Origin of the sequence: Streptomyces sp. HUAS 31, assembly GCF_028198125.1 — a bacterium.
GTDB lineage: Bacteria > Actinomycetota > Actinomycetes > Streptomycetales > Streptomycetaceae > Streptomyces > Streptomyces chartreusis.
Map to the genome: position 1 here is coordinate 2505028 of NZ_CP116353.1, position 114903 is coordinate 2619930.

A 114903-nucleotide genomic window follows, 5' to 3' on the forward strand; every position below is an offset into this window, starting at 1 on the left:
GGAGAAGCCGAGGTACCAGTCCGGCTGGGCGCCGGTGGTCACCAGGTCGGGCCGGTAGGGCCCGAACGCCCACACGGGGTTGATGCTGGCGACGCCGCCCATGAGCGCCAGCACGCCGAAGACCAGGAAGAAGAAGCCGCCCGCCTTGGCCATGTACACCGGCAGGAACGGCATGCCGACGACCGACTTCTGGTCGCGGCCGGGACCCGGGTACTGCGTGTGCTTGTGGTAGAAGACCAGGATCAGATGGGCGACGACCAGGCCCAGCATGATCCCGGGCAGCAGCAGGATGTGGACCGGGTACAGCCGCGCGATGAAGTCCTCGCCGGGGAACTCCCCGCCGAAGAGGAAGAACGCCAGATACGTCCCGACGATCGGCACCGACAGGATCGCGCCGTACGCGAACCGCAGGCCGGTGCCGGACAGCAGGTCGTCGGGGAGGGAGTAGCCGGTCAGGCCGGTGATGATGCCGAGCATCAGCAGGGTCCAGCCGAACACCCAGTTCAGCTCGCGCGGCTTGCGGAAGGCGCCGGTGAAGAACACCCGCATCATGTGCACGAGCATGCCGGTGACGAAGACCAGCGCCGCCCAGTGGTGGATCTGCCGGATCAGCAGCCCGCCGCGCACGTCGAAGCTGATGTCGAGCGTGGACTCGTAGGCCCTCGTCATCAGGACGCCGTTGAGCGGCTCGTAGGTGCCGTTGTAGACGACCTCGGCTGTGCTCGGCTCGAAGAACAGGGTGAGGTAGACGCCGGTGAGGATCAGTACGAGGAAGCTGTAGAGGCAGACCTCGCCCAGCATGAACGACCAGTGGTCCGGAAAGACCTTGCGCATGTTGGCCTTGGCCAGCGCGTAGATCCCGAGCCGCCCGTCCGCCCAGTCGGCGACCCGCTCGCCCTTCCCCGGCGGTGCGGACCGTCGCCCCGCAGCCGCCCCGTTGCCCGATCCCGCGCCGTCCATAGACCGTCGCCCTCCCGTCGGATCGCCTCAGGGTGTCACGGGGGTGGGGGCCCGGCCAACGGTGCGGACAAGCCGGAAACCCGGGCCGTCACGGCCGTACGATCCCCTGGGCCCGCGCGGCGACCAGCCACTTCGGGAACTCCCCGACCAGGCGGTCGTACAGCTCGGCCTCGGAGACCCTGCCCGGGTCCGCGCCGGCGTGGAAGAACCCGGCGTTGTCGACCACCCGCTTCTGCGGCACGGCGAGGTCGTCGAGCTTGCGCAGGAAGTCGAACTGCTTGCTCGTCGGGTCCCCGAACCCGACGAACTGCCAGAACAGCGGAAGCCTGGCCGCCTTGCACAGATAGCGTTCCGCGGCGAGCTTGTTGATGGGGCCGCCGTCGGTCTGGAACACGACCAGGGCGGGGTCCGTGGAGCCGCTGTCCAGGTAGTGGTCGATGACGGCGTCCATGGCCAGGTGGTAGCTGGTCTTGCCCATGTGCCCGAGTCCGGCCACGATCCGCTCGATCCGGCCCCGGTGGTCGGCGAGCGCGATGTCCGTGACGGCGTCGACGTCGGTGGAGAAGAAGACCACCGGAACCGTGCCGTCGTCGTCGAAGTGCGCCGACATCCCGAGCACCCGGTCGGCGAGCGCCTGCACGCTGCCGTCCTTGTAGTACGGCTTCATCGAACCCGAGTAGTCGACCACGAGATAGACCGCGGCCCGCACCCCGTCGAGCCCGTGCTTGCGGAGCGACACCCCGGCGCTCTTGTACAGGCTGACCAGCGCGGGCGCGGTCTCCTCCACCTTGCTCAGACTGATCGCCGCCATATGCTTTCCCCCTCGCGCGTCACACTGGCTGCCGAGATTACGACACCATGGGCCCCGCCCCTCCCTCGGCCCACAGGTGTTCGATATTTTGTTCGCCGCCGTCCCCACCGGCTCACCGTTCGTCCAGTTCTCCGAGGAGCCGGCTGTGGAGCCCGAGTCCACCCAGTCCGAGTCGCCCCAGCCCACCGTCACGACCTGCTATCGCCATCCCAGGGTCGAGTCCCACGTCCGCTGCACCCGCTGCGACCGGTACATCTGCCCGGACTGCATGCGCGAGGCGGCGGTCGGCCACCAGTGCGTGGAGTGTGTGAAGGACGGCGCGCGGTCGGTGCGGCAGGCCCGGACGGTCGTCGGCGGCCGGATCGCCGCGACCCCGCTGGTGACGTCGGTGCTCATCGGGCTGAACGTCCTCGCCTATCTGGCCGAGGTGGTGCGCCCGGAGATCCTTGACCGGTTCTCGATGCTCAGCGCCCGGCTGGTCGGGCCGGACGGCGGCTTCTACCTCTACCAGTCGGGGTACCCGTCGGACTTCCACGCCGAGGGCGTGGTCGCCGGGCAGTGGGAGCGGTTGCTCACCGGCGGTTTCCTGCATCTGCCGCCGACGGAGGGCACCTTCGGGCTGCTGCACATCGTGATGAACATGCTCTCGCTGTGGCAGCTGGGCCGGGTCGTGGAGCCCATGCTGGGCCGGATCCGCTATGTCGCCCTCTATCTGCTGGCGACCCTCGGCGGCTCGGTCTTCGAGCTGCTGCTCACCGAGGTGAACGTGGAGTCGGTCGGCGCGTCGGGCGCGATCTTCGGGCTCGGCGCCGCTTACTACGTCCTCGCCCGCCGGGTCGGCGCGGACATGCGGTCCGTCAACCGGTTCATGGTCTTCCTGCTGCTGTGGCTGCTGCTGTCCGCCGGCCTCACCTCCTGGCAGGGCCACCTCGGCGGACTGCTGACCGGCGCGGCGGTGACGTTCGCCTACGCGTACGCCCCGCGCGGGCCGCGGCAGGCCCTGATCCAGGCGGTCGCGTGTGCGGGCGTGCTGGTCCTGCTGGCGGCGGTCGCGTTCGCCAAGGTGTCCGAGCTGACCGGTGGAGGCGTGGCCCAGTGAGACGTACCGGCATCCTGCTGTTCGCGGCCGTCCCCGTGGCCATCACCGCGGCCGCCTACTTCCTCGTCCCGACCGACTCCGCCGACAGCCCGGCCGAGCCGCCCGTCGTCACCACGCAGCAGACCTCCCGCCAGGACGCCAAGAGCCGCGCCGAGCAGGAGCGGGCGGCCGACGACAAGCTGATCGCGGGCCTGCCGCTGGGCCTCGCCGCCCCGGCGAAGAAAGCACTGGCCCAGCAACTGGTGTCCAGCGCCGAGAACTCGACCCTGAACTGGCGCACCACCTTCGGCTACATCGAGGACATCGGCGACGGCCAGGGCTACACGGCCGGCATCATCGGCTTCTGCACCGGCACCAACGACCTGCGCACCCTGGTCGAGCGCTACACCGACGAGCATCCGGACAACGGGCTCGCCAAGTACCTGCCCGCCCTGCGCGCGGTCGACGGCACCGACTCGCACGAGGGTCTCGACCCCGGCTTCACGGCCGCCTGGAAGGCGGAGGCCCGGCAGCCGGCGTTCCAGGAGGCGCAGCTCGCCGAGCGCGACCGCGCCTACTTCGAACCTGCGGTCCGTCTCGCCAAGCTCGACGGCCTCGGAACGCTGGGCCAGTTCATCTACTACGACGCGATGGTCTTCCACGGCCCCGGCATCGACGACGACGGCTTCTACGTCCTGCGCGAGCGTGCCCTGCGCGAGGCGGACTCCCCGTCCCAGGGCGGCTCCGAGAAGGCGTATCTGGACATCTTCCTGGACATCCGCCGCGAGGCCATGAAGGAGAAACGTCCCGGCACCGACACCAGCCGCATCGACACGGCCCAGCGGCAGTTCCTGTACGACGGGAACCTCAAGCTCACGACACCGCTGCGGTGGCAGGTGTACGGGGAGACGTACAGGGTGCCCTGAAATCGCGACGGTTCGACAGCGCGCCCCTGAAGGGGCGCGGGGAACCGCGCGGCCGGCCAGGACGGCGCCGCAGCCGGCCGACTCCCAGAAAGGGCGACGGCGCCCGCCCATTCGTCCGGTCGGGGACAAGGGGCAGGCGCCGTCAGTGTTCCGTACGCCGTTGTACGGGACGTTCTCGGTGATCCTCCGGATCAGACCATCAGCGAGCGGTCCGTCGGCTTGATCGGGGCCGGCAGGTCGCTGGCGCCGGTCAGGAAGCGGTCGCAGCCGCGGGCGGCCGAGCGGCCCTCCGCGATGGCCCACACGATCAGCGACTGACCGCGGCCCGCGTCACCGGCGACGAACACGCCCGGGACGTTGGTCTGGAAGTCGGCGTCGCGGGCGATGTTACCGCGCTCGTCCAGGTCCAGGCCGAACTGCTCGACCACGCCGTTCTCCCGGTCGGTGCCGGTGAAGCCCATGGCGAGGGTGACCAGCTGGGCCGGGATCTTGCGCTCGGTGCCCGGCTTCGGGGTCAGCTTGCCGTCGATGAACTCCACCTCGGTGAGGTGCAGCCACTGGACGTTGCCGTCCTCGTCGCCCTCGAAGTGGGTGGTGGAGACGGAGTAGACCCGCTCGCCGCCCTCCTCGTGCGCCGAGGTGACCTTGTAGAGCATCGGGAAGGTCGGCCACGGCTGGTGCGGGGCACGGTCCTCGCCCGGCCGGGGCATGATCTCCAGCTGCGTGACGGACGCCGCGCCCTGGCGGTGGGCGGTGCCCACGCAGTCGGCGCCGGTGTCGCCGCCGCCGATGACGACGACGTGCTTGCCCTCGGCCGAGATCGGGGAGGTGACGTAGTCGCCCTCCTGGACCTTGTTGGCCAGCGGCAGGTACTCCATCGCCTGGTAGACGCCCTTGAGCTCCCGCCCGGGGACGGGGAGGTCACGGGCGGTGGTGGCGCCGGCGGCGATCACGACGGCGTCGTACCGCTTCTTGAGGTCGGTCGCCTTGAGGTCGCGGCCGATCTCGATGCCGGTACGGAAGCGGGTGCCCTCCGCGCGCATCTGCTCGATACGGCGGTTGATGTGCCGCTTCTCCATCTTGAACTCGGGGATGCCGTAGCGGAGCAGGCCGCCGATGCGGTCGGCGCGCTCGTAGACGGCGACGGTGTGGCCGGCCCGGGTCAGCTGCTGGGCGGCGGCCAGGCCCGCCGGGCCCGAGCCGATGACGGCGACGGTCTTGCCGGACAGGCGCTCGGGGACCTGCGGTTCGACGTCACCGCTGTCCCACGCCTTGTCGATGATGGAGACCTCGACGTTCTTGATGGTGACGGCCGGCTGGTTGATGCCGAGCACGCACGCCGACTCGCAGGGAGCGGGGCAGAGGCGACCGGTGAACTCCGGGAAGTTGTTGGTCGCGTGCAGCCGCTCGCTGGCGGCGGCCCAGTCCTCGCGGTAGGCGTAGTCGTTCCACTCGGGGATGAGGTTCCCGAGCGGACAGCCGTTGTGGCAGAACGGGATGCCGCAGTCCATGCAGCGGCTGGCCTGCTTGCTGATGATCGGCAGCAGGGAGCCGGGGACGTAGACCTCGTTCCAGTCCTTCAGACGCACGTCAACCGGGCGGGACTTGGCGACCTCGCGGCCGTGGTTCAGGAAGCCCTTCGGGTCAGCCATTGATCGCCGCCTCCATCATCTTCTCGGTGATCTCGGACTCGGAGAGTCCCGCCTGCTCGGCGGCGTCCTTGGCGGCGAGCACTGCCTTGTACGTGCTGGGGATGATCTTGCTGAAGCGCTCGACGGCGGTGTCCCACTCGGCCAGGAGCTTCTCGGCGACCGTGGAGCCGGTCTCCTCCTGGTGGCGGCGCACGACGTCGTGCAGCCACTGCTTGTCGGTGTCGTCGAGGGTCTCGACGGCGCTCACATTGCCGACGTTGACGTTGTCGCGGTCGAGGTCGATGACGTAGGCGATGCCGCCGGACATGCCGGCCGCGAAGTTACGGCCCGTCTCGCCCAGGACCACCGCGTGGCCACCGGTCATGTACTCGCAGCCGTGGTCGCCCACGCCCTCGGAGACGACCGTCGCGCCGGAGTTGCGGACGCAGAACCGCTCACCGGTACGGCCGCGCAGGAACAGCTCGCCGCCGGTCGCGCCGTAGGCGATGGTGTTGCCCGCGATCGTCGAGTACTCGGCGAGGTGGTCGGCGGCCCGGTCCGGGCGGACGATCACACGGCCGCCGGAGAGGCCCTTGCCGACGTAGTCGTTGGCGTCGCCCTCCAGGCGCAGCGTGACACCGCGCGGGAGGAAGGCACCGAAGGACTGGCCCGCGCTGCCGGTGAAGGTGATGTCGATGGTGTCGTCGGGCAGACCGGCACCGCCGAACTTCTTCGTCACCTCGTGGCCGAGCATGGTGCCGACCGTGCGGTTGATGTTGCGGACCTTGATCTGCGCGCGCACCGGCTGGGCGTCGGTCGCGGAGTCCGCGGCCAGCGCGTCGGCGGCGAGCTTGATGAGCTCGTTGTCGAGCGCCTTCGCCAGGCCGTGGTCCTGCTCGATCAGCTGGTGGCGCACCGCGCCCTCGGGCAGCTCGGGCACGTGGAACAGCGGCTCCAGGTCCAGGCCCTGCGCCTTCCAGTGGTCGACGGCACGCGTGACGTCCAGCGTCTCGGCGTGGCCGACGGCCTCCTCGATGGTGCGGAAGCCCAGCTCGGCGAGGATCTCGCGGACCTCCTCGGCGATGAACTGGAAGAAGTTCACGACGTACTCGGCCTTGCCGGAGAACCGGTCGCGCAGCGTCGGGTTCTGGGTGGCGATGCCGACCGGGCAGGTGTCCAGGTGGCAGACGCGCATCATGATGCAGCCGGAGACGACGAGCGGCGCGGTCGCGAAACCGAACTCCTCGGCGCCGAGCAGCGCGGCGATGACGACGTCGCGGCCGGTCTTCAGCTGACCGTCGGTCTGCACGACGATGCGGTCGCGCAGGCCGTTGAGCAGCAGGGTCTGCTGGGTCTCGGCGAGGCCGAGCTCCCAGGGGCCGCCCGCGTGCTTGAGCGAGGTGAGCGGGGAGGCACCCGTACCGCCGTCGTGGCCGGAGATGAGCACCACGTCCGCGTGTGCCTTGGAGACACCCGCGGCGACGGTGCCGACGCCGACCTCGGAGACCAGCTTGACGTGAATCCGCGCCTGCGGGTTCGCGTTCTTCAGGTCGTGGATCAGCTGGGCCAGGTCCTCGATGGAGTAGATGTCGTGGTGCGGCGGCGGGGAGATCAGGCCCACGCCCGGCGTCGAGTGACGCGTCTTGGCGACCCACGGGTAGACCTTGTGGCCGGGCAGCTGGCCGCCCTCGCCGGGCTTGGCGCCCTGGGCCATCTTGATCTGGATGTCGTCGGCGTTGACCAGGTACTCGGACGTGACACCGAAGCGGCCGGAGGCGACCTGCTTGATGCTGGACCGGCGCGCCGGGTCGTACAGACGGTCCGGGTCCTCGCCGCCCTCACCGGTGTTGGACTTGCCGCCAAGCTGGTTCATGGCGATGGCGAGGGTCTCGTGCGCCTCCTTGGAGATGGAGCCGTACGACATGGCGCCGGTGGAGAAGCGCTTGACGATCTCGGAAGCGGGCTCGACCTCGTCGATGGAGATCGGCTGCCGGTCGGACTTGAAGCCGAACATGCCGCGCAGCGTCATCAGACGCTCGGACTGCTCGTTCACCCGGTCCGTGTACTTCTTGAAGATGTCGTAGCGGTTGGATCGCGTCGAGTGCTGGAGGCGGAAGACCGTCTCCGGGTCGAACAGGTGCGGCTCGCCCTCGCGGCGCCACTGGTACTCGCCGCCGATCTCGAGGGCGCGGTGGGCCGGGGCGATGCCGCTGGCCGGGTACGCCTTCGCGTGGCGGGCGGCGACCTCCTTGGCGATGACGTCGATACCGACGCCGCCGATCTTGGTGGCCGTGCCGTTGAAGTACTTCTCCACGAAGGCGTCGTCGAGACCGACGGCCTCGAAGACCTGGGCGCCTCGGTAGGAGGCGACGGTGGAGATGCCCATCTTGGACATGACCTTCAGGACGCCCTTGCCGAGGGCGTAGATCAGGTTGCGGATCGCCGTCTCGGCCTCGATGCCGGGCAGGAAGGTGCCGGCGCGGACCAGGTCCTCGACGGACTCCATCGCCAGGTACGGGTTGACCGCGGCGGCGCCGAAGCCGATGAGCAGCGCGACGTGGTGGACCTCGCGGACGTCGCCGGCCTCGACCAGCAGGCCCACGTGGGTGCGCTGCTTGGTGCGGATGAGGTGGTGGTGGACGGCCGCGGTGAGCAGCAGCGACGGGATCGGCGCGTGCTCGGCGTCGGAGTGGCGGTCCGACAGCACGATCAGCCGGGCGCCGTTCTCGATGGCGGCGTCGGCCTCGGCGCAGATCTCCTCTATGCGCGCGGCCAGCGTGTCGCCGCCGCCGTGCACCCGGTACAGGCCGGACAGGGTCGCGGCCTTGAAGCCGGGCATGTCGCCGTCGGCGTTGATGTGGATGAGCTTGGCCAGCTCGTCGTTGTCGATCACCGGGAACGGCAGGGTGACGCTGCGACAGGAGGCGGCCGTCGGGTCGAGCAGGTTGCCCTGCGGGCCCAGCGAGGAGTTCAGCGAGGTGACGAGCTCCTCGCGGATGGCGTCCAGCGGCGGGTTGGTGACCTGCGCGAACAGCTGGGTGAAGTAGTCGAAGAGCAGACGCGGGCGCTCGCTGAGCGCGGCGATCGGCGAGTCGGTACCCATCGAACCGATCGGCTCGGCACCGGCCTTGGCCATCGGGGCGACGATGACGCGCAGCTCCTCCTCGGTGTAACCGAAGGTCTGCTGGCGGCGGGTGACCGAGGCGTGGGTGTGCACGATGTGCTCACGCTCGGGCAGGTCGGAGAGCTCGATCTCGCCGGCCTCCAGCCACTCCGCGTAGGGCTGCTCGGCGGCGAGCTGGGCCTTGATCTCGTCGTCCTCGATGATGCGGTGCTCGGCGGTGTCCACGAGGAACATGCGGCCGGGCTGGAGGCGGCCCTTGCGGACGACCTTCGCGGGGTCGATGTCGAGGACGCCGACCTCGGAGCCGAGGACGACGAGGCCGTCGTCGGTGACCCAGTAGCGGCCGGGGCGCAGGCCGTTGCGGTCGAGGACGGCGCCGACCTGGGTGCCGTCGGTGAAGGTGACACAGGCCGGGCCGTCCCAGGGCTCCATCATCGTGGAGTGGAACTGGTAGAAGGCGCGCCGGGCCGGGTCCATGGAGTCGTGGTTCTCCCACGCCTCGGGGATCATCATCAGCACGGAGTGCGGCAGCGAACGGCCGCCCAGGTGCAGGAGTTCGAGCACCTCGTCGAAGGACGCGGAGTCGGAGGCGTCCGGGGTGCACACCGGGAAGATGCGGTCGAGCGCCTTGTCGTCGGACCCGAACAGGTCGGAGACGAGCTGCGACTCGCGGGCCACCATCCAGTTGCGGTTGCCCTTGACGGTGTTGATCTCACCGTTGTGCGCGACGAAGCGGTACGGGTGCGCCAGCGGCCACGACGGGAAGGTGTTCGTCGAGAAGCGCGAGTGGACGAGGGCGACGGCCGAGGCGAAGCGGCGGTCGGACAGGTCCGGGAAGAAGGGCTCCAGCTGGCCGGTGGTCAGCATGCCCTTGTAAACAATCGTGCGAGCCGACAGCGACGGGAAGTAGACACCGACCTCGCGCTCGGCGCGCTTGCGCAGTACGAAGGCCTTGCGGTCGAGCGCGATGTCCTTCGAGGAACCGTCAGCCACGAAGACCTGGCGGAAGGCGGGCATCGTCGAGCGGGCCGTGGCACCGAGCAGCTCGGGGGCGACGGGAACCTCGCGCCAGCCGAGGACGGTCAGACCCTCCTCGGACGCGATCGTCTCGATCTGCGAGACGGCGTCCTGGGTCCCCTCCTCCGGCAGGAAGGCGATACCGACGGCGTACGCACCGGCCTCGGGAAGCTCGAATCCGGTCACCTCACGCAGGAAGGCGTCCGGCACCTGGGAAAGGATGCCCGCGCCGTCGCCCGAGTCGGGCTCGGAACCCGTGGCGCCGCGGTGTTCGAGATTGCGCAGAACGGTGAGCGCCTGCTCGACCAGCGTGTGGCTCGCCTCACCGGTGAGGGTGGCCACGAAGCCGACGCCACAGGCGTCGTGCTCGTTGCGGGGGTCGTACATACCCTGCGCAGCAGGGCGAGCATCCATGAACGACCAGTTCTGGCCATTCGTGGAGTGCTGGGACGGCTGGCGCGGCGTACGCATCGGCTCTCCCGTCGTCGTCATCTGGCATATGCAAATTGCCGAGGGACGACGTTGGCCCTCTGCGTGAGTGCAAAATTTCGTGCAGGTTACATGATGGGGCGGTTCTCGGGAAGCGGGATAATCCGTTCCACCATGCGGACACCACGGGCTACGGCAAGGGTTCCGCGCACATGGCTCGAAGTATGTGGGGACCGAGCGGGACAGGTCTGTGTCCGACGGTCCAGGGGGCGGAGGAGGCGTCGTCGCCGACCCCGCGAGTGCGCCCCAGGCGTCATTGCCCACAGCGCTTACGGCTCATGCCCCGTGGTCACGCATCCGAAACCAGCGAGTAACGGCTACTTATGCGGCCCAACGCATAAGTTCCAGCCGAGCTATCCTACGGCCGTTCCGAACAAACTGCCCAGGGCGTACGTCACACCGGCCGCGGCACCACCCAGGGCGAGCTGCCGCAGACCGCTGTACCACCAGCTGCGCGCAGTCACCTTGGCCACGACCGCACCGCACAGGAAGAGGCCGAGAAGCGCCAGCAGCAGGGCCGGCCACAGGGTGGTGGCACCGAGCAGATACGGCAGTACGGGCAGCAGGGCACCCAGCGCGAACGAGCCGAACGACGAGACGGCCGCGACCAGCGGCGACGGCAGATCGCCGGGGTCGATGCCGAGCTCCTCGCGGGCATGTATCTCAAGGGCCAGCTCGGGATCGCGCGAGAGCTGCTCGGCGACGGCCTTCGCGAGCTCGGGTTCGACGCCTCGGGCCTGATACAGCGCGGCGAGCTCGGCCTCCTCGTCCTTGGGGTGCTTGCGCAGCTCCCGGCGCTCGACGTCCAGCTCGGCCTCGACGAGCTCGCGCTGCGAGGCGACGGAGGTGTACTCACCGGCGGCCATGGAGAAGGCACCGGCCGCGAGACCGGCGAGACCGCTCAGCACGATGGTCTGATGACTGACCGCACCACCCGCGACACCGGTCATCAGAGCGAGGTTGGAGACCAGGCCGTCCATCGCACCGAAGACGGCGGGGCGCAGCCAGCCACCGTTCACATCGCGGTGCGTGTGGTTGTCACGGTGCGCCTCGTGCAGCGCGGCCTCGGTTTCGATGATGGCCATGAAGGTGTCCCCCAGGTACTCAGGTAAGGCTGTCTTTAGACGAGTTCTACTCTTCGACAACGCCAAATCTACGCCGGGAAATTCCACCTCGCCAGCAAGGAAAGGCTCGTCTAACCTGCGGTTTTGCCTAGAACGCTCATTCGTGGAGGGGTGTGCACAAATGTCGACCGGGTGTCTCTGAGGCTTCCGAGGCTCAGGTCAACCGCCGACGGTGGGACACATCCGCAAAGGGCTCCGCGCCCTGGGTGGAGCCCCCGGAGGAGAGGCCGCGTATGGCATCGATCGCCTGCACCCCCTCGGTTCCGGCGCCCGGGGACGCCGCCGAACTGCGCCGACGGGCGCGCGGCGCGCTGCTGGGCCTGGCGGTCGGCGACGCGCTCGGCGCTCCCGCCGAGAACATGAAGCCCTCGGAGATCCGTGCCCGCTGGGGCCGGGTGACGGGATTCGTCACCGACAACCCCTCGGGCACGGACGACACCGAGTACGCGATCTTCTCGGGCCTCCTCCTCGCCCGGCACGGCTCGGCCCTCACCCCGGCCCATGTGGAGGCTGCCTGGCACGAGTGGATCGCGGACCGGGCCGAGGGCCCCTTCCGGGGCGCGGGCTTCAGCGAGCGCGGCACGCTGGAGAACCTGCGCCGGGGCCTGGCCGCGCCCATCTCCGCCCAGCACCGGCACGCCTGGAGCGACGGTCTCGCGATGCGGGCGGCCCCTTTCGGTGTCTTCGCCGCCGGCCGGCCCTCCGAGGCGGCTCGCCTGGTCGCGATCGACGGCTCGGTCAGCCACGACGGCGAGGGCATCTACGGCGGCCAGGCGGTGGCGGCGGGGGTCGCCGCGGCGATGGCGGGGGCACCGACGATCGCCGTGGTCGCCTCGGCCCTCGCCGTGGTCCCGGACGACTCCTGGACGGCCCGCTCCCTGCGCCGGGCGGCCGCGGTGGCCCACCGCGGCGAACGCGCGGTCCGCTCCGCCGTCGTGATCGGCGGCTACCCGTGGACCGACCTGGCCCCCGAGGCGGTCGCGCTCGCCTTCGGGGCGTACGCGGCGGCGGACGGCGACTTCGTCCAGGCGGTGCTGACGGCGGTGAACATGGGCCGCGACGCCGATACGACGGCGGCGGTGGCCGGGGCACTGGCGGGCGCGACCCAGGGCGAGTCGGCGATCCCCGCGGACTGGGCGGCGGCGATCGGCCCGGCCCGCGGCAGCTGCCTGCCGTCGATGGCCGGACACCACGTACTGGACGTGGCGGAACTCCTGGTCCCGGGCGAGGACAGAAAGTGGGCGACCGGCGGTCTCACACCGACCGAGGCGCCCTCCGCACGCGAAGGGGCCGCCCGATGACACCACCGACCCCATGGGACGAGGCCACCTCGACAACACCCCCACCGGAAGCCGACCCGAGCCTCCTGGCCCACTCCCCGACCCCCACGGACACAGAGCCCGCACCACTGACGACCCCGACCGACTCCCCTGACACCGGCCCCACCCCACTCACGCCCCCGACCGCCCCAGCCGACACCGGCCCCACCCCGCTCACGCCCCCGACCGCCCCAGCCGACACCGACCCCACACCGCTCACGCCCCCGACCGCCCCAGCCGACACCGGCCCCACACCGCTCACGCAATCGCCTGACCCTGCCGACGTCGAAACCGCGCTGCTCGCACAGCCGCCCCACCCCACCGACGCCGGACCCACGCCGCTCACCGCCACGACCGCCCCTGCCGACACCGACCCCACACCACTCACGGCGCCGGCCGACCTGCGAACGCCCCCGCCCCACTCACCCGCAGTCGCCGACGGCGTGCAGCCCCCACCAGGGCCACCCGCACCCGACGACGAAACTCGCACGGGTGGTGCGGGTGGGAAACAGCAGGCCGAAGGCGGAGCCGAGGCCGGTCAGCGCGTCCTCGGCCTGCTCCTCGGCCTCGCCGCAGGCGACGCCGCCGGCTGGCCCGCCGCCCGCCACCGTGCCGCCCGCATGCCGGAATGGACCCGCCGCCTCACCCGGGAACTCGACACCTTCGCCGAGCACAACGCGACCACCACCCTCCCCGTCCCGATCGCCCTCAACCAACCCCCCGAACCCCTCCGCCTGGGCCCCTCCGACGACGCGGAATGGGCGACCTTCGCCGCCGAAGCCGTACTGAGAGCCGGCGACGACACGGCCCTCGGCGACCTCAGCCGGGAACGCCGCACCCGAGCCGCCATCGACCTCACCTGGAACGCCGTCGCCAGCGAGGTGGCCGCCGCGGCCGACCGCGCCCCGGAGATCGAGTCGGCCATCCTCCCCCTGCGCGCCCGCATCTCCGTCCGCGCCGGCCTCGGCAACCTCGCCACCGGCCTGCGGCCACCCGCCACCGGCCACGACAACCCGCACTACTTCGACGACGCCGCCTGCATCCGCGCCTGTGTCCTCGCCGTGGCACACCCCGGCGACCCCCACCGCGCCGCCGACCTCGCCGAGTTCGACGCCCGCTACACCCAGGACGGCGACGGAGTGCACGGTGCGAGGGCGATGGCGGCGGCCGTGTCCCTGGCCCTGACCGGCGCGAACACCACGGCCTGCGTGACAGCCGCCCTCGCCGAACTCCCCGAGGAGACGGAGATCGGCCGGAACGCCCGCCACGCCCTGCACCTCGCCCGGACCGCCGACAGCGCCTTCGCCCTGATCCCCCTCCTGGAACACCAGATCGTCGACCACGTCTACAGCTACGGCATCGCCGCCGCCGAGACGGTCCCGGTCGCCCTCGCCCTCACGGTCGCCTCCGACGGCCGTATCGCCGAGGCGGTCCCCGCCGCCGCGTGCCTCTCCCGCGTCGCCGACTCCGCACCGGCCCTGGCCGGCGCGCTGACCGGCGCCCTGGGCGGCGGCGCGTCGATCCCCGCGTCCTGGCGCGACACCTGCCGCACCCTCTCCGGCTGCGTGCTCCCCCGCCTCACCGGCACCGACCTGGTGGAACTCGCCGAACTCCTGGAAGCCACACAACCGGCCCGACCAGGAGGATGATTCGGGGCATGACGCCCAAAGCAGATGAAAGCAGTGGTCCGCGTCTCGACGAGCGGATCACCGGCGCCCTGGTCGGCGCGGCGGTCGGCGACGCCCTCGGCGGCCCGGTGGAGGGCTACTCCCCCGACCAGATCCTTGAGCGCCACGGCGGCCGGGTGCACGGCATCGTCGGCCCCTGGAACGGCGACGCCTGGCGTACGGCCCGCCCCATCGCGCCGTACCACAAGGGCGACGGGCACGTCACCGACGACACGTTGCTGACGCACGCGCTGGTCCGCGTCTACGGCTCCGTCCGCGACCACCTCGACGCGTACGCGGTCGCCGACCACCTGGTCCCGGACCTGATGACGAACCCGCGCTGGATCCCGGAACTGGAGGCGGAGGCGCTCCCCCTGCACCGCGTCTTCCTGGCCGAGAAGTGGCTCGTGGCCCGCATTCACTACGGCCATGTGGACCCGCGGGAGGCCGGCGCCGGCAACATCGTCAACTGCGGTGCGGCGATGTACATGGCCCCGGTCGGCCTGGTCAACGCGGCCGACCCGAGGGCGGCGTACACGGAGGCCCTGGACATCGCGGGCGCCCACCAGTCGTCGTACGGCCGTGAGGCGGCGGGCGTCTTCGCGGCGGCGGTGGCGGCGGCCTGCGCACCTGGGGCGACACCGGACTCGGTGATCGCGGCCTGCCTGTCGCTGGCGAAGGACGGCACGCGGACGGCGATCGAGAAGGTCTGCGAAGTGGCGGGCGCCCACCAGGACTTCGAGTCGGCGCTGATCCCGCTCCGGGAGGCGGTCGCCCCGTACGACACGGTCGGCCCTGACTACCGGCGGCCCTCCCTCGGCGCGCGGCGCCCCTCCCGTCTGCACGCCATCGAGGAACTCCCCGTCGCCCTGGCCATGCTGCTGATCGCGGGCGGCGACCACCGCCGCTCGGTTCTGGGCGCCGTCAACTACGGCCGCGACTGCGACTCCATCGCCACCATGGCCGGCGCCCTCTCCGGCGCCCTCGGCTCACCGGTCCCCGAGGACTGGTCGAAGGCGGTCGCGGAGGCCAGCCGACTGGACCTGTGGGAACCGCCCCGCACCCTGGCCGAGGTCACGAGGGAGATCCACGCCCGGGACGTACGCCGGCGCCGCGCCCACGAGGCGGCGTTCGCGGCGCTGGAGGGCCGGCCGTGCTCCGACTGACCTGGGTCCAGCCGGAGGACCTGATCGGCCACGAGCTGCGCCAGGCCGCACTGGACGGCCGGGAGCCGTCGAGGATCGCGGCGAGGTGGCGGGCGGCCGGCGGCCGGGAGGCGCCGTTGCGCGCGGGGGCGTCACCGGAGCCCACGTCGAGATATCTGCGCACCCTGGCCGAGGATCTGCTGGACGAACTGGCGGACCTGCCGAGCAGGTTGGCGGACCGGGAGCCCACCGACCTCGCGAGGATCAGGGCGAGCTGCCCGTCCTGGCCCGCACCGCCCCCGTCCGCGGCCGAACCGACCGCATCCCGACCGGCCCCGCCCCCGGCCGCGCCGCCCGTGTCCCGCTACGAGGCCGCCTGGCTCGGCCGGGCCGTCGGCTGTCTGCTCGGCAAGCCCGTCGAGAAGCTCCCCCTGGAAGGGATCCGCCGGCTTGCCGCGGCCACCGGCAACCAGCCCCTGAACTCGTACTTCACGGCGAAGGGCGTCCCCCCGGAACTGCTCGCGGCCCACCCCTGGAACCGCCGTTCCGCCCCCACCTCCCTCGCCGAGAACATCGACGGGATGCCCGAGGACGACGACCTCAACTACCCCCTGCTCGACCTGCTCCTGCTCCAGCGCCACGGCCGGGACTTCACCACCACCGACGTGGCCCGTCTCTGGCTGGACGAGCTCCCGGCCGGCCGCACCTTCACCGCCGAGCGCGTCGCGTACCGCAACCTCCTCCTCGGCATCGAGCCCCCGTACACGGCCCGCCACCGCAACCCCTTCCGCGAGTGGATCGGCGCCCTCATCCGCGCGGACGTCCACGGCTGGACCAACCCCGGTGACCCCGGTGCCGCCGCCGAACAGGCCCACCGCGACGCCACCCTCACGCACACCGCCAACGGCGTCTACGCGGCCATGTTCACCGCCGCGGTCGTCGCACAGGCGGCGGTGGCGACCGCTCCGGACGACATCCACACCTGTCTGCGCACCGGCCTCACGGTGATCCCCCCGAGGTCCCGACTGGCGGATGCCGTGCGGCACGCCGTCCAACTGGCCCGTGTCCACGAGGACTTCGACAGGGTCGTCGACGAACTGCACGCCACCCACGCGGACACCCACCACTGGGTCCACGCCGTCCCCAACACCGCCCTGATCGCCGCCGCCCTCACCCACGCCGACGGCGACTTCACCGGCTCCATCTGCCGAGCCGTGTCGGGAGGCTGGGACACCGACTCCAACGGTGCGACGGCGGGCAGCGTCGCCGCCCTCCTCGCCGGCACCCCCGCCGCTCTTCCCGACCGCTGGACGACCCCTCTCAAGAACCGCCTCGCCACCTCCGTCGCCGACTTCAACGGCACCGGCTTCGACGCACTGGCCCGGCTCACCCACGACCTCACCCACCAGCACACCCCCCGGGAGGCACCTCGCCCATGACCGACATCGTCGTGCTCGGCAGCACGAACATGGACCTCGTCACCTACGTCGAGAAGGCCCCGCAGCGCGGTGAGACCGTGACGGGCCGGGACTTCCGCACGATCCCCGGCGGCAAGGGCGCCAACCAGGCCATCGCGGCGGCCCGCGCGGGCGGCCTGGTCTCGATGATCGGCGCGGTCGGCAACGACGCCTTCGGCACCCGGCTGCGCGCCAACCTCGAACACTCCGGCGTGGACACCGACGACCTCCGCACGGCCGAGGGCGCCTCCGGCACCGCGCACATCGTCGTGGACGACGAGGGCGGCAACGCGATCGTCGTGATCCCCGGCGCGAACGGCACGCTCGACCACCTCAGCCCCGGCGACGAGGGCGTCATCGCCGCCGCCGGCACCCTGCTGCTCCAGCTGGAGATCCCGCTCCCCGCCGTCCTCGCCGGCGCCCAGGCGGCCCGCCGCCACGACGTCCGTACGATCCTCACCCCCTCCCCCGCCCGGTCCCTCCCGCACGAACTCCTCGCCTCGGTCGACCTGTTGGTCCCCAACGAGCACGAGGCCACCGCCCTCACCGGCCGCACCGACCCCCGCGAGGCAGCCACCTCGCTGCTGGACCAGGTCCCCGAGGTGGTCGTCACCCTGGGCGCCGCCGGCAGCCTGTACGTCACCCGCGGCGCCGAACCCCTGACGGTGCCCGCCCCGAAGGTCACCGCCGTCGACTCCACCGGCGCGGGCGACACCTTCGTCGGCGCGCTCGCGGTGGCGCTGGGCGAAGGGCGCCCCATGCCGGACGCCCTGAAGTGGGCGGCCGCGGCGGCCGCGCTGTCGGTCCAGCGGGAGGGCGCCTCCGTCGCGATGCCGTACCGCCCCGAGATCGAGGAGGCGTACGCGTCATGAGCGCCCCCGGCACCGAGACCCGTCCCCTTCCCCCCGCTCCCCTCACCGGCCTGCGCGTCCTCGACCTGGCCACCCTCTTCGCGGGCCCCCTCGCCGCCACGATGCTCGGCGACTACGGCGCGGAGGTCGTCAAGGTCGAGCACCCCGACCGGCCCGACCCCTCCCGCGGACACGGCCCGTCGAAGGACGGCGTGGGCCTGTGGTGGAAGGTCCTCGGCCGCAACAAGCGCACGATCACCCTCAACCTGTCCAAGCCCGGCGGCCGGGCCACCCTGCTGCGCCTCGCCGCGACCGCGGACGTCGTCATCGAGAACTTCCGCCCCGGCACCCTGGAGAAGTGGGACCTCGGCTGGCCCGAGCTCTCCGCCGCCAACCCCCGCCTGATCCTCACCCGCGTCACCGGCTTCGGTCAGTTCGGGCCCTACGCCCACCGCCCCGGCTTCGGCACCCTCGCCGAGGCCATGAGCGGCTTCGCGGCCCTCACCGGCGAACCGGACGCGCCCCCGACGCTGCCGCCGTTCGGCCTGGCCGACTCGATCGCGGGCCTGGCGACGGCGTACGCGGTGATGACGGCACTGGCCGCCCGCGAACGCACCGGCGAGGGCCAGGTCGTCGACATGGCGCTGATCGAGCCGATGCTGCTGGCCCTCGGCCCCCAGGCGACCTGGTACGACCAGCTCGGCTACGTCCAGGAACGCACCGGCAACCGCTCCGCCAACAACGCCCCGCGCAACACCTACCGCACGGCGGACGGCAGCTGGGTCGCGGTCTCCACCTCGGCCCAGTCGATCGCCGAGCGTGTGATGCACCTGGTGGGACGGCCGGACCTGATCGACGAACCGTGGTTCGCGACCGGCGCCGACCGGGCCCGGCACGCCGACGTCCTCGACCGGGCCGTCGGCGGCTGGATCGCCCGCCACACCCGCGCCGACGTCCTCGCCGCCTTCGAGAAGGCGGAGGCGGCGGTGGCCCCGATCCAGGACGTACGGGATGTGATGACGGATCCGCAGTACGCGGCCCTGGACACCATCACCACCGTCGAGGACCCCGAACTCGGCCCGCTCCGCATGCAGAACGTCCTCTTCCGGCTCTCCGCGACGCCCGGCACGATCCGCTGGACCGGCCGCCCGCACGGCGCGGACACCGAGGAGATCCTCACCGGCCTGGGCCTGACCCCCGCCGACCTGGCGGCCCTGCGCGAGGAAGGCGCCCTGTGACCGTCCGGGCCAACACCGCCGCCTACCCCCTGACCTGGCTGTACGCCCCCGGCGACCGCCCGCGTGTGGTGGCCAAGGCTCTTCTGTCCGGTGCCGACGTCGTCATCGTCGACCTGGAGGACGCCGTGGCCCCGGACCGCAAGGACTACGCCCGGGCGGCCACGGCCGACCTGCTCGCGGACCCGGAGCACCCCGTCCCCGTCCATGTACGGGTCAACGCCCTGGACACCCCGCCCGGTGCGAAGGACATCGCGATCCTGGCCGCCCTGCCCGGCCTGGCCGCGCTGCGCCTGCCGAAGGTGACCTCCGCCGAGCAGATCATCCACCTCGCCCAGACCACCCCGCCCACCGCTCCGGGCACGACCCCGCTGCACGCCCTCCTGGAATCGGCCCTGGGGATCGAACGCGCCCACGCGATCGCCGCCGCCCACCCCACCCTGCGCGGCATCTCGCTGGGCGAGGCGGATCTACGGGCCGACCTGGGCGTACGCGGCGACGCGGGCCTCGACTGGTGCCGCTCGCGCGTCGTCGTGGCCGCCCGCGCGGCGGCCCTGCCCCCGCCCTCTCAGTCGATCCACCCCGACATCCGCGACCTGGAGGGCCTGGCGGCCTCCTGCGCCCACGGCCGCACCCTCGGCTTCCTGGGCCGGGCCGCGATCCACCCGCGCCAGCTCCCGGTGATCGAGCGGGCCTACCTCCCCACTGAGAAGGAGCTGGAGCAGGCGGAGACGATCATCAAGGCGGCCACGACGGAACAGGGCGCGCAGGCCCTCCAAGACGGCACGTTCATCGACGCGGCGGTGGTGACGGCGGCGCAGCGGACCTTGTCCCTGGCCCGCCGCACCTGATCGCACCCTTTCGTGTTCCGCCGCGGCGGCGAACGACGCACAACAGAGGGCGCCCGGACATCCGGACGCCCTCATCGTCGTAGAGCCGAACCTCAGGTCTTCTTCGTCCCCGACCCGGCTTCGTCCTTGACGTCTTCCTTCACGCCTTCGTCGACGTCTTCCTCGGCCTCGCCCTTGGCGTCCTCGTCCTTCGCCTCGGCGGCGGAGTCGGCGTCGGCGTCCGTGTCGCCCTCGGTCTCACCGCCGGAGGCATCCGCGCCCGGCTCGACCACGGCCTCGCGGCCCGGCCGCTTCTTCGCCGAGATCACGATGTAGGCCACCGCGAGCAGGAACACGATCAGCGCGGTCCAGTTGTTCAGCCGCAGCCCGAGGATGTGGTGGGCGTCGTCGACCCGCATGTACTCGACCCAGAACCGGCCCACGCAGTACGAGGCGACGTACAGCGCGAACGCCCGCCCGTGTCCCAGCTTGAAGCGGCGGTCGGCCCAGATCACAAGCACCGCGACGCCGATGCACCACAGCGACTCGTACAGGAACGTCGGGTGGTAGGTGCCCGGCACCCGGCCGTCCGTCGAGGAGGTGATCTTCAGCGCCCAGGGGACGTCGGTCTCGCGTCCGTAGAGCTCCTGGTTGAACCAGTTGCCCCAGCGTCCGATCGCCTGGGCGAGGGCGATGCCGGGCGCCACGGCGTCGGCGTAGGCGGGCATCGGGATGCCGCGGCGGCGGCAGCCGATCCACGCGCCGAGCCCGCCGAGCGCGATGGCGCCCCAGATACCGAGGCCGCCTTCCCAGATCTTGAAGGCGTCCACCCAGTCACGGCCCTCGCTGAAGTACAGCTCGTAGTCCGTGATCACGTGATAGAGGCGCCCGCCGACCAGTCCGAACGGGACGGCCCAGACCGCGATGTCGGCGACGGTGCCGGACCGCCCGCCCCGGGCGATCCAGCGTTTGTTGCCGAGCCAGACGGCTACGAAGACACCGATGATGATGCAGAAGGCGTAGCCGCGCAGCGGAATGGGGCCGAGGTGGATCACCCCGCGCGACGGGCTGGGAATGTAGGCAAGTTCCATGGCAAGGTCGACGCTACCCTGCCGGGCGGCACCGATGTCAGGCAGCCCGGCTACGGGTCCATAACAGGCGCCGGGGCTCAGCCCTTGGCGGCTTCCTCCACCATCTGCTTCAGCTTGGCCGGAGTCATCGTCTGGTCCTGGTAGATGTTCTTGCCGTTGAGCAGGACCGTCGGCGTACCGCTGAAGCCGCCGCTCTTGAAGGCGTCGTTGGACTTCTCCACCCAGCTGTTGTGGGTGCCGTCCTCGACGCACTTGCGGAAGGCGGGCGTGTCCAGGCCCTTGACCTTGCCCGCGAGCTCGAAGAGCTTGCTGTTCTTGGCGAAGGCGTCGTCGACCTCCGGCGGCTGGTTCTCGTAGAGCACGTCGTGGTACTGCGTGAACTTCCCGGCGTCCTGGGCGCAGGCCGCCGCGTTGGCGGCGTTGCGCGAGCCGGTGCCGCCCATGTTGCCGTCGATGATCGTCGCCAGGTGGTACTCGACCCGGAGTTGACCGGCGTCCGTCAGCTCGTGGATCGTCGACCGGTAGGCGTCCTCGAAGGACTTGCAGGCCGGGCAGCGGAAGTCCTCCCAGACCGTGAGCGTCGACTTGGCGCTCTCCTGGCCGACGGGGATCGCGAGACCGTCCTTGCCCTGTGCCCCGGAGGGCCCGACGACGGGTCCCGCCTCGCTGCCGCTGTCCTTGCCGGCGTTGGCCGCGACGACGCCGATGACCGCCGCGAGTCCGAGGACGCAGACGACGCCGGCGCCCACGATCAGCGCACGACGGCGCTTGTCGGAGGCCTTCTGCTTCTCACGCTCGACCGCCAGCCGCTCACGGGCGGTCCGCTTTCCGTCACGATTCTTTTCGCTCACACCCGCAGAACGAACCGGGGAGGCGCAGCGCGCCTCCCCGGCCTCAGGTCCACCCGTTCGAGCGACTCGTACGGAAGACCCTTCTTCTGAAGATGTCCCCTGCGGAGGGAGTCCGCCGCAGGTCAGGGCTACGCCTGCCGACGCACGCCCTTCGCCAGATCGCCGGCGAGCTCGCGCACGGCCTCGACTCCGGCCGCGTCGTCCGGCGCGTCCAGCATCCGCTTGACGAAGGCCGAGCCGACGATCACGCCGTCGGCGAAGCCTGCCACCTCGGCCGCCTGGTCGGCGTTGGAGACACCGAGCCCGACGCAGACGGGCAGGTCGGTGCCGGTGGCCCGGGTGCGCTCGACCAGGTCCTGCGCCTGTGCGCCCACGGACTCGCGGGTGCCGGTGACGCCCATCAGCGAGGCGGCGTAGACGAAGCCGCTGCCGGCCGCGGTGATCTGGCCGAGCCGCTCGTCCTTGCTGCTCGGCGCCACGACGAAGACCGTCGCGAGGCCGTGCTTCTCGGCGTGCTCCCTCCACAGCGCCGACTCCTGGACGGGCAGGTCGGGCAGGATGCAGCCCGCGCCGCCCGCCTCGGCCAGCTCCGCGGTGAAGCGCTCGACGCCGTAGCGGTCGATGGGGTTCCAGTACGTCATCACGAGGATCGGCTTGCCGGTGGCCTCGTGCGCCTCGCGGACCGTGCGCATGACGTCCGCGATCCTGACCCCGCCGCGCAGGGCGATGTCGTCGGCGGTCTGGATGACCGGGCCGTCGAGGACGGGGTCGCTGTGCGGCAGCCCCACCTCCACGACGTCGGCGCCGCCGTCCAGCGCGGCCTTGATCGCCTCGATGCCGCCGTCCACGGTCGGGAACCCGGCCGGGAGGTAGGCGATGAGGGCGGAGCGGCCCTCGGCCCTGGCGGCCTTGAGGGTGTCCGTCAACAGCTGGATGTTGCCGCTCACTTGGCGTCCCCCTGGATCTCGGCCACGCCACCGTTGGCATCGGCGGCGACCTCGGCGTCGGTGTCGTACAGGCCGAAGTAGCGGGCGGCCGTGTCCATGTCCTTGTCACCGCGGCCGGACAGGTTGACGACGATCAGGCCGTCCTTGCCCAGCTCCTTGCCGACCTCCAGGGCTCCGGCGAGCGCGTGGGCGCTCTCGATCGCCGGGATGATGCCCTCGGTGCGCGACAGCAGGCGCAGGGCCTGCATCGCCGCGTCGTCGGTGACCGCGCGGTACTCGCCGCGGCCGCTGTCCTTGAGGTAGGAGTGCTCGGGCCCGATGCCGGGGTAGTCCAGACCCGCCGAGATCGAGTACGGCTCGGTGATCTGGCCCTCCTCGTCCTGGAGGACGTAGGAGCGGGAGCCGTGCAGGATGCCGGGCTCACCGGCGGTCAGCGTCGCCGCGTGCTCACCGGTCTCGACGCCGTGCCCGGCGGGCTCGCAGCCGATGAGGCGTACGTCCGTGTCGGGGATGAAGGCGTGGAAGAGGCCGATGGCGTTGGAGCCGCCACCGACGCAGGCGATCGCGGCGTCGGGGAGGCGCCCGGCGCGCTCCAGGAGCTGGCGGCGGGCCTCGACGCCGATCACGCGGTGGAAGTCGCGGACCATGGCGGGGAAGGGGTGCGGTCCGGCGACCGTGCCGAAGAGGTAGTGGGTGCGGTCGACGTTGGCGACCCAGTCGCGGAACGCCTCGTTGATGGCGTCCTTCAGGGTGCGGCTGCCCGACTTCACGGCGATGACCTCGGCCCCGAGCATGCGCATCCGGGCCACGTTGAGGGCCTGGCGCTGGGTGTCGATCTCGCCCATGTAGATGGTGCATTCGAGGCCGAACAGGGCGCAGGCGGTGGCCGTTGCCACGCCGTGCTGGCCGGCGCCGGTCTCGGCGATCACCCGGGTCTTGCCCATGCGCTTGGTGAGCAGGGCCTGGCCGAGCACGTTGTTAATCTTGTGGGAGCCGGTGTGGTTGAGGTCTTCCCGCTTCAGGAAGATCCGGGCGCCGCCGGCGTGTTCGGCGAACCTCGGCACCTCGGTGAGGGAGCTGGGGCGGCCGGTGTAGTTGACGAGCAGGTCGTCGAGCTCGCGGGCGAACTCGGGGTCGTGCTTGGCCTTGTCGTACTCGACGGCCACCTCGTCCACGGCGGCGACGAGGGCCTCCGGGATGAACTTGCCGCCGAACGCGCCGAAGTAGCCCTCGGCGCTGGGGACTTGACCCTCCGGGTCTGGGATGAAGAACTCGCTGGGCATGCGGATACCTCACGGTGAGTGGCGTGTACAAGCACTAATCGCCGTGGGGGCGGGGATGGTCAGGCGGCCGCGGACCGTGTGTGGCCGGTCACGCAGTTCCCCGCGCCCCTGAAGGGGCGCTGCCATCGACGGCCGTTCACCTGCCCGGGTTCGTCACCGATGACGTACCGCACCCGTCGGCCGTGGACACGCCTCGCCGGGGCTCGGCAGCCCCTCGGGCGGCAGCCGCGCGCGAGGCGGGCGTACCTGTCCGTGGTCGTCACAGTGCGGTTCATCGCTGTTAAGCCTAGCGGGTGATCAGCCGCGGCCGTGCCGCAGTGCGGGGTGCTCGCCGGCCGCGACCAGGTCGGAGACCGCGGACTTCGGGTCCTTCCCCGTCACCAGGGACTCGCCGACCAGGACCGCGTCGGCGCCGGCGTTGGCGTAGGCGATGAGGTCGTGCGGGCCGCGGACGCCGGACTCGGCGATCTTGACGATGTGGTCGGGGATCTCCGGGGCAACCCGCTCGAAGGTGCCGCGGTCGACCTCCAGGGTCTTCAGGTTGCGCGCGTTGACACCGATGATCTTCGCGCCCGCGTCCACGGCACGCTCGACCTCGTCCTCGTCGTGCACCTCGACCAGCGGGGTCAGACCGATGGACACCGCGCGCTCGATGAGGGACTCCAGGGCGGGCTGCTCCAGGGCCGCCACGATCAGCAGCGCGAGGTCGGCGCCGTACGCGCGGGCCTCCCACAGCTGGTACGACGTGACGATGAAGTCCTTGCGCAGGACCGGGATGTCCACGCGGGCGCGGACGGCCTCCAGGTCGGCCAGCGAGCCGCCGAAGCGGCGCTGCTCGGTGAGGACGGAGATGACGGCGGCGCCGCCCGCCTCGTAGTCCGCGGCCAGCCCGGCCGGGTCGGCGATCGCGGCCAGCGCGCCCTTGGAGGGGCTGGAGCGCTTGACCTCACAGATGACCTTGACGCCGTCGCCCTTGAGCGCGGCCACTCCGTCCTTGGCCGCGGGAGCCTTCGCCGCGCGCTCCTTGAGCTCGTCGAGGCTGACGCGCGCCTGCCGCTCCGCGAGGTCGGCACGGACTCCGTCGATGATCTCGTCGAGCACACTCACGCGAGCGGCCCCCTTTCAGACGGTGGGCTGTGAAAGCGGTACGAAACCGCCGGTCACTGCGATGGTATCCGGAGCAGGGCGTAGGCCTCACATCCGGTTGACGCCGGTCCCAGTACCTGGACGTTCCGAGTTGATCAAGGGTGCAGCCAGCCACCGAAGGGCAGGTTCCGGACAACGGTGAAGACCAGCAGCAACGCGCCCGCGGTCCAGAGCTGCACCGGCCCGAGATCGATCCGCAGCGGCCGGCCGCGCACGGTGCGGACCACCCAGACGGTCCACATCACGGCGAAGAGCGCGTAGCCGGCGACGGCGAGGGCGTTGTCCTGGAGTGCCGCGGCGAAGTCACCGTGCACGACGGCGTGGGCGCTGCGCAGTCCGCCGCAGCCGGGGCAGTAGATGCCGGTGTACTGGAGCAGCGGGCAGGCGGGGTAGTGGCCGGGTTCGTTCGGGTCCACGGCGCCTACGTAGGCGAAGGCGCCGACGACGGCCGCGAGCACTCCCGCCGGGACGGCCAGGCGTCCCCACAGGGCGCCGGTACGCGGCTGTGTCACCCTCTGGCTGTCGGCGTTCACGTCATGCATTGTGCCCCGCACACGCGTGAGGGGCGCCCCCTGGCACCCATCGGTGCCGGGTCGCCCCTCGACGAAGACCTGCGGCTGTCAGCCCTTGGCGCTCGCCGCCTCGCTCTGCTGCGTGGTGAGCAGCGTCTTGTGCGCGTCCTTGGGCTGGCCCATGCCCATGGCGCTCATGATCCAGGCGATGATGCCGCCGAGGACCACGACGCCCATGCCGGCCCAGAAGCCCGCGGGCTGGTCCATCACCATGAAGGCGCCCGCCACGCAGAAACCGATGAAGGCGATCGTGACACCGGTCCAGGCGGCCGGGGTGTGACCGTGGCTGCTGCCCGCCATTGCTTGCTCCTCGTTGCTGAAGTACGTGTCGAGCCGGACGCTCGCAGTCATTGTCCCGCACGCGCGCGGCTGCGGTGATCGGGGGTAGCCCGAGCGATAAGACGGCGAGCAATTCAACGCCGGCTGGGCAACGCCTCAAGGGGCGCGGGGCTGTATCGATATGTGGCTCCGCCGCGTGGGCGCGACCAGCCCCACCGACCCGCAGGCAAGTCACCGGCCTCCCCGCGCAGCGCTACGCCCCCGTTGGATCCTCGCCCCGGTCGAGGGCCTTCCAGAGTTCCTCGGGCCGGTCGGGGTCGCCTGCGGCCTCGGGCTTGCGGCGCGGCCTGGGCGTGCCGTTGCGCTCGTAGCGGCCGGACATGCCGGGCCACAGCCGGCCGTAGCGCAGGGCAAGCAGTCCCGCGAGCAGGAGCAGGGCCCCGCCCACGGCGGCGACGTACGGCCAGGCGGTGTGGGTGAGGGCCTGGACGGTGGCCGAGGTGTCGCCGGACGCCCGGGCGGCCTGTTCGTCCAGCGCGGTGCTGTCGGAGGCGCCGAGCAGGGCGGCGGCGACGGTGCCGGCGCCGGAGAGCGCGAGCAGACCGGCGACCATGAAGCGGCCGGCCCGGCGGACGGCGAAGACGGCGACGAGCGCGGCGAGCCCCACTATGGCCAGGGAGGCGGGGACGCCGGTGACGTCACTGCCCTTGGCGGTCAGGGGGAAGGGGCCGCCCGCCACCGTGGCGGTGCCCTCCGACCAGCGCTGCCGGGTGGCGAGCAGCGCGACGGCCGCGCCGACCGCCCCGCACAGCAGGGCTACGGCGAGGCTCATACGGCCGGCCCGGGCGGAGCCGGGGGCTTCGGAACGGGGGTGCGGTACAGCAGTCACGTACTCCACTATCACCCGAACCCCGGGCGATCAGTCACCCGGGGTTCATGTGAGAACGCCTACTCGGCCTCGCGCGGGGTCGGTTCAGCCGAGGCGGTTCGCCGTGTGCACCGCGCGCAGGACCGCCGCCGCCTTGTTGCGGCACTCGGTGTCCTCGGCGACCGGGTCCGAGTCGGCGACGATGCCGGCGCCCGCCTGGACGTAGGCGGTGCCGTCGCGCAGGAGGGCTGTACGGATGGCGATGGCGGTGTCGGAGTCGCCCGCGAAGTCGAGGTAGCCGACGCAGCCGCCGTACAGCCCGCGCCGGGACGGTTCGAGCTCGTCGATGATCTGCATCGCGCGGGGCTTGGGGGCGCCGGAGAGGGTGCCCGCCGGGAAACAGGCCGTCAGGACGTCGAAGGCCGTGCGGCCCGGGGCGACGCGGCCGGTGACCGTGGAGACGATGTGCATCACGTGGGAGTACCGCTCGATGGACATGAAGTCGACGACCTCGACGGAGCCCGGTTCGCAGACCCGTCCCAGGTCGTTGCGGCCCAGGTCGACGAGCATCAGGTGCTCGGCGCGCTCCTTGGGGTCGGCGAGCAGTTCGTCGGCGAGGGTCTGGTCCTCCTGCGGGGTCGCCCCGCGCCACCGGGTGCCGGCGATGGGGTGGACCATGGCGCGGCCGTCCTCGACCTTCACCAGGGCTTCCGGGGAGGAACCGACGACGTCGAAGCCGTCGAACCGGAACAGGTACATGTATGGGGAGGGGTTGGTCGCCCGCAGCACCCGGTAGACGTCGAGCGCGCTCGCCGTGCACGGCGTCTCGAAGCGCTGGGAGGGGACCACCTGGAACGCCTCGCCGGCCCGGATGCGCTCCTTGATGTCCTCGACGGCCTCCTGGAAGTCCTCGCCGCCCCACAGCGCGGAGTACTCGGGCAGCTCCGAGGGCGGGAGGACCGCCGGGGGCTGGGCGACCGGGCGGGTCAGGTCGGCCTGCATGGCGTCGAGGCGGGCTACCGCGTCGGCGTATGCCTCGTCGACGCCGGTGTCGAGGTCGTTGTGGTTGATCGCGTTGGCGATCAGCAGGACGGAGCCCTCCCAGTGGTCCATGACGGCGAGGTCGCTGGTGAGCAGCATGGTCAGCTCGGGCAGCTTCAGGTCGTCCCGCTCGCCGGGGCCGATCTTCTCCAGGCGGCGCACGATGTCGTAGCCGAGGTAGCCGACCATGCCGCCGGTGAAGGGCGGCAGGCCCAGGTCGTGGGCGAGGTCGCGCGGGGTGTGCAGGGCCTCGATGGTGGCGCGCAGGGCGGCCAGCGGGTCGCCCTCGACGGGGACGCCGACGGGCGGGGTGCCGAGCCAGTGCGCCTGGCCGTCGCGCGCCGTGAGGGTCGCGGCCGAGCGGACGCCCACGAAGGAGTAGCGGGACCAGGAGCGGCCGTTCTCCGCGGACTCCAGCAGGAAGGTGCCGGAGCGCTCGGCGGCGAGCTTGCGGTAGAGGGCGACCGGGGTGTCGCCGTCGGCGAGGAGCTTGCGGGTGACAGGGATGACCCGGCGGTCGGTGGCGAGCTTGCGGAACGTCTCGAGGTCCATGGCGGCTGACCCTACTGATCCGAGGCCGGTGCGCCGGAATCGGCGCCGTCCTTGAGCAGCACGTCCTCGTCGAAGCAGGTCCGCGCGCCGGTGTGGCAGGCGGCGCCGACCTGGTCGACCTTGACGAGGAGGGTGTCCGCGTCGCAGTCCAGGGCGACCGACTTCACCCACTGGAAGTGGCCGGAGGTGTCGCCCTTGACCCAGTACTCCTGGCGGCTGCGGGACCAGTAGGTGCAGCGGCCGGTGGTGAGGGTGCGATGCAGCGCCTCGTCGTCCATCCAGCCGAGCATCAGCACCTCTTGGGTGTCGTACTGCTGGGCGATGGCGGGCAGGAGGCTGTCTTCGCTGCGCTTGAGGCGCGCGGCGATCTCGGGGTCCAGCCGGCTGGGCTGACGGGGCGTGCTGGTGGTCATGCCTGCCATTGTGCCGCGCGCGACTGACAGTGACGGTTCCACGTCCACTGGGCGGACTCGGGGGGTGGTCGTAGGCTGACTGTATGTCGACCTTCGCCCAGCGTGAACGACTTCTGCTCGCCGACCTCTTGGAGGCCGAGGGCCCCGAGGCCCCCACCCTCTGCGAGGGCTGGCAGACCCGTGAGCTGGCCGCGCACGTGGTAGTGCGCGAGCGCCGCCCCGACGCCGCCGCCGGTCTGCTGATCAAGCCGCTCGCCCCGCGCCTGGACAAGGCGATGGAGGAGTTCGCCGCCAAGCCGTACGAGGAGCTGATCCAGCTCATCCGCACCGGTCCGCCGCGCTTCTCGCCCTTCCAGCTCAAGCAGATCGACGAGGCGTCGAACACGATCGAGTTCTACGTCCACACCGAGGACGTCCGCAGGGCCCAGCCCGACTGGACGCCGCGCGAGCTCGACCCGGTCTTCCAGGACGCCCTGTGGTCCCGTCTGGAGCGCTCCGCGCGCCTGGTGGGCCGTTCCGCGCCCACGGGTCTGGTGCTGCGCCGCCCGGACGGCCAGACGGCGGTGGCCCACAAGGGCACGCCGGTCGTCACGGTGACCGGCGAGCCGTCGGAGCTGCTGATGTTCGCCTACGGCCGGCAGAGCGCCGCCAAGGTCGAGCTGGACGGCGACGAGAACGCCATCGCCAAGCTGCACGAGGGCAAGCAGCTGGGGATCTGAGGGTCACTTCGGCAGTTCGGCGCGGCGCAGGCCGGGCACGCTCAGGGCGATCACTCCGCCCAGCCCGCACACCGCCGCGCTGGCCACGAAGACCGGGCCGGTGCCCCACAGGCCGATGGCGGCGGCGGACAGCGGCATGCTCAGGGGCGCGAACCCGAGGCTGACGAGCCCGGAGACGGCGGTGACGCGTCCCAGGTAGGCGGCGTCGGCCTGGGTCTGCAGCAGGGCGCCGCACATGGCGCCGCTGAGCCCGGCGAGCAGTCCGATGAGCAGGGCGACCCCGACGGCCGCGGCCACGCCGGGCACGAAGGCCAGGGCGCCGATCGCGCACGACCCGGCGAGGATCGCCCACCCGGCGACCTGCCCGGCGCGCGGCAGGCGTCCGCGCACGGTCAGCAGCAGGGACACGGCGCCCGCGCCGACGCCGAAACCGGCGAGCACCCAGCCCATTCCGGGGGCGCCCCAGCCCCGCTCGTCGGCGAGCAGGGTCAGGCCGACGTTGAGGGGGCCGACGAAGCCGAGGTCTCCGAGGGCGATGGCAAGGATGAGCGGCGCGAGCACCGGGTGGCGGCGGATGTAGCCGAGGCCGGCCGTCAGATCGCGCCAGGCGGTGCCGCGCCGAGCGGCAGGCGTGTCGTCCGCGGGCAGTTCCCGCACCCGTACGGAGATCAGCAGCGGCAGCGACGCGGCGATCAGCAGGCCGGCGAGGCCGAACGCGGCCGCCGCGCCGCCGGCCGCGACCGCGAGTCCGCCGAGCGGAGCGCCGACGACGCTCGCGAAGCGGATGCCCAGCCCCCGCATGCCCTGCACGCGCGCGAGCTGGCCGCGGGTCGTCACGCGCGCGGGGAGCGCGCCCACGGCAGGCATGAAAACCGCGTCGACGGTGCCGAAGACCAGGGCGAGCGCGGCCAGTGGCCACAGGCCCGGGGTGGTGAGCAACAGCAGCGCCGCCACCGCGAGGACGGCCGCGCACCGCACCGCGTCACTGCCGATGACGACCCTGCGCGGCCCGAGCCGGTCGGCGATCACTCCCCCGCCCAGCATCAGCAGGGCCCGGGGCAGGGCGCTGACCGCCATGACCACTCCGGCCTGCGACGGCGAACCCGTCTGCACGGCCGCCCAGGACAGGGCGATGTAGTAGACGCTGTCGCCGATCATCGAGGAGGTGTAGGCGGCGAGCCAGCGCAGCACGTTGGGGTCGCGGTGGGCGGGCCGCTCGGCGACCGGTGCGGTCCCGGGTGCGGTGAGCGTCGAAGGCACGTCGGTCCTCTCAGGGCCGGAACGGGAAGGTGTACGTGTGCACCGCGACGTTCGCGCGGCCCTCGCTGTCGCCGGCGGCCTCGGCGGCCCGTCCCTGCTCGTCGTAGCGGCGCAGCAGGGCCAGCAACTCCTTGTTCAGCTCGGTCAGTTCGTCGGCCGTGAGGCGGAGACTGGACTCGGAGGACTCGGCGGCCCGGTTCCACTCGGGGCCCCAGTGGGCGCGCTCGTCGAGCCAGCGGCGGTACATCCCGGTGCGCTGCTCTGCGAAGAGCCGGCTCGCCGCGGTGTGCGCGGCCGCCTTCTCCGGGGCGTCCCGGAAGTCCTCGTCGCGGATACGCACACCGTCCGAGGCGGGCTGCCACCAGCGCTCGCGGCCGTCGCCGCTCTGTGGCTCCGCCTCCTCGATGAGTCCGTGCTCGGCGAGCTTGCGCAGGTGGTAGCTGACCAGTGAGACGGCCTCGTCGACCTGCTCCGCGAGTTGTGAGGCGGTGGCGACGCGCCTGATCGTCAGGGCCCGGATCAGGTTCATCCGCAGCGGATGGGCCAGCGCCTTCAGCGTGCCCAGGTCCGTGATCCGGCGGTCTCTCTCCTTGCCTGTCATGCCCTCACCGTAGATACAAAAGAAAAATTGCACAACATATTTTGCGCAACTTTCCTTTCACATCTCTCCATGCGAAAGCCCCGGCCACTCGGTGACCGGGGCTCAGGACTCGGACCGGCGTCACCTGACGGGGTGACCGGCCGTCCGCAGCGCGTCCTTCACCTCGCCTATCCGCAGATCGCCGAAGTGGAAGACCGAGGCGGCCAGCACCGCGTCCGCGCCTGCCTCGATGGCCGGCGAGAAGTCGGCGAGCTTGCCGGCGCCGCCGGACGCGATCACCGGAACCGTCACGTGCCCCCGCACGGCCTGGATCATCTCCAGGTCGTAGCCGTCCTTGGTGCCGTCGGCGTCCATCGAGTTGAGCAGGATCTCACCCGCGCCCAGCTCGGCGGCCCGGTGCGCCCACTCGACGGCGTCGATGCCGGTGCCCTTGCGGCCGCCGTGGGTGGTCACCTCGAAGGTGCCCTCGGGCGTACGGCGGGCGTCGACCGACAGCACCAGCACCTGCCGTCCGAAGCGCTCCGCGATCTCACGGATCAGGTCGGGGCGGGCGATGGCGGCGGTGTTGACTCCCACCTTGTCCGCGCCCGCGCGCAGCAGCTTGTCGACGTCCTCGGCCGTACGGACGCCGCCGCCGACCGTCAGCGGGATGAACACCTGCTCGGCGGTGCGGCGCACCACGTCGTACGTCGTCTCGCGGTTGCCCGACGAGGCGGTGATGTCCAGGAACGTCAGCTCGTCGGCGCCCTCGGCGTCGTACACCTTGGCCATCTCGACGGGGTCGCCCGCGTCGCGCAGGTTCTGGAAGTTGACGCCCTTGACGACCCGGCCGTTGTCCACGTCCAGGCAGGGGATGACTCGGACCGCCAGGGTCATGAAACCGGCTCCTCCAACGTCCTTCTGAATGCTTCTATTTCCACTTCGACCAGGATGCGCGAGTCCACGAAACCCTCGACGACCAGCAGCGTCGAGACCGGGCGCACCTCGTCGAAGAGCTCCTTGTGGGCCCGGCCCACGGCGTCCACGTCCCGCGCGTGGGTCAGGTACATCCGCGTACGGATCACCGAGTCGACCCCGAGCCCGAACTCCGTGATCGCCTCGAGCGCGTTGGCGAAGGCGGCCTTGGCCTGCTCGTAGGGGTCGCCCTCGCCGTACAGCACGTCGCCCTTGAAGGACGTCGTACCCGCCACCAGCACGCGGTCGCCCGCCGCGACGGCGCGTGCGAAGCCGAAGGACTCTTCCCAGGGACTCCCGCTCTGCACCCGCCGCACGGCATCGGACGTCATGACACTGCATCCATTTTCACGACGTAGCCTCCAGGGCCTCTTCCAGGGTGAACGCCTTCGCGTACAGGGCCTTCCCGACGATGGAGCCCTCGACACCGAGCGGCACCAGCTCGGCGATGGCCCGCAGGTCGTCCAGCGAGGACACGCCGCCGGAGGCCACGACCGGGCGGTCCGTCGCCGCGCACACGTTCTTCAGCAGCTCCAGGTTGGGGCCCTGGAGGGTGCCGTCCTTGGCGATGTCCGTGACGACGTAACGCGCACAGCCCTCGTTGTTGAGGCGCTCCAGCGTCTCGTAGAGGTCGCCGCCGTCGCGGGTCCAGCCGCGGCCGCGCAGGGTCGTGCCGCGTACGTCGAGACCGACGGCGATCTTGTCGCCGTGCTCGGCGATGACCTTGGCGACCCACTCCGGGGTCTCCAGGGCGGCCGTGCCGAGGTTCACACGCGTGCAGCCGGTGGCGAGCGCGGCGGCCAGCGAGGCGTCGTCGCGGATGCCGCCGGACAGCTCGACCTTGATGTCCATCGCCCCGGCGACCTCGGCGATCAGGTCGCGGTTGTCGCCGGTGCCGAACGCGGCGTCCAGGTCGACCAGGTGCAGCCACTCGGCGCCGGACCGCTGCCAGGCGAGGGCGGCCTCCAGCGGGGAGCCGTAGGACGTCTCGGTACCGGACTCGCCGTGCACGAGGCGGACGGCCTGACCGTCACGGACGTCGACGGCGGGGAGGAGTTCGAGCTTGGCCATGTCTCTACAGGGTTCCGATCCAGTTGGTGAGCAGCTGCGCTCCGGCGTCGCCGGACTTCTCGGGGTGGAACTGCGTGGCCCACAGGGCGCCGTTCTCCACGGCGGCCACGAAGGGCTTGCCGTGCGTCGACCAGGTGACCAGCGGGGCGGTCATCAGCGGGTTGGCGGTCTCCAGCGTCCAGTCCTGGACGGCGTAGGAGTGCACGAAGTAGAAGCGCGCGTCCGCGTCCAGGCCGGCGAACAGCTCGCTGCCGGGCGGCACGTCCACGGTGTTCCAGCCCATGTGGGGCACGACGTCGGCCCGCACCGGCTCCACCGAGCCGGGCCACTCGCCGAGGCCCTCGGTCTCGACGCCGTGCTCGATGCCGCGCGCGAACAGGATCTGCATGCCGACGCAGATGCCCATCACGGGGCGCCCGCCGGACAGCCGGCGGTCGATGATCCAGTCGCCGCGGGCGTCGGTGAGCCCCTTCATGCAAGCCGCGAAGGCGCCGACGCCCGGCACCAGCAGCCCGTCGGCGTTCATGGCCCGGTCGAAGTCACGGGTGATCTCGACGTCGGCCCCCGCGCGCGCGAGTGCGCGTTCGGCCGACCTCACGTTGCCGAAGCCGTAGTCGAAGACCACGACCTTCTTGGTGCTCAATTCCACACCTCCAGCCTCAGGACGCCCGCGAGGAGACACATCGCGGCGCCTATCGAGAGCAGTGTGATGAGGCTCTTCGGCATCCCCTGCTTGGCGAAGGAGATGATGCCGCCGACGAGGAAGAGGCCGACGACGATCAGGACGGTGGACAGCCCGTTCATGGGTTACAGCGCACCCTTCGTCGAGGGAAGGATGCCGGCCGCGCGCGGGTCGCGCTCACTGGCGTACCGCAGCGCCCGCGCCAGCGCCTTGAACTGGCACTCCACGATGTGGTGGGCGTTGCGCCCGTACGGCACGTGCACGTGCAGCGCGATCTGAGCCTGGGCGACGAAGGACTCCAGGATGTGCCGGGTCATCGTGGTGTCGTACTCGCCGATCATCGGCGCCATCTTCTCGGGCTCGGTGTGCACGAGGTAGGGGCGGCCGGAGAGGTCGACGGTGACCTGGGCGAGGGACTCGTCCAGCGGGACCGTGCAGTTGCCGAAGCGGTAGATCCCCACCTTGTCGCCGAGGGCCTGCTTGAAGGCGGCGCCCAGCGCGAGGGCGGTGTCCTCGATGGTGTGGTGGGAGTCGATGTGCAGATCGCCCTCGGTCTTCACGGTCAGGTCGAACAGACCGTGCCGGCCGAGCTGGTCGAGCATGTGGTCGTAGAAGCCGACGCCTGTCGACACATCGACCTTCCCGGACCCGTCGAGATCGATCTCGACGAGGACCGAGGTCTCCTTCGTCACCCGCTCTATGCGGCCTACGCGGCTCATGCGCTCTGCTCCTTCTTCAGTTCACGTACCGCGTCGAGGAACGCGTCGTTCTCGTCGGGAGTTCCGGCGGACACCCGCAGCCATCCCGGGATGCCGTTGTCCCGGACCAGGACACCCCGGTCGAGGATCTTCTGCCAGGCGGCGTGCGAGCCGCCCGCGCCGTCGAACCGCCCGAACTGCACGAAGTTCGCGTCGGACTCCACGACCTCGTATCCGGTGGCCCGCAGTTCGGCGACCAGCCGGTCCCGCTCGGACTTCAGCTGCTCGACGTACTTCAGCAGCGTGTCGGTGTGCTCCAGCGCGGCCAGCGCGGTCGCCTGGGTGACGGCAGACAGGTGGTACGGCAGCCGTACGAGCTGGACGGCGTCCACCACCGCCGGGTGCGCGGCGAGATAGCCGAGGCGCAGACCGGCGGCGCCGAAGGCCTTCGACATCGTCCGGGAGACGACGAGATTCGGCCGACCTTCGAGCAACGGCAGCAGCGAGTCGCCGTGGCTGAACTCGATGTACGCCTCGTCGACCACGACCATCGACGGCTTGGCGGCCTGCGCGGCCTCGTACAGCGCGAGGACGGTCTCGCGCGGGACCGCGTTGCCGGTGGGGTTGTTCGGCGTCGTGATGAACACGACGTCGGGGCGGTGCTCGGCGATGGCCTGCCCGGCGGCCTCGACGTCGATCGTGAAGTCGTCGTTGCGCGGGCCGGAGATCCAGCCCGTGCCGGTGCCGCGGGAGATGAGCGCGTGCATCGAGTACGACGGCTCGAAGCCGATCGCCGTGCGCCCGGGTCCGCCGAACGTCTGCAGGAGCTGCTGGATGACCTCGTTGGAGCCGTTGGCCGCCCAGACGTTGGCGAGGCCCACCGCGTGGCCGGAGGTGTCGGTGAGGTACTCGGCGAGCCGCGTGCGCAGCTCCACGGCGTCCCGGTCCGGGTAGCGGTTGAGGTCGCGGGCCGCAGCACGGACCCGCTCGGCAATCCGCTCGACCAGCGGCTCGGGCAGCGAGTAGGGGTTCTCGTTGGTATTCAGCCGTACGGGGACGTCCAACTGGGGCGCGCCGTAGGGGGACTTGCCGCGCAGCTCGTCCCGTACGGGGAGATCGTCGATGCCTGTCACTTGCTCTCGGGTACCTTCCAGCCGAACCTCGCCTTGACCGCCGCGCCGTGCGCCGGCAGGTCCTCCGCCTCCGCCAGCGTCACCACGTGATGCGCGACCTCGGCCAGCGCGTCCTTCGTGTAGTCGACGATGTGGATGCCGCGCAGGAAGGACTGGACGGACAGGCCCGAGGAGTGGCAGGCGCAGCCGCCGGTGGGCAGGACGTGGTTGGAGCCGGCGGCGTAGTCGCCGAGCGAGACCGGCGCCCAGGGCCCGATGAAGATCGCGCCGGCGTTGCGCACGCGGTCCGCCACGGCGGCGGCGTCGGCGGTCTGGATCTCCAGGTGCTCGGCGCCGTACGCGTCCACGACCTTCAGGCCCTCGTCGACGCCGTCGACCAGGACGATCGCCGACTGCCTGCCCTTGAGGGCGGGCACGATCCGGTCGTCGATGTGCCTGGTGGCCGCGACCTGCGGCTCCAGCTCCTTGTCCACCGCGTCCGCGAGCTCCGGGGAGTCGGTGACGAGGACGGCGGCGGCCAGCGGGTCGTGCTCGGCCTGGCTGATCAGGTCGGCGGCGACGTGCACCGGGTCGGCGGTGGCGTCGGCCAGGATCGCGATCTCGGTCGGGCCCGCCTCGGCGTCGATGCCGATCTTGCCGGTGAAGTAGCGCTTGGCAGCGGCGACCCAGATGTTGCCGGGGCCGGTGACCATGTTGGCGGGCGGGCAGGACTCGGTGCCGTACGCGAACATCGCGACGGCCGTGGCACCGCCGGCGGCGTACACCTCGTCGACGCCGAGCAGCGCGCACGCGGCGAGGATCGTCGGGTGCGGCAGGCCCCCGAACTCGGCCTGGGCGGGCGAGGCGAGCGCGACGGACTCCACGCCGGCCTCCTGCGCCGGGACCACGTTCATGATCACGGACGACGGGTAGACGGAGCGGCCACCGGGCGCGTACAGCCCGACGCGGTCGACCGGCACCCACTTCTCGGTCACCGAGCCGCCCGGCACGACCTGGGTCGTGTGGGTCTCACGGCGCTGTGCGCGGTGCACGAGACGGGCGCGGCGGATGGACTCCTCCAGAGCCGCGCGCACGGCCGGGTCGAGCTCCGCGAGGGCCTTGTCGAGGGCCTCGGCGGGCACCCGCACCTGGTCGAGCCTGACCCCGTCGAACTTCTCCGCGAAGTCGATCAGCGCCGCGTCACCCCGATGATGCACGGCCTCGCAGATCGGACGCACCTTCTCCAGGGCGGCCGAGACGTCGAAGTCGGCTCGGGGCAGCAGGTCGCGCAGGGCCGGCCCCTCGGGGAGGGCGTCGCCGCGCAGATCGATTCGGGAGATCACGGGTGCAATTCTCTCAGACCCGGGTCCGGCGTCGTTCGCGCGTATCAATGGCTGATACAGACCGTCGGCGGAACCCGGAAGATCCTCTTCACGTCTAGCGTTCGGGGCGTCACCCAGCGGGCATGAACGGTTGTATAAACCCACGAGTAGCCGAGGGGGATGGGCGAAACGTGACCGAACGGGGCGGTCTCCGCGACGGGGACCTGCCGGACGATCTGCCGAACGACCTGACCGCCGCCGAGCTCGGCATGTGGCAGGCCTTCCGCAACGGCAGCGTGTACGACCTGAGCAGCGGCGACACACTCGTCGACGACCCGCACGGCGGGCACCCCTGGGGCCCGGAGCGGACCGTGCGCGCGCGGATCATCTGCTGGCTGCTGCTGGACGGGCCGCCCGCCCTCGCGGGCCGGGTGTCCTCGCTGAAGCTGGTCGGCGTGCGGATCAGCGACCCGATGGACCTCGCGGGCGGCACGGTGGTGCCGTACGTCGAGCTGCGCGGCTGCCGCTTCGACCGGGAGATCCTGCTGCCGGAGGCCCGCTTCACGACCGTACGGCTCGTGGACTGCGCGGTGCCGCGGCTGGAGGCGGCACGGGTGCACACCGAGGGCGATCTGCATCTGCCGCGCTGCCGGTTCCACAACGGCGTACGGCTGACCGACGCCCACATCGGCACGGATCTGCTGCTGAACCAGGCGATCGTCTACCGGGACCGCAGCGGGCGCTCGATCGCCGCGGACGGCATCAGCGTCGGCCAGGACCTCCAGGCCGAGATGCTGGAGTCGCACGGCGAGCTGAGCCTGCGCGGCGCGAGCATCGGCGTGTCGCTGAGCCTGCGCGGCGCCCGGCTGGTCAACCCGTACACCCGGCTCGCGCTGAACGCGCCCCAGCTGACCGTCGGGCGCACGCTGTACATGACGCCGGCGGGCGTCGGCAGTCCCCTGCTGAGCGGCCGCACCCCCGCGCGCGGGACGCGCATCCAGCGGTTCGAGTGCCAGGGCGGCGTGCGGCTCGACGACGGTCGGTTCGGGGACGCGGTCGACCTGGAGCGGGCGCGGTTCACCTTCACCGACGAGCAGGAGTTGTCGCTGCGCCGCATCCAGACGCCCGAGCTGCGCTTCCTCGGGGAGCGGCCGGAGCGCGGCGGGGTGGTGCTGTCGGGGGCGCGGACCGTCAACCTGATGGACCGCGCGGACGCCTGGCCGGACCCCGGGCTGCTGCACATGAGCGGCTTCACCTACGAGAACCTCGTGCCGCGCGGCCCGTTCCCGCTGGAGCGGCGGCTGGCGTGGGTGGCCGCGGCGACCGCCGAGTACAACCCGGAGCCGTACGAGCTCCTGGCCTCCGTACTGCGGGCCGGCGGTGAGGACGAGGACGCGCGCGAGGTGCTGCTCGCCAAGCAGCGCAGGCGCCGCGAGACGCTGCCGCCGGCGGCCAAGCTGTGGGGCTACGCACAGGACTGGATGGTCGCCTACGGATATCGGCCCGGGCGGGCCGCCGTGTGGATGGCGGTGCTGTGGGCGGCGAGCTCGCTGGCGTTCGCGCACGCCGACCATCCGCCGATCAAAGGCGGCGAGCATCCGACCTGGAACCCACCGCTGTTCGCCCTCGATCTGCTGCTGCCGGTGATCGACCTGGGCCAGGTCGGGTTCTGGCAGCTGAGCGGCGCCTGGCAGTGGCTGGCGGCGGCGATGATCCTGCTCGGCTGGATTCTGGCGACGACCGTGGCGACGGGAGCCACGCGCATGCTGCGGCGGAACTGATCCGCACGAACCGATGAGACCAGTGGGACGTGTGGGACCACTGAGGTGAAGACTCAGATGTCCGACAGTTGTTGAACAGTTGACCTTTACCCGTTCTTGACTCACGGGCGTACAACTTTCGACATCTTGGCTTTTCCCTCTGGCGCGGCGTGACCAGCGGTCTTTCAATGGTCGACACCATGGCTCTGATGCTTCCGTTCGGCCGTGCGTCCCGGACGACAAGGACCGCGGAGCACCCCGCCGTCGCACTCCCCGGCGACGACGAGGTGCTTCTCGACGCGCCCGACGACCGTCTCGGTCCCGCCCTGGTCGCGGCCGGGCGCGGCGAGTACGAACCCGCCGCGGCTCTGCTCGCCCACACCCGCCGGCACGCCGAGTGGGAGCACCGCGACCGCTACGCGCTGCGCCTGGCGGCCTTCGCGCGCTCCCGGACGGAGTGGCTGGAGACCTGGTACGCGGCCGACCCGAAGGACCCGGACGCGCTGCTGATCAGGGCCCAGCTCGCGGTGGACCACGCCTGGGGCTCACCGGCCCGGGCCGAGGTGCTGCGCGGGGTCAGCCCGCTGATCACCGCCGCCGCGCGCACCGACGACCGCGACCCGGTGCCGTGGCGGATCGCCCTGGACCACGCGCGCGGCTCACGCGCCGGCCACACCTACTTCGGGGAGCTCTGGGAGGCGGCGCTGCGCCGCGCCCCGCGCCACTACGGCTGCCATGTGGCGGCCCTGCGGTACCTGGCCTCCTCCTGGCACGGCTCCCACCGCGAGTGCCTGGACTTCGCCGACCGGGCCGCGCAGGACGCCCCCGCCCACTCCCTCGTACAGGCGCTGCCGACCCGGGCCGTCCTCGCCTACCTGGACGACGACTGCGGTCCGGGTGTGCCGCGCGAGCGGCTGGACGAGGCGGTCGACCGGGCCGTCGCACTGTCCGCCCGGTTCCCGGCGGCCGACCTGTGGCCGGCCGCGATCCGCAACAAGCTGACGTACGTGCTGGTACGGCTGGGCCGCTGGGAGGACGCCCTGGAGCAGCTCACGCTGATCGGGCCGCACGCCACCTCCTTCCCGTGGAGCAGGCTCTCGGAGGATCCGCTGGGCCGGTTCCTGGAGACACGTGACGAGGTACGGCGCCGGGCGACCGGCTCCGCCGCGCGGGGTGCCACCGGCGGACATCCACGGAGTGGGCGCGACGGACGCGTTCACTCCGGCGACCACTAGGCTTTGGCGCCGTGACCGTCCGCCTTCCGCTGTTTCCCCTGAACTCGGTGCTGTTCCCGGGACTCGTGCTGCCGCTCAACGTCTTCGAGGAGCGGTACCGCGCCATGATGCGCGATCTGCTGAAGACCCCCGAGGAGGAGCCGCGCCGTTTCGCCGTCGTGGCCATCCGCGACGGCCACGAGGTGGCCCAGAGCGCTCCCGGCATGCCCGACCCCACCGCCCTGCCCGAGCGCGGGCCCGCCGCGGGCTTCGGCCCGGACCCGGTGAAGGCCTTCCACGGGGTGGGCTGTGTGGCGGACGCGGCGACGATCCGGGAGCGGGCCGACGGCACCTTCGAGGTGCTGGCGACGGGCACGACCCGGGTGCGGCTGGTCTCGGTGGACGCCTCGGGCCCGTTCCTGACGGCGGAGCTCGAGGAGCTCCCGGAGGAGCCGGGCGATGAGGCGGGGGCGCTGGCCGAGGGCGTGCTACGCGCGTTCCGGCAGTACCAGAAACGTCTGGCGGGCGCCCGTGAACGTTCCCTTTCCACGGGGGCGGAGCTGCCCGACCAGCCCGCGGTGGTCTCCTACCTGGTGGCGGCCGCGATGATGCTGGACATCCCGACGAAGCAGCGCCTGCTCCAGGCCCCGGACACCGCGTCCCGGCTGCGCGACGAGCTGAAACTCCTTCGCACCGAAACCTCGATCATCCGTAGCCTGCCGTCGCTGCCGTCGTCGGACCTGACGCGCGGCCCGACGAGTCTCAACTGACGCACGACCACTGGGGAACCGGCCACCATGGCGAAGAAGTCGAAGAAGAACGCACAGCAGGCGGGCGGCACTCCCGCGACCGTGGCTCTCGCGGCCGCGGGTGTCGCCTACACCGTCCACTCCTACGACCACGACCCCGCCCACCCCTCGTACGGCGAGGAGGCCGCGGAGGCGATGGGCGTGTCCCCGGACCGGGTCTTCAAGACGCTGGTGGCGGACGTGGACGGCAGCCTGACCGTGGCGGTGGTCCCGGTGGCCGGGCAACTGGACCTCAAGTCCCTGGCGTCGGCGGTCGGCGGCAAGCGCGCGGCGATGGCCGACCCGGCCCTGGCGGAGCGCACCACGGGCTATGTGCGCGGCGGCATCTCCCCGCTGGGGCAGCGCAAGAAGCTCCGCACGGTCCTGGACGCCTCGGCCTCGGCCCACGCCACGATCTGCGTCTCCGCGGGCCGTCGCGGCCTGGAGGTCGAGCTCTCCCCCGAGGACCTGGCGAAGCTCACGGAAGCGGCCCTGGCGCCCATCGGGCGTGCGTGACCTCTCGACGGCGCGGGTGTCCTCGGTTAAGTACGAGGGACATGTCGAAGAAAACGCGGAAACGAAAGTGGCGCATCAAGAAGGGCCGCTCGAACCACGGACGCCGCCCGGCATGACGAACCACCGGCCCGGGGGGCCACGGCCCCCTGGGCATCCCGGTCCCGATGCCTGATCCGCCGGACAGGCGCTAGGCCGACGGTGCTCCGTACGGGTCCTTCGGCTGCCCCTCCGGCGGGTGCTGGTGGTACGGGTCCGCGTCCCGGGGGCCGAACAGCGCGGTCAGCCCGAGATGGACGATCAGCGCGGCCAGCGGCCAGGCCAGTAGCGCGCCCTTGGCCCCCAGCTTCAGCGGCGCGGAGAACGCGACGCCCTTGCCCACTTCCTTGGCGTGGGCGATGACGTCCCCGGTGGGCCCGAGCCGCACTCCGAGCCACCAGGCGAGCAGCGCCCCGAGGAACCCCCCGACGGCCAGCCCGATCACCAGCGGCACACCCCCACGCCGCCGCCACAGGAACACGGCGACCGCGCTGACCAGGCCGAACGCCAGCGCGAGCAGAGTGAACGTTCCGTCCACCCCGATGGCCTGCTCCCCCTCGGAATCCTTGAAGTAGACGACCCAGCTGTCGTCGACGACGTCCCCGACCAGCGGCACGCTCGGCGCCAGCCGCCACCACAGCACCCCGAGCAGCGCGCCGAGGAGCGCCACCACCACCGTGACTATCGCTGCCTCTCGCAGTTCGGTCTTCATGCCGGGACCGTCCTGTTCGTACGAGCCATACATGCCGTACGGGCCGGGAGCACCGGGGTGGCCCGGTATTCCGCCCGGGGCACCGGATATGGCGTCGTGCGGCGGTACGGCGGCCGCGTGCCCGGCAGCGGGCTGCTGCCATCCCCCGTTCGGGGACGGTTCACGCGGCGGCGGTGGAGGAGTCAGCGGAGCGGTCACCCTGCCATCGTGCCAGGCCGTCCTGTGCGGCGCGTCACCGGACGGCCGCCCGACGGTACGCCCAGGTGGCCACGGCCAGCGAGACTACGCCGACGACCCCGCACACGGCCAGGTCACCGAGTACGAAGGCCCAGTCCGGCCGCTCCGCGAAGGTCCGCGCGAAAGCCTCCACGCCGTACGTCGAGGGCAGCAGGTCCCGTGCGAGGCGGACCGCGTCCGGCATCCGGTCGGCGGGCAGCACGCCCAGCAGCAGCGCCGCGGACATGCCCAGCTGCCCGAGCAGCGTGGCCAGTTCGGGGCGTGGGGCGAGCAGCCCGAGCGCCGCCCCGAGCCCGGCGAGCGCGGCCCCGGCCAGCGGGATCACCGCGACGAGCACCCAGAGGTTCGCCATCGGCAGCCCGAACAGCACGCATCCGAAGACGGCGGTCACCACTGTCCCCGGCACGGTGAAGGACGCGTACGCCCCGGCCGCGCCCAGCACCACCGCGGCCGGCGGCACCGGCAGCGTGGCGTAGTGGTCGAGCCCGCCGCTGGCCCGCAGCTGCCCGAAGTACTGGGCGAGCAGGTTCAGGGCGACGAAGGCCACGACCAGTACCGCCGAACCGGCGACCACGGCCTGCGCCTCGGCGCCGCCGTCGACGACCCCGCGCATCAGGATCATGATCCCGATCGACTGGAAGGTCGCCACGAACAGCAGCGGGATGCGCGCGACCCGGGCCCGGGACAGCTGAGCCCGGTACACGGCGCACAGCGACGGCCACAGCCGCGCGCGCGGCCCGAGCTCGGCCGCGGCCCGGCCGGCCGTCTCGTCCACGGCCAGGGCGCTGCCCGGCAGAACCTCGGCGGGTACGACACTCACGTGGCGCTGCTCCCTTTCACACGGGGGATCACCGGGGAGGTGGCCCTGTTCCGTACGGGGTTCTGTACGGATGCGGCGGTCTGCGTGCTCACGCCTTCACCAGCCCCTGCTGTGCGGCCCCGCCCAGCGACAGATAGACGTCCTCCAGGCTCGGCGTGGCGAGCGTGAAGTCGTCGAGCGCGGCGAAGGCGGCGCCGCCGGTGACGGTGGCGACGACCGCGCGGGCCTCCTCGGGGGCGAGCCGCAGCGTCCAGCGGCGGCCGGACTCCACGACGCGGTCCTGGAGGGCTGCGACCTCGGGCACGTCCAGCGGCGCCCGGTCCCGCCACAGCAGCTCGACCCGGACCTCGCCGGCGACGCGCTCCTTGAGCCCGGACGGCGTGTCACAGGCGATCACACGGCCCCGGTCGAGCACGGCGACCCGGTCGAGCACGGTCTCGGCCTCGATGACGTTGTGGGTGACGAGGACGACGGTCGTGCCGTGCTCGGCCCGCCGGCGGTCCACGGCCGACCACACGGCCCGCCGTGCCACCGGGTCCATCGCGGTGGTCGGCTCGTCGAGCACGAGCAGCGGCCGCTCCCCCACCAGGGCGGCGGCGAAGCAGGCGAGCCGGCGCTGGCCGCCGGACAGCTTCTTGATCGGCCGCCCGGCGAGCGGCCCGAGGCCCAGCTCGTCGAGCACGGCGTCCCGTTCGTCGCGCGCCTGCCGTAGGTCCAGGCCGCGCAGCCGTCCGGTCGTCTCGGCGGCGAGCGACACGGTCAGGTCGTCGAGGGCGGTCGACTCCTGCCCGAGGTAGGCGAGGATGCGCGCGGCCCGCTCGGGGTGGCGCACGATGTCGTGCCCGAGGATCTCGACGCTGCCGGCGTCGGGCCGCATCAGCCCGGTCAGCTGCCGTACGAGGGTGGTTTTGCCGGCGCCGTTGGGGCCGAGCAGCCCGAAGATCTCGCCGCGCCGGATGTCCAGCCGTACGTCGTCGGTGGCGCGCACCTCGGGAGTGCCGGGCGCCCCGCGCCGTGCACGCACCGCCGGGTAGGTCTTGGTCAGCCCGCGCACGGCACACACGACGTCACCACCGTGCCGAAATGCCTGTGCCGCGCGCGTACTCACAAGGGACGAGACTACGGGGTCCACGAGCCCGATCCGCCCTCGGGTCGGCGACTCGGCACAAATCGGCCGCTCACCGCCACAAAGCCGCTCGCCGCGGCGCGGCCCGGCGGCGCCGGGCTCGTCCGCCACCCGTCCGGCTCACTCACCGGCGGGCGCGTGCTCCGCGGCCGTGCGGACGTCGATCTCGCGCCAGAACCCGGCCCGGATCGCGTACCGGTCGTGCTCGTCGATCTGGTCGTCCTTGTGCGCGAGGAGTCCGAACCGGGCCGCGTAGCGCAGCAGCTCGCCGTCGATCCGGTGCGGGATCCGCGGATACATCCCGGACAGCCGCTGGAAGTGGCTCTGGTCCCCGAGCCGCGCCATCCACCGCCGCGCGAAGACCTGCCCCACCTCGTAGGGGTCGCCGCCGACCGTGGTGATGTCCTCCTCGCGGTCGGCCCAGCGCTGCTCGGCGGTGGTCAGCTGTGCCAGCGTCGGCATGGACGCGGCCTCGGCCGACTCGGCCGCGACACCGGGCCGGTCGACCCACCCTTTGTCGGAGGACCAGCGCAGCGTCGCGTTCGACGGGTGCTGGGCCGGCTGGACGCCGGGGGCGCGCAGGGCGGCGAGGTCCTTCGGCGTGGGCACGCCCTTGGGCGCCGGAACGCGCTCCTGCGTGCCGTTCTCCGAGACAGTGGGCCCGGCGTGCTCGACCTCCGCGGGGGGCCGCTCGGCCGCCGCGCCGAGCGCGCCTTCGGGCAGCGGCGCGGACAGGATCGCGGCGATCTCCGGCCGGGGCGCGGGCGGCGGCGCGCACACCCCGGTGAGTTCCTTGGCGCGCACGGCCTTGGTGATCCACGTACGGTCCAGGACGCGTCGTTCGTCGGCCTCCGCGACCAGGTCCTCGGACTGGTTGTAGTCACCGTCGGCGGCCTGCACGGCCCACAGATGTACGGCGACGCCGTGCTCCTTGGCGGCCATCATGCCCGGCAGGAGATCGCCGTCCCCGGTCACCAGCACCACGTCGGAGCAGGCGCGGTTGCGGGCCAGCTCGGTGAGCTCGGCGTGCATCGCGGCGTCCACGCCCTTCTGCGCCCAGCGGCCGTCGCTGCGGGTGAGTGCGCCGAGCCGGACGGTGACCCGGGGCATCACGCGCAGCCTGCGGTGCTCGGGCTGGGGGACACGGTCGGGGGCGCCGTCGAACCAGTAGATCCGCAGCAGGGGCTGCTGGGTGTCGGACTCGGCGCGTTCGCGCAGCCCTTGGATGAGGGCGGTGTGGTCGACGGTGATCCGGGACCGGGAGGGTTCCCCGGCGAGCAGGCTGGCGGCGGCCCCCAGCAGATACCCGGCGTCCACCAGGACGATGCAGCGGTCCACGCGACTCACCCTCTTCCCGGGAGGTTTGCTTTGGGCTTCCTTCGAGTCTGCCCGACCGCGCGGGGGTTAACGGGCCGAACTCGATCTTCGGCGTGGCGTTTCGGGGCATCGGGCCCCCGGCGCGCCACGCCTCACGCCCCGACAACCGCTGTCACAGACGGTAATTATCCGAAATGCGTTCTTTATCAGCCTATGTGAATCTGGTCCCGGCCCTGGCCCCTAGTCCCCACAGGAGGCAGATCACCATGGCCAAGAACAAGAAGCAGGACCGGAAGCAGCCGCAGTCCGAGCGTGCACAGCAGCAGGCGCAGCACTCCTCGATGGAGGCGCAGACCGAGCAGCACATGCCGCAGGCGACTCCCGCCGACATGGCACGCAAGGGCAAGCAGAAGCGCTTCGGCCACAACTGACGTACACGTGAAGGGCTGTTGCAGCCCGGGCACACGATGAGGGGCGCACCCGACGCGCGGGGTGCGCCCCTCATCCACGACTGGGCTCAGCCGGCCAGGCAGGACGGTCCGAGCAGCACCTTCAGGTCACCGAACAACGCCGGGTCGGGCTTCACCCGGTGCCGGTCCAGCCGTAGGACCGTCGTCCTGGTCGGGCCCTGGAGCTTGATCCGGACCTCGCTCTCGCCCTTGTGGTGGCTGAGGATCTCGCCGAGGCGGCTGACCATCGGCGGGGTGACACGGGTCGCCGGGATGGTGAGGATCACGGGCGCGTTGGTGCCCGCGTTGGACAGGTCGGGGACCTGGAGCTCCATCGCGACCAACCGCGGCACGTCCTCGCGCTTGTCGAGGCGGCCCTTGACGAACACCACGGCGTCCTCGACGAGTTGGGTCGACACCAGTTGGTACGTCGCCGGGAAGAACATGCACTCGATGGAACCGGCGAGGTCCTCGACGGTGGCGATCGCCCAGGCGTTGCCCTGCTTGGTCATCTTGCGCTGGAGGCCCGAGATGATGCCGCCGATGGTGACGACCGCGCCGTCCGCGTGCTCACCGCCGGTGAGTTGGGCGATGCCCGCGTCGGCCTTGTCGGACAGCACGTGCTCCAGGCCGAAGAGCGGGTGGTCGGAGACGTACAGGCCGAGCATCTCCCGCTCCTGGGCGAGCAGATAGGTCTTGTCCCACTCGTCCTCGGTGAAGACCACGTCGAGCCCGAAGCCGGGTTCGTTGCTCTCCTCCTCGCCCATGCCGCCGAAGAGGTCGAACTGGCCCTCGGCCTCCTTCCGCTTGACCGCGACCACGTTGTCGATCATCGGCTCGAAGTGCGCGGTGAGGCCCTTGCGGGTGTGCCCCAGGCTGTCGAACGCGCCCGCCTTGATCAGCGATTCGGTGGTGCGCTTGTTGCACGCGGTCGCGTCGACCTTGTCGAGGTAGTCGGGGAAGGAGGCGTACTTGCCCTTCGCCTTGCGGCTCTTGATGATCGACTCGACGACGTTGGTACCGACGTTGCGTACGGCCTCCAGGCCGAACAGGATCACGTCGTCGCCCTGGGCGGCGAAGTTGTGCACCGACTCGTTGACGTTCGGCGGGAGCACCTTGATGCCCATGCGCCGGCACTCGTTCAGGTAGACGGCCGACTTGTCCTTGTCGTCCTTGACGGAGGTCAGCAGGGCGGCCATGTACTCGGCGGGGTGGTTCGCCTTGAGGTAGGCGGTCCAGTACGACACCAGGCCGTACGCGGCGGAGTGCGCCTTGTTGAACGCGTAGCCGGCGAAGGGGACCAGTACGTCCCACAGGGCCTGGATGGCCTCGTCGCTGTAGCCCTTGTCGCGGGCGCCCTTCTGGAAGAGGACGAAGTTCTTCGCCAGCTCGTCGGGCTTCTTCTTGCCCATCACGCGGCGCAGGATGTCGGCCTCGCCGAGGGAGTACCCGGCGATGATCTGGGCGGCCTTCTGCACCTGCTCCTGGTAGACGATCAGGCCGTAGGTGACGGCCAGGACCTCTTCGAGGGGCTCCTCCAGCTCCTTGTGGATCGGGGTGATCTCCTGGAGCTTGTTCTTGCGCAGGGCGTAGTTCGTGTGCGAGTCCATGCCCATCGGGCCCGGACGGTACAGCGCGGAGACGGCGGAGATGTCTTCGAAGTTGTCGGGCTTCATCAGCCGCAGCAGCGAACGCATCGGTCCGCCGTCGAACTGGAACACGCCCAGGGTGTCGCCGCGCTGGAGCAGTTCGAAGGTCTTGGGGTCGTCGAGCGGCAGGGAGAGCAGGTCGAGGTCGATGCCCTTGTTGGACTTCACCATCTTGTTGGCGTCGTCCATGATCGTCAGGTTGCGCAGGCCGAGGAAGTCCATCTTCAGCAGGCCGAGCGACTCGCACTGCGGGTAGTCCCACTGCGTGATGGTGACGCCGTCGGTGTGCCGCACCCAGATCGGGGCGTGGTCGACGATGGGCTCGCTGGACATGATCACGCCGGCGGCGTGCACGCCCATCTGCCGGACCAGGCCCTCGACGCCCTTCGCGGTGTCGATGACCTTCTTGACGTCCGGCTCGTTCTCGTACATCCCGCGGATCTCGCCGGCCTCGCTGTAGCGCGGGTGCGAGGGGTTGGTGATGCCGTCGAGGTCGATGCCCTTGCCGAGGACGTCGGCGGGCATCGCCTTGGTGAGACGGTCACCCATCGCGTACGGGTAGCCCAGCACGCGCGCGGAGTCCTTGATGGCGTTCTTCGCCTTGATCTTGCCGTAGGTGCCGATCATGGCGACCTTGTCGGCGCCGTACTTCTCCGTCACGTACCTGATCACCTCGACGCGCCTGCGCTCGTCGAAGTCGATGTCGACATCGGGCATGGAGACGCGCTCGGGGTTGAGGAACCGCTCGAAGATCAGGCCGTGCGGGATCGGGTCGAGGTCGGTGATGCCCATGGCGTAGGCGACGATCGAGCCGGCTGCGGAGCCTCGCCCCGGACCGACCGCGATGCCGTTGTTCTTGGCCCACATGATGAAGTCGGCGACGACGAGGAAGTAGCCCGGGAACCCCATCTGGATGATGACGTCCATCTCGTACTCGGCCTGCTTCTGCCGGTCCTCGGGGACACCGCCCGGGAAACGGCGCTCCATGCCGACCCGGACCTCCTCCTTGAACCAGGTGACCTCGGTGTAGCCCTCGGGGATGTCGAACTTCGGCATGAGGTTCTTCGCCTCGAACATGCCGTCGGTGTCGACCATCTCGGCCACGAGGAGGGTGTTGGCGCAGCCCTCCTGCCAGGCGTCCGAGGAGTCGACGGCGTACATCTCGTCCGTGGACTTCAGGTAGTAGCCCGTGCCGTCGAACTTGAAGCGGTCCGGGTCGGAGAGGTTCTTGCCGGTCTGGATGCACAGCAGGGCGTCGTGGGCGGTCGCCTCGTGCGCGTACGTGTAGTGCGAGTCGTTCGTCACCAGCGGCGGGATGCCGAGCTTCTTGCCGATCTCCAGAAGGCCGTCACGGACCCGGTGCTCGATCTCGATGCCGTGGTCCATCAGCTCCAGGAAGTAGCGGTCCTTGCCGAAGATGTCCTGGTAGTCGGCCGCCGCCTTCAGGGCCTCGTCGTACTGGCCGAGGCGCAGCCGGGTCTGGAGCTCTCCGGAGGGGCAGCCGGTGGAGGCGACGATCCCCTCGGACCACTGGGAGATCGTCTCCTTGTCCATCCGGGGCCACTTCTGGAGCCAGCCCTCGGCGTACGCGTCCGAGGACAGCCGGAAGAGGTTGTGCAGGCCCGTCTTGTTGACGGCCCACATCGTCTTGTGGGTGTAACCACCGGAACCGGACACGTCGTCGCGCTTCTGGTGCGGCTGGCCCCACTGGATCTTGCGCTTGTTGCGCCGGGACTCGGGGGCGACGTACGCCTCGATCCCGATGATCGGGGTGACCCCGGCCTTCTTCGCGGTGTGGAAGAAGTCGTACGCCCCGTGGAGGTTGCCGTGGTCGGACATGGCGATGTGCGTCATGCCCATCTCGTTGCACGCGTTGAACATGTCCTTCAGCCGCGCGGCACCGTCCAGCAGCGAGTACTGGGTGTGGACGTGCAGGTGCGTGAACGGCGGCTTTGACACGGCTTGGCCTCCATGGAAAACGCTCGGTGACAGGCGGACGGACACTTCTGGGGACAGCGTCGAAGTCTATGCCTCGGGACTGACACTCACGGGGCTGCCCCGCGTACCTTCACAGCGAGGGCCGCGGGCACTTTCCGGTCGGCCCGCCCGTTGGATACGACAGAAACGCTGTCGTACACATGCACCAGGAGGCACCCAGCGATGTCGGTCCCCCAGCTCAACGACGAGCAGCGCGGCGACGAGATCCTCGCCGTCTTCGACACCGCCTTCGGCGAGCTCCTGGCCGCCGATCCGGCCGCGTTCCGCGTGAAGTTCCGGAAGATGGCGGCCTCGGCCTTCGCGTTCTACCGCGGCACGGCGTGCCTCTTCTACCACGACCTCGACGCCGAGAAGCGGGGCGGCCCGTACCTGGACGAGCGCACCTCGCGCGTGTGGATCCACGGCGACCTGCACGCGGAGAACTTCGGCACGTACATGGACTCCAACGGCCGGCTGATCTTCAACGTCAACGACTTCGACGAGGCCTACGTCGGCCCCTTCACCTGGGACCTCAAGCGCTTCGCCGCCTCCGTCGCGCTCATCGGGTACGCCAAGGCGTTCGGCGACGACCAGATCAGCGAGCTGGTGCGAATCTACGCGGCCGCCTACCGCGAGCGGGTGCACGCCCTGGCCACCGGTGCCAAGAGCGACGAGGTGCCGCCGTTCACGCTGGACACCGCCCAGGGCCCGCTGCTGGACGCGCTGCGCGACGCCCGCGCGCTGACCCGCTTCGGGCTGCTGGAGTCCATGACGGAGATCCGTGACTTCGAGCGCCGCTTCGCCCCGGGCGGCGGCTCCATCGAGCTGGACGCGGCCACCCGCTACAAGGTCCTCGCCGCCTTCGACGGCTATCTGGAGACGCTGCCGGACGCGTCCCTGGCCCGCCCGGACTCCTACCGGGTCAAGGACGTCGTCGGCCGCCGCGGCATCGGCATCGGCTCGGCCGGGCTGCCGTCGTACAACATCCTGCTGGAGGGCCACACCGACGCCCTCGAGAACGACGTCGTGATCTACATCAAGCAGGCCCAGACCCCGGCCGTCTCCCGGCACATCACCGACCAGGCGCTGCGGGACTACTTCCAGCACGAGGGCCACCGCACGGTGATCTCCCAGCGCGCCCTCCAGCAGCACGCCGACCCGTGGCTGGGCTGGACCGAGCTGGACGGCGCGGGCCAGCTGGTCGCCGAGGTCTCGCCGTACGCGGTGGACCTGGACTGGGGCGACATCGACGACCCGGAGGAGATCGCCTCGGTGGTCGCCGACCTCGGCCGGGCCACGGCCACGATGCACGCGGCGGCGGACGACACCTCCGGCGAGTCCCTGGTGCCGTTCTCCACGGAGCGCGCCATCGACGCGGCCATCGCGGCCGACGAGGACGGCTTCGCGGAGCTCCTGGTCGACTTCGCGCACAGCTACGGCGCACGCGCGCGTGCCGACCACCAGACCTTCGTGGACCTGTTCCGCAACGGCCGGATCCCGGGTCTGTGACGGACAGGCCACGCACGGTCGCTCCCCGGCCATTCACAGGCACCCTTTAGGGGTCTCTTACAGGAGCACGTGACACACTCTCCACCGCTATGGACATATCCGGGACCCAGCTGCGAGCCGTACGCGCGGCGCTCTTCACGGCACTCGTCGTGACACTGAGCACCGCGTCGCACGTGCTGCTCTCCCGGGCACCCCTGCCGCTGAACACGGTGACCCTGCTCACGGGCGCCGTGTTCGTGCTCGCCTACGCCCTGGCCGGCCGGGAGCGGACCTTCGGCCGGATCGCCGCTCTGCTGGTGCCGCTGGAGCTGGCCGCCGACACGATCCTCACCACCGGCCAGCACGTCTGTTACGGCAGGGCGGGCGGCCCGGTCGCCGGTCCGCTGGCGTCGGTCGGCTGGGACGTGCTGTGCGGCGAGGGCACCCAGGTCGGGGCCCCGCTGGCCCAGGTCACCGGCACCGACCCCGAGCGGCTCGGCGGCCTGCTCGGCCATGTCGACCCGGTCACCGCCTGGTTCCTGCTGGCCGCCCACATCGGCGTCGGCCTCCTCGCCGCGGCCTGGCTGCGCCGCGGCGAGCGGGCCCTGGCGCAGCTGCTGAGCGCGGTCGCGGCGACCACGTTCCGGCCGCTGCTCACGGCGGTCGCCGCGGTGACGGTCCCCACGACCGCCCCGGCCCGCCGTCTGCCGCGCCCCACCGACCGTACGGCCGCCGCCCGCAGCCGCCTCCTCGTGCACTCCCTGGGACGGCGTGGACCGCCTCGCTCCCCTGCCTTCACCTGCGCGTGACCAGCGTCCGACGCGCGTGAACGGCTACTGAGCAGCACAGCCCACCCATACGTAATCCCGCACACGACGTGTGCGTGTCCCCATGGAGATCACCAACATGAGCAAGCGGAACAGCCAGGCCGCGAAGACGGCGGCCCGGGAGCGGCTGCGCATCGAGCGCGAGCGTGAGGCGAAGCGCGCGAAGATCAAGCGGCAGCTGATCGTCGCCGGCTCCATCGTCGGCGTCCTGGCGATAGCCGGCGGCATCAGTTACGCGGTCGTGCAGGGCAACAAGCCCGGCTACTGGGAGGCCGCGAAGGACGACAAGCTCGTCAAGCCGGCCAACACCTCGGGCAAGAACGGCACGACCGTCACCATCGGCGAGGACAGCGCCAAGAAGACCCTCGTGATGTACGAGGACCCGCGCTGCCCGGTCTGCGCCTCCTTCGAACAGGCCGTCGGCACGACCGTCGACAAGGGCGTCGAGGACGGCAAGTACAAGATGCAGTACGTCGGGGCCACCTTCCTCGACAACGGCCTGGGCGGCGAGGGCTCCAAGAACGCCCTCAGCGCCCTGGGTGCGGCGCTGAACGTCAGCGACGAGGCGTTCCTCCAGTACAAGGCCGCGATGTACTCGACGAAGTGGCACCCGGAGGAGTCCGACGACAAGCTCAAGGACGACGCCTACCTGATCAAGATCGCGGACACGGTCGACGCCCTGAAGGGCAACAAGGAGTTCCAGAACGCCGTGAAGAACGGCACCTACGACAAGTGGGCGCTGGAGATGTCGGCGACGTTCGACGACAGCGGCGTGCAGGGCACCCCGACCCTGAAGATGGACGGCAAGACCCTCACCGGCGCCGACGGGAAGAACGCGCCGATGACGGTGGCCGACTTCAACAAGGCGATGGAGACGGCCCTCAAGGGCTGATCCGACCTTCAGAGGAAGAGCGGGCGAACTTTTGCGAGTTCGCCCGCTCTTGTGCATACCGCTCAGTAACCTGATCGGCTGTGACCAGTCGATACAGATCATCCGAGCCGTTCAATTCCCCTACCCCACGCCGCCGTACGGTCGTCAAGGCCGCGGCGGCGACGGCTGTCCTGGCGGGTCCGCTCGCCGCCGCGCTGCCGGCGCGCGCGGCCGGGCAGGGGCCCGCCTTCCTGCACGGCGTCGCCTCCGGTGACCCGCTGCCCGACGGCGTCCTGCTGTGGACCCGTGTGACGCCGGCCGCCGACGCCACGCCCGGCTCCGGGCTCGGCCCGGACACCGAGGTCAGCTGGGTCGTCGCCCGCGACAAGGCGCTGACGAACATCGTCGCCAAGGGCTCGACCACCGCGACCGCCGCCTCCGACCACACCGTGAAGGCGGACATACGGGGCCTGGAGCCGGCCACCGACTACTGGTACCGCTTCTCGGCGGGCGGCACGGACTCCCCGGTGGCGCGCACCCGCACCGCGCCGGCGGCGAACGCCTCCGTGGCCGGCCTGCGCTTCGGCGTGGTCTCCTGCGCCAGCTGGGAGGCGGGCTACTTCGCCTCGTACCGCCACCTCGCCGCCCGCGGTGACCTGGACGCCTGGCTGCACCTCGGCGACTACATCTACGAGTACGGCACCGGCCAGTACGGCACGCGCGGCACCGTGGTGCGGCCGACGGCGCCTGCCAACGAGATCCTCACGCTCGCCGACTACCGCGGCCGGCACGGCAAGTACAAGACGGACGCCGATCTCCAGGCCCTGCACGCGAAGGCACCCGTCATCGCGATCTGGGACGACCACGAGATGGCCAACGACGCCTGGTCGGGCGGCGCCGAGAACCACACCGAGGGCACCGAGGGCGCCTGGGCCGCGCGTCAGGCCGCCGCCAAGCAGGCGTACTTCGAGTGGATGCCGGTGCGACCGGCCGTCGCCGGCACCACCTACCGGCGGCTGCGCTTCGGCAAGCTCGCCGACCTGTCCCTGCTGGACCTGCGTTCCTTCCGCTCCGAGCAGGTCAAGGTCGGCAACGGCGAGGTCGACGACCCCGACCGCACGCTCACCGGCCGCGCCCAACTGGACTGGCTGAAGGCGGGCCTGAAGTCCTCCGACACCACCTGGCGGCTGGTCGGCAACTCGGTGATGATCTCGCCGTTCGCGATCGGCTCCCTCTCCGCGGACCTGCTCAAGCCGCTGGCCAAGCTGCTGGGCCTGCCGCAGGAGGGTCTCGCCCTCAACACCGACCAGTGGGACGGCTACACGGACGACCGCCGCGAGCTGCTCGCCCATCTGCGCTCGAACGCGATCCGCAACACCGTGTTCCTCACCGGCGACATCCACATGGCGTGGGCCAACGACGTCCCGGTGGACGCCGGCACCTACCCGCTGTCCGCCTCCGCGGCCACGGAGTTCGTCGTCACGTCGGTCACCTCCGACAACCTCGACGACATCGTCAAGGTCCCCGAGGGCACCGTCTCCGCGATCGCCTCGCCGCTCATCCGGGCCGCCAACCGGCACGTCCACTGGGTCGACACCGACCGCCACGGCTACGGAATCCTGGACATCACGGCCGCCCGCGCGCAGATGGACTACTACGTCCTGGCCGACAAGACGAAGCAGGACTCCGGCGCGTCCTGGGCACGTTCGTACCGCACCCGCACCGGCACGCAGAAGGTCGAGCGCACCTACGACCCTGTGTAAGCCCTGTGCCCCATGGTCGATTTTCGGCCACCCCTGGCCCGATTGCGGGCCGTTAACCGGAGATCACATCGCTACGGCGGGTGGTGCGCGTCGCGTTCCGAATACGGACACACCACCCGCCCGGGCAACGGAACCCGTTACGCCGCGATCTCACACTCCGGACAGTTGATCATTCACTTACCCCAAATACCCCCCTCTGTCGGGTATTTGATTGGGCCTGATCGATTCTCTTCGGACATGGGCATGTCCACGTAATGTCCGGGCGGCGGCCAGGAAGACCCCTGCGCCCCCTCCCCAACGCATCAGCCAGGAGTCAGCATGCGTGTGCTTGCCCGAATATCTCCCTCTACGCGCAGACGTGTTCTCGCCACGACAGCCGTGGCCGGAACTCTGATGCTCACTCCGCTCTCGGCGCCCACCACGCTCGCGGCGACCCAGGCTCCGGCCGCCGACTGCGCCGGGGAGAGCGGCCACGCCGCGGCCCGCGAGGCCCGCCCCGGACCCGGCGGCGAGGCCGTCGCCGAGCCCAACGAGGTCAGCGCGGCCAAGGCCCAGGCGATGGACGCCGACCTGAGGAAGAAGCTCGACAAGCTGCCGGCAACCGGCAGGCGCAGCCTCGCGGCCGCCGCCTCGACCACCATCCCGGTCTACTTCCACGTCATCCACGACGGCGCGACCGGGCAGCTCGACTCCGCCGACATCAACGCCCAGATGAACGTCCTGAACGCGGCCTACGCCGGCCAGGGCACCGGGAACGTCGCCTCCGGCTATCAGTTCACCCTCGCCGGCACCGACTACACCGACAACGCGGCCTGGTACGGCGTCGGCTACGGCTCGACGGAGGAGAAGGCGATGAAGTCCGCCCTGCGCAAGGGCGGCGCGAACGCGCTCAACGTCTACACCGCCAACCTCGGCGACGGCCTCCTCGGCTGGGCGACCTTCCCCAGCTCCTACAAGTCGAGCCCGTCCATGGACGGCGTGGTCCTCCTCGACACCTCGCTGCCGGGCGGCTCTGCCACCCACTACGACGAGGGCGACACCGCGACCCACGAGGTCGGCCACTGGATGGGCCTGTACCACACCTTCCAGGGCGGCTGTAACGGCAACGGCGACTACGTCGACGACACCCCGGCCGAGAAGAGTGCCGCGTACGAGTGCCCGGAGGGACGGGACACCTGCACCCGCAAGGCGGGCGCGGACCCGATCCACAACTTCATGGACTACACGTACGACGCCTGCATGTACCAGTTCACCGCGGGCCAGGTGAGCCGCATGCAGCAGAACTTCGCGGCGTACCGGGCGGCGGGCTGAGCCTAGAGGGAGTCCAGGAAGCCGAGCGCCACCCGCCAGGTGGCCTCGGCGGCCTCCTCGTCGTAGTCCGGCAGGTCGGGGTCGGTGTAGATGTGGCCGGCCCCGGCGTATCTGTAGACCTCGACGTCGGCGCCCGCCCTGCCCATCTGGAGATACCAGGCGCTCAGCCAGTCGTCCGTCTCGAACGGGTCCGGCTCGGCGACATGCAGCTGCACCGGCAGCTCGTCCACCGAGGCGTTCGCCGCGATGTCCGACGTGCCGTGCAGAAGCAGCAGTCCGCGTGCCTTCTCGTCCCCGAGCCCGAGGGTCTGGGCGACGGAGGCGCCCAGCGAGAACCCGGCGTAGACCAGCCCGCGCTCCGAGTAGGGCGCGGCGGCGAGCACGGCCCGCTTCAGCAGTTCGTCCTTGCCGATCTGCTGGTTGAACTCCATGCCCTCCTCGACCGTGTCGAACGTGCGGCCCTCGAAGAGGTCCGGCGTCCACACCTCGTGTCCGGCGGCGCGCAGCCGGTCCGCGGCCTGGCGCACGGCGGGCCTGAGGCCGTACGTCGAGTGAAACAGCATGATGTTCATGAGGCCATGGTGCCAGCCGGGTACGACAGTGCCGTGACCACCGCCTCACCGGTGCGGATGTTCATGACCCCCTGATGCTGGTTACGTTCGGAGGCATGGAGACGATACTCCGACCGCTGATCGTGATCGGTGGCTCGGTGCTGCTCACCCTGGTCATCGGGTGGGCCACCGACCGCCTCATGCGCAAGGCCGACGAACGGCACAACGAGACCCCGCTGTGGGGTCTGCTGCGCCGGGCCCGCGTTCCCTACCAGCTCGTGCTCTGCACGGCCCTCCTGAGAGGGTCCTACGACGAGGCCGCGCTGTTCCTGGAGAACCGGGTCGCCGTGGGCAGGGTGCTGACGCTGGTGCTGATCGGGGCGGCGGCCTGGCTGGCGATCCGCATAGCGGCGGCCGTCGTGGAGACGACGTACAGCCGCTATGCCCGGGTGCACCGTGATCCGGCCCGGGTCCGCAGGGTGCGCACGCAGGTGACGCTGATCATGCGTGTGGTGTCCGCGGTCGTCGGCGTGGTCGCGGCGGCGTCGATGCTGCTGACGTTCCCGGCGATGCGGGCGGCCGGTGCCTCGCTGCTGGCCTCGGCCGGCATCCTCGGCATCGTCGCCGGTGTCGCGGCCCAGTCCACCCTGAGCAACATGTTCGCCGGGCTCCAGATCGCCTTCGGGGACATGGTGCGCATCGGGGACACCGTCGTGGTGGACGACGAGTGGGGCACCGTCGAGGAGATCACCCTGACCTTCCTGACGGTGCGGACCTGGGACGAGCGCCGGATCACGATGCCCGTGTCGTACTTCACGTCGAAGGCCTTCGAGAACTGGTCGCGCGGCGGCGCCCAGATGACCGGCACCGTCTTCCTGCATCTCGACCACTCGGCACCGCTGGAGGCCATGCGCGAGCGGCTCCGCGACGTCCTGCGGGACTGCCCGGCCTGGGACGGGCGGGACTACGGCCTGGTCGTCACCGACTCCACGCCCAGCACGATGGAGGTGCGGGCCCTGGTCACGGCGAAGGACGCGGACGACCTGTGGACGGTCCGGGTCACGGTGCGCGAGCAGCTGATCCGCTGGCTGTCCGAGCGCCACCCGTACGCGCTGCCGCGCGTCAACGCGGCGGACGCGGCCCTGCCACCCGGCTTCCCGGTCCCGGACCGGCTCCCGGGCGCCAGGCGCACCTTCCACCACGACCCTCAGCCGGCGCGCCCGGAACGCCCCTGACCGCCGAGAACTGCAACGCCGAAAGGGGCGCGGGGCTGTAGTCGATCCACGGCTACCGCCGGGCGGGCGCGACCAGCCACAACGGAGCCGCAGACGACCCCGCACCCCCTCCCCGCGGAGCGCTCAGTGGCCGCGCTCGGCACCCCCGTTGACCTGGATGATCTGCGAGGTGATGTGCCCGGCGCCGTGGGACGCCAGCCAGTGCAGGGTCGTGGCGACGTCCCCCGGCGCACCGGCGCGCCCGGTCGAGGTCTCGGCGACCAGCCGGGCGTGCCGCTCCTCGTCCATCCCGTCGCCGAAGAACTCGGTGTCCTCGACATAGCCGGGCGCGACCACGTTCACGGTGATCCCGCGCGGCCCCAACTGCCGGGCCAGGTCGTGGGCGTACGGGTGCAGCGCGGCCTTGGACGCCGCGTACGCCCCGCTGCCGGACCCCCTGAAGGCGGCGATGGAGCTGAGGAACAGCACCCGCCCGCCGGGATCGGCGAGCCGGTCCTTCAGGGCCTCGGTGAGCAGGGCGGCGGTCAGGGTGTTGAGGCCGAAGTTGAGGGTCCAGTTGTGCAGGACGACGTCGAGGGGCTCGTCGCTGTCCACCTTGGGCTCCAGATACCCGGAGCCGCCGGCGCTGTGGATGAGGACGTCCACGGTGCCGAGCTCCGACGCCACGAACCGCTCCACCCCCCGCACCCCGCGCGGCCTGCTCAGATCCGCGGCGAAGGTGAGGGCCCCGGGCACAGCGGCCTGCTCCAGCACCTCCGCGCGCCGCCCGAGCAGGAGCACCCGGTCCCCGTCCTCCGCGAACAGCCGGGCCGCCGCGAGCCCGATTCCGGTACCGCCACCACTGATCACAACGTTGCGAGCCATGATCAGATCGTACGAAGTCCTGGCGCCCGGCGGCGAGGTCAGCGCAGACTTCGCACGTCCAAATGCCGCAGCACCCGGTCCACCACCTCCGGGTCGGCCCCCGGTTCGCTGCGCGCCGCCAGCACCTCGTGCCGCGCCGCGCTGAGCATCTCGCCCTGGATCCGGCGCACCCGCTTCAGCCGCCGCACCCGCTGCTGATGCGCCTCGCGACGTTCGTCCTCGGCCATGTCGGGACTGATCCGCACGCCGATCTCGAACGCCCGCCGCAGCATCTGCTCGGAGAGGTCCTCGGGCAGTTCCTCGACCGCCTCGATCTCCTTCAGCCGCCGTTTGGCAGCTCTCGCCGCGCGCACGGCCAGCTGCTTCTCGAACTCCTGCTCCCGCTCGCCGTCGGCACGCACACCGAGCCATTTCACGAGCCGTGGCAAGGTCAGCCCCTGCGCCACCAGCGTCGCCATGATCACCCCGAACGCGATGAAGATGATCTCGTTGCGGTTGGGGAAGGGCTCTCCGGCGTCGGTCTCCAACGGGATGGCCAGCGCCAGGGCCACCGACGCCACGCCTCGCATCCCCGACCACCACATCACGACGGTCTCCCGCCAGCTCACCGGGATCTCCTCGTCGACGTCCCGCTTGGCGTGCAGCCGCTTGGTGAGCCAGGTGGCCGGCAGCAGCCACAGCAGCCGTACGACCACGACGACCCCGACCACCGTGGCCGCCCAGCCGAGCAGCTCCTGCCAGCGCCCGGACGCCGTGCGCACCGCGATGTGCAGTTCGAGCCCGATCAGCCCGAACGCGACGCCGGTGACCAGCGTGTCGACGATGTCCCAGAAGGTGTGCCCGGCGAGCCGTGTCATCACGTCGTCGGCGTCGGTGGCGTACTCGGCGAGGAACATGGCGGTGACGAGCACCGCGAGCACACCGGAGCCCTGGAGCTCCTCCGCCAGCACGTACGAGGCGTACGGCACGAGCAGCGAGAGTCCGATCTGGAGGGTCGCGTCGCCCAGCAGGTCCATCAGCTTGTAGGCGCCCCAGCCGAGGGCGAGCCCGACGGCCAGCGCGACGACCGCGGACAGCACGAGGTCGAGCCCTGCCTCCCAAGCGGTGAAGTCACCGCTCACGGCGGCGGCGATGGCCACGTGGTACAGCACGATGGCCGTCACGTCGTTGAAGAGCCCTTCGCCCTCCAGGATGGACACCAGCCGCCTCGGCAGCCCGAGTTGCCCGGCGACGGCGGTCGCGGCGACCGGATCCGGCGGCGCGACGAGCGCACCCAGTGCCACGGCGGCGGCGAGCGGCAGCCCCGGCACGATCGCGTGCGCGACCGCGGCCACGCAGAACGTCGTGACGAACACCAGCGCCACGGCGAGCAGGAAGATGGGCCGCAGATTCGCCGCGAACTGCCGCCACGAGGTCCGCCGTACGGCCGCGTACAGCAGGGGCGGCAGCAGCAGCGGAAGGATGAGTTCCGGGGGGATCTCGACGTTCGGCACGAACTCCAGCAGCGCGAGCACGATCCCGAGCAGCGTCATCAGCACCGGCGCGGGCAACCCGAACCGGTCCCCCACCGGGACACTCACCACGGCCCCGAGCAACAGCACGAACAACAGGGCCAACTGATCCACGGTCAACGCTCCGCAGGTCTGGACGATCAAGAACCTTCGAACGTCCAGCGTGCCACGCCCACTCGTGCAACGGCCGCCTTGCCGGGCGGCGGCGGCCGGCGGCGTCGGCTACAAGGCGCGCCGCATCGCCCGGTGCGGCATCCCGGCGTCCGGGAACTCCGGCCCGTACGCCACGTACCCCAGCCGCTCGTAGAAGCCCAGGGCGTGGGTCTGCGCGTGCAGGTCCACGGCTGCGAGGCCACGCGCGCGGGCCGCGTCCTCTATCGCCCGCACCAGGGCCGCCCCGACGCCGAGCCCGCGGGCCTCCCGCGTCACGGCGAGCCGCCCCAGCGACCCGACCGTGAGGTCACCGTCGGTCTTGGCCGCGGCCGCCTCGCCGTGCAGCAGCCGCCCCGTGCCGAGCGGCAGTCCGTCCTCCCGGACCGCCAGCACATGCACGGCATCGGCGTCGTGGGCGTCGTACTCGATGTCCTGCGGGACGCCCTGCTCGACGACGAAGACCTCCTTGCGCACCGCGAAGCACGCCTCGCGGTCGGCGGGGTCCTCGGCGACCCGCACGGCGTACGTCACCGGGCTCATCCCCACGTCTCCTCGCGGACCTGGTCCAGCGCCTTCTGGAGGTCGGCCGGGTACTCGCTCCCGAACTCCACCCACTGCCCGTCCCCGGGGTGCTCGAAGCCGAGCCGCACCGCGTGCAGCCACTGGCGGGTCAGCCGCAGCCGCTTGGCGAGCGTGGGGTCGGCGCCGTAGGTCAGATCGCCGACGCAGGGGTGCCGGTGGGCGGCCATGTGGACGCGGATCTGGTGGGTGCGCCCGGTCTCCAGCTTCACGTCGAGCAGGGAGGCCGCGCGGAACGCCTCGATGAGGTCGTAGTGCGTGATCGACGGCTTGCCGTCGGCCGTGACGGCCCACTTGTAGTCGTGGTTGGGGTGGCGGCCGATCGGGGCGTCGATGGTGCCGCTGGTCGGGTCGGGGTGGCCCTGGACGAGCGTGTGGTAGCGCTTGTCGACCGTGCGCTCCTTGAACTGGCGCTTGAGCGAGGTGTAGGCCCGCTCCGACTTGGCGACCACCATGAGGCCGGAGGTGCCCACGTCGAGGCGGTGCACGATGCCCTGGCGCTCGGCGGCGCCGGACGTCGAGATCCGGTAGCCGGCGGCGGCCAGCCCGCCGATGACGGTCGGCCCGCTCCAGCCCGGCGACGGATGCGCGGCGACGCCGACGGGCTTGACGATCACGACCACGTCATCGTCGTCGTGCACGATCTCCATGCCCTCGACCGGTTCGGCGACGATCTGCACGGGCGCGGGCGCCTGCGGCATCTCGACCTCGAGCCAGGCCCCGCCGTGCACCCGCTCCGACTTCCCGACCACCGACCCGTCGACCGTGACCTTCCCCGCCGCGGCGAGCTCTGCGGCCTTCGTACGGGAGAAGCCGAACATGCGGGAGATGGCGGCGTCGACGCGCTCGCCCTCCAGGCCGTCGGGCACGGGCAGGGTACGGATCTCGGGAATCGTGCTCACCCGACGAGTATGCCGGACCGGGCCGACAGCCCCGTACGGAGCCTGTGGACAACTCCCGCGGGCCCCTGGTGGCGGCCCCTTGCGGGAATCAGTCCTTGTGCACGGTGCCGTCGGGGTCCAGCCCCCGGAACGACAGCAGCACGATCAGGATGCCGCCGCACACGATCGCCGAGTCCGCGAGGTTGAACACGGCGAAGTGCTTGGGCGCGATGAAGTCCACGACCGCGCCCTCGAAGACGCCCGGCGAGCGGAAGATCCGGTCGGTGAGGTTGCCGAGGGCACCGCCGAGCAGCAGGCCGAGCGCGATCGCCCAGGGCAGGCTGTACAGCTTGCGGGCGAGCCGGGCGATCACCACGATCACGGCCGCCGCGATCACCGTGAAGATCACGGTGAAGGCCTCGCCGAAGCCGAAGGCCGCGCCCGCGTTGCGGATCGCCTCGAACTTCAGCCAGTCCCCGATGATCTCGATCGGCGGGTGGTGCTCCAGCTTGGCGACCACGATCATCTTGCTGATCAGGTCCAGGGCGTACGCGAACGCGGCCACGCCGAACAGCACGGCGATCCGGCGCTTGCCCCGGGGCCGCTCCGCACCGGACTCCTCCGGCTCGGCCGCCGCCGGCTCTGGGGTATCCGGCGTACCGATGATGCGCTCCGCCTCTGCCACGTGAGTCCCTCGACCTAGGTACCTGACTGAGGACGAGAGTACGACACGTCCCGCGGGGGCCGGGCCACCGGTCAGTACCGCCGTTCCTGCTTCTGCTTGCACTCGACGCACAGGGTCGCGCGCGGGAAGGCCTGCATGCGGGCCTTGCCGATCGGGTTCCCGCAGTTCTCGCACAGGCCGTAGGTGCCCGCGTCGAGCTTTTCCAGGGCGCGCTCGGTCTGGGTGAGCATCTCGCGGGCGTTCGCGGCGAGCGCCAGCTCGTGCTCGCGCGTGATGTTCTTGGCGCCGGTGTCGGCCTGGTCGTCGCCCGCGCCGTCCCCGGAGTCCCGCATCAGGCCGACGAGGGACTGCTCGGACGACTCGATCTCGTTGCGCAGCCGCATCACCTCGGCCATCAGCTCGGCTCGTGCCTCCTCGACCTCCTCCGAGGTCCAGGGGTCCTCACCGGGGCGCACCGCGAGCTCGCCGGGCTCCACCGCCGCGGCGATGCGTGCCTTGGGAACGGCGGTCTTGGCCGCCGTGGCCGTGCCAGGGGTCTTCTTCGCAACCACCGTCGTGGCTCCTGTCTGCTCCGCGGCCTGCGCCGCGCCCACCTTCTTGACCCTGCTCTCGGCGACCGCACGCTTCCCGGCCGCGCTCTTCCTGGCGGTGCTCTTCTTGGCCGTGCTCTTCTTGGCGGCGCTCTTCCCGGCCGCGGCCTCCTTGGCCTCGCCCTTCTCCGCCGACTTCCTGGCGGCGGGCTTCGCGGCGGCCGCCTCCTTCCTGCCGACGGCCTTCTTGCCCGCCGTCTTCTTCCCGGCCGCCCTGGGAGCGGCGGCCGCCTTCTTCGCCGCAGCCTTGCCGGACGTCCCGCCGGCCTCCTGACCGGCCCCTTTGCGGCCCTGCTCCTTGTCCTGCGCCGCGCCCCCCTGCGTGGCCTTCTTCCCGTGACCGTCCTTGGCCGCCCCGCCGGCGGAACCGGCACGCGCATGTGTGGATCTGCTCGACGCCGACTGCTGTACGGCGGTCTTCTTCGCCACCATGCCGCGGCCCCTTCACATATTGTGATCTTGCTCGCGAATCGTGCTGGGACGATAAATCGACTTGAGTCCCGCGGCAACGGGGCACACCGCCCGATTCGCCCGCCTCGCGCATGCCGCGCGGGAGACATGCATGCGTTGTGCCCAGCTCCCCGCGGGGTATGCCGACGAGCCGGACGTCCCAGAATCCGAACAGGCGTACCGCACCATTCGGGTCATCGCGTCCCGAAGCCGATGCCCGCCCCGGCGCCCCGGAAATCCGGTCGGCCGCTGTCCGCGCGGCGCCGTACACTGGGCGGAGCGAAAAGCGTGGATGGGGACGAGTAGCGGCGTACGCAGCCCAGAGCGACCCGGGGACGGTGGAAGCCCGGGGGCGAGCGCGACGTGAAGATCACCCCGGAGCCGCCGGAAGAAAGCCGCCGCCGTCAGGCACGGGCTAGTAGAGCCGGTATCGCGACCCCAATGAGGGGGCTCGCCGACGCACACCCCGCGTCGGAGGGCCAAGGAGGGTGGTACCGCGGGAGCGCGCCGAAACCGGCGTAGGGAAGATTCGGCTCTCGTCCCTCCGGACGGAAGGCAGCAAGTCCGCCGGAGGAAGCTCGCTGATGACAACGCCGACGTACCGCCAGGTGCCCGCCCAGGTCGACCTGCCCGCGCTCGAGCACGCGGTGCTCGACTTCTGGCGCGAGCAGAAGATCTTCGCCAAGAGCCTGGAGCAGTCCGAGGGCCGCCCCGAGTGGGTGTTCTACGAGGGCCCGCCCACCGCCAACGGCATGCCCGGCGCCCACCACATCGAGGCCCGCGTCTTCAAGGACGTCTTCCCCCGCTTCCGCACCATGCGCGGCTACCACGTGGCCCGCAAGGCCGGCTGGGACTGCCACGGCCTCCCGGTGGAGCTGGCGGTCGAGAAGGAGCTCGGCTTCAGCGGCAAGAAGGACATCGAGGCGTACGGCATCGCCGAGTTCAACGCCAAGTGCCGCGAGTCCGTGCTGCGCCACACCGACGCCTTCTCCGACCTGACGACCCGCATGGGCTACTGGGTCGACCTCGACGACGCCTACGTCACGATGGAACCCGAGTACATCGAGTCCGTCTGGTGGTCGCTCAAGGAGATCTTCAACAAGGGCCTGCTGGTCCAGGACCACCGCGTCGCCCCCTGGTGCCCGCGCTGCGGCACCGGCCTCTCCGACCACGAGCTGGCGCAGGGCTACGAGACGGTCGTCGACCCGTCCGTGTACGTCCGTTTCCCGCTCACCTCCGGTCCGCTCGCCGGCGAGGCCGCACTCCTGGTGTGGACGACCACGCCCTGGACGCTCGTCTCCAACACGGCCGTGGCCGCGCACCCCGAGGTCGGCTACGTCGTCGCGACGAACGGCGAGGAGAAGCTCGTCGTCGCCGAGCCGCTTCTCGCCAAGGCCCTCGGCGAGGGCTGGGAGAGCACCGGCCAGACCTTCACCGGCGCCGAGATGGAGCGCTGGACGTACCAACGACCGTTCGAGCTGGTCGAGTTCCCTGAGACCGAGGGCGGCACCCACTACGTGGTCAACGCCGAGTACGTCACCACCGAGGACGGCACGGGTCTGGTCCACCAGTCCCCCGCCTTCGGTGAGGACGACCTCAAGGTCTGCCGCGCCTACGGCCTGCCGGTGGTGAACCCGGTCCGCCCCGACGGCACCTTCGAGGAGGACGTCCCCCTGGTCGGCGGCGTCTTCTTCAAGAAGGCCGACGAGAAGCTCACCGAGGACCTCCAGCAGCGCGGCCTGCTCTTCAGGCACATCCCGTACGAGCACAGCTACCCGCACTGCTGGCGCTGCCACACCGCGCTGCTCTACTACGCACAGCCGTCCTGGTACATCCGCACCACCGCCATCAAGGACCGCCTCCTCCAGGAGAACGAGGACACCAACTGGTTCCCGGAGACGGTCAAGCACGGCCGGTACGGCGACTGGCTGAACAACAACATCGACTGGGCGCTGTCCCGCAACCGCTACTGGGGCACCCCGCTGCCGATCTGGCGCTGCGAGGACGACCACCTCACCGTGGTCGGCTCCCGCGCGGAGCTCACCGAGCTGACCGGCACCGACCAGTCGGGCCTCGACCCGCACCGCCCGTACATCGACGACGTCACCTTCGACTGCCCGAGTTGCGCGAAGACGGCCACGCGCGTGCCGGAGGTCATCGACGCCTGGTACGACTCGGGCTCGATGCCGTTCGCGCAGTGGGGCTACCCGTACAAGAACAAGGAACTGTTCGAGGCCCGCTACCCGGCGCAGTTCATCTGCGAGGCCATCGACCAGACCCGCGGCTGGTTCTACACACTGATGGCGATCGGCACGCTGGTCTTCGACAAGTCGTCGTACGAGAACGTCGTCTGCCTCGGCCACATCCTCGCCGAGGACGGCCGCAAGATGTCCAAGCACCTGGGCAACATCCTCCAGCCGATCCCGCTGATGGACCAGCACGGCGCCGACGCGGTGCGCTGGTTCATGGCGGCCGGCGGCTCCCCGTGGGCGGCCCGCCGCGTGGGCCACGGCACGATCCAGGAGGTCGTCCGCAAGACGCTCCTGACGTACTGGAACACGGTCGCCTTCCAGGCCCTGTACGCCCGTACGTCGAACTGGGCGCCCTCCGCGGCCGACCCGGCGCCGGCCGACCGTCCGGTCCTGGACCGCTGGCTGCTGTCCGAACTGCACGCGCTGGTCGACCAGATGACCCAGTCCCTGGACGCCTACGACACCCAGCGCGCCGGCAAGCTGCTCTCTGCGTTCGTCGACGACCTGTCCAACTGGTACGTCCGCCGCTCGCGCCGCCGCTTCTGGCAGGGCGACAAGGCGGCACTGCGCACCCTGCACGAGGTCGTCGAGACCGTCACCAAGCTGATGGCCCCGCTGACCCCGTTCATCACCGAGCGGGTCTGGCAGGACCTGGTCGTCCCGGTCACCCCGGGCGCCCCGGAGTCGGTGCACCTGGCCGCCTGGCCGGAGGCGGACCTGTCGGCGATCGACCCGGAGCTGTCGAAGCAGATGGTCCTGGTCCGCCGGCTGGTCGAGCTGGGCCGTGCCACGCGCGCGGAGTCGGGCGTCAAGACCCGCCAGCCGCTGTCCCGGGCCCTGGTGGCCGTCGCGGGCTTCGACGCCCTCGACCGTGAACTGCACACGCAGATCACGGAGGAGCTGAATGTGAGCTCGCTCGCCTCGCTCTCCGAGGTCGGCGGCAGCCTGGTCGACACCACCGCCAAGGCGAACTTCCGCGCCCTGGGCAAGCGGTTCGGCAAGCGCGTCCAGGATGTGGCGAAGGCCATCGCGAACGCGGACGCCGCGGCGCTGTCCCTGGCCCTGCGCGAGGGCACCGCGTCGGTCGAGGTCGACGGTGAGACGGTCGCCCTCGCCCCGGACGAGGTGATCATCACGGAGACCCCGCGCGAGGGCTGGTCGGTGGCGTCCGACTCGGGTGCCACGGTCGCCCTGGACCTGGAGATCACGGAGGAGCTGCGCCGTGCGGGCCTGGCCCGTGACGCGATCCGCCTGATCCAGGAGGCCCGCAAGAACAGCGGCCTGGACGTTGCCGACCGCATCGCCCTGCGCTGGACGGCGACGGACCCGGCGACGATCGCGGCGCTCGCCGAGCACGCCGAGCTGATCGCCGACGAGGTCCTGGCGACGGACTTCGCCCAGGGTGAGGCGGACGACACATACGGCGCCGCCTTCACGGACGAGGGTCTGACCCTGACGTTCCGCCTGCGCAAGCAGTAGCGGGACCCGCCCGCACGACCGAAGGCCCGGTACCACCAAAGAATCTTGGTGGTACCGGGCCTTCGGCGTTGTGTACGTCGGACACCCACACCGGGCTGCGAACAAACACCGCAAACTCCGTGAACACGCGTAGCAAAAGGGCGGGGCCCCGGATCGAAATCCGGGGCCCCGCCCTGAACGCTGCCGACGCCTACGGCGTACTACCAACCGTCAGTTGTCGTCCTCGTCGATGAGGAACCCGCGCATCGGCGACGGGGCCTGGCCCATGGGGCCGGGGCCCTGCGGCCGGACCGGAGCCATCGGCTGGGTCATCGCCGGGGACATCTGCTGCTGACCGCCGTAGGACGGAGCAGCCGGGGACGGGGCGCCGCCCATTCCCTGGTTGCCGCCGTACGACGGGGCACTCGCACCGGCCGGAGCCATGGAGGGCGCCGGGGACGGCGGAAGCGACGCGGCGGCCGGAGTGCGCGGCGGGGCGAGCGAGTCGTCCGCCTGCGTCTCCAGCTGGCGCAGCTGGGACTCGAGGTAGGACTTCAGCCGCGTGCGGTACTCGCGCTCGAAGCCACGCAGGTCCTCGACCTTGCGCTCCAGCGTGGCGCGGGCGGACTCCAGGGAGCCCATCGCGACGCGGTGCTTCTCCTGCGCGTCCCGCTCCAGGGCGTCGGCCTTGGCACGGGCGTCACGCTCAAGACCCTCGGCACGCGAACGCGCCTCGCCGACGATCTTGTTGGCCTCGGAACGGGCCTCGGCGATCGCCTGGTCGGCGGTCTGCTGCGCGAGCGACAGAACGCGTGCGGCGCTGTCGCCGCCGGGGCCGCCCTGACCGGGACCGCCCATCGGGCCACCCATAGGACCGCCCATGGGGCCGCCCATCTGCTGCATGGGGGGCTGGCCCATCGGCCCCGGACCCTGGCCCATCGGACCGGGACCCTGAGGGCCACCCTGACCGCCGGGACCGGCGGGCAGCTGCGGGGCACCGCTCGGCAGCTGGGGCGGACCACCCATGGGGCCACCCATCTGCTGCTGCGGCGGGCCCGATATGCCGGCGGGGACAGGGGCCCCCGGACCGCGCATGCCCTGCTGCGGCATTCCGCCCTGGGGCATGCCGCCCTGCTGGGGCATACCGCCCTGCTGGTCCTGCGGACCGCCGGGCCCCTCCGGAGGCTTGCGCATGTTCTGCTGGTTCTGGGCAGCAGCACGCGTGGCCGCGGCCAGCTTGGCGCGCAGGTCCTCGTTCTCGCGGAGCAGGCGCGTCAGTTCGGCTTCGACCTCATCGAGGAAGGCATCGACCTCGTCCTCGTCATAGCCTTCTCGGAGGCGGACGGTCGTGAACTGCTTGTTCCGCACGTCCTCGGGGGTCAACGGCATCTCTTCACCTCAACGTAGTCGTCGGCAGTCGGCAAGACCGTATCTGTCACATCGTTCACATCGCGCTCCGTACAACGGTGATCAGGATGTAGACGATGATCATCAGTACGAAGAAGGACAGGTCGAGCGCCACGCCCCCGAGACGCAGCGGCGGGATGAACCGCCGCAGAAGCTTCAGCGGTGGATCAGTGACAGTGTAGGTGGCCTCCAGAACGACCACCATCGCCTTGCCGGGTTGCCATGAGCGGGCGAACTGGAAGACGTAGTCCATGACCAACCGGAAGATGAGCACGATGAGGAACACCATCAGCGCGATGTAGAGAACCTGCAAGACCACGCTCATGACTGGTGTTTCCCTCTCCCCTGTTTCCCAGTTCCGTGCTGTTCTTCCGGTGGTGCGTCTCAGCTCTGGTTGAAGAACCCGCCCTCTGCGATGCGGGCCTTGTCCTCCGCCGTGACATCGACGTTAGCAGGCGACAACAGGAACACCTTCTGCGTCACCCGCTCGATGCTGCCGTGAAGACCAAACACCAAACCTGCCGCAAAGTCGACAAGTCGCTTCGCGTCTGTGTCATCCATCTCAGTCAGATTCATGATCACCGGGGTGCCCTCACGGAAGTGTTCCCCGATGGTACGGGCCTCGTTGTAGGTCCGGGGGTGAAGTGTGGTGATCCGGTACGGCTCTCGTTCCGACACGACCTTGGGCATGATCACCGGTGCGTTCTTCTCCAGGCTTGCGCGTTCTTGTGTGATGGACGCCACGGGCGCGATGCGCGCCGGGCGGCCGGATTCCGCGGGTAGCGAAGTCGCACGGGCCACGGGTTCGCGAGGCGCGGGCGGCTGAACGATTCGCACCTCTTCGTCCCTTTGGGACTGATGTGCGCTGTGGGACTGGTGGGACGGCTCGTGCCGTCGGTGGTCCCGCTCGGGCTCCGGGTCCAGTTCGGGCTCGAAGTCGTCATCGGGGTCGAACCCCCGGCCGTCGTACCCATCGTCCTCCACGAGGCCGAGGTAGACCGCCATCTTGCGCATCGCGCCGGCCATGCTCTGAGTCCTCCGCTCTGTGGTGGATCGGCGACTGCCAAGTGCCCGCCATCCACGAGGTCGTTACGCCCGCCTTTCGGCGACATTGACCATATTTTCTGCTGTGGTCCGACTTCTTGGCGACGTTACCCGAGCCTGGGGCGGACTCCGAGTACCGCAGTGCCGACGCGCACATGTGTCGCACCCGCCGCCACCGCCTCCTCGAGATCCGCACTCATCCCTGCCGACACCATGTTCGCAGCCGGATGAGCTCGCCGCAGGTCGGTCGACAAATCCATCAACCGCTCGAAGGCCGCCTGTTGGCGCCCCGCATACTCCCCGGTGAGCGGCGCGACGGTCATCAGCCCGGCCATCCGCAGCCCCGGAGCCTTCGCGACGAGCTCGGCCAACTCCTCGATGCCGCCCGGTGCCACACCGCCCCGCTCGCCGCGGGCGCTCTCGCCGGCGTCCAGCGCCACCTGGATCAGGCAGCCCACCTCGCGCTCCTGGCGTACGGCCTCCTTGGAGAGCGCCGTCACCAGCCGGGAGCGGTCGACCGACTGCACGAGGTCCGCGTAACCGACCACGGACCGCACCTTGTTGGTCTGCAACTGCCCGACGAAGTGCCAGGCCAGAGGCAGGTCCGAGCATTCGGCGGCCTTGGGCGCCGCGTCCTGGTCCCGGTTCTCGGCGACGTGGCGCACACCGAGTTCCGACAGGATCCGCACATCGCTCGCGGGGTAGGTCTTGGTGACCACGATCAGGGTCACCTCCTCGCGGGCACGCCCGGCTGCCGCACAGGCGGCGGCGATTCGTTCCTCCACCTGCGCCAGATTTGCGGCGAGTTCGTCCTTACGGTCCTTCATGTCCATTCAGTCCAGCCAGACATATCCCGCGAGCCGCCCCGTGGTGCGGTCGCGGCGGTACGAGAAGTGGTCACCCGACTCCAGCGTGCACACCGGGGACTGCGCCCGGTCGTGCACCCCGAGCCGTGCGAGCTGGGCGTGCACTCCGGCGGCCACGTCCACCGCCGGCGTGCCCCAGCTCGTCTCGGCGTACGCCGTCGGTTCCTCGGCGGCCACCTCGGCGCGCATCGCGTCCGGCACCTCGTAGCACCGACCGCAGACGGCCGGGCCGGTGCGGGCGACGATCCGGGCGGGGTCGGCGCCCAGTTCCGTCATCGCGCGTAGCGCCGCCGGGACGACCCCGGCGATCATGCCCGGCCGTCCCGCGTGTGCCGCGGCGGCGATCCCGGCGACCGGGTCGGCCAGCAGGACCGGCACGCAGTCGGCGGTGAGGACGGCGAGGGCGAGACCCCGCCGTGCGGTGACGATCGCGTCGACCTCGGGGACCGGACGGTCACGCCACGGTCCGTCGACCACGGTGACCTCCGGCCCGTGCACCTGGTTCATCCAGACGACGTCGCCCGGGTCGAGCCCGAGCGACTTGGCGGCGATCTCGCGGTTGGCCGTCACGGTCCCGGGGTCGTCGCCGACCGCTCCGCCGAGGTTGAGCTCCTCATACGGAGCGGCGCTCACCCCGCCCCACCTGTCGGTGAAAGCGAAGTGCGCGCCGCTCACGGTGTCGCGCTGTCCTATCACGTCAGAAGGATCACTTAAGGAAGTCCGGGACGTCCAGCTCCTCCGCCGCGCTGTCGGCGTAGGTCCGGGACGGCGGGACCGGCGGGGCGACCGGGATGTCGGCCACCGGCTCCGGCGTGGGCTCCGGCTCCTCCTTCGGCGTGACGCTGCCGAGCGAGCCGAAGGACGGGCGGCTCTCGGGCTGCCGCGCCGGAGCGGGCTGCTCCTCGCGGCGGGGCGAGGAGGAGGTCGAGCCGAGGACGTTGTCCCGGCGGGCCGGCGGCTGGCCGCCGTCGAAGCCGGCGGCGATCACGGTCACCCGGACCTCGTCGCCGAGGGCGTCGTCGATGACCGCGCCGAAGATGATGTTGGCCTCGGGGTGGGCGGCCTCGCTGACCAGCTGGGCCGCTTCGTTGATCTCGAACAGGCCGAGGTCGGAGCCACCGGAGATGGAGAGCAGCACGCCCCGGGCGCCGTCGATGGACGCCTCGAGGAGCGGCGAGGAGATCGCCATCTCGGCCGCGGCCACCGCGCGGTCGTCGCCGCGGGCCGAGCCGATGCCCATGAGGGCCGAACCGGCCTCGGACATGACCGACTTGACGTCGGCGAAGTCGAGGTTGATCAGGCCGGGCGTGGTGATGAGGTCGGTGATGCCCTGGACACCGGAGAGCAGGACCTGGTCGGCCGACTTGAAGGCGTCGAGCACCGAGACCTGGCGGTCCGAGATGGACAGCAGCCGGTCGTTCGGGATGACGATGAGGGTGTCGACCTCTTCGCGGAGTTCGGCGATGCCGTCCTCGGCCTGGTTGGCGCGGCGCCGTCCCTCGAAGGTGAACGGGCGGGTGACCACACCGATGGTGAGGGCACCCAGGGAGCGGGCGATGTTGGCCACGACGGGCGCGCCGCCGGTGCCGGTGCCGCCGCCTTCACCGGCCGTCACGAAGACCATGTCGGCCCCCTTGAGGACCTCCTCGATCTCCTCGCGGTGGTCCTCGGCGGCCTTGCGGCCGACGGCCGGGTTGGCTCCGGCGCCGAGTCCGCGGGTGAGTTCCCGGCCGACGTCGAGCTTGACGTCGGCGTCGCTCATCAACAGCGCCTGTGCGTCAGTGTTGATGGCGATGAACTCGACGCCCTTGAGACCGACCTCGATCATCCGGTTGATGGCATTGACACCACCGCCGCCGACACCGATGACTTTGATGACTGCGAGGTAGTTCTGCGGTGCTGCCACGTCGAAGGCCTCTCGCCTCGAGTTACGGGTCGTCGGTTCACAAGAAGCGCTGCGCTTCCGGAGCCGGCGACTGATGCCGAATGGGACGGTCCGTAGCGCCGACCCGAACCCTAACCCTGAAGTTTAGGGTTACCAGTGTGTCTGTTCCTTGAAGTCTTCTGAACAGGACACTAAGTCGACAAGTGGCGCACGTTCAACGAACACGCCGAACCTCCCGTTTTTCTTTTCACCCTATGTGATCAGCCATGTCGCTGCCCAACCAGGGTGCTGGCCTGCGCAGATGTGCGTCAACTCGCCGATGACGCGGGGGCGGTGGGAACGCTCACGTCGAAGTACCGCGCACGCGGTGAGGCTTTCATGAGAGCGGTGAGTGTGCGAGCCTTGGCGGCTCCCTTCTCGCCACTCCCCCATGCGACGGTCCGGCCGTCGCGCAACTCCAGCGAGATGTCGTCGTAGGAACGGACCTTGACGACCAGGGTGTCGTGCAGAACGGCGGCCGGAATGGCGCCGGCGACCCGCACCGCCTCGCGCACCAGACGAGCGTCTCCGAAGCGGCGCAGGCTCGCGGCGGCCGAGCTCGACCGGGACACCGTCAATTCCAGTGCGGGAACGCCTTTAGGCGGCATGGAAACCGTGGCGAAACGGACACCTTCATCGTCCACTTCGATGAACTTTCCGCCTTTTTGCACCATGAGAACCGGAGTACGCTCCATCACTTTCAGGCTGATTCCATGGGGCCAGGAGCGGACTACGTCAACCTCGTCAATTCGGGGCAATTTCCGGCGCAGGCGCGCCTCAATCGCATCGGTGTCGACGGAAATCAGCGGCGCTCCGACGGGGGCGTCGGCCGCCTCCAGGACCTGCTCGGGCGTCAGAACCCGGGTTCCCGCGACCGATACGCGCTCGACGCGCAGCCACTTGGAGCCGTAGAGCAGCCACACGGAACCCGCGCCCAGAAGTACCAGGACGACGGTAAGGATGATGATCGTACGAAGACGCGACACCCTCAACCGCCGCCGGGCGAGGGGCGGGTCGGACGACTCCTGCTTGCGTTCACCGCGCTCGGCGGTCGTCGGTCCGGCCACGCTCCCTGCCCTCCGTCACACGGTTACTGGCGGCGGTGCGAGGCGATCGCCTCGTACACCATGCCGACGAGCAGGTCGTCGGCGTCCCGGCGGCCGAATTCGCTTGCGGCACGGGACATCTCGTACAGCCGGTGCGGGTCGGCGAGCACGGGCAGGACGTTCTGCTGCACCCATTCGGTGGTGAGTTCCGCGTCGTCGACCAGCAGTCCGCCGCCGGCCTTGACCACCGGCTGGGCGTTCAGCCGCTGTTCGCCGTTGCCGATGGGCAGCGGGACGTAGGCGGCCGGGAGCCCGACGGCGGAGAGTTCGGCGACGGTCATCGCGCCCGCGCGGCAGAGCATCATGTCGGCCGCGGCGTACGCGAGGTCCATCCGATCCAAGTAACTTACCGGGATGTAGGGGGGCATCCCCGGCATCTGATGCACCTGCGGCAGTTCGTTCTTCGGACCGACCGCGTGCAGGATCTGGATGCCGGCCTGCTGGAGCCAGGGCGCGACCTGCTGGACGACCTCGTTCAGCCGCCGTGCGCCCTGCGAGCCACCGGAGACCAGCAGCGTCGGCAGGTTCGGGTCCAGCCCGAACATCGCGCGGGCCTCGGGGCGGCGGGCGGCCCGGTCCAGGGTGGCGATGGTGTGGCGCAGCGGGATGCCGATGTAGCGGGAGTTGCGCAGCTTGCTGTCCGGCGTGGCGACGGCGACCTGGGCGGCGTAGCGCGAGCCGATCTTGTTGGCCAGACCCGGGCGGGCGTTGGCCTCGTGGATGATGATCGGCACGCCGAGGCGCTTGGCGGCGAGGTAGCCGGGCAGGGCGACATAGCCGCCGAAGCCGACCACGGCGTCCGCCTTGGTGCGCTCCAGGATCTGCTCGGTCGCCTTGATCGTGCCGCGCAGCCGGCCCGGGACGGTGATCAGCTCGGGAGTGGGCTTGCGCGGCAGCGGTACCGCCGGGATCAGCGCGAGTTCATAGCCGCGCTGCGGCACCAGCTTGGTCTCCAGGCCGCGCTCCGTGCCCAGGGCCGTGATCCCCACGGTCGGGTCCTGCCTGCGCAGGGCGTCCGCGAGGGCGAGCGCGGGCTCGATGTGGCCGGCGGTCCCCCCACCGGCGAGTACGACATGCACCGAAATTCACCGCTCTCCGGACGAACGCGCCGCCGAGGCACGCCGTCGCATCGTGTTCCATCTCCGAGGCCCCCGATCACGCACGGCGCCTCCCGCACGCTTTCTACCAAAGCGGGGTTGCCGCACGGAAAGCGCTGCCCGCGCAGCGGGCTCGTCGCGTGCGAAGGCGATGAGCAGCCCGATGGCGAACATGGTCGGCAACAGGGCGGACCCCCCGTACGAGAACAGCGGCAGGGGGACGCCGGCGATCGGCAGCAGGCCGAGCACCGCACCGATGTTGATCACGGCTTGCGCGGTGATCCAGGTGGTCACGCCTCCCGCGGCGTACCTCACGAAGGGGTCCTCCGTGCGTCCGGCCACGCGGATACCCGCATAGCCTAGAGCCGCGAAGAGGGCGAGCACCGACAGCGTCCCCGCCAGGCCCAGTTCCTCACCGGTGACGGCGAAGATGAAGTCGGTGTGGGCTTCGGGTAGTTGGCCCCATTTCTCCACACTCGCGCCGAGCCCGGAGCCAAAGATTCCGCCGGATGCGAGCGCGTAGATGCCGTGCACGGCCTGCCAGCAGTCGACGGCGCCGCTGCGCGGTTCGGTGGCGCCCAGGCACTGGAGGCGGGCCATCCGGTTGGCGCTGGTCTTGATCAGGAGCAGCCCGATCAGTCCGGCGACGGACAGGACGCCCACGAACAGCCTGGTCGGGGCCCCCGCCAGCCACAGCAGGCCGAACAGGATCGCCGACAGGATGATCGCCGTACCCATGTCGCCGCCGAGCATGATCAGCCCGAGCAGCATGAAGGCGACCGGCACGAGCGGCACCAGCATGTGCTTCCACTGGTTCAGCAGCTTCTTGTCCTGCTTGCGGGCGATCAGGTCGGCGCCCCACAGCACGAGCGCGAGCTTGCCGAACTCACTGGGCTGGATCTGGAAGGAGCCGCCGAGGGCGATCCAGTTCTGGTTGCCGTTGACCGCGACTCCTATCCCGGGCACCTGCACCAGCGCCATCATGAAGACGGCGCCGGCGAGAATCGGGTAGGCCAGCGCCCGGTGCAGCTTCACCGGCATCCGGGAGGCCGCGAACAGCAGCCCGGCGCCGATCACCGCGGCCAGCAGCTGCTTGCGGAAGAAGTACGACCCGGGCAGCGACATCTGGAGCGCGGTGATCTGGGAGGCCGAGTAGACCATCACCAGACCGAGCACCGTGATCAGCAGGCTGCCGCCGAGGATCAGGTAGTAGGCGGTCAGCGGCCGGTCCCACGCCCGCTGCAGACGGGTGTAGAGCCGCCGTACCGGGTTGTCGCGCGGCGGTCCGGTCGTCGCGGGCCGCCGAACGGCCCGCTGCACGGGCGGCCGGCCCGTACGGCTACCGGGCATCGGCGCTCACCGCTTCGCCGTGGGCGTACGAACCGTCCGGCCACATCCGAGTCACGCGTCCCTCCAAGGGTCCCGAAGCACCCGCTGTGGCCGAGACCCGCCGTCAGGCGCCCGCGCCGAGTTCGCGAACCGCTTCCGCGAACGCGTCACCGCGCTGGTTGTAGTTGGCGAACATGTCCATCGAGGCACACGCGGGGGCGAGGAGCACCGTGTCACCGGGCCGGGCGAGCCGCTGCGCCTCCTGGACTGCCGCGAGCATCGCCCCAGTGTCGGTCCGGTCGAGGTCGACGACGGGTACTTCCGGCGCGTGTCGCGCCAGGGCTTCCCGGATCAGGCCACGATCGGCGCCCATGAGGACGGCCGCCCGCAGGTGCCCGGCCGACTTGGCGACCAGTTCCTCGAAGACGGCGCCCTTGGCTAGCCCGCCCGCGATCCACACGATGGACTCGTACGCCGCCAACGAGGCTTCCGCCGCGTGCGTGTTGGTGGCCTTGGAGTCGTCGACGTAGGAGACCCCGGCGACGTCCGCCACGTGAGCGATGCGGTGGGCGTCCGGGGTGAAGGCCCGCAGACCGTCCCGTACGGCCTTGGGAGGCACCCCGAAGGCCCGGGCGAGGGCGGCCGCCGCAAGGGCGTTGGCGATGTTGTGCGGGGCAGGCGGATCGACGTCGGAGACCTCGGCGAGCTCCTGGGCGCTCTTCTGCCGGTTCTCGACGAAGGCGCGGTCGACGAGGATGCCGTCGACGACGCCGAGTTGGGAGGGGGCCGGGGCGCCGAGGGTGAAGCCGATGGCCCGGCAGCCCTCCTCGACGTCCGCCTCGCGCACCAGGTCCTCGGTCGCCTTGTCGGCGACGTTGTAGACGCAGGCGACGCGGTTGCCCTCGTAGATACGGCCCTTGTCGGCGGCGTACGCCTCCATGGAGCCGTGCCAGTCGAGGTGGTCGGGCGCGAGGTTCAGCACGGCAGCCGAGTGTGCCCGCAGCGAGGGCGCCCAGTGGAGCTGGTAACTGGACAACTCCACGGCGAGGACGTCGTACTGCTCCTCGCCGAGCACCGCGTCCAGCAGCGAGACGCCGATGTTGCCCACGGCGGCGGTGCGCAGGCCCGCCGCCTTCAGGATCTCGGCGAGCATCTGGACGGTCGTGGTCTTGCCGTTGGTACCGGTGACGGCGAGCCAGGGCGCGGCGTCCGGGCCGCGCAGCCGCCAGGCGAGCTCGACGTCGCCCCAGATGTCGACGCCCGCTTCTCGGGCCGCCGTGAACAGCGGCTTGTCCGGCTTCCAGCCGGGCGCGGTGACGACGAGTTCGGTGCCTTCGGGCAGGGTCGCCCCGTCACCGAGGCGCACGGCGATGCCCAGCGCCTCGAGTTCGGCCGCCTGGGCACGCGCGCGTGCGTCGTCGCCGTCGTTGACGACGGTGACCTTCGCGCCGAGGCCGTGCAGCACCTTGGCCGCCGGGATCCCGGAGACGCCGAGCCCGGCGACGGTGACGTTCTTCCCCTGCCAGTCGGTCACTTGTCCGCTGCCCATCCCGCGTAGAAGAGGCCCAGTCCGACGATCACACAGATGCCCTGAATGATCCAGAAGCGGACCACTACGAGCACTTCTGACCAGCCCTTGAGTTCGAAGTGGTGCTGGAGTGGCGCCATTCGGAAGACACGCTTGCCGGTGAGGCGGAAGGAGCCGACCTGGATGACCACCGACATGGTGATCAGCACGAACAGGCCGCCGAGGATGGCGAGCAGCAGCTCGGTGCGCGAGCAGATGGCGAGACCGGCGAGCGCGCCGCCGAGGGCCAGCGAACCGGTGTCACCCATGAAGATCTTGGCCGGCGAGGTGTTCCACCACAGGAAGCCGAGGCAGGCACCCATCAGCGCCGAGGAGACGACGGCGAGGTCGAGTGGATCTCGCACTTCGTAACAGGCGCCCGGGTTGGTCAGGGTCTGCGCGTTGGCGCAGGACTCCTGGAACTGCCATACGCCGATGAAGGTGTAGGCGCCGAAGACCAGTACGGAGGCGCCGGTGGCGAGGCCGTCCAGACCGTCCGTCAGGTTCACGCCGTTCGACATGGCGAGGATCATGAACAGCGCCCAGACCACGAACAGCACCGGTCCGATGGACCAGCCGAAGTCCTGCACGAAGGAGAGCTTGGTGGAGGCCGGGGTGTTGCCGCGGTTGTCCGCGAACTGGAGCGAGAGCACCGCGAAGGCGATACCGCCGAGCAGCTGACCGGCCATCTTGGCCTTGGCCCGCAGACCCAGCGAACGACGCTTGACGATCTTGATGTAGTCGTCCAGGAAGCCGACCAGGCCCATGCCGCCCATCAGGCCGAGCACCAGCAGGCCCGAGTAGGTCACCGGCTTTCCGGTGATCACCTTCGACAGGAAGTACGCCACGATCGTGGCGAGGATGAAGGCGATACCACCCATGGTCGGCGTACCGCGCTTGCTGGCGTGCTCGCGCGGGCCGTCGTCGCGGATGTACTGGCCGTAGCCCTTGCGGGCGAGAAGCTTGATCAGCAGCGGTGTGCCGATCAGTGTCAGGAAGAGCCCGATGACACCCGCGAAGAGGATCTGATTCATCATCGGGCGTCGACCTCACCCTGGGCGCCGCCCGCGAGCAGCGCTTCGGCGATGCTCTCCAGACCCACCGAACGGGACGCCTTCACGAGCACGACGTCCCCTGGGCGCAACTCGCTGCGCAACAGGTCGACCGCCGCCTGTGCGTCGGACACGTGCACCGACTCCTCACCCCACGAACCCTCGTTATATGCGCCCAGTTGCAGCCAGGACGCTTCCCTGCCCCCGACCGCGACGAGCTTGCTGACGTTGAGCCGGACGGCGAGCCGTCCGACCGCGTCGTGCTCGGCGAGCGCCTCGTCCCCGAGCTCGGCCATCTTGCCGAGCACCGCCCACGTACGACCCCCCTTTGCCCGTGAGGCGCCGCCCATGGCAGCCAGCGCCCTGAGGGCGGCCCGCATGGACTCGGGGTTCGCGTTGTAGGCGTCGTTGACGATGGTCACGCCGTCCGGGCGCTCGGTGACCTCCATACGCCAGCGGGAGAGGGAGCCCGCCTCGGAGAGCGCGGTGGCGATCTCAGCTGCGGACATGCCCAGCTCATGGGCGACGGCGGCCGCGGCGAGCGCGTTCGACACGTGGTGCTCACCGTACAGGCGCATGGTCACATCGCTGCACCCGGAGGGTGTGTGAAGCATGAAGGAAGGCTGTCCGCTGTCCGTGAGTCGCACGTTCTCGGCGCGTACGTCCGCTTCGCCGGACTCTCCGAAAAGGAGCACCTTCGCCTTCGTACGGGACGCCATGGCCCGTACGAGGGGATCGTCGGCGTTGAGGATCGCGGCGCCGTCCTCCGGCAGGCTCTCCACGAGTTCGCCCTTGGCCTGCGCGATCTGCTCGCGGCCGCCGAACTCGCCGATGTGGGCGGTCCCGACGTTCAGGACGAGGCCGATCCTCGGCGGCGTCAGATCGGCGAGGTAGCGGATGTGGCCGATGCCCCGCGCGCCCATCTCCAGCACGAGGAACTTCGTCTCCTCGGTGGCGCTGAGTGCGGTCAGCGGCAGCCCGATCTCGTTGTTGAGCGAGCCCGGCGTGAACACGGTGGGCGCCTTGCTCTGGAGCACCTGGGCGATCAGGTCCTTGGTGCTGGTCTTGCCGGCCGAGCCGGTCAGCGCCACGAGGGTCGCGCCGAGCCGCTGGACGACATGGCGGGCGAGGGCGCCGAGCGCCTTCTGCACATCCGGCACGACGATCGCGGGCACGCCCATCGGCCGCGAGCCGAGGACGGCGACCGCGCCGGCCGCGACGACGGCCTCCGCGAAGTCGTGCCCGTCCACGCGCTCGCCGACGAAGGCGACGAAGAGGCTGCCGGGCTCCACTTCACGGGAGTCCCGGACGACGGATCCGGTGACCTGGACCGACGGATCCGGTATGTCGTACGTCTGCCCGCCGACGACTTCTGCGATCTCGGCGAGAGAGAGGGCGATCACAAGTTCATCCCTGGGTCTTCTGGATAGCTTCGCGAAGCACCTGGCGGTCGTCGAAGGGACGGACCACTCCGGCGATGTCCTGGCCCTGCTCATGGCCCTTGCCCGCGACCAGCACCGTGTCGCCGGGCTGGGCGCGCGCGACGGCCGCGGCGATCGCGGCGGCCCGGTCCTCGAAGACCTGGACCTCGCCACGCTCGTGTACCGGCACGGACGCCGCGCCCTGCAGCATGGTTGCAAGGATCGCGAGGGGGTCCTCGGAGCGGGGGTTGTCGGAGGTCAGTACGGCGGTGTCGGCGAGCCTGGCCGCGGCCGCGCCCATCGGCTCCCGCTTGGTCCTGTCACGGTCACCGCCGCAGCCGAGCACGATGTGCACCCGGCCCTCGGTGACCTTGCGCAGCGCCCTGAGGACCGACTCGACGGCGTCGGTCTTGTGGGCGTAGTCCACGACCGCGAGATACGGCTGTCCGGCGTCCACCCGCTCCAGACGGCCCGGCACACCCGGCACGGCGGCCACGCCGTCGGCCGCGGTCTGCGCGTCGAGGCCGGCGGCGGCCAGGGCGACGATGGCGGCGAGGGTGTTCGCCACGTTGAAGGGGCCCGGCAGCGGCGAAGTGGCCGCGATGCGCTCACCCTTGGGGCCGATCACGGTGAACGTGGCGTCCATCGGGCCGACCTGGACGTCCTCGGCGCGCCAGTCGGCGTCGGGGTGGCCCTCGGCGGAGAAGGTGACGACCGGGACGGTGGCCTCCTCGGCGAGCCGGCGGCCGTACTCGTCGTCGAGGTTGACCACGCCGAGCCTGCTGCGCTTCGGGGTGAACAGCTGCGCCTTCGCCCCGAAGTAGTCCTCCATGTCGGAGTGGAACTCCATGTGCTCCGGGCTGAGGTTGGTGAACACCGCGATGTCGAAGACGCAGCCGTCGACCCGGCCGAGGACCAGGGCGTGGCTGGAGACCTCCATGGCGACCGCGCCGACGCCGCGCTCGCGCATGACGGCGAACAGCGCCTGGAGGTCGGTGGCTTCGGGGGTGGTCCGCTCGGACTTGATGCGCTCGTCGCCGATGCGCATCTCGACCGTGCCGATGAGGCCGGTCGACCTGAGCGTCTTCAGGCCGCCCTCGACGAGGTAGGCAGTGGTGGTCTTGCCGGAGGTGCCGGTGATGCCGATCTGGAGCAGATCGCGGCCGGGGTGGCCGTAGATCGTGGCCGCCAGTTCACCCATCCGCCCGCGCGGATCCTCGACGACAAGGACCGGCAGCCCCGTCTCCGTGGCGCGTTCGGCGCCGGTCGGGTCGGTCAGCACGGCGACCGCGCCGAGGCCCGCGGCCTGCGTGACGAAGTCGGCGCCGTGCATGCGGGCACCCGGGAGGGCGGCGTACAGATCGCCGGGGCGGACGGCTCGCGAGTCATGGGTGATGCCCGTGACCTCGGCGGGGCCGTCCTGCTGTTCCGGCGCGGGGACACCCAGCTGGTCGGCAAGTTCCGCGAGGGGTGTGGCGGAGACCTGCGCCGGCCTGGGCGGTCCCGGATACGTCACAGGATGCCCCTTCTGGGTGGTTTGGGACTGATCAGCGTGTGGCACGGCGGTGAGCGTACCGGGCGTACCGGCGTCAGGGCGAAGTGAGGGGCGGGGCGTGCCCTGGTTCCCGGAGTCGGGGGTGATCGTTGTCACGAGGTGGTTCCTGGCTGCTCGGTGCTGATCAGGGTGGTCAGGGTTTGTAGGAGACCGGGAGCTTGGCGGACTTGGCCCCGGTCGGCGGGACCTGGAGGGTCTTCAGCGCGAACTCCATCACCTGCTTGTAGATGGGGCCGCAGATCTGGCCGCCGAAGTAGTTGCCCTGGGTGGCGTTCTGGATGGCGCAGTAGACCGTGACCCGGGGGTTGTCGGCGGGCGCGAAGCCGGCGAAGGAGGACGTGTAGCCGCGGTACTTCCCGGTGGCCGGATCCACGCGGTTCGCCGTACCCGTCTTGCCCGCGACCCGGTAGCCGGGGATGCGCGCCTTGGTGCCGGTGCCCTCCCGGTCGTCCACGACGGACTCCAGCATCTGGGCGAGGGTCCTCGCCGTCTTCGCGCTCACGACCCGGGTCTTCTTGGGCTTCGCCGCCTCGGTGAACTGCCCGTCGGGTCCCTCGGTGCCGCGTACCAGCGTGGGTTCGACGCGTACGCCGCCGTTGGCGATAGTCGAGTAGATCGACGCCGCCTGCATCGCGTTCAGGGACAGACCTTGGCCGAAAGGAATCGTGTACTGCTGCGAGGTCGACCACTTGTCGGGGGCGGCCAGGATGCCGGGGGTCTCGCCGGGGAAGCCGAGCCCGGTGTAGCTGCCGAGGCCGAACCTGCGCAGGTAGTCGTAGAGGACCTTGTTGGACTGCCGCTGGGTCTTGCCGAGCTGGCCGGTGGCGAGGATGGTGCCGATGTTGCTGGACTTGGCGAGCACGCCGTTGAGCGTGAGGTACCAGGTCTCGTGGTCGATGTCGTCCTTGAAGAGCCGGTCGCCGCGGTGCAGCCGGTTGGGCACGATGACGTGCGTGCCGGGCGTGGCCACGTTCTCCTCCAGTACGGCGGCCATCGACATGACCTTCGCGGTGGAGCCGGGCTCGTAGGCGTCCTGGAGGGCGGCGTTGCCCATGTTCGCGCTGGAGGCCTCGGAGAGGTCGTTCGGGTCGAAGCCGGGCGAGTTGGCCATGGCGAGGATCTCGCCGGTGCGGGTGTCCTGGACGATCACATAGCCGCGGTCCGCCCTGGACTCCTCCACCTGCTTGGTGATCGCGTTCTGCGCGGCCCACTGGATGTCGCGGTCGATGGTGAGCTCGACGTCGCTGCCGGGCACGGCGGGCGTCTCGGTGGCGTTCACGGTGGGGACCTGCCGGCCGCCGGACTGGGCGTAGCGGATCTCGCCGTCCTTGCCGGACAGCGCCTTGTTCAGCTGCTGCTCGACACCGCCGCCGCCCTTGCCGTCGGCGTTGACCCAGCCCAGTATCCCGGCGGCGAGGTCGCCGTTCGGGTACACCCGCTTGCTGCTGGCGACGGAGAGGACGCCCGCGAGGACGTTGACCGCGCTCTTGTCCGTCTCGGCCTTGGTGGCCAGCGCGGTCTTGAGGTCCTTGATCTGCTTCCAGACCTGGGGGGTCTGGCGGCTGGCCAGCAGCGTGTATCGCAGGTTCCGGTTCGCCGGCCGGAGCTTGTTGACGATCTTCTCCTGGTCCTGGCCGAGGATCGGGGCGAGCAGGGCCGCAGCCTGCTCGGGACCGTCGTCGATCTTCAGCTGGTCACGGGAGAACAGCGTGGGGTCGGCCGTGATGTCGTACGCGTCCACGCTGGTCGCGAGCGCCACGCCGTTGCGGTCGGTGATGCCGCCGCGCTCCGCGGCCAGGGTGTAGCCGACGTAGCGGTTCTTCTCGGCCTTGGCGGCATAGGTGCTCGCGTCGACGCCCTGCACCTGGAGCAGTCGTACGACGAAGGCGAGCAGGACGAGCGTCAGGGCCAGGCTGACCATGCGCAGCCGGGGGCGGGGGCTGCCGAGCCGGATGGCGACGGGCGCTCCGGGACGTGGGCGTGCCGGGCGGCGGGCCGGGCGGGCGCCGGGGCCCGGGCGCCGCTGGGCGCCGCCGGAGCGGGCGGGCTTGGCGGGTCCGGGCACGCGGCGGCGCGGCGGTTCCCTGTCGGACACTTCCGTCACCTGCCGGGGGTCGGGTACGTGGAGGACTGGGCGGACGGGGCGGACTGCTGGAGGGGTGCCGTGTAGTCGGGCACGGTCTGCGGGGTGGGCCCGCCGGGGCCGGGCGCGGCCGGTGTCGTCGCGGAGGTCGGCGAGGTGGTGTCCGGGCCGGACGTCGAGGGCGTCGCGGGCGAGCCGGGGATGGCCTCGGGGGCGAGGAAGAGGGCGTCGCGGGCGGCGGTCTGCCCGGCGGGCGCGGCGCTGGGGACGCCCTTGACGGTTCCGTCCGGGGCGAGGAATGCGGGGTCGCCGCCCGGGACCATGCCCAGTTCGCGAGCCCGGCGTTGGAGCGCGTCGGGGGCGGAATAGGCGTCGATGTCCCGCTGGAGGGACTGCTCCTCGTCGGTGAGGGCCTTGGTCTCCTTCTGGAGGTCGTCCTTCTGGAAGGCGCCCTCGCTGAGGGCGGAGTTCAGCACGAGGAGGCCGATGAGGCCGCCGCCGAGGAGAAGGACGACCAGGAGGACGAACGGGGCACGGGCGGCCTGCCCCGCGCCCGGGGGCAGGAGCCGTGCGAGCCGGGCGGCCCGTCCCCTCAGTTCGGGTTTCCTACTCACTCGCCCTCCCCCGGGTCCGGTTCTCCGACCGACGCCCTCGCGTCGTGGACCCGGACTCCCGCCCCTGCCTCACGGCCTTCATTCGATGGACTCCCTGATGCGCTCGGCCCCGCGCAGCCGCGCCGGTGCCGCGCGCCGGTTCTCGGCGATCTCTTCCTCGGTGGGAAGTTCGGCACCGCGCGTCAGCAGCTTGAGCCGGGGCTGGTACTGCTCGGGGACGACGGGCAGCCCGGGCGGGGCGGTGTTGGCGGCGCCGGCCGCGAACACCTGCTTGACCAGGCGGTCCTCCAGCGAGTGGTACGACAGCACCGCGATCCGCCCGCCGACGGCGAGGGCCGCCACGGCGCCCGGGATCGCCCGCTCCAGGACGGAGAGCTCGCCGTTGACCTCGATGCGCAGCGCCTGGAAGGTGCGCTTGGCCGGGTTGCCGCCGGTGCGCTTGGCGGCCTGCGGCAGCGCGTCCCGGATCAGCTCCACGAGCCGGGCGCTGTTGCTGAACGGCTCCTTGGCGCGCTCGCGCACGACGGCGGCCACGATCCGCTTGGCCTGCTTCTCCTCGCCATAGGCGCGCAGGATCCGGACGAGCTCGCCGGGCGGATAGGTGTTGAGGACCTCGGCGGCGCTGATGCCGGTCGTCTGGTCCATGCGCATGTCGAGGGGGGCGTCCTGGGCGTAGGCGAAGCCGCGGTCGGCCTCGTCCAGCTGCATGGAGGAAACGCCGAGGTCGAACAGGACGCCCTGCACGCGCGCGATGCCGAGTCTGTCCAGGACGTCCGGAAGCTCGTCGTAGACGGCGTGCACGAGGGTGGCGCGCTCGCCGTACGGGGCGAGCCGCTCGCCGGACAGCCGCAGGGCCTCCTTGTCGCGGTCGAGGGCGACGAGCCGGGCCTCGGGGAACTGCGTCAGAAGGGCCTCGCTGTGGCCGCCGAGCCCGAGCGTGCAGTCGACGACGACCGCTCCCGGCCGCTGCAGGGCGGGGGCCAACAGGTCCAGGCACCGCTGGAGCATCACCGGGACGTGTCGACTGGAACTCAAGGGGCCCTCTCAGATCCGGCGGGACGGTACGCACCGCCGGGTCCCCACCCTCCCCCGACGAACTGGGGGGACCCCCAGCGAACGGGAGGCCTGCCGGCGCCGGAAGCGTCAGCCGACCGGGAGCGGGAGGAGGCCGAGCCGTACGTACGCGCCGCGCACGCGGGGAGATCTCCGGAAGAATCGCCGGTGTCTCCGGGAAAAACAGTCCAGCAGGGAGTCACGCCTCCCGCTTCGCGTCACTTTAGTCCACCGTGTGGCACGGTCAATCAACCGGCCTGCGCGTCGCCGCTTCGGGTTCGACGGAAGTAGTACGGCCGGGAAAAAGGCTCGTATGGGGGCACTCACACCACCCTTGTGGGTTAGCTCACAACAAGCCTCGATGACGTTCTTTGTCCCCTCTCACAACAGGACCGCTCTGGACGTGACCAGTAACGTCATGGGTATGACGACTTCTGCATCGGTTCCCACCGGCCCCGACAGTGCGATAGTCCGCCGCGGCACGGTCACCGACCGTCTCGTCGACGCGAACGAGCGCTACGCCGACGCCTTCACCGACCCGGGCATGGACGCCCGCCCCGTCCTGCACGTCGCAGTCGTGGCCTGCATGGACGCCCGGCTCGACCTGCATGCCGCGCTGGGTCTGGAGCTCGGCGACTGTCACACCATCCGCAACGCGGGCGGCGTGGTCACGGACGACGTGATCCGCTCGCTCACCATCAGCCAGCGCAAGCTCGGCACCCGCAGCATCGTCCTGATCCACCACACCGGGTGCGGTCTGGAGAGCATCACCGAGGACTTCCGCAACGAGCTGGAGCTCGAGGTGGGCCAGCGTCCGGCCTGGGCGGTGGAGGCGTTCCGCGACGTCGACCAGGACGTCCGGCAGTCGATGCAGCGTGTGCGCACCTCGCCGTTCCTGCTGCACACCGACGAGGTGCGGGGCTTCGTCTTCGACGTGAAGACGGGGCTGCTGCGCGAGATCGACCCCGCGTAACCGCCGGAGCGCGCTCCGTGCGACGGTCGGCCCGGATGCCGTGCGGTGGACGCCGTGTGACCGTCGCGCGGGAGTCGCGTGACCATGCGTGGCACCTGTCGGTTCGCTGTCAATTTGCGCTCGGGCGTGCCCAAAAGGCCGTAAGACCCGACATATCGCAGGCAGTTGTCCACAGGCGAGTGACACGAATCGGTAACGGCAGCAAGAATGCGGGTGTGGCAACACGCGGAACACTTCACGCGTGGTGTCCGTGTTCAAGGGGTGGGCCGGTCCGCGCATCGCGTCGGCCCGGAAAGAACGGGCCGAGGAGGGCCGGGTGACGACCTATGACGATCGAGCGAGCCTCACTGATCTGACCGCCACTGTGGAGCGAGTCCGCGACGCGGTGGAGGGAGTGATCGAGGGCAAGCCCGAGGTCGTACGGCTTTCGCTGACCGTACTGCTCGCCGAGGGACATCTTCTGATCGAGGATGTTCCCGGCGTGGGCAAGACCATGCTGGCCAAGACGCTGGCGCGGTCCATCGACTGTTCGGTGCGCCGCATCCAGTTCACGCCGGATCTGCTGCCGTCCGACATCACCGGTGTGTCGATCTGGGATCAGCAGCGCAAGGACTTCGAGTTCAAGCCGGGCGCGATCTTCGCCCAGATCGTGATCGGCGACGAGATCAACCGCGCGTCGCCGAAGACACAGTCCGCGCTCCTGGAGTCCATGGAGGAGCGCCAGGTCACGATCGACGGCCAGACCTACGAGCTGCCGAGCCCCTTCATGGTGGTGGCCACGCAGAACCCGGTCGAGATGGAGGGCACCTACCCGCTGCCCGAGGCCCAGCGCGACCGCTTCATGGCCCGCGTCTCCGTCGGCTACCCCAGCGTGGAGGCCGAGCTCCAGATGCTGGACATCCACGGCGGCGTCTCGCCGCTGGAGGACATGCAGCCGGTGGCGCACGCGCACGACATCGTGAAGCTGATCGACGCCGTGCGCGGGGTGCACGTCGCCGACCCGGTCCGCCGTTACGCGGTCGACCTGGTCGCGGCCACCCGCAACCACCCCGACCTCAGACTCGGCGCCTCCCCGCGCGCGACGCTGCACCTGCTGCGCGCCGCGAAGGCGTCCGCGGCCCTCAGCGGCCGGGAGTACGCGCTGCCGGACGACGTACAGGCACTCGCCGTGGCCGTCCTGGCCCACCGCCTGCTGCCCACCGCGCAGGCCCAGCTCAACCGGCGTACGTCCGAGCAGGTCGTCCAGGAGATCCTCCAGCGCACCCCCGTGCCCGCCGCGCAGCAACAGCAGCAGCACGGCTTCGGTGGCCTGGGCCGCGGCACTCCGTCGTACGGCCAGCAGCCGCCGCGGAGGCTCGGATGACCTCCGGCAGTACGGGCCAGGCCGAGGCGGAGCGCGACGAGAAGGGCGGCATCCGCACGGCACTGGCCGGTCTGACCACGCGTGGACGCTCCTTCCTGGCCGCCGGTGTCGCCGCCGCCGTCTGCGCCTACGTCCTCGGCCAGAGCGACCTGCTGCGCGTCGGACTGCTGCTCTCGGTGCTCCCGCTGGTCTGCGCGACGGTGCTGTACCGCACCCGCTACCGCGTCTCGGGCAGCCGCAGGCTCTCCCCCGCGCGCGTGCCCGCGGGCAGCGAGGCCCGGGTGCACCTGCGCATGGACAACGTCTCCCGGCTGCCCACCGGCCTGCTCATGCTCCAGGACCGGGTGCCCTACGTCCTCGGCCCGCGTCCCCGCTTCGTGCTGGACCGGGTCGAGCCGGGCGGCCGCCGCGAGGTGTCCTACCGGGTCCGCTCCGACCTGCGAGGCCGCTATCCACTGGGCCCGTTGCAGCTCCGCCTGAGCGACCCGTTCGGGATGTGCGAGCTGACCCGCTCCTTCTCGACGTACGACACCCTCACCGTCATCCCGCGCGTGGAGCCGCTGCCGCCGGTGCGCTTCAGCGGCGAGGCCAAGGGGTACGGCGACGGCCGGCACCGCTCACTCGCGCTGGCCGGCGAGGACGACGTGATCCCGCGCGGTTACCGCTACGGCGACGACCTGCGCCGCGTCCACTGGCGCTCCACCGCCCGCTACGGCGAGCTGATGGTGCGCCGCGAGGAGCAGCCGCAGCGCGCCCGCTGCACCGTGCTGCTGGACACCCGTGGCCCGGCCTTCCAGGGCGCGGGCCCGGACTCGGCCTTCGAGTGGGCCGTGTCGGGCACGGCGTCCGTGCTGGTCCACATGCTGGAGCGGGGCTTCTCCGTCCGGCTGCTGACCGACACCGGCAACTCGGTGCCCGGCGAGGGCGCCGACGGGTTCGCGGGCGCGAGCCAGGAGTCGGCGGACGCGGCGGGCCTGATGATGGACACCCTCGCGGTGGTCGACCACTCCGACGGCACGGGTCTGTCGCGGGCCTACGACGTGCTGCGCGGCGGCAACGAGGGGCTGCTGGTCGCCTTCTTCGGCCACCTGGACGAGGAGCAGGCGACGGTGGCCGCCAAGATGCGTCAGCGCAGCGGGGGCGCGGTGGCGTTCGTGCTGGACAGCGGGACCTGGGGGCGGGAACCCACCGATGTGCCCGGCGCGTTGGACAGGGGCGAGGAGCGGCTGCGGATGCTGCGGGAGGCGGGCTGGACGGCCCTGAGCGTGCCGCGGGGCGCCTCGCTGAACGACCTGTGGCGCCAGGCGGACCGAGCGCGCACGGACGCCGCGGCGACCGGCGGCGTGCTGGGCGAGGGGGGAGCGGCATGAGCGGGCGGACACGGATGGCGCTGTGCGCCGCGGCGGCCACGCTGATGGCCTCGTGCGCCCTGCTGCCGCTGGTCTCTCCGGTCACCTGGCTGCTCCAGGCGATCTTCCTGCTCGCGATCCAGACGGGCGTGGGCATGGCGACCCGGCGGGTGCCGCTGGCCCGGCCGGTGACGGTGGCCGCGCAGGCCCTGGTCGCGCTGATGCTGCTGACCCTGACCTTCGCCAATCAGCAGGCGATCGTCGGAGTGATCCCGGGGCCGGAGGCCTTCACCCACTTCGCGGACCTGCTGCAGTCCGGCGCGGACGACGTCAGCCGGTACTCGATCCCGGCGCCGCTGTCCGACGGCATCCGGCTGATGCTCATCGGCGGCGTTCTGATCATCGGGCTCGCGGTGGACACCCTCGCGGTGACGTTCCGCAGTGCGGCGCCGGCCGGGCTGCCCCTGCTGGCGCTGTACTCCGTGGCTGCCGGGCTGTCCGAGGGCGGCGCGGACTGGCTGTGGTTCCTGGTCGCCGCCATGGGCTATCTGATGCTGCTCCTGGCCGAGGGCCGCGACCGGCTCTCGCAGTGGGGCCGGGTCTTCGGCGGGGCGCCGCGGACACCGGGCGGGGAGCCGAGCGGCGCGGTGGCGCCGGTCCGCACCGGCCGGCGCATCGGCGTGGTCGCGCTGGGCATCGCTCTCGCGGTACCGCTGGCGCTGCCCTCGATGAACGGCGGCCTGCTGGACGCCGCGGGCACGGGCGTCGGCTCCGGCAGTGGGAACGGCGGCACGATATCCGCGGTGAACCCGCTGGTGTCACTGCGCGACAGCCTGAACGTGGACGAGGACCGTGAGGTCCTGTCCCTGAAGACCGACTCGGCCGACGTCTCGAACCTCTACCTGCGGATAGTGTCGCTGGACGACTTCGACGGCACCACCTGGCAGCCGTCCAAGCGCAGCATCGAGGCGGTGCCGGACAAGTTCCCCACCCCGTTCGGCCTGGGCGCCGACGTCAAGCGCGCCGAAGTGGAGACGACCGTCTCGGCGGCCGACTGGTACGCCCAGAACTGGCTGCCGATGCCGTACCCGCCGAGCGCCGTGGACATCAGCGGCAACTGGCGGTACGAACCGCTGGGCATGACGGTCGTCGGCGACCGCCGCCAGACCACGCGCGGGGCGACGTACACCGTGCGCAGCCTCGACGTGCAGCCGACGGCGGACCAGCTCGCGGGGGCCCCGGAGCCGCCGGCCGCGCTGAAGCGCGAGTTCACCAAGCTGCCGGATTCGCTGCCCGGAGTGGTCGGCCGGACCGCGCGCGAGGTCACCGAGGGCGCGAGCAGCCACTACGAGCAGGCGGTCAAGCTCCAGGAGTACTTCTCCATCACGGGCGGCTTCCAGTACGACACCGACGTGAAGGTCGGCAGCGGTCCCGAGGCCATCGCCCGCTTCCTGCGGGACAAGGAAGGCTTCTGCGTCCACTTCTCCTTCGCGATGGCGGCGATGGCCCGCTCGCTGGACATACCGGCCCGGGTCGCGGTGGGCTTCGCGCCCGGTACCCCGCAGGGCGACGGCTCCGTCTCGGTGGGGCTCAGGGACGCGCACGCCTGGCCCGAGCTGTACTTCGAGGGCGTGGGCTGGACCCGCTTCGAGCCGACGCCGACCCGTGGCTCGGTGCCCTCGTACACCCAGGCGGACACGCCCGGCTCCACGCTCCCGGACGTGGCGCGGCCCTCGCAGTCGACGAGCACGGGCCCGTCCGCCACTCCCTCGACCAGCGAGAGCTGCGCGGGGCAGAACCCGGAGCTGTGCGCGAGCGAGTCGCCGGAGGCCGCGGTGGCCGTCGGCGGTGACGGCCCGAAGTGGTACGTCCTGCTGGCATGGGCGCTCGGCGGTGCCGCGGCACTGCTGATCCCGTCGGCTCCGATGCTGTGGCGACTGAGGACGAGATCGGTACGGCTGGGTGCGCACGGCCGCGCCGAGGCGGACATCCCGTTGCACACCCTGTCGGTGTGGCAGGAACTGACGGACACGGCCTGGGACTTCGGCATTCCGCCGGACGACTCCCAGACTCCCCGCAGGACGGCCGCCCGCATCGTCCGGCTGGGTCACCTCGACCCGCCGGCCGCGGCCTCGGTGCACCGAGTGGCAGACGCGGTGGAGCAGGTCCTCTACGCCCCCGTCCCCCACGCGACGGCGGGTCTCGCGGACGACGTCCGGCGGGTGCGGTCCGACCTCCGGTCCCGGGCGGCCTGGACGGCCGAACTGCGCGCCCTGCTGCTTCCCCGGTCCAGCGTGCGCGTCGCCTGGGCGGTGTCGGACTGGTGGATCGCGGTCAAGCGCCGCGCGGCAGCGGCCAGGCCGACGCTGCGCAGGCCGTCGACGTCCGGCCGACAGGGGTAGTGGCGACTGCGGTTGCGGTTCGCCGGGGCGCCAGGTTGCGGTTGCGGTTGCGGTTCGCCGGAGTGCCAGGTTGCGGTTGCGGTTCGCCGGAGCGCCAGGTTGCGGTTCGCCGGGCTTGGAGGGCCCGGCGGACCGCCTCGCGTCCTCGCCCGCTGGGGCCGTCGCAGGGCATACGTGAGGGGGGTGACCACCGGTCGGTGGTCACCCCCCTCACGTATGTCGTGGAGCTGTCGGGGAGCTCTTCGAATTAATGGCCGCCCTGCTCGTCACGGCGGCGCTGCCAGCGCTGTTCGATGCGGTCCATCATGGAGCGCTTCTGACGTGGCTGACGGCGGGCCTGCTGGCCGCCGGAGGGCTGTTCGCCCGGCTTGGGGGCCTTGCGCCAGCCGGTCACCGCGAGTACCGCACAGCCCAGCATGACGAGGAAGCCCACCACGCTGAGCCACACCTGCTTGGCGACCATTCCAGCCATGAGGAGCGCGATACCTACGAGGAAGCCCGCGACCGCCTGGTAGACCCGTCGCCGGGTGTACGTACGCAGCCCGCTTCCCTCAAGCGCTGTCGCGAACTTGGGATCTTCGGCGTACAGCGCTCGCTCCATTTGCTCGAGCATTCGCTGCTCGTGCTCCGAGAGCGGCACGGAGTCCTCCTCATCGTGCAGTCGCCGGGGCGACCCGGGGGGTCCCTTCAGGATAGGCAGGGAATCGCCCCCGTGAAACCCGCCCCTCTACGCCAATTGGCCAACCGGGCTCCGGCATGGACGTCCCGGCTCGCTGAGATCTTCATTCCCCAGCGGCCGACCCGTCATGCCGGAACGGTCTCCCTCGATCATACGGCGCCGCGCGCTGGATCGGGGGGCCTGTGGCGTACTCCATGTGCAGCCAAGTCCCTGATCAAGGCGCACCCTGGGGGTCCGGGCGCAGTGGGCGGCTCAGGTCCCGGAGGTCTCCCCCGTCTCGCCCAGCACGTGGAGCTGGGTGGCCACCGAGTGGAAGGCGGACAGCTCGGCCGCCGCCTCCTCCAGCTTCAGAAGCGCTTCCAGCGCCCCCGGCTCGGTGTCCACGAGCACGCCGGGAACCAGGTCGGCGAAGACCCGCACACCGTGCACGGCACCGACCCTGAGCCCCGCTCCCTCGACGAGCTCGGTGAGCTGCTCGGCGGTGAAACGGCGCGGCATGGGGTCGCCCTGGCCCCAGCGGCCGTCCGGGTCCTGAAGGGCCTGCTTGGCCTCCTTGAAGTGCCCGGCGAGGGCGCGCGCCAGCACGGCACCGCCCAGTCCGGCGGCGAGCAGGCTGAGGACGCCCTCGGAGCGCAGGGCGGCCACCGCGTTGCGGATGCCCTCGGCGGGGTCGTCGACGTACTCCAGGACGCCGTGGCACAGCACGACGTCGTACCCGCCGCGCTCGGCCACGTCGAACAGGCCGTGGGCGTCTCCCTGCACGCCCTTCACCCGGTCGGCGACCTCGGCCTCGGCGGCGCGGCGCTCCAGGGCGAAGAGCGCGTTCGGGCTGGGGTCGACCACGGTGACGCGGTGGCCGAGGCGGGCCAGGGGCACGGCGAAGTTGCCGCTGCCGCCGCCGGTGTCCAGGACGTCCAGCGCCTGGCGGCCCGTGGCCTTCACCCGGCGGTCCAGGGCGTCCTGGAGGACCTCCCAGACCACGGCGGTACGCAGGGAGGCACGGGGGCGAGGGGGGTCGGAGCGCAGCGACGCCGTCTGAGGGTGCTGGTGGGAGACGGGCGGGCGCATCGGGTCCGACACGGCGATTGACTCCTCGGCGGGGCACCGCCGTCTGCACGGCGGGGCGAGCGGGCTGCCTCCCCCGGCCGGGTCACGGGCGGGAAGGCTTCAGGCGTCCTCCACCCTATTGCCTGCGACAGCCCACTCGGCCATCGCGGTGGCGCGCGACGCCGTACGTCTCGCACGGCGGACAGTTGCCGCGGCAGCGCGGCGACCGGGGCAGGATCCCGGATCCCCCTCACCCCGCCGGCCGGATCGCCCGCTCCGCCACGACCCGACCCCCCTCACCCCGTACTCCCGCCCCCCTCACCGATCACCGTCACCCCGTACTCCCGGCCGCCTTCACCCCGTCAGCCGGTTCCCCCCCCTCACCCCGCGTCCGGCATCTCGTCCCTCTCCCGCTGCGTGCCGCCCGGCTCCTTCCGGCCGGCCTCCGCGTCCGTGCGTGGCTGGGGCAGGACCGGCTGGAGCACCAGCATCCGTTCGACGAGGCGCAGGAACATCGCCACGTCGCGTATGAGGTCGTCGGCGTCCCGGCGGCTGGCCGCGCCCTGGATGCCGGCCTCGGCCCGGGCGCGGCGCCGGGCGCCCGAGGCGAACAGGGCGCTCCACTCTGTGAGTTCGGGCACGATCTCGGGGAGCACTTCCCAGGCGCTCCGGATGCGGGCCCGGCGCCTGGATGTGGGCTCCGGGCGCCCGCGCGCGGCCAGCACGGCGGCAGCGGTGCGCAGGGCGGCGAGGTGCGCGGTCGCGTACCTCTCGTTGGGTGTCTCCAGAACGGCGGCCTCGTCCAGTCCGGCACGGGCCTGGGCGAGCAGGTCGAGGGCGGCGGGCGGGGCCGTGGCCCGGCGGAGCACGGGATGCACGTCGCTCGCCGGGCCGGTCAGTGAGGGGGCAGGGCCGGTGGCGCGGCGCCGACGGGCGGCGGCTGCGTGGTAGCTGGCCATGACGAACCTCCTGTCGTCTGTGTGACGGCATGCCCGATACGGGATGCCGTATGTGCCCATCGTGAGGTATGGCACTGACAATCCGTTCTGACCTGCGGTTTTGCTTCGATCGCAAGTTCGGACTAACTTTTGCACTGACCAGTCAGTTCAAATCGAGGGGGCAGGGATGGGGGGAACCGTCGCCGGAGTCGGCGTCACGGCCCTGGGGCTCGGGCTCGAAGGGCCCCGCGGATGGGCGTTCCGCGGGGTCTCGTTCGAGGCGGAGCCCGGCTCGCTGATCACGATCGAGGGGCCGTCGGGCACCGGCCGTACGTGCCTGTTGCTCGCGCTCACCGGGCGGATGAAGTCCACGGAGGGGACCGCGACCGTGGGCGGTTCGGCGCTGCCCAAGCGCATGGCGGCGGTGCGGCGCGTCAGTGCCGTGGCCCACGTTCCGGGTGTGACCGACCTGGAGCCGGCCCTGACCGTCGCCGAGCACCTCCACGAACGCGCGCTGCTCCAGCGGCGGTTCGGGGACTCGCTGCGCGGGCTGCTGCGCCCGCGTGCCGAGCGGAAGTCGGAGGAGCGGCTCCGGATCGACGCCGCGCTCAAGGCGGCCGGCCTCGACCTGGCGTCGCTGCCCAAGGGCTCCCGTACGGCCGTACGGGATCTGGAGCGTCCGGAGGCGCTGCGGCTGTCGCTGGCGCTCGCCCTGATCGGGCGTCCGCAGCTGCTCGGCGTCGACGACACCGACCTGAAGCTCTCGGACGCCGAACGGGCCGAGATCTGGGCGCTGTTGAGGTCCGTCGCCGAGAACGGGACCACGGTCGTCGCGGTGTGCAGCGAGGCCCCCGCAGGCACGGTCGTGGTCTCCACCGGGCCGACCGAGCCCGCCGAGCCCGGCGACCCGACCGCACCGACCGCACCGACCGCACCGACCGCACCGACCGAGCCCACCGACGCGACGGACGAGGCACCGGCCTCCCGGGACGCGCAGGAAGACGTGCAGGAATCCGACGGAAAGGAGGCCGCCGATGCGCTCGCCGAGGCTGGCCGCGCTTGAGCTGAGGCGCTTCGGCCGGGGGAAGCTGCCGCGCGCCGCCCTGGTCGCGCTGCTGGTGCTGCCCCTGCTGTACGGAGCCCTGTACCTGTGGTCGTTCTGGGACCCGTACGGCCGTCTCGACAAGATCCCGGTGGCGCTCGTGAACGACGACAAGGGGGCGGCCGTCGGCGAGAGGAAGCTGACGGCCGGCGACGACATCACCAAGGGCCTGCGCGAGAGCGACGTCTTCGACTGGCGCGAGGTGAGCTCGGCCGAGGCCGAGAAGGGCGTGGAGGACGGCACTTACTACCTGTCGCTGACCATGCCGTCCGACTTCAGTGAGCGGATCGCCTCCAGCGCGGGCGACGCGCCGGAGACGGGCGCCCTTCAGGTCCGTACGAACGACGCGAACAACTACATCGTCGGGCAGATCTCGCGGACGGTCTTCAGCGAGGTGCGCGAGGCGGCTTCCACGAAGGCGTCGCGGTCGTTCCTGGACCGGATCTTCGTGTCGTTCTCCGACATCCACGGGGCCACGGTCGACGCGGCGAACGGCGCCGACCGGCTCGAAGGCGGCATCGGCAAGGCGGAGAAAGGCTCCAAGGACCTCGCCGACGGCCTGAAGGACGCCAAGGACGGCAGCGGCAAGCTGTCCACCGGCCTGAAGAAGCTCAACAAGGGCGCGGGCGACCTGGAGGACGGCTCCCGGCGGGTCTCCGAGGGCACGCAGACGCTGGCCGACAAGGTCAACGGCATCGACAAGAAGATCGGCCCGTTCCTGAAGGACAACGAGAAGGCCATCGGCGACACGGCCAAGCTGGTCGCCGACTCCTCGGGCGCGATCCGCAACAACCTCGACGACCTGGTCGAGCGCGCCCCGGCCGCCGCCAAGGGCGCCCACACGGCCTCCGACGCGCTGGATCTCATCTACAAGGCGCGCTGCGAGGACGCCGTACTGCCCGACCCGGCCTGCTCCGACCTGAAGAAGGCCAAGCAGTCCGCGGCCGACGTGGCGCTGATCGCCGACGACCTCAACACGCTGATCGCCGACCAGGACGGCGACCTGAAGAAGCTCGACAAGCACCTCGCCACCCTTCAGAAGCAGGCCCAGGGTCTCGCCGACCGCGCGCCCCGCCTCTCCGAGGACCTCGACGACGCCGTCGGGCGGATCAACAAGCTCAATCAGGGCGCCGCGAAGGTCGCCGCGGGCGCCAAGAAGCTGCACTCCGGGCTCGGCGACGCCAAGGGCGGCGCGGCCGATCTGGACACCGGTGTGGGCGAGTTGAAGACCGGCGCCCACGACCTGAACGGCGGCATCTACAAGCTCGTCGACGGCTCCGGGAAGCTCTCGGACGGACTGCACGACGGCGCCAAGCAGATCCCCGACTACGACAAGAAGGACCGCGACCAGCGCACCGAGGTCATGGCCGACCCGGTCCAGCTGCTCTCCCGGGACCTGCACAAGGCGCCCAACTACGGCACCGGGTTCGCCCCGTACTTCATCCCGCTGTCCCTGTGGGTGGGCGCGATGGTGGCGTACATGCTGATCGCCCCGATGAACCGGCGCGCGCTCGCCGCGGGCGCCCCCGCGTGGCGGATCGCGCTGGCCGGATGGCTGCCCGTGGTGGCGATCGGGGTGCTCCAGACGGTGGCCCTGATGTCGGTGCTGCACTGGGCCGTCGGGCTCCAGATGGCGCGCGCGGCGGGCACGGTGGGCTTCCTGTTCCTGGTGACGGCGTGCTTCGCGGCGATCGTGCAGTGGCTGAACGCACGCTTCGGGGCGGCCGGCCGGATCCTCGTCCTGGCCCTCCTGATGCTCCAGTTGACGTCGGCGGGCGGCACGTATCCCGTACAGACCAGTCCGGGCTTCTTCAACGCGCTCCATCCCTTCCTCCCGATGAGCTACGTCGTGGAGGCCCTCAGGAGGCTCATCACGGGCGGCGGTCTGGGACCGGTGTGGCACGCGTGCGTGGTGCTCGTCGCCTTCACCGCGGGCGCCCTGGCGCTGACCGCGCTGTCGGCCCGGCGCCGCCAGGTGTGGACGCTCGACCGGCTGCACCCGGAGCTGAGCCTGTGAGCGCGCGCGGGACAATCAGCCACATGGAAAGCAGCAGCGCCGCGTCGGGCGGCAGCACGCGCCGTGAGGCCACCCGGCAGAAGCTCTACGAAGCGGCCGTCACGCTCATCGCCGAGCAGGGCTTCTCCGCCACCACCGTCGACGAGATCGCCGAGCGGGCCGGGGTGGCGAAGGGCACGGTCTACTACAACTTCGCCAGCAAGTCGGTCCTCTTCGAGGAGCTGCTGCGGCACGGAGTGGGCCTCCTGACGGCCTCGCTGCGCGAGGCCGCCGAGCGGACCGCGCGGGAGGGCGGCGGCAAGGTGGACGCCCTGGACGCGATGGTCCGCGCGGGGCTGGTCTTCATCGACCGGTACCCGTCCTTCACACAGCTGTACGTCGCCGAGCTGTGGCGGACGAACCGGGCCTGGCAGTCCACGCTGATGGTGGTACGTCAGCAGGCCGTGGCGGTAGTCGAGGGCGTGCTGCGCGAAGGCGTGGAGAGCGGCGAGTTCAGCGACGAGATCGATGTACCGCTGACGGCCGCGGCCCTGGTCGGCATGGTCCTGGTGGCCGCGCTGGACTGGAAGTCCTTCCAGCCGGAGCGCTCCCTGGACGATGTGCACGCGGCGCTGTCCCGGCTGCTGCAGGGCCGGGTGAGCGGCCACCGCTGAGGCCGGCCGGAGCACACACACGAAAGCGCCGGTTCGAATTGGCCGCGTCCCCCGCGGGCCACTTCGAACCGGCGCCCTCTCGTGCTCCCCCGTTCCCCCGTACGCCCCCCGTTTCCCCCCCGTGTCCCCCTGGACCCCCGTGCGGTCGTTCCCCCGGGTCCCCCGGTCTCACTCCCGCCGACACCAGGCCGGCGGAAGGAGCGGATCCGGGGATGCTCCGTTCCGGCGCCCCGTGTCGTCGGTGCCGGAGCCGATCCCCTTCTCCGTGTCTCCACTCTCTCGTTCACGCAGGTCGCGCCCCATCCGCGCGCGTACTCATCTCGTCGGCTAGGTACGCGTACTCAGAGCTGCGTGCTCATCCCCAAGACCCGGTGTTGCCCAGTGGTTACGATCGCCCCCGTGTCTGTACTCCCATTGGTGTTCACAAGCGGCTGGGCCAGCGGAATCAACGCCTACGCCGTCGTCCTGCTGCTCGGCATATTCGGCGCGACGGGGCTGAGCGACGAGGTGCCCGAGGCACTGCAGCGGCCCGACGTCCTGACAGCGGCCGGCGTGCTGTTCCTCATCGAGGCCGTCGCCGACAAGATCCCGTACGTCGACACGGCGTGGGACTCGGTGCACACCGTGATCCGGCCGGTGTCGGGCGCGGTCGTCGCGGCGCTGCTCGCCGGGCAGAGCGGGTCGGTGCCGGAGCTGGCGGCGGGGGCGGTCGGCGGTTCCACGGCGTTGGTCAGCCACCTGGTCAAGGCCGGGACGCGGATGGCGGTCAACTCCTCGCCCGAGCCGTTCAGCAACGTCATCGTGAGCCTCGCCGAGGACCTCGGGGTCGCCGCGATCATCACGTTCGCGATCTTCCACCCCGTCGCGGCGGCCACCGTCGCGGGCGCCCTGCTGCTCGCCGGCATCTTCCTGCTCTACTTCCTGGTCTCCCGGATCCGTCGCTTCCTGCGGCGAAGGGCCGAGCGGCGGGCGGAGAAGCGGCTCGCGCAGGCGGTGACGCAACGGCCCGGCTGAGCCTTCGTGCAGGTCGGTCAGCCGTTGTCAGTGCCGGCCGATAGAGTCCCTGGCATGGCGAGGATTGCGGTGATCGGCGCGGGGATGGGCGCGATGGCGGCCGCCGCCCGACTGGCCGTCGCCGGCCACCGGGTGGCGGTGTACGAGCGCACGGAGACGTACGGCGGAGCGGTGCGCCGCTTCGAGCGGGACGGCTTCGGCTTCGACACGGGCCCGGGGCTGCTCGCGGTCCCCGCCGTGTACCGCGACCTGTTCGTCAAGACCGGCAAGGAGCCGCTGGAGGCGTGCGTCGAGCTGGTCCAGGTCGACCCGTCCGCGCGGCACGTCTTCGCGGACGGCACCGAGGTGTCCCTGCCGAACGCATCGCGCGCGGGTGTGGTGACCGCCCTCGACGAGGCGCTGGGCGCCGGAGCGGGCGGCCGCTGGGGCGACTTCCTGATCCGCGCCCGCGAGACCTGGGACCGCACCCGCAGGCCGCTCCTCGAGGAGCCCCTGTGGCCCAACTGGCAGGTGCTGGCGGAGCGCGAGCCCTACCCCGCGGTCCCGCACAAGCGCCTCCTGCGCACCCGCCGGGCGGGCACGCTGGCCGAGGTCGGCGCCTGGGAGCTGCGCGACCCCCGGCTGATCGCCCTGCTGGAGAGCCACGCGCTGGCGTACGGCCTGGATCCCGGCACCGCTCCGGCCAACGCGGCCGTGCTGCCGTACATGGAGCACGCCTTCGGGACCTGGTATGTCCGCGGCGGCATGCGGGAGTTGGCGCGGGCCGTGTACGAGCGGTGCCTGGCCAGAAAGGTCGAATTCCACTTCGGCGTCGAGGTCACCGGGATCCTGGAGAAGGACGGGCGTGCGGCGGGGCTGGAACTGGCCGGTACCGAGGGACCGTCGGTGGCCGAGGCGGATCTGGTCGTCGGCACCGGGCCGTGGCGCCTGGGCGAGCTGGCGCACGGCCGCGAGCTGTACGCGTCGGAGGGGGTCGGGCCCACCCGCGAGGGCATGTCCCCGGGCCGGGCCGTGGTCTGCCTTGCGCTGTCCGGCGCACGTGACGCGGACGCCGCTCACCGCACGGTGGTGCACACCCCGGACCGGCAGGCCGAGCTGGAGGCGTTCGGGCGCGGCGAGCCCGCCGCACTCCCCTCGGTCGTGATGGACCGCCCGGACGACCCGGCCCTGCGCCTCGACGACACCCACGAGTCCATGGTGCTGACGGCGACGGTGCCGTCGCAGGCGCGGTACGACTGGGAAGCGGCGGGTGCGGCCGACGCGTTCGCCGACCGGATGGTCGCCGCCGCCGAACGGGCCCTGCCCGGCCTGCGTGAGCGCGTCCTGTGGCGCGAGGTCCGCACTCCGGTGCACACCCGGCTGGAGACCGGAGCCGAGGGAGGCGCCGTACCCGCACCCGCGCTCGCCGCGGCGGAGGGGAGCTTCCTGCGCCCGTCCAACAGCACGAGCCTGGCGGGCCTGTTCACCGTCGGCGGCTGGTCCCACCCCGGGGGCGGACTTCCGCACGCCGGCATGTCGGGCGCGCTGGTGGCGGGACTGATCGTGGAGGGGCCGGACTTCCAGGGCTCACAGTGACCCCCGGCCGCGAGAACCGTCAGAAACGGTACTGCTCGTCGTACCCCTGGCCCTGCTGCTGACCGTTGCCCTGGTAGGGGTACTGCTGCTCCGGCGGGAGTTCGCCGCCGTAGGCCTCGTCGGTGCGCTGCTGGGGGACCCAGACGCCGCTGGACGGGGTCTCGCCGTAGGTGCCGGTCGCGTACTGGTCCTGGCCGTAGCCCTGCTGGCCGTACTGCTGCTGGCCGTAGGCGTCGTAGGAGGCGCCGTCGTAGTTCTGGTTGCCGACGTACGGGTCGGAGTAGGCGGCGTACTGCTGCTGGGCATTGGGGTCGTAGCCGTACTGCTGCTGGTCGTAGCCGGCGTAGGCGTCGTACCCGTAGCTCTGGTCGGCCGAGGCGTACTGGTCCTGGGACTGGCCGGCGGCGGCGTAGTTCTGCTGGCCCGCGGCGGCGTAGGCGGCGTCGCTGTATATGCCGTACGAGCCGGTGTCCTCCGGCATGGGCTGCGGTTCGTAGACGGCGCTCGACTCCGCCGCCGTGGGCTGCCCGCCGCGGGTGGGCGTGAAGACGTCGTCGCGGTCGTAGTCGTCGCCGTATCCGACGCCGTCCGGGCCGTAGGCGTCGTGGCCCGCGAATCCGCCCTCGGACGCCTCCAGGTCGGAGACCTCCAGGGTCGGGTCCTGACGCTCCGGCTCGTCGCGGCGGCGCTTGTTGCCGAGGGGGCCGAGGGCCGGCGCGGAGACCGCCCAGCCCGCCGAGAAGCCACGGCGGAACGACAGCGTGACGTAGGTCTGGCCGATCGCGAAGGCGGCCGCGCCCAGACCGATGACGACGACCGACGGGATCAGCACCCCGACGACGACGCCGAGGAAGCCGACGAACGCGAGCAGCCGCCAGCGCAGCCGCGCCTTGTACTGCAGCAGCACCTCGCCGAGCAGCCACAGCGCGACGATGCCGAACGCGATGTAGAGGACCGTCCAGCCCATGTACGCCCCTCTCCCAGTGGCCGCCTACGCAGTGTGACGTATGTCAGGACGGCCGGTCTAGGCCTGCGGGGGATGGTGCAAGCCCAGGTTCTCGTAGATTTCCAGTGTCGCCGTGGAGTTGTTGAGCGTGATGAAGTGCAGTCCGGGCACTCCCTCGGCCAACAGCCGCGCGCAGAACTCCGTGGCGAACTCGATGCCAATGGAGCGTACAGCCGCCGGATCGTCCTTTGCTGTGAGGATCCGCTCTTTCAGGGCGGCCGGGAAGCCGGCGTTGGTGAGCGAGGGGATCCGCTCCAGGGTCTTCGCGCTGGCGATCGGCATGATCTCGGGGATGATCGGGGTGTCGCAGCCGGCGGCCGAGACACGGTCGCGCAACCGCAGGTAATCCTCGGGTTCGAAGAACATTTGCGTGATCGCATAGTCCGCACCCGCACGGCACTTGTCGACGAAGTGACGTACGTCGGCATCCCAGTCGACGGAACGCGGGTGCATCGCCGGGAACGCCGCGACGCCCACACAGAAGTCGCCGGACGCCTTGATCAGCTCGACGAGCTCGGCGGCGTAGGTGAGGCCCTGGGGGTGGCACACCCAGTCGCCCAGCGGGTCGCCGGGCGGGTCGCCGCGCAGCGCCAGCATGTTGCGGATCCCGGCGTCGGCGTACTGGCCGATGATGTTGCGCAGGTCGGCCACCGAGTGGTCGACGGCGGTGAGGTGGGCGATCGGGGTGAGCGTGGTGTCCGAGGCGATGGCCTCGGTCGCCTTGACGGTGCCGGCGCGGGTGGAACCGCCCGCGCCGTAGGTCACGGAGACGAAGTCGGGTCCGACGGCCTCGACCCGGCGCAGCGCGTTCCACAGGTTCCGCTCGCCCTTCGGGGTCTTGGGCGCGTAGAACTCGAAGGAATACGTCGTTTTGCCGGTCGCGAGCATCTCGCGCACGGTACGAGCGTGGTCCGATCTGATGGATGCGGTGCCGAGGGCCATACTCGCAGGTTAGCCAGGGGGCACCGGTCCCCCAACCGCACGCCGGACATTTGCCCGAATTGTCTGGTGGTTGTCCACGCCTTGGACAAACAAGGGCCGAACAACGGCCGAATACGGGGATCGTCCCGCAGGGAACCGGCCAGCGTGCCCACTGACTGAGACACACCCCATCGGCCGTCTACGCCTGCCGCAGCCGCTTGGCGAACTCCGCTGCCGCGCCCGCCGGGTCGTCGGCCTCCGTGATCGCCCGTACGACGACGACACGGCGGGCGCCCGCCTCCAGCACCTGGTCGAGGTTGCCCAGGTCGATGCCGCCGATGGCGAACCAGGGGCGGTCGGTGCCGAGCGCGGCGGTGTGCCGGACCAGGTCGAGGCCGGGTGCGTGCCGGCCGGGCTTGGTGGGGGTGGGCCAGCAGGGGCCGGCGCAGAAGTAGTCCACGCCCTCCTCACCGGCGGCGGCCTCGGCCTCCTGGTCGGCGTGCGTGGAGCGGCCGATCAGGACATCGTCCCCGAGGATCGCGCGGGCCGCGGGGACCGGAAGGTCGCCCTGGCCGAGGTGCAGGACGTCGGCGCCGGCGGCGTGGGCCACGTCGGCCCGGTCGTTGACCGCGAGGAGCTTGCCGTGCCGGGCGCAGGCGTCGGCGAAGACCTTCAGGTGCTCCAGTTCCTCGGCCGCCTCCATGCCCTTGTCCCGCAGCTGCACGATGTCGACGCCGCCGGCGAGGGCGGCGTCCAGGAACTCCGGGAGGTCGCCCTGCCGCTTGCGGGCGTCGGTGCAGAGGTAGAGCCGGGCGTCGGCGAGCTGACTGCGGACGCTGCCGGCGGTGACGGTGTCGGACATGCGGTGCCCCCTGTGATCGGGTTGCCGAGCGGGTGGGACCGGACGGCGAGGTCGGGCTGTTGCCGGACGGTGGCACACGGTAGCCGGAGCCCACGGGGCGGCGGACCCGGCCCTCGGGGGATCCGCCACGGATGCCGTGCCGACCCGACCGGAGACCCCGGAGGCGCGGCGGGTGCGTGCGGCGGGTGCTGCCCGCCGCACGCCCCGCACGGTCGCAGTCGGGCCGAAGCCCCGGACGCGGCCGCAGTCACCCGCGACCGCGGCCCTGGGCCCCGGCCGGTACGCCGGACGGTATTCGGATTCGCGCCCTTCGCGCGTGTGGCGTGCTTCGGATCAGACGGCGAGCGCCTGGGCGCGCCGCTTCACCTCCGTGCCGCGGTTCTCACTGAGGGCCTGCGCGGGGGTGCCCGGCAGGCTCTCGTCGGGCGTGAAAAGCCACTCCAGCATCTCTTCGTCCGTGAAGCCGTCGTCCCGCAGGAGCGTCAGGGTCCCGGACAGGCCCTTGACGACCTTGTCTCCGTCGATAAAGGCGGCGGGGACGTGCAGCGCGCGGTTCTCACCACGGCGTACGGCGATGAGCTGGCCCTCCTTGACCAGCTGCCGGACGCGCGTCACCTCGACGCCGAGCTGTTCGGCGATGTCGGGCAGGTTGAGCCAGGCGGGGACGAGAGCATCAGTCTTTGCGTCAATCTCGGTCACGGAACAAGCCTGCCATCTGCCACTGACAGTCGGAAGTCAGGCCGGTCCACCCGGGACGGGCGTCGCCCCGCCGCGCTACGCCGCGGCGGCCTTCAGAGGGCGTGCCGGGTCCGTCATCAGCTCCGTGTTCATCAGCGTGCCCGCTTCGATCAGTCGCCGCCCCTGCGCGAGATCCCTCGGCCGGCCCACCGCCAACAGGGCGACGAGGCGGTCGTCCCGCAGCCAGCACACCGACCACGCCGGGCCCGACGGGTCGCCGCGCCACAGCGTCGTGTCGGCGGCGGCGTGGTGGCCGGCGTACTGGACGAAGCGGCCGAACTGCTCGGACCAGAAGTAGGGCACCGGGTCGTAGACCGCGGGCGTCTGGCCGAGGATGTCGGCGGCGACCGTGCGCGGGCCCTGGAGGGCGTTGTCCCAGTGGTGGACCAGCAGCCGCTCGCCGTAGCGCCCGGAGGGGAAGGACGCGCAGTCGCCGACCGCGTAGACGTCCTGCACCGAGGTGCGCAGCCGGTCGTCGGCGACGACCTCGCCGTGCGCGCCGAGCTCGATGCCCGAGCCGGCCAGCCAGGCCGTGGCGGGCCGGGCCCCGATACCGACCACGACGGCGCCCGCGGGCACCCGTGAGCCGTCGTCGAGGATCACCGCGCCGGGCTCGACGCCTGCCACGCGCGTGTTCGTGCGCAGGACCGCCCCGCTGTCCGCGTACCAGGCGGCCATCGGCGCGGCCACCTCCGCGGGCAGTGCCCCCGCCAGCGGCCGGTCGGCGGCCTCCACGACCGTCACCGCGCAGCCCGCCTCGCGCGCGGCCGTCGCGAACTCCGCGCCGATCCAGCCCGCGCCGACGACCACGACGTCGTGCTGCCTGGCCAGCACCGGGCGCAGCCGCTCGGCGTCGTCCAGGGTGCGCAGCAGATGCACGCCGGGCACGCCCTCCACGCCCGGCAGCCGGATCGGTTCGGCGCCGGTGGCCAGCACCAGGACGTCGTACGGGACGGGGCCGGCCTCGGTGTCCAGTTCGCGGTCGGCGACGCGCACGCCCAGCACCTCGCGCCCCAGGCGCAGGTCGATGCCGAGCGACTCGAAGTCGACGTCGAACGCGGAGCCCTCGGCCTTGCCGAGCAGCACCGCCTTGGACAGGGGCGGCCGGTCGTACGGTTGGTGGGGCTCGGCGCCGATCAGTGTGACGGTTCCGGTGAAGCCCTGTTCGCGCAGGGCCACCGCCGTCTGCACACCGGCCATGCCGGCGCCGGCGACGACCACTGACCGCTGCGACTGCGTCGTCTGCTCGCTCACCTGATCACCATAGACAACTGACAATTTGTCAGTCAGGAGTCGTGCTCAGTGACCTGCTCCACAACCTCGTCCGGGACCTGCTCCACAACGCTGGTGCCGCTGCCGGTCTGCGACTCCCACTCCCAGGTCTCCTCCAGCCGCACCCGCCCGTCGGCGAGCTCGGCCACGGTCGACACGCAGTGCCCCGAGGACGTCGACCCGTCCCGCTTCAGCTGCACGTACCGGAAGTCCAGCCGGTCGCCGTCCCGGGTGCCCACCAGGTGCCCGCGCACGACGTCCCCGCCGGCGTACTCGGCCCAGATCTCGCCGTCCTTCTCGTGGTACGCGAACCGGGTGCGGGTACCCACCTGACCTGGCGCTTGGTCGGCGACGGGCGCCAGGACGAGACCGTCGAGCGAGCGGGCCATGGGGTGAGGCTCCCTTACTGAGACTTAACGAGGCGGGCTAGGGTGGCCAACGTAGAGCACTCGCGGGAGCCCGGACGCACCGGGCTGAGAGGGAGGCTGGCGGCCTCCGACCGTACGAACCTGATCCGGGTCATGCCGGCGAAGGGAGGGGCTGGACGCCCATGTCGCGTACACGAACGTCAGACGTCCTCGTCATCGGGGGCGGAATCATCGGCCTGGTCACGGCGTGGCGGGCCGCGCAACGCGGGTTCACCACGGCGGTGGTGGACCCCGAGCCGGGCGGCGGGGCCGCCCAGGTGGCCGCGGGAATGCTGGCCGCCGTCACGGAACTGCACTACGGCGAGCAGACCCTGCTCGGCCTGAACCTCGCCTCGGCCCGCCGCTACCCGGACTTCGCGGCCGAGCTCACCGACGTCACCGGCCACGACCTCGGCTACCGCCGCTGCGGCACCCTCGCCGTCGCGCTGGACGCCGACGACCGCGCCCATCTGCGCGAACTGCACGCCTTGCAGCGCCAGTCGGGGCTGGACTCCGAGTGGTTGTCCGGGCGCGAGTGCCGGCGCCTGGAGCCGATGCTCGCGCCGGGCGTGCGCGGCGGGCTGCGGGTGGACGGCGACCACCAGATCGACCCGCGGCGGCTCACCGGGGCGCTGCTCACCGCGTGCGAGCGGGCCGGCGTGGTATTCCACCGTGCCTGGGCCGAGCGCGTCGACGTCGTACGGGATCGCGCCACCGGGGTCACCACGACGGACGGCACCGCTCTGACCGCGGACCAGGTGGTCCTCGCGGCCGGCAGCCTCAGCGGGCGGCTCGCGGGCGTCCCCGACGCCGTACTGCCGCCCGTGCGGCCGGTGAAGGGGCAGGTGCTGCGGCTGACCGTGCCGCAGCGGTACGCGCCGTTCCTGAGCCGGACCGTGCGGGCCGTGGTGCGCGGCAGCCAGGTGTACCTGGTGCCGCGCGAGAACGGCGAGCTGGTCGTGGGCGCGACGAGCGAGGAGCTGGGCTGGGACACGACGGTGACCGCGGGCGGCGTCTACGAGCTGCTGCGCGACGCCCACGAGCTGGTGCCGGGCATCACCGAACTGCCGCTCACCGAGACGCGGGCGGGACTGCGCCCCGGCTCCCCCGACAACGCTCCGCTGCTCGGCCCGACCGAGCTGGCCGGGCTGTCGCTGGCCACCGGGCACTACCGCAACGGCGTGCTGCTCACGCCCGTCACCGGGGACGCCATGGCGCACGTCCTGGCCACCGGTGAACTGCCCGAGGAAGCCCGCGCGTTCACGCCGAGGCGCTTCAGTCCCGCCGCACTCACGGAGCAGCCCGCATGAGCGTCCAGGTCAGCATCTCGGTCAACGGCGAGCGCCGGCACATCGAGCCGGGCACGGCTCTCGACACGCTCGTCTCGTCCGTCACCACGGCGCCCTCCGGAGTGGCCGCCGCCCTCAACGAAACCGTCGTCCCGCGCGCGCAGTGGCCGTCGACGTCCCTCTCCGAGGGCGACCGCGTCGAGGTCCTCACCGCCGTCCAAGGAGGCTGAACCATGGCCGACGATCCCTTTGTCATCGGCGGTACGTCCTTCACGTCCCGCCTGATCATGGGCACCGGTGGCGCGCCCAGCCTGGACGTCCTGGAGCGGGCTCTCGTGGCGTCCGGGACGGAGCTGACGACCGTCGCGATGCGCCGGGTCGACGCCTCGGTGCACGGCTCGGTGCTGTCCGTGCTGGAGAGGCTCGGGATCCGGGTGCTGCCGAACACGGCGGGGTGCTTCACCGCCGGAGAGGCCGTGCTGACGGCCCGCCTCGCGCGCGAGGCGCTCGGCACGGATCTGATCAAGCTGGAGGTCATCGCCGACGAGCGGACGCTGCTGCCGGACCCGATCGAGCTGCTGGACGCGGCGGAGACGCTGGTGGACGACGGTTTCACGGTGCTGCCGTACACGAACGACGACCCGGTGCTGGCACGGAAGCTCCAGGACGCCGGCTGCGCCGCGATCATGCCGCTGGGCTCCCCGATCGGGTCGGGGCTCGGCATCCGCAACCCGCACAACTTCCAGCTGATCGTCGAGCACGCGCACGTGCCGGTGATCCTGGACGCGGGTGCCGGTACGGCGTCGGACGCGGCGCTCGCGATGGAGCTGGGGTGCGCGGGCGTGATGCTCGCCTCGGCGGTGACGCGGGCGCAGGAGCCGGTGCTGATGGCCGACGCGATGCGGCACGCGGTGGAGGCGGGGCGGCTGGCACGGCTCGCGGGACGGATCCCGAGGCGGCACTTCGCCGAGGCGTCGTCGCCGGTCGAGGGCATGGCGCGGCTGGACCCGGAGCGCCCCGCGTTCTGAACGTCCGTTCGACGAAGCCCTTCGGCCGGTGAGGCATCCGTCACAGCTCAGCTGCAGTCCCGCCCCGATCTCGCCCGAACGGGCGGGGCTGTCGGTGTCGGCTCGTACACTCACCTGCGTGGATACGACCCTTCAGGACCCATTGGTCGGGCAGGTGCTCGACGGCCGGTATCGCGTGGACGCGCGGATCGCGGTCGGCGGGATGGCCACGGTCTACCGGGCCCTGGACACCCGCCTGGACCGCGTGCTCGCGCTCAAGGTGATGCACCCCGCGCTGGCGGTCGACGGGGCGTTCGTCGAGCGGTTCATCCGGGAGGCGAAGTCCGTCGCCCGGCTCGCGCACCCCAATGTGGTGCAGGTCTTCGACCAGGGCACCGACGGGTCGTACGTCTATCTCGCCATGGAGTACGTCGCGGGCTGCACCCTGCGCGACGTCCTGCGTGACCGCGGGGCGCTCCAGCCCCGGGCCGCGCTCGACATCCTGGAGCCGGTGCTCGCCGCGCTCGGGGCCGCGCACCGCGCCGGGTTCGTGCACCGGGACATGAAGCCCGAGAACGTGTTGATAGGGGACGACGGGCGGGTCAAGGTCGCCGACTTCGGCCTCGTGCGGTCCGTGGACACCGTGACCAGCACCACCGGCGCCGTGCTCGGCACCGTCTCCTATCTCGCGCCCGAGCAGATAGAGCAGCCCGGCACCGCGGACGCCCGGGTCGACGTGTACGCGTGCGGTGTCGTCCTGTACGAGATGCTCACCGGCGAGAAGCCGCACGACGGGGACTCCCCCGCCGTGGTGCTCTACAAGCACCTGCACGAGGACGTCCCGCCGCCGTCGGCGGTCGTCCCGGGGCTGGCGTACGAGCTCGACGAGCTGGTCGCGTCGGCCACCGCGCGCTCCCCGCAGATCCGGCCGTACGACGCCGTGGCGCTGCTCGCGCAGGCCCGTGAGACGCGCGCCGGGCTGAGCGCGGACCAGTTGGACGCGATGCCGCCGCAGGCGCTGTCGGCGGAGCACAGCAACTCCGACGACCGTACGAGCGTCATCCCGCGCTCGCTGAACATCCAGCGCCCGCTGCCGGTGAACGGCGACGAGCCGCAGGCCGACTTCAACCGGACGAGCCGGCTGGAGAGCCCGCCGCCTCCGCCGCCCTCGCACCGGCCGCGTACCTCGCGCCGGCCGCGCGGCCCGATGATGATCGTCGCCGCCGTGCTGCTGGTCCTCGGCCTCGGCGTGGGTATCTGGTACATCAACTCCGGCCAGTTCACCCAGGTCCCGCCGCTGCTGTCGAAGACGGAGGCGCAGGCCCGGGACCGGCTGGAGGACGCCGGGCTCGACGTCGGCAAGGTGGAGCGCGCCTACAGCGACACCGTCAAGCGCGGCACCGTCATCAGCACGGACCCGGGCACGGGCGCCCGCATACGGCACAACGACTCCGTGAAGCTGGTCATCTCTCAGGGCCCGGAGACGGTGAAGGTGCCCGACATCGAGGGCTATCCGCTGGCCAAGGCGAGGACCGAGCTCAAGGAGAGCGGCCTGCAACCGGGCATGGTGAAGCGGGAGTTCGACGACGACGTCACCAGGGGCTCCGTGCTGTCGGCGGACCCCGGGACCGGCACCGAGGTCCGCTCCGGCTCCGCGATCACGCTGATCGTCAGCAAGGGCAGCCCGGTGGACGTCCCGGACGTCACCGGCGAGGACCCGGCCGACGCCAGGGCCGACCTTGAGGAGGCCGGCCTGAAGGTGAAGATCGCCTCCGCGCGGGTCAACTCCGAGTTCGACGCGGGCCAGGTCGCGCAGCAGTCGCCGGCGGAGGGCAAGCAGGCCGCCGAGGGCGACACCGTGACGCTCACGCTGTCCAAGGGCCCCGAGATGATCGAGGTCCCGGACGTGGTCGGCGACAACGTCGACGACGCGACGGCGGAGCTGAAGGCGGCCGGCTTCGAGGTCGACGAGGACCGCGGTCTGCTCGGCCTGTTCGGCGACACGGTCAAGAAGCAGTCGGTCGACGGCGGCGAGACGGCACCCAAGGGCTCGACGATCACGATCACCATCCGGTAGCCGGGCGGTCCGGACCGCATGACACCCTGAGCGGGTGAGAAGTCAGCAGTCCGGAACCGCCCTCACGGGCCCCTCCCGCAACCCCGTCGGCGGCCACGTCCCCGTCGCCGGTGGTCTTCACTCCGTCGGGATCGGCTACGCCCGCGAGCTCGGGGCCGAGAGCGTCCAGGTCTTCGTCGCCAACCCGCGCGGCTGGGCCACCCCGGCCGGGAACCCCCGGCAGGACGCGGAGTTCCGTGCGGTGTGCGAGGCCGAGTCGATCCCGGCGTATGTGCACGCGCCGTATCTGATCAACTTCGGCTCGCACACGGAGGCGACCGTCGAGAAGTCGGTGGAGTCGCTGCGGCACTCGCTGCGGCGCGGGCGGGAGATCGGCGCGCTGGGCGTGGTCGTGCACACGGGCAGCGCGACCGGCGGCCGGGACCGCTCGGTGGCCCTGAAGCAGGTGCGGGAGCACATGCTGCCGCTGCTGGACGAGCTGACCCACGACGACGACCCGTTCCTGCTGCTGGAGTCGACGGCGGGCCAGGGCTTCTCGCTCTGCTCCCGGACCTGGGACTTCGGGCCGTACTTCGAGGCGCTGGACGCCCACCCGAAGCTGGGCGTGTGCCTGGACACCTGCCACATCTTCGCCGCCGGCCACGACCTGACCGGCCCGTCCGGTATGCACCAGACCCTGGACCTGCTGGTGGACACCGTCGGCGAGGGCCGGCTGAAGCTGATCCACGCCAATGACTCCAAGGACGTCGTCGGCGCCCACAAGGACAGGCACGAGAACATCGGCGCGGGTCACATCGGTGAGGACCCGTTCCGGGCGCTGATGACGCACCGGGCCACCGAGGGCGTACCGCTGATCATCGAGACGCCCGGCGGGAAGGAAGGGCACGCGGCGGACGTGGAGCGACTGAAGAAACTTCGCGATTCCCAGCCCGTTACGGAATACCCCAGGGGGGTATACGGTTCTTGCTCGGTGCAGGAACCGTGACCTGACATTGGGGGCAGTGATGCAGCACGACGCACACACGGCACACGATCACCATCAGCAGGCGGTCGCCGCCGGCAGCTGGGCGATGGCCGTCCAGGCCACCCTGCACTGCCTCACCGGCTGCGCCATCGGCGAGGTGCTCGGCATGGTGATCGGCACCGCGTTCGGCTGGGGCAACGTTCCGACACTGATCCTGGCGATCGTCCTGGCCTTCTTCTTCGGCTACGCGCTCACCCTGCGCGGCGTGCTGAAGGCGGGCCTGAGCCTCGGGGCCGCGCTCAAGGTGGCCCTGGCGGCGGACACACTGTCCATCGCCGTGATGGAGCTGGTCGACAACGGCGTGATCGTGCTGTGGCCGGGCGCCATGGACGCCGGGCTGACCGACCCGCTGTTCTGGTGGGTGCTGGCGATCGCGCTGGCCGTCGCGTTCGTCCTCACCACACCCGTCAACAAGTGGATGATCGGCCGCGGCAAGGGCCACGCGGTGGTCCACCAACTCCACTGAACCCCGGCGCGTGGACCAGGAGTCAGAGCTCGGGGCCGTCCCCGGGCTCTTCCTGGTACGAGTAGCGCTGCTCCCGCCAGGGGTCGCCGATGTTGTGATAGCCGCGCTCCTCCCAGAAGCCGCGGCGATCGGCGGTCATGTACTCCACGCCACGGACCCACTTGGGCCCCTTCCAGGCGTACAGATGGGGGACGACCAGCCGGAGCGGGAAACCGTGCTCCGCGGTGAGCAGTTCGCCGTCCTTGTGGGTGGCGAAAATGGTGCACTCGGAGGCGAAGTCGGCGAGGCGGAGGTTGGAGCTGAAGCCGTATTCGGCCCACACCATCACATGAGTGACCGCGGGCGCGGGCGGGGCGAGCTCCAGGATCGTCCGCGCCGGGATGCCGCCCCACTCCGCACCGAGCATGCTGAACTTCGTGACGCAGTGCAGATCGGCCACGACGGTGGTGTACGGCAGGCCCGCGAACTCCTCATGGGTCCAGCAGTGCTTCTCGCCGTCGGCGGTGGCCCCGAACACCCTGAACTCCCAGCGTTCGGGCCGGAACTTCGGGACCGGGCCGTAGTGCGTGACAGGCCATCCGCGCTGCATCCGTTGCCCCGGCGGGAGCTCGGAGTGTGCTGCTGCTCCAGTTTCGCGCTCCACCGGCTGACCCATGACTCCATCCTGACAGACCCGAAGGGGTGCACCTGACCCCACCTTCCGTAAATCAGTTCAAACCGGACTAAGCATGCACTTACTTACTAAGTGAAGACTTACTGGACGATCTTTCCCGCCGGTGCAATCATGCGGCGCAACCTGCCAGTTCCCCCGCTTGGAAGGAGCCTCTGCGATGCAGGGCGACCCCGAGGTCCTCGAATTCCTGAACGAGCAGCTGACCGGCGAGCTCACCGCGATCAACCAGTACTGGCTGCACTACCGGATCCAGGACAACAAAGGCTGGACCAAGCTCGCCAAGTACACGCGTGAAGAGTCCATCGATGAGATGAAGCACGCGGACAAGCTCACCGAGCGCATCCTCATGCTGGACGGCCTGCCCAACTACCAGCGGCTGTTCCACGTCCGGGTCGGCCAGACGGTGACGGAGATGTTCCAGGCCGACCGGCAGGTCGAGGTGGAGGCGATCGACCGCCTCAAGCGCGGTATCGAGGTGATGCGCAACAAGGGCGACATCACGTCGGCGAACATCTTCGAGTCGATCCTCGAGGACGAGGAGCACCACATCGACTATCTGGACACCCAGCTCGAACTGATCGAGAAGCTCGGTGAGGCGCTCTACCTCGCGCAGCAGATCGAGCAGCCCAGCTAGGCCGCGTCCGCCAGGTCGGTGAGAATCGGCTGACCCTGGTCGGCCAGCTCACGACGAGGGCACGCACCCCGTCCCAGGATCGCCTGGATGCGGCGCACACAGGACCCGCAGTCCGTGCCGGCCTTGCAGGCCGAGGCTATCTGGCGGGGAGTGCAGGCACCGTCCTCCGCGTGCTTCTTGACCTGCTGCTCGGTGACACCGAAGCAACTGCAGACGTACACGCGGTTCACCTCCCGGCGGGATCGATGTGCCATCCCCTTGATCGGTGAGGCTAACCTAACCTTACCCGGCTCATGGGAACCGCAAAAGTGCTGTGGGGCGCGGATCGAATGTGATCCGCGCCCCACTCATGTCCCTGTAACAGGCGACCCCGTCACTGGTCCCTGTACATCTCCGCGACGAGGAAGGCCAGGTCAAGCGACTGGCTGCGGTTCAGCCGGGGGTCGCAGGCCGTCTCGTAGCGCTGGTGCAGGTCGTCGACGAAGATCTCGTCGCCGCCGCCCACGCACTCCGTGACGTCGTCGCCCGTGAGCTCCACGTGGATGCCGCCCGGGTGGGTGCCGAGGCCCTTGTGGACCTCGAAGAAGCCCTTGACCTCGTCGAGCACGTCATCGAAGCGGCGGGTCTTGTGACCGGAGGCCGCCTCGAAGGTGTTGCCGTGCATCGGGTCGGTCACCCAGGCCACCGTGGCGCCGGACGCCGTGACCTTCTCGACCAGCTCGGGGAGCTTGTCGCGGACCTTGTCCGCGCCCATGCGGACGATGAAGGTCAGCCGGCCCGGCTCACGCTCGGGGTCCAGCCGGTCGATGTACTGGAGCGCGTCCTCGGCCGTCGTCGTCGGGCCGAGCTTGATGCCGATGGGGTTGCGGATCTTCGAGGCGAACTCGATGTGCGCGTGGTCCAGCTGCCGGGTGCGCTCACCGATCCACACCATGTGGCCGGAGACGTCGTACAGCTGCCCCGTGCGGGAGTCGACCCTGGTCAGCGCGGACTCGTAGTCGAGCAGCAGCGCCTCGTGCGAGGCGTAGAACTCGACCGTCTTGAACTCCTCCGGGTCGGCCCCGCAGGCGTGCATGAAGTTCAGCGCCTGGTCGATCTCGCGGGCCAGCTGCTCGTAGCGCTGGCCGGACGGGGACGACCGCACGAAGTCCTGGTTCCAGGCGTGCACCTGGCGCAGGTCGGCGTAGCCGCCGGTGGTGAAGGCGCGCACCAGGTTGAGCGTGGAGGCGGAGGCGTTGTACATCCGCTTCAGGCGCTCGGGGTCCGGGACGCGGGCGGCCTCGTTGAAGTCGAAGCCGTTGACCGAGTCGCCGCGGTAGGTGGGCAGCGTGACGCCGTCACGGGTCTCGGTGCCCTTGGAGCGCGGCTTGGAGTACTGGCCGGCGATGCGGCCGACCTTCACGACCGGCACCGAGGCGGCGTACGTCAGCACGGCGCCCATCTGCAGGAGCGTCTTCAGCTTGTTGCGGATGTGGTCGGCGGACACCGCGTCGAAGGCCTCGGCGCAGTCGCCGCCCTGGAGGAGGAACGCCTCTCCCTTGGCGACGGCCGCCATCCGGGCGCGCAGCTGGTCGCACTCGCCCGCGAAGACGAGCGGCGGATACGACTCGAGGTCCGCGATCACTGCGCGCAGAGCCTCGGTGTCGGGGTACTCGGGCTGCTGCGCCGCGGGCAGGTCTCGCCAGGTGTTGCCAGCGCTCGCGCTGGTCTTAGCGTTCACGGTCACGCCTCAACATTACGGGGTCGTGTCGGGGGTCCAGCCCCATGCCCAGCAATTGAGACACCGCGTACACGACTCGGACATGAGGTACTGTGCCTGGCATGTTCGCGCACTCGACCCAGAACTGGTGGTGGACCGCTCATCCGGCGGCCCACTGACTGCGCGTACGAAAAACTTCGCGAAGGCCGCCCGAGGGGCGGCCTTCGGTGTTTCCCGGGCCGTTCCTCTCCGCCGAATCCACTGATCCACGGAGAAGGAGCCCGGACCCATGAACCTGCTCGGCTTGCTGGACGATCCCCGCCCGTTCGCCCTGCTGCGCCGCCGCACACCCGGCCGCGCCGTCGAAGAGGGCGAGACGGTCGAGGTCCTGATCGGCCCGGT

The 114903-nt window shown here is 71.1% G+C and carries 106 protein-coding genes and 1 riboswitch (2 of these 107 cut by a window edge); of the genes, 40 read left to right on the forward strand and 66 right to left on the reverse strand.

Features of this window, described 5'->3' with window-relative positions:
* Nucleotides 1-960, reverse strand: partial view of a cytochrome bc1 complex cytochrome b subunit gene (gene qcrB / locus PGH47_RS11055; protein ID WP_271663277.1) — the 5' portion only. The gene continues 690 nt to the left of window position 1, outside the view; the window shows 960 of its 1650 coding nt (coding positions 1-960); it begins with the start codon at nt 958-960; its stop codon lies off the left edge, out of view.
* A gap of 88 nt (nt 961-1048) precedes the next feature.
* A complete protein-coding gene (locus tag PGH47_RS11060; protein ID WP_030948600.1) occupies nt 1049-1771 on the reverse strand; it encodes a vWA domain-containing protein in 723 nt (240 codons plus the stop codon).
* Between the two features lie 145 nt (nt 1772-1916).
* On the opposite strand from PGH47_RS11060, the gene PGH47_RS11065 reads away from it, so the two are divergent.
* A complete protein-coding gene (locus tag PGH47_RS11065) occupies nt 1917-2870 on the forward strand; it encodes a rhomboid family intramembrane serine protease (RefSeq protein ID WP_271663278.1) in 954 nt (317 codons plus the stop codon).
* The gene (locus PGH47_RS11070; protein ID WP_271663279.1) at nt 2867-3775 is read left to right on the forward strand and encodes a chitosanase; all 909 of its coding nucleotides are present in this window, start codon (nt 2867-2869) and stop codon (nt 3773-3775) included. Before PGH47_RS11065 ends, PGH47_RS11070 begins: the two co-directional genes overlap by 4 nt.
* Nucleotides 3776-3966: 191 nt before the next feature.
* Here the strand turns inward: PGH47_RS11070 and PGH47_RS11075 are convergent, their stop codons facing one another.
* The 3 genes from PGH47_RS11075 to PGH47_RS11085 form a co-directional block, all read right to left on the reverse strand.
* Entirely contained in the window at nt 3967-5427 is a 1461-nt protein-coding gene (locus tag PGH47_RS11075) for a glutamate synthase subunit beta (RefSeq protein WP_271663280.1), read from the reverse strand.
* Nucleotides 5420-10018: a glutamate synthase large subunit gene (gene gltB, locus PGH47_RS11080; RefSeq protein WP_271668028.1), complete on the reverse strand. Its 4599-nt coding sequence runs from the start codon at nt 10016-10018 to the stop codon at nt 5420-5422. Before gltB ends, PGH47_RS11075 begins: the two co-directional genes overlap by 8 nt.
* A 371-nt stretch (nt 10019-10389) precedes the next feature.
* Nucleotides 10390-11121 carry a VIT1/CCC1 transporter family protein gene (locus PGH47_RS11085; protein ID WP_107907089.1) on the reverse strand — a complete coding sequence of 244 codons (732 nt, stop codon included), beginning with the start codon at nt 11119-11121 and terminating at the stop codon, nt 10390-10392.
* A 272-nt stretch (nt 11122-11393) separates the two neighbouring features.
* Between PGH47_RS11085 and PGH47_RS11090 the strand changes: the two genes are divergently transcribed.
* The 7 genes from PGH47_RS11090 to PGH47_RS11120 all read left to right on the forward strand — a co-directional run bounded on the left by PGH47_RS11090 (nt 11394) and on the right by PGH47_RS11120 (nt 19685).
* Nucleotides 11394-12461, forward strand: a complete 1068-nt coding sequence (locus PGH47_RS11090) for an ADP-ribosylglycohydrolase family protein (RefSeq protein WP_271663281.1) — start codon at nt 11394-11396, stop codon at nt 12459-12461.
* A gap of 419 nt (nt 12462-12880) precedes the next feature.
* Nucleotides 12881-14128: an ADP-ribosylglycohydrolase family protein gene (locus tag PGH47_RS11095; RefSeq protein ID WP_271668029.1), complete on the forward strand. Its 1248-nt coding sequence runs from the start codon at nt 12881-12883 to the stop codon at nt 14126-14128.
* An 8-nt stretch (nt 14129-14136) separates the two neighbouring features.
* Nucleotides 14137-15312: an ADP-ribosylglycohydrolase family protein gene (locus tag PGH47_RS11100; protein ID WP_271663282.1), complete on the forward strand. Its 1176-nt coding sequence runs from the start codon at nt 14137-14139 to the stop codon at nt 15310-15312.
* On the forward strand, nt 15300-16730 hold the full coding sequence (locus PGH47_RS11105) for an ADP-ribosylglycohydrolase family protein (RefSeq protein WP_271663283.1): 1431 nt from the start codon (nt 15300-15302) through the stop codon (nt 16728-16730). Before PGH47_RS11100 ends, PGH47_RS11105 begins: the two co-directional genes overlap by 13 nt.
* Nucleotides 16727-17620 carry a ribokinase gene (gene rbsK, locus PGH47_RS11110; protein ID WP_271663284.1) on the forward strand — a complete coding sequence of 298 codons (894 nt, stop codon included), beginning with the start codon at nt 16727-16729 and terminating at the stop codon, nt 17618-17620. Before PGH47_RS11105 ends, rbsK begins: the two co-directional genes overlap by 4 nt.
* Complete coding sequence (locus tag PGH47_RS11115) at nt 17617-18837, forward strand: CaiB/BaiF CoA transferase family protein (protein ID WP_271663285.1); 1221 nt, start codon at nt 17617-17619, stop codon at nt 18835-18837. Before rbsK ends, PGH47_RS11115 begins: the two co-directional genes overlap by 4 nt.
* On the forward strand, nt 18834-19685 hold the full coding sequence (locus PGH47_RS11120; RefSeq protein ID WP_271663286.1) for an HpcH/HpaI aldolase/citrate lyase family protein: 852 nt from the start codon (nt 18834-18836) through the stop codon (nt 19683-19685). Before PGH47_RS11115 ends, PGH47_RS11120 begins: the two co-directional genes overlap by 4 nt.
* A 92-nt stretch (nt 19686-19777) precedes the next feature.
* Here PGH47_RS11120 and lgt read toward each other — a convergent pair whose 3' ends face one another.
* The 11 genes from lgt to hisI form a co-directional block, all read right to left on the reverse strand.
* The gene (gene lgt / locus PGH47_RS11125) at nt 19778-20755 is read right to left on the reverse strand and encodes a prolipoprotein diacylglyceryl transferase (protein ID WP_271663287.1); all 978 of its coding nucleotides are present in this window, start codon (nt 20753-20755) and stop codon (nt 19778-19780) included.
* A 77-nt stretch (nt 20756-20832) separates the two neighbouring features.
* Nucleotides 20833-21606 carry a DsbA family protein gene (locus tag PGH47_RS11130; RefSeq protein ID WP_271663288.1) on the reverse strand — a complete coding sequence of 258 codons (774 nt, stop codon included), beginning with the start codon at nt 21604-21606 and terminating at the stop codon, nt 20833-20835.
* 128 nt (nt 21607-21734) lie between these two features.
* Nucleotides 21735-22553: a tryptophan synthase subunit alpha gene (gene trpA / locus PGH47_RS11135; RefSeq protein WP_271663289.1), complete on the reverse strand. Its 819-nt coding sequence runs from the start codon at nt 22551-22553 to the stop codon at nt 21735-21737.
* Entirely contained in the window at nt 22550-23836 is a 1287-nt protein-coding gene (gene trpB / locus PGH47_RS11140; RefSeq protein WP_271663290.1) for a tryptophan synthase subunit beta, read from the reverse strand. Before trpB ends, trpA begins: the two co-directional genes overlap by 4 nt.
* 59 nt (nt 23837-23895) lie before the next feature.
* On the reverse strand, nt 23896-24111 hold the full coding sequence (gene trpM / locus PGH47_RS43220) for a tryptophan biosynthesis modulator TrpM (protein WP_435887779.1): 216 nt from the start codon (nt 24109-24111) through the stop codon (nt 23896-23898).
* Between the two features lie 22 nt (nt 24112-24133).
* Nucleotides 24134-24943 (reverse strand): indole-3-glycerol phosphate synthase TrpC, encoded by an 810-nt coding sequence (gene trpC / locus PGH47_RS11145; protein ID WP_126898552.1) that lies wholly within the window; start codon nt 24941-24943, stop codon nt 24134-24136.
* A gap of 134 nt (nt 24944-25077) precedes the next feature.
* Complete coding sequence (locus PGH47_RS11150; RefSeq protein WP_271663291.1) at nt 25078-25524, reverse strand: DUF2752 domain-containing protein; 447 nt, start codon at nt 25522-25524, stop codon at nt 25078-25080.
* 78 nt (nt 25525-25602) lie between these two features.
* The gene (locus PGH47_RS11155) at nt 25603-25854 is read right to left on the reverse strand and encodes an HGxxPAAW family protein (RefSeq protein WP_271663292.1); all 252 of its coding nucleotides are present in this window, start codon (nt 25852-25854) and stop codon (nt 25603-25605) included.
* A gap of 232 nt (nt 25855-26086) precedes the next feature.
* A complete protein-coding gene (locus PGH47_RS11160) occupies nt 26087-26731 on the reverse strand; it encodes a TIGR02234 family membrane protein (protein WP_271663293.1) in 645 nt (214 codons plus the stop codon).
* A gap of 75 nt (nt 26732-26806) precedes the next feature.
* On the reverse strand, nt 26807-28294 hold the full coding sequence (locus tag PGH47_RS11165; protein ID WP_271663294.1) for an anthranilate synthase component I: 1488 nt from the start codon (nt 28292-28294) through the stop codon (nt 26807-26809).
* 11 nt (nt 28295-28305) lie between these two features.
* On the reverse strand, nt 28306-28707 hold the full coding sequence (gene hisI, locus PGH47_RS11170) for a phosphoribosyl-AMP cyclohydrolase (protein ID WP_443048480.1): 402 nt from the start codon (nt 28705-28707) through the stop codon (nt 28306-28308).
* An 83-nt stretch (nt 28708-28790) separates the two neighbouring features.
* Between hisI and PGH47_RS11175 the strand changes: the two genes are divergently transcribed.
* Nucleotides 28791-29426 carry a TIGR03085 family metal-binding protein gene (locus PGH47_RS11175; protein WP_271663296.1) on the forward strand — a complete coding sequence of 212 codons (636 nt, stop codon included), beginning with the start codon at nt 28791-28793 and terminating at the stop codon, nt 29424-29426.
* Between the two features lie 3 nt (nt 29427-29429).
* Here PGH47_RS11175 and PGH47_RS11180 read toward each other — a convergent pair whose 3' ends face one another.
* The 10 genes from PGH47_RS11180 to hisD all read right to left on the reverse strand — a co-directional run bounded on the left by PGH47_RS11180 (nt 29430) and on the right by hisD (nt 37147).
* Nucleotides 29430-30686 (reverse strand): MFS transporter, encoded by a 1257-nt coding sequence (locus PGH47_RS11180; RefSeq protein ID WP_271663297.1) that lies wholly within the window; start codon nt 30684-30686, stop codon nt 29430-29432.
* A gap of 10 nt (nt 30687-30696) precedes the next feature.
* The gene (locus PGH47_RS11185) at nt 30697-31287 is read right to left on the reverse strand and encodes an ArsR/SmtB family transcription factor (RefSeq protein WP_271663298.1); all 591 of its coding nucleotides are present in this window, start codon (nt 31285-31287) and stop codon (nt 30697-30699) included.
* A gap of 120 nt (nt 31288-31407) precedes the next feature.
* Nucleotides 31408-32163 (reverse strand): imidazole glycerol phosphate synthase subunit HisF, encoded by a 756-nt coding sequence (hisF, locus tag PGH47_RS11190; RefSeq protein ID WP_271663299.1) that lies wholly within the window; start codon nt 32161-32163, stop codon nt 31408-31410.
* A complete protein-coding gene (locus tag PGH47_RS11195) occupies nt 32160-32573 on the reverse strand; it encodes a RidA family protein (protein WP_271663300.1) in 414 nt (137 codons plus the stop codon). The genes hisF and PGH47_RS11195 overlap by 4 nt, the downstream gene beginning before the upstream one ends.
* A 16-nt stretch (nt 32574-32589) precedes the next feature.
* Complete coding sequence (gene priA, locus PGH47_RS11200; protein ID WP_271663301.1) at nt 32590-33312, reverse strand: bifunctional 1-(5-phosphoribosyl)-5-((5-phosphoribosylamino)methylideneamino)imidazole-4-carboxamide isomerase/phosphoribosylanthranilate isomerase PriA; 723 nt, start codon at nt 33310-33312, stop codon at nt 32590-32592.
* A gap of 4 nt (nt 33313-33316) precedes the next feature.
* On the reverse strand, nt 33317-33961 hold the full coding sequence (gene hisH / locus PGH47_RS11205) for an imidazole glycerol phosphate synthase subunit HisH (protein WP_271663302.1): 645 nt from the start codon (nt 33959-33961) through the stop codon (nt 33317-33319).
* Nucleotides 33952-34116, reverse strand: a complete 165-nt coding sequence (locus tag PGH47_RS11210; protein ID WP_030951297.1) for a hypothetical protein — start codon at nt 34114-34116, stop codon at nt 33952-33954. The genes hisH and PGH47_RS11210 overlap by 10 nt, the downstream gene beginning before the upstream one ends.
* 3 nt (nt 34117-34119) lie before the next feature.
* The gene (gene hisB / locus PGH47_RS11215; protein WP_026246354.1) at nt 34120-34713 is read right to left on the reverse strand and encodes an imidazoleglycerol-phosphate dehydratase HisB; all 594 of its coding nucleotides are present in this window, start codon (nt 34711-34713) and stop codon (nt 34120-34122) included.
* The gene (locus PGH47_RS11220) at nt 34710-35825 is read right to left on the reverse strand and encodes a histidinol-phosphate transaminase (protein ID WP_271663303.1); all 1116 of its coding nucleotides are present in this window, start codon (nt 35823-35825) and stop codon (nt 34710-34712) included. The genes hisB and PGH47_RS11220 overlap by 4 nt, the downstream gene beginning before the upstream one ends.
* Nucleotides 35822-37147, reverse strand: a complete 1326-nt coding sequence (gene hisD / locus PGH47_RS11225) for a histidinol dehydrogenase (protein WP_271663304.1) — start codon at nt 37145-37147, stop codon at nt 35822-35824. The genes PGH47_RS11220 and hisD overlap by 4 nt, the downstream gene beginning before the upstream one ends.
* A 170-nt stretch (nt 37148-37317) precedes the next feature.
* Here hisD and PGH47_RS11230 point away from each other — a divergent pair, with 170 nt between their 5' ends.
* The 4 genes from PGH47_RS11230 to ybaK all read left to right on the forward strand — a co-directional run bounded on the left by PGH47_RS11230 (nt 37318) and on the right by ybaK (nt 41404).
* Nucleotides 37318-38907 (forward strand): oxidoreductase, encoded by a 1590-nt coding sequence (locus tag PGH47_RS11230; protein WP_271663305.1) that lies wholly within the window; start codon nt 37318-37320, stop codon nt 38905-38907.
* 167 nt (nt 38908-39074) lie between these two features.
* Nucleotides 39075-40121, forward strand: coding sequence for a hypothetical protein (locus tag PGH47_RS11235; RefSeq protein WP_271663306.1), 1047 nt, complete (start codon nt 39075-39077; stop codon nt 40119-40121).
* Between the two features lie 11 nt (nt 40122-40132).
* Nucleotides 40133-40870, forward strand: a complete 738-nt coding sequence (locus PGH47_RS11240) for an LON peptidase substrate-binding domain-containing protein (RefSeq protein WP_271663307.1) — start codon at nt 40133-40135, stop codon at nt 40868-40870.
* A gap of 27 nt (nt 40871-40897) precedes the next feature.
* Nucleotides 40898-41404 carry a Cys-tRNA(Pro) deacylase gene (gene ybaK, locus PGH47_RS11245; protein WP_271663308.1) on the forward strand — a complete coding sequence of 169 codons (507 nt, stop codon included), beginning with the start codon at nt 40898-40900 and terminating at the stop codon, nt 41402-41404.
* Between the two features lie 187 nt (nt 41405-41591).
* Here the strand turns inward: ybaK and PGH47_RS11250 are convergent, their stop codons facing one another.
* The 4 genes from PGH47_RS11250 to PGH47_RS11265 all read right to left on the reverse strand — a co-directional run bounded on the left by PGH47_RS11250 (nt 41592) and on the right by PGH47_RS11265 (nt 45673).
* A complete protein-coding gene (locus tag PGH47_RS11250; RefSeq protein WP_271663309.1) occupies nt 41592-42350 on the reverse strand; it encodes an AAA family ATPase in 759 nt (252 codons plus the stop codon).
* 34 nt (nt 42351-42384) lie between these two features.
* The gene (locus PGH47_RS11255; protein ID WP_093745685.1) at nt 42385-43209 is read right to left on the reverse strand and encodes an ABC transporter permease; all 825 of its coding nucleotides are present in this window, start codon (nt 43207-43209) and stop codon (nt 42385-42387) included.
* Between the two features lie 88 nt (nt 43210-43297).
* Nucleotides 43298-44272 (reverse strand): ABC transporter ATP-binding protein, encoded by a 975-nt coding sequence (locus tag PGH47_RS11260; protein WP_271668030.1) that lies wholly within the window; start codon nt 44270-44272, stop codon nt 43298-43300.
* A gap of 183 nt (nt 44273-44455) precedes the next feature.
* Entirely contained in the window at nt 44456-45673 is a 1218-nt protein-coding gene (locus PGH47_RS11265; protein ID WP_271663310.1) for an NYN domain-containing protein, read from the reverse strand.
* A gap of 245 nt (nt 45674-45918) precedes the next feature.
* Between PGH47_RS11265 and PGH47_RS11270 the strand changes: the two genes are divergently transcribed.
* The gene (locus tag PGH47_RS11270) at nt 45919-46083 is read left to right on the forward strand and encodes a hypothetical protein (RefSeq protein WP_185932552.1); all 165 of its coding nucleotides are present in this window, start codon (nt 45919-45921) and stop codon (nt 46081-46083) included.
* An 86-nt stretch (nt 46084-46169) separates the two neighbouring features.
* Here the strand turns inward: PGH47_RS11270 and dnaE are convergent, their stop codons facing one another.
* Entirely contained in the window at nt 46170-49709 is a 3540-nt protein-coding gene (gene dnaE, locus PGH47_RS11275; protein ID WP_271663311.1) for a DNA polymerase III subunit alpha, read from the reverse strand.
* 201 nt (nt 49710-49910) lie between these two features.
* On the opposite strand from dnaE, the gene PGH47_RS11280 reads away from it, so the two are divergent.
* From PGH47_RS11280 to PGH47_RS11300, 5 genes are all read left to right on the forward strand, one after another.
* On the forward strand, nt 49911-51236 hold the full coding sequence (locus PGH47_RS11280; RefSeq protein ID WP_107907060.1) for a DUF2252 domain-containing protein: 1326 nt from the start codon (nt 49911-49913) through the stop codon (nt 51234-51236).
* Between the two features lie 89 nt (nt 51237-51325).
* On the forward strand, nt 51326-52024 hold the full coding sequence (locus PGH47_RS11285; RefSeq protein ID WP_107907059.1) for a hypothetical protein: 699 nt from the start codon (nt 51326-51328) through the stop codon (nt 52022-52024).
* A gap of 97 nt (nt 52025-52121) precedes the next feature.
* Entirely contained in the window at nt 52122-52934 is an 813-nt protein-coding gene (locus tag PGH47_RS11290) for a thioredoxin domain-containing protein (RefSeq protein WP_030963097.1), read from the forward strand.
* Between the two features lie 80 nt (nt 52935-53014).
* Complete coding sequence (locus tag PGH47_RS11295) at nt 53015-54676, forward strand: alkaline phosphatase D family protein (protein ID WP_271663312.1); 1662 nt, start codon at nt 53015-53017, stop codon at nt 54674-54676.
* A gap of 318 nt (nt 54677-54994) precedes the next feature.
* Nucleotides 54995-55987, forward strand: a complete 993-nt coding sequence (locus tag PGH47_RS11300) for a zinc metalloprotease (protein ID WP_271663313.1) — start codon at nt 54995-54997, stop codon at nt 55985-55987.
* Between the two features lie 2 nt (nt 55988-55989).
* Here the strand turns inward: PGH47_RS11300 and PGH47_RS11305 are convergent, their stop codons facing one another.
* Entirely contained in the window at nt 55990-56559 is a 570-nt protein-coding gene (locus PGH47_RS11305; RefSeq protein ID WP_107907056.1) for a dienelactone hydrolase family protein, read from the reverse strand.
* Nucleotides 56560-56654: 95 nt separating this feature from the next.
* Here PGH47_RS11305 and PGH47_RS11310 point away from each other — a divergent pair, with 95 nt between their 5' ends.
* The gene (locus PGH47_RS11310) at nt 56655-57773 is read left to right on the forward strand and encodes a mechanosensitive ion channel family protein (protein WP_271663314.1); all 1119 of its coding nucleotides are present in this window, start codon (nt 56655-56657) and stop codon (nt 57771-57773) included.
* Nucleotides 57774-57896: 123 nt separating this feature from the next.
* On the opposite strand, the gene PGH47_RS11315 is transcribed toward PGH47_RS11310, so the two are convergent.
* The 6 genes from PGH47_RS11315 to PGH47_RS11340 form a co-directional block, all read right to left on the reverse strand.
* Complete coding sequence (locus tag PGH47_RS11315) at nt 57897-58637, reverse strand: SDR family oxidoreductase (RefSeq protein ID WP_271663315.1); 741 nt, start codon at nt 58635-58637, stop codon at nt 57897-57899.
* Between the two features lie 38 nt (nt 58638-58675).
* Nucleotides 58676-60262 carry a Na+/H+ antiporter gene (locus PGH47_RS11320; RefSeq protein ID WP_271663316.1) on the reverse strand — a complete coding sequence of 529 codons (1587 nt, stop codon included), beginning with the start codon at nt 60260-60262 and terminating at the stop codon, nt 58676-58678.
* A gap of 108 nt (nt 60263-60370) precedes the next feature.
* Complete coding sequence (locus tag PGH47_RS11325) at nt 60371-60841, reverse strand: GNAT family N-acetyltransferase (protein WP_271663317.1); 471 nt, start codon at nt 60839-60841, stop codon at nt 60371-60373.
* Nucleotides 60838-61782, reverse strand: a complete 945-nt coding sequence (locus PGH47_RS11330) for an RluA family pseudouridine synthase (protein WP_271663318.1) — start codon at nt 61780-61782, stop codon at nt 60838-60840. The genes PGH47_RS11325 and PGH47_RS11330 overlap by 4 nt, the downstream gene beginning before the upstream one ends.
* A gap of 88 nt (nt 61783-61870) precedes the next feature.
* Entirely contained in the window at nt 61871-62446 is a 576-nt protein-coding gene (gene lspA / locus PGH47_RS11335; RefSeq protein ID WP_269640711.1) for a signal peptidase II, read from the reverse strand.
* 71 nt (nt 62447-62517) lie between these two features.
* Complete coding sequence (locus tag PGH47_RS11340; protein ID WP_271663319.1) at nt 62518-63468, reverse strand: TraR/DksA family transcriptional regulator; 951 nt, start codon at nt 63466-63468, stop codon at nt 62518-62520.
* A 602-nt stretch (nt 63469-64070) separates the two neighbouring features.
* Between PGH47_RS11340 and ileS the strand changes: the two genes are divergently transcribed.
* Nucleotides 64071-67217, forward strand: a complete 3147-nt coding sequence (gene ileS / locus PGH47_RS11345; protein ID WP_271663320.1) for an isoleucine--tRNA ligase — start codon at nt 64071-64073, stop codon at nt 67215-67217.
* 210 nt (nt 67218-67427) lie between these two features.
* Here ileS and PGH47_RS11350 read toward each other — a convergent pair whose 3' ends face one another.
* The 16 genes from PGH47_RS11350 to rsmH all read right to left on the reverse strand — a co-directional run bounded on the left by PGH47_RS11350 (nt 67428) and on the right by rsmH (nt 85296).
* Complete coding sequence (locus PGH47_RS11350; protein ID WP_271663321.1) at nt 67428-68585, reverse strand: DivIVA domain-containing protein; 1158 nt, start codon at nt 68583-68585, stop codon at nt 67428-67430.
* A gap of 55 nt (nt 68586-68640) precedes the next feature.
* The gene (locus PGH47_RS11355) at nt 68641-68928 is read right to left on the reverse strand and encodes a YggT family protein (RefSeq protein WP_030950525.1); all 288 of its coding nucleotides are present in this window, start codon (nt 68926-68928) and stop codon (nt 68641-68643) included.
* Nucleotides 68929-68987: 59 nt separating this feature from the next.
* Complete coding sequence (locus tag PGH47_RS11360) at nt 68988-69629, reverse strand: cell division protein SepF (RefSeq protein ID WP_030950524.1); 642 nt, start codon at nt 69627-69629, stop codon at nt 68988-68990.
* 125 nt (nt 69630-69754) lie between these two features.
* On the reverse strand, nt 69755-70474 hold the full coding sequence (locus tag PGH47_RS11365; protein ID WP_271663322.1) for a YggS family pyridoxal phosphate-dependent enzyme: 720 nt from the start codon (nt 70472-70474) through the stop codon (nt 69755-69757).
* A 6-nt stretch (nt 70475-70480) separates the two neighbouring features.
* Entirely contained in the window at nt 70481-71209 is a 729-nt protein-coding gene (gene pgeF, locus PGH47_RS11370) for a peptidoglycan editing factor PgeF (RefSeq protein ID WP_271663323.1), read from the reverse strand.
* Between the two features lie 10 nt (nt 71210-71219).
* Nucleotides 71220-72419 (reverse strand): cell division protein FtsZ, encoded by a 1200-nt coding sequence (ftsZ, locus tag PGH47_RS11375; protein WP_107907048.1) that lies wholly within the window; start codon nt 72417-72419, stop codon nt 71220-71222.
* A 287-nt stretch (nt 72420-72706) separates the two neighbouring features.
* The gene (locus PGH47_RS11380; protein ID WP_271663324.1) at nt 72707-73504 is read right to left on the reverse strand and encodes a cell division protein FtsQ/DivIB; all 798 of its coding nucleotides are present in this window, start codon (nt 73502-73504) and stop codon (nt 72707-72709) included.
* Between the two features lie 23 nt (nt 73505-73527).
* Nucleotides 73528-74622: an undecaprenyldiphospho-muramoylpentapeptide beta-N-acetylglucosaminyltransferase gene (murG, locus tag PGH47_RS11385; protein ID WP_126898589.1), complete on the reverse strand. Its 1095-nt coding sequence runs from the start codon at nt 74620-74622 to the stop codon at nt 73528-73530.
* Between the two features lie 6 nt (nt 74623-74628).
* Nucleotides 74629-75990 carry a putative lipid II flippase FtsW gene (gene ftsW / locus PGH47_RS11390; protein ID WP_093745697.1) on the reverse strand — a complete coding sequence of 454 codons (1362 nt, stop codon included), beginning with the start codon at nt 75988-75990 and terminating at the stop codon, nt 74629-74631.
* 103 nt (nt 75991-76093) lie between these two features.
* On the reverse strand, nt 76094-77518 hold the full coding sequence (murD, locus tag PGH47_RS11395) for a UDP-N-acetylmuramoyl-L-alanine--D-glutamate ligase (RefSeq protein WP_271663325.1): 1425 nt from the start codon (nt 77516-77518) through the stop codon (nt 76094-76096).
* Complete coding sequence (mraY, locus tag PGH47_RS11400; RefSeq protein ID WP_030956450.1) at nt 77500-78573, reverse strand: phospho-N-acetylmuramoyl-pentapeptide-transferase; 1074 nt, start codon at nt 78571-78573, stop codon at nt 77500-77502. The genes murD and mraY overlap by 19 nt, the downstream gene beginning before the upstream one ends.
* A complete protein-coding gene (locus tag PGH47_RS11405) occupies nt 78570-79991 on the reverse strand; it encodes a UDP-N-acetylmuramoyl-tripeptide--D-alanyl-D-alanine ligase (RefSeq protein ID WP_271663326.1) in 1422 nt (473 codons plus the stop codon). Before PGH47_RS11405 ends, mraY begins: the two co-directional genes overlap by 4 nt.
* A 4-nt stretch (nt 79992-79995) precedes the next feature.
* Nucleotides 79996-81525 (reverse strand): UDP-N-acetylmuramoyl-L-alanyl-D-glutamate--2,6-diaminopimelate ligase, encoded by a 1530-nt coding sequence (locus PGH47_RS11410; protein WP_271663327.1) that lies wholly within the window; start codon nt 81523-81525, stop codon nt 79996-79998.
* 172 nt (nt 81526-81697) lie between these two features.
* On the reverse strand, nt 81698-83659 hold the full coding sequence (locus PGH47_RS11415; protein ID WP_376056841.1) for a peptidoglycan D,D-transpeptidase FtsI family protein: 1962 nt from the start codon (nt 83657-83659) through the stop codon (nt 81698-81700).
* Between the two features lie 5 nt (nt 83660-83664).
* A complete protein-coding gene (locus tag PGH47_RS11420) occupies nt 83665-84261 on the reverse strand; it encodes an FtsB family cell division protein (protein ID WP_271663329.1) in 597 nt (198 codons plus the stop codon).
* A 78-nt stretch (nt 84262-84339) separates the two neighbouring features.
* A complete protein-coding gene (gene rsmH / locus PGH47_RS11425) occupies nt 84340-85296 on the reverse strand; it encodes a 16S rRNA (cytosine(1402)-N(4))-methyltransferase RsmH (RefSeq protein WP_271663330.1) in 957 nt (318 codons plus the stop codon).
* A 442-nt stretch (nt 85297-85738) separates the two neighbouring features.
* On the opposite strand from rsmH, the gene PGH47_RS11430 reads away from it, so the two are divergent.
* The 4 genes from PGH47_RS11430 (at nt 85739) to PGH47_RS11445 (ending at nt 91401) form a co-directional block, all read left to right on the forward strand.
* The gene (locus PGH47_RS11430) at nt 85739-86287 is read left to right on the forward strand and encodes a beta-class carbonic anhydrase (RefSeq protein WP_030955286.1); all 549 of its coding nucleotides are present in this window, start codon (nt 85739-85741) and stop codon (nt 86285-86287) included.
* A gap of 316 nt (nt 86288-86603) precedes the next feature.
* Nucleotides 86604-87650 carry an AAA family ATPase gene (locus PGH47_RS11435; RefSeq protein ID WP_271663331.1) on the forward strand — a complete coding sequence of 349 codons (1047 nt, stop codon included), beginning with the start codon at nt 86604-86606 and terminating at the stop codon, nt 87648-87650.
* Nucleotides 87647-89020, forward strand: coding sequence for a DUF58 domain-containing protein (locus PGH47_RS11440; protein WP_271663332.1), 1374 nt, complete (start codon nt 87647-87649; stop codon nt 89018-89020). Before PGH47_RS11435 ends, PGH47_RS11440 begins: the two co-directional genes overlap by 4 nt.
* Complete coding sequence (locus PGH47_RS11445; protein ID WP_271663333.1) at nt 89017-91401, forward strand: transglutaminase TgpA family protein; 2385 nt, start codon at nt 89017-89019, stop codon at nt 91399-91401. The genes PGH47_RS11440 and PGH47_RS11445 overlap by 4 nt, the downstream gene beginning before the upstream one ends.
* Nucleotides 91402-91648: 247 nt before the next feature.
* Here PGH47_RS11445 and PGH47_RS11450 read toward each other — a convergent pair whose 3' ends face one another.
* From PGH47_RS11450 to PGH47_RS11460, 3 genes are all read right to left on the reverse strand, one after another.
* The gene (locus PGH47_RS11450) at nt 91649-92041 is read right to left on the reverse strand and encodes a DUF3040 domain-containing protein (protein ID WP_030956416.1); all 393 of its coding nucleotides are present in this window, start codon (nt 92039-92041) and stop codon (nt 91649-91651) included.
* 291 nt (nt 92042-92332) lie between these two features.
* On the reverse strand, nt 92333-93160 hold the full coding sequence (locus PGH47_RS11455; protein WP_030956415.1) for a class I SAM-dependent methyltransferase: 828 nt from the start codon (nt 93158-93160) through the stop codon (nt 92333-92335).
* Between the two features lie 347 nt (nt 93161-93507).
* Nucleotides 93508-94086, reverse strand: coding sequence for an SAV_6107 family HEPN domain-containing protein (locus tag PGH47_RS11460; RefSeq protein ID WP_271663334.1), 579 nt, complete (start codon nt 94084-94086; stop codon nt 93508-93510).
* 166 nt (nt 94087-94252) lie between these two features.
* Between PGH47_RS11460 and PGH47_RS11465 the strand changes: the two genes are divergently transcribed.
* The 5 genes from PGH47_RS11465 to PGH47_RS11485 all read left to right on the forward strand — a co-directional run bounded on the left by PGH47_RS11465 (nt 94253) and on the right by PGH47_RS11485 (nt 100426).
* Nucleotides 94253-95128 (forward strand): ATP-binding cassette domain-containing protein, encoded by an 876-nt coding sequence (locus PGH47_RS11465; RefSeq protein ID WP_271663335.1) that lies wholly within the window; start codon nt 94253-94255, stop codon nt 95126-95128.
* Nucleotides 95100-97184, forward strand: a complete 2085-nt coding sequence (locus PGH47_RS11470; protein ID WP_271663336.1) for a YhgE/Pip family protein — start codon at nt 95100-95102, stop codon at nt 97182-97184. Before PGH47_RS11465 ends, PGH47_RS11470 begins: the two co-directional genes overlap by 29 nt.
* A 23-nt stretch (nt 97185-97207) precedes the next feature.
* Entirely contained in the window at nt 97208-97837 is a 630-nt protein-coding gene (locus PGH47_RS11475; RefSeq protein WP_093745706.1) for a TetR/AcrR family transcriptional regulator, read from the forward strand.
* A 399-nt stretch (nt 97838-98236) separates the two neighbouring features.
* Nucleotides 98237-98851 (forward strand): DUF4126 domain-containing protein, encoded by a 615-nt coding sequence (locus tag PGH47_RS11480; protein WP_271663337.1) that lies wholly within the window; start codon nt 98237-98239, stop codon nt 98849-98851.
* A 54-nt stretch (nt 98852-98905) separates the two neighbouring features.
* Nucleotides 98906-100426, forward strand: a complete 1521-nt coding sequence (locus PGH47_RS11485; RefSeq protein ID WP_271663338.1) for a phytoene desaturase family protein — start codon at nt 98906-98908, stop codon at nt 100424-100426.
* A 19-nt stretch (nt 100427-100445) separates the two neighbouring features.
* Here PGH47_RS11485 and PGH47_RS11490 read toward each other — a convergent pair whose 3' ends face one another.
* The 6 genes from PGH47_RS11490 to PGH47_RS11515 all read right to left on the reverse strand — a co-directional run bounded on the left by PGH47_RS11490 (nt 100446) and on the right by PGH47_RS11515 (nt 105614).
* Nucleotides 100446-101393, reverse strand: a complete 948-nt coding sequence (locus tag PGH47_RS11490; RefSeq protein ID WP_271663339.1) for an SCO2102 family sporulation regulator — start codon at nt 101391-101393, stop codon at nt 100446-100448.
* 57 nt (nt 101394-101450) lie between these two features.
* Nucleotides 101451-102374 carry a methylenetetrahydrofolate reductase [NAD(P)H] gene (gene metF, locus PGH47_RS11495; protein ID WP_125526113.1) on the reverse strand — a complete coding sequence of 308 codons (924 nt, stop codon included), beginning with the start codon at nt 102372-102374 and terminating at the stop codon, nt 101451-101453.
* A 178-nt stretch (nt 102375-102552) separates the two neighbouring features.
* On the reverse strand, nt 102553-103215 hold the full coding sequence (gene thiE, locus PGH47_RS11500) for a thiamine phosphate synthase (protein ID WP_271663340.1): 663 nt from the start codon (nt 103213-103215) through the stop codon (nt 102553-102555).
* A gap of 333 nt (nt 103216-103548) precedes the next feature.
* Entirely contained in the window at nt 103549-103914 is a 366-nt protein-coding gene (locus PGH47_RS11505) for an Rv2175c family DNA-binding protein (protein ID WP_107907031.1), read from the reverse strand.
* A 75-nt stretch (nt 103915-103989) separates the two neighbouring features.
* Entirely contained in the window at nt 103990-105207 is a 1218-nt protein-coding gene (locus PGH47_RS11510) for an NAD(P)/FAD-dependent oxidoreductase (protein ID WP_271663341.1), read from the reverse strand.
* A 32-nt stretch (nt 105208-105239) separates the two neighbouring features.
* On the reverse strand, nt 105240-105614 hold the full coding sequence (locus PGH47_RS11515; protein ID WP_271663342.1) for a hypothetical protein: 375 nt from the start codon (nt 105612-105614) through the stop codon (nt 105240-105242).
* Between the two features lie 52 nt (nt 105615-105666).
* A riboswitch (TPP riboswitch) is annotated at nt 105667-105778 on the forward strand.
* Between PGH47_RS11515 and thiO the strand changes: the two genes are divergently transcribed.
* The 6 genes from thiO to PGH47_RS11545 all read left to right on the forward strand — a co-directional run bounded on the left by thiO (nt 105776) and on the right by PGH47_RS11545 (nt 111495).
* Nucleotides 105776-106942 carry a glycine oxidase ThiO gene (gene thiO, locus PGH47_RS11520; protein ID WP_271663343.1) on the forward strand — a complete coding sequence of 389 codons (1167 nt, stop codon included), beginning with the start codon at nt 105776-105778 and terminating at the stop codon, nt 106940-106942. It overlaps the preceding riboswitch by 3 nt.
* Nucleotides 106939-107151: a sulfur carrier protein ThiS gene (thiS, locus tag PGH47_RS11525; protein WP_271663344.1), complete on the forward strand. Its 213-nt coding sequence runs from the start codon at nt 106939-106941 to the stop codon at nt 107149-107151. Before thiO ends, thiS begins: the two co-directional genes overlap by 4 nt.
* A 3-nt stretch (nt 107152-107154) precedes the next feature.
* Nucleotides 107155-107949, forward strand: a complete 795-nt coding sequence (locus PGH47_RS11530; RefSeq protein WP_271663345.1) for a thiazole synthase — start codon at nt 107155-107157, stop codon at nt 107947-107949.
* A 118-nt stretch (nt 107950-108067) separates the two neighbouring features.
* Complete coding sequence (pknB, locus tag PGH47_RS11535) at nt 108068-110005, forward strand: Stk1 family PASTA domain-containing Ser/Thr kinase (RefSeq protein ID WP_271663346.1); 1938 nt, start codon at nt 108068-108070, stop codon at nt 110003-110005.
* Between the two features lie 34 nt (nt 110006-110039).
* A complete protein-coding gene (locus PGH47_RS11540; protein ID WP_271663347.1) occupies nt 110040-110990 on the forward strand; it encodes a deoxyribonuclease IV in 951 nt (316 codons plus the stop codon).
* A gap of 19 nt (nt 110991-111009) precedes the next feature.
* Nucleotides 111010-111495 carry a DUF4396 domain-containing protein gene (locus PGH47_RS11545; protein WP_271663348.1) on the forward strand — a complete coding sequence of 162 codons (486 nt, stop codon included), beginning with the start codon at nt 111010-111012 and terminating at the stop codon, nt 111493-111495.
* Nucleotides 111496-111517: 22 nt separating this feature from the next.
* Here the strand turns inward: PGH47_RS11545 and PGH47_RS11550 are convergent, their stop codons facing one another.
* The gene (locus tag PGH47_RS11550; protein ID WP_271663349.1) at nt 111518-112150 is read right to left on the reverse strand and encodes a sulfite oxidase-like oxidoreductase; all 633 of its coding nucleotides are present in this window, start codon (nt 112148-112150) and stop codon (nt 111518-111520) included.
* 175 nt (nt 112151-112325) lie between these two features.
* Here PGH47_RS11550 and bfr point away from each other — a divergent pair, with 175 nt between their 5' ends.
* Entirely contained in the window at nt 112326-112802 is a 477-nt protein-coding gene (bfr, locus tag PGH47_RS11555) for a bacterioferritin (RefSeq protein ID WP_030945116.1), read from the forward strand.
* Here the strand turns inward: bfr and PGH47_RS11560 are convergent.
* Both PGH47_RS11560 and PGH47_RS11565 read right to left on the reverse strand, forming a co-directional pair.
* Entirely contained in the window at nt 112799-113032 is a 234-nt protein-coding gene (locus PGH47_RS11560; RefSeq protein WP_163017032.1) for a (2Fe-2S)-binding protein, read from the reverse strand. The genes bfr and PGH47_RS11560 overlap by 4 nt on opposite strands.
* 143 nt (nt 113033-113175) lie before the next feature.
* Nucleotides 113176-114528 carry a class II 3-deoxy-7-phosphoheptulonate synthase gene (locus PGH47_RS11565; RefSeq protein WP_107907024.1) on the reverse strand — a complete coding sequence of 451 codons (1353 nt, stop codon included), beginning with the start codon at nt 114526-114528 and terminating at the stop codon, nt 113176-113178.
* Between the two features lie 95 nt (nt 114529-114623).
* Between PGH47_RS11565 and PGH47_RS43225 the strand changes: the two genes are divergently transcribed.
* Both PGH47_RS43225 and PGH47_RS11570 read left to right on the forward strand, forming a co-directional pair.
* A complete protein-coding gene (locus tag PGH47_RS43225; protein ID WP_071528813.1) occupies nt 114624-114680 on the forward strand; it encodes a trp operon leader peptide in 57 nt (18 codons plus the stop codon).
* Between the two features lie 110 nt (nt 114681-114790).
* Nucleotides 114791-114903, forward strand: partial view of an anthranilate synthase family protein gene (locus tag PGH47_RS11570; RefSeq protein ID WP_271663350.1) — the beginning only. It continues 1777 nt past the right edge of the window; only the first 113 of its 1890 coding nucleotides appear in the window; the start codon lies at nt 114791-114793; the stop codon falls past the right edge of the window.

Excerpts from the sequence above, each read along its gene's own strand:
- PGH47_RS11060 (WP_030948600.1), bottom strand. The coding sequence starts at position 1,771 with ATGGCGGCGATCAGTCTGAGCAAGGTGGAGGAGACCGCGCCCGCGCTG.
- PGH47_RS11075 (WP_271663280.1), bottom strand. The coding sequence starts at position 5,427 with ATGGCTGACCCGAAGGGCTTCCTGAACCACGGCCGCGAGGTCGCCAAG.
- gltB (WP_271668028.1), bottom strand. The coding sequence starts at position 10,018 with ATGCGTACGCCGCGCCAGCCGTCCCAGCACTCCACGAATGGCCAGAAC.
- PGH47_RS11085 (WP_107907089.1), bottom strand. The coding sequence starts at position 11,121 with ATGGCCATCATCGAAACCGAGGCCGCGCTGCACGAGGCGCACCGTGAC.
- PGH47_RS11090 (WP_271663281.1), top strand. The coding sequence starts at position 11,394 with ATGGCATCGATCGCCTGCACCCCCTCGGTTCCGGCGCCCGGGGACGCC.
- PGH47_RS11100 (WP_271663282.1), top strand. The coding sequence starts at position 14,137 with ATGACGCCCAAAGCAGATGAAAGCAGTGGTCCGCGTCTCGACGAGCGG.
- rbsK (WP_271663284.1), top strand. The coding sequence starts at position 16,727 with ATGACCGACATCGTCGTGCTCGGCAGCACGAACATGGACCTCGTCACC.
- PGH47_RS11115 (WP_271663285.1), top strand. The coding sequence starts at position 17,617 with ATGAGCGCCCCCGGCACCGAGACCCGTCCCCTTCCCCCCGCTCCCCTC.
- lgt (WP_271663287.1), bottom strand. The coding sequence starts at position 20,755 with ATGGAACTTGCCTACATTCCCAGCCCGTCGCGCGGGGTGATCCACCTC.
- trpB (WP_271663290.1), bottom strand. The coding sequence starts at position 23,836 with ATGCCCAGCGAGTTCTTCATCCCAGACCCGGAGGGTCAAGTCCCCAGC.
- trpM (WP_435887779.1), bottom strand. The coding sequence starts at position 24,111 with ATGAACCGCACTGTGACGACCACGGACAGGTACGCCCGCCTCGCGCGC.
- PGH47_RS11150 (WP_271663291.1), bottom strand. The coding sequence starts at position 25,524 with ATGCATGACGTGAACGCCGACAGCCAGAGGGTGACACAGCCGCGTACC.
- PGH47_RS11155 (WP_271663292.1), bottom strand. The coding sequence starts at position 25,854 with ATGGCGGGCAGCAGCCACGGTCACACCCCGGCCGCCTGGACCGGTGTC.
- PGH47_RS11165 (WP_271663294.1), bottom strand. The coding sequence starts at position 28,294 with ATGGACCTCGAGACGTTCCGCAAGCTCGCCACCGACCGCCGGGTCATC.
- hisI (WP_443048480.1), bottom strand. The coding sequence starts at position 28,707 with ATGACCACCAGCACGCCCCGTCAGCCCAGCCGGCTGGACCCCGAGATC.
- PGH47_RS11175 (WP_271663296.1), top strand. The coding sequence starts at position 28,791 with ATGTCGACCTTCGCCCAGCGTGAACGACTTCTGCTCGCCGACCTCTTG.
- PGH47_RS11185 (WP_271663298.1), bottom strand. The coding sequence starts at position 31,287 with ATGACAGGCAAGGAGAGAGACCGCCGGATCACGGACCTGGGCACGCTG.
- hisF (WP_271663299.1), bottom strand. The coding sequence starts at position 32,163 with ATGACCCTGGCGGTCCGAGTCATCCCCTGCCTGGACGTGGACAACGGC.
- PGH47_RS11195 (WP_271663300.1), bottom strand. The coding sequence starts at position 32,573 with ATGACGTCCGATGCCGTGCGGCGGGTGCAGAGCGGGAGTCCCTGGGAA.
- priA (WP_271663301.1), bottom strand. The coding sequence starts at position 33,312 with ATGGCCAAGCTCGAACTCCTCCCCGCCGTCGACGTCCGTGACGGTCAG.
- PGH47_RS11210 (WP_030951297.1), bottom strand. The coding sequence starts at position 34,116 with ATGAACGGGCTGTCCACCGTCCTGATCGTCGTCGGCCTCTTCCTCGTC.
- hisB (WP_026246354.1), bottom strand. The coding sequence starts at position 34,713 with ATGAGCCGCGTAGGCCGCATAGAGCGGGTGACGAAGGAGACCTCGGTC.
- PGH47_RS11235 (WP_271663306.1), top strand. The coding sequence starts at position 39,075 with ATGGTCGACACCATGGCTCTGATGCTTCCGTTCGGCCGTGCGTCCCGG.
- ybaK (WP_271663308.1), top strand. The coding sequence starts at position 40,898 with ATGGCGAAGAAGTCGAAGAAGAACGCACAGCAGGCGGGCGGCACTCCC.
- PGH47_RS11270 (WP_185932552.1), top strand. The coding sequence starts at position 45,919 with ATGGCCAAGAACAAGAAGCAGGACCGGAAGCAGCCGCAGTCCGAGCGT.
- PGH47_RS11280 (WP_107907060.1), top strand. The coding sequence starts at position 49,911 with ATGTCGGTCCCCCAGCTCAACGACGAGCAGCGCGGCGACGAGATCCTC.
- PGH47_RS11285 (WP_107907059.1), top strand. The coding sequence starts at position 51,326 with ATGGACATATCCGGGACCCAGCTGCGAGCCGTACGCGCGGCGCTCTTC.
- PGH47_RS11290 (WP_030963097.1), top strand. The coding sequence starts at position 52,122 with ATGAGCAAGCGGAACAGCCAGGCCGCGAAGACGGCGGCCCGGGAGCGG.
- PGH47_RS11300 (WP_271663313.1), top strand. The coding sequence starts at position 54,995 with ATGCGTGTGCTTGCCCGAATATCTCCCTCTACGCGCAGACGTGTTCTC.
- PGH47_RS11305 (WP_107907056.1), bottom strand. The coding sequence starts at position 56,559 with ATGAACATCATGCTGTTTCACTCGACGTACGGCCTCAGGCCCGCCGTG.
- PGH47_RS11310 (WP_271663314.1), top strand. The coding sequence starts at position 56,655 with ATGGAGACGATACTCCGACCGCTGATCGTGATCGGTGGCTCGGTGCTG.
- PGH47_RS11315 (WP_271663315.1), bottom strand. The coding sequence starts at position 58,637 with ATGGCTCGCAACGTTGTGATCAGTGGTGGCGGTACCGGAATCGGGCTC.
- PGH47_RS11325 (WP_271663317.1), bottom strand. The coding sequence starts at position 60,841 with ATGAGCCCGGTGACGTACGCCGTGCGGGTCGCCGAGGACCCCGCCGAC.
- PGH47_RS11340 (WP_271663319.1), bottom strand. The coding sequence starts at position 63,468 with ATGGTGGCGAAGAAGACCGCCGTACAGCAGTCGGCGTCGAGCAGATCC.
- ileS (WP_271663320.1), top strand. The coding sequence starts at position 64,071 with ATGACAACGCCGACGTACCGCCAGGTGCCCGCCCAGGTCGACCTGCCC.
- PGH47_RS11350 (WP_271663321.1), bottom strand. The coding sequence starts at position 68,585 with ATGCCGTTGACCCCCGAGGACGTGCGGAACAAGCAGTTCACGACCGTC.
- PGH47_RS11355 (WP_030950525.1), bottom strand. The coding sequence starts at position 68,928 with ATGAGCGTGGTCTTGCAGGTTCTCTACATCGCGCTGATGGTGTTCCTC.
- PGH47_RS11360 (WP_030950524.1), bottom strand. The coding sequence starts at position 69,629 with ATGGCCGGCGCGATGCGCAAGATGGCGGTCTACCTCGGCCTCGTGGAG.
- PGH47_RS11365 (WP_271663322.1), bottom strand. The coding sequence starts at position 70,474 with ATGAAGGACCGTAAGGACGAACTCGCCGCAAATCTGGCGCAGGTGGAG.
- ftsW (WP_093745697.1), bottom strand. The coding sequence starts at position 75,990 with ATGCCCGGTAGCCGTACGGGCCGGCCGCCCGTGCAGCGGGCCGTTCGG.
- murD (WP_271663325.1), bottom strand. The coding sequence starts at position 77,518 with ATGGGCAGCGGACAAGTGACCGACTGGCAGGGGAAGAACGTCACCGTC.
- mraY (WP_030956450.1), bottom strand. The coding sequence starts at position 78,573 with ATGATGAATCAGATCCTCTTCGCGGGTGTCATCGGGCTCTTCCTGACA.
- PGH47_RS11430 (WP_030955286.1), top strand. The coding sequence starts at position 85,739 with ATGACGACTTCTGCATCGGTTCCCACCGGCCCCGACAGTGCGATAGTC.
- PGH47_RS11440 (WP_271663332.1), top strand. The coding sequence starts at position 87,647 with ATGACCTCCGGCAGTACGGGCCAGGCCGAGGCGGAGCGCGACGAGAAG.
- PGH47_RS11445 (WP_271663333.1), top strand. The coding sequence starts at position 89,017 with ATGAGCGGGCGGACACGGATGGCGCTGTGCGCCGCGGCGGCCACGCTG.
- PGH47_RS11460 (WP_271663334.1), bottom strand. The coding sequence starts at position 94,086 with ATGGCCAGCTACCACGCAGCCGCCGCCCGTCGGCGCCGCGCCACCGGC.
- PGH47_RS11465 (WP_271663335.1), top strand. The coding sequence starts at position 94,253 with ATGGGGGGAACCGTCGCCGGAGTCGGCGTCACGGCCCTGGGGCTCGGG.
- PGH47_RS11470 (WP_271663336.1), top strand. The coding sequence starts at position 95,100 with ATGCGCTCGCCGAGGCTGGCCGCGCTTGAGCTGAGGCGCTTCGGCCGG.
- PGH47_RS11475 (WP_093745706.1), top strand. The coding sequence starts at position 97,208 with ATGGAAAGCAGCAGCGCCGCGTCGGGCGGCAGCACGCGCCGTGAGGCC.
- PGH47_RS11485 (WP_271663338.1), top strand. The coding sequence starts at position 98,906 with ATGGCGAGGATTGCGGTGATCGGCGCGGGGATGGGCGCGATGGCGGCC.
- PGH47_RS11490 (WP_271663339.1), bottom strand. The coding sequence starts at position 101,393 with ATGGGCTGGACGGTCCTCTACATCGCGTTCGGCATCGTCGCGCTGTGG.
- metF (WP_125526113.1), bottom strand. The coding sequence starts at position 102,374 with ATGGCCCTCGGCACCGCATCCATCAGATCGGACCACGCTCGTACCGTG.
- thiE (WP_271663340.1), bottom strand. The coding sequence starts at position 103,215 with ATGTCCGACACCGTCACCGCCGGCAGCGTCCGCAGTCAGCTCGCCGAC.
- PGH47_RS11515 (WP_271663342.1), bottom strand. The coding sequence starts at position 105,614 with ATGGCCCGCTCGCTCGACGGTCTCGTCCTGGCGCCCGTCGCCGACCAA.
- thiO (WP_271663343.1), top strand. The coding sequence starts at position 105,776 with ATGTCGCGTACACGAACGTCAGACGTCCTCGTCATCGGGGGCGGAATC.
- thiS (WP_271663344.1), top strand. The coding sequence starts at position 106,939 with ATGAGCGTCCAGGTCAGCATCTCGGTCAACGGCGAGCGCCGGCACATC.
- PGH47_RS11530 (WP_271663345.1), top strand. The coding sequence starts at position 107,155 with ATGGCCGACGATCCCTTTGTCATCGGCGGTACGTCCTTCACGTCCCGC.
- PGH47_RS11545 (WP_271663348.1), top strand. The coding sequence starts at position 111,010 with ATGCAGCACGACGCACACACGGCACACGATCACCATCAGCAGGCGGTC.
- PGH47_RS11550 (WP_271663349.1), bottom strand. The coding sequence starts at position 112,150 with ATGGGTCAGCCGGTGGAGCGCGAAACTGGAGCAGCAGCACACTCCGAG.
- bfr (WP_030945116.1), top strand. The coding sequence starts at position 112,326 with ATGCAGGGCGACCCCGAGGTCCTCGAATTCCTGAACGAGCAGCTGACC.